General features: G+C 42.7%; 87 protein-coding genes (1 of these 87 running past the window's edge). 35 read left to right on the top strand and 52 right to left on the bottom strand.

The annotated features are described in order from the left end of the window. Together WC955_01095 and WC955_01090 are read left to right on the top strand one after the other, a co-directional pair. Window positions 1–979: the 3' portion of a tetratricopeptide repeat protein gene (locus tag WC955_01095; protein MFA5857642.1), read on the top strand. Its footprint begins 641 nt before the window's first position; the window shows 979 of its 1,620 coding nt (coding positions 642–1,620); its start codon lies off the left edge, out of view; it ends in the stop codon at window positions 977–979. Continuing rightward, window positions 966–2,765 carry a hypothetical protein gene (locus WC955_01090; protein ID MFA5857641.1) on the top strand — a complete coding sequence of 600 codons (1,800 nt, stop codon included), beginning with the start codon at window positions 966–968 and terminating at the stop codon, window positions 2,763–2,765. Before WC955_01095 ends, WC955_01090 begins: the two co-directional genes overlap by 14 nt. Here the strand turns inward: WC955_01090 and WC955_01085 are convergent. From WC955_01085 to WC955_00990, 20 genes are all read right to left on the bottom strand, one after another. After that, window positions 2,713–4,716: a tetratricopeptide repeat protein gene (locus tag WC955_01085; protein MFA5857640.1), complete on the bottom strand. Its 2,004-nt coding sequence runs from the start codon at window positions 4,714–4,716 to the stop codon at window positions 2,713–2,715. The two genes, WC955_01090 and WC955_01085, sit on opposite strands and share 53 nt — an antisense overlap. Beyond that, window positions 4,713–7,004: a tetratricopeptide repeat protein gene (locus WC955_01080; protein MFA5857639.1), complete on the bottom strand. Its 2,292-nt coding sequence runs from the start codon at window positions 7,002–7,004 to the stop codon at window positions 4,713–4,715. The genes WC955_01085 and WC955_01080 overlap by 4 nt, the downstream gene beginning before the upstream one ends. 27 nt (window positions 7,005–7,031) lie before the next feature. Next, entirely contained in the window at window positions 7,032–8,822 is a 1,791-nt protein-coding gene (locus tag WC955_01075; GenBank protein ID MFA5857638.1) for a hypothetical protein, read from the bottom strand. Continuing rightward, on the bottom strand, window positions 8,819–11,362 hold the full coding sequence (locus tag WC955_01070; protein MFA5857637.1) for a tetratricopeptide repeat protein: 2,544 nt from the start codon (window positions 11,360–11,362) through the stop codon (window positions 8,819–8,821). The genes WC955_01075 and WC955_01070 overlap by 4 nt, the downstream gene beginning before the upstream one ends. Continuing rightward, on the bottom strand, window positions 11,355–12,473 hold the full coding sequence (locus tag WC955_01065; GenBank protein MFA5857636.1) for a glycosyltransferase family 39 protein: 1,119 nt from the start codon (window positions 12,471–12,473) through the stop codon (window positions 11,355–11,357). Before WC955_01065 ends, WC955_01070 begins: the two co-directional genes overlap by 8 nt. Window positions 12,474–12,476: 3 nt before the next feature. Further along, on the bottom strand, window positions 12,477–13,250 hold the full coding sequence (locus WC955_01060; GenBank protein ID MFA5857635.1) for a tetratricopeptide repeat protein: 774 nt from the start codon (window positions 13,248–13,250) through the stop codon (window positions 12,477–12,479). Between the two features lies 1 nt (window position 13,251). Further along, on the bottom strand, window positions 13,252–14,925 hold the full coding sequence (locus tag WC955_01055; GenBank protein MFA5857634.1) for a tetratricopeptide repeat protein: 1,674 nt from the start codon (window positions 14,923–14,925) through the stop codon (window positions 13,252–13,254). A 10-nt stretch (window positions 14,926–14,935) separates the two neighbouring features. After that, window positions 14,936–17,314 carry a hypothetical protein gene (locus tag WC955_01050; protein ID MFA5857633.1) on the bottom strand — a complete coding sequence of 793 codons (2,379 nt, stop codon included), beginning with the start codon at window positions 17,312–17,314 and terminating at the stop codon, window positions 14,936–14,938. Between the two features lie 15 nt (window positions 17,315–17,329). Further along, the gene (locus tag WC955_01045) at window positions 17,330–19,759 is read right to left on the bottom strand and encodes a hypothetical protein (GenBank protein ID MFA5857632.1); all 2,430 of its coding nucleotides are present in this window, start codon (window positions 19,757–19,759) and stop codon (window positions 17,330–17,332) included. A gap of 30 nt (window positions 19,760–19,789) precedes the next feature. Next, window positions 19,790–22,171 (bottom strand): hypothetical protein, encoded by a 2,382-nt coding sequence (locus tag WC955_01040; protein MFA5857631.1) that lies wholly within the window; start codon window positions 22,169–22,171, stop codon window positions 19,790–19,792. Window positions 22,172–22,285: 114 nt separating this feature from the next. Next, window positions 22,286–24,721: a tetratricopeptide repeat protein gene (locus WC955_01035; GenBank protein MFA5857630.1), complete on the bottom strand. Its 2,436-nt coding sequence runs from the start codon at window positions 24,719–24,721 to the stop codon at window positions 22,286–22,288. Window positions 24,722–24,725: 4 nt separating this feature from the next. Then, window positions 24,726–26,861, bottom strand: coding sequence for a tetratricopeptide repeat protein (locus WC955_01030; protein MFA5857629.1), 2,136 nt, complete (start codon window positions 26,859–26,861; stop codon window positions 24,726–24,728). Between the two features lie 3 nt (window positions 26,862–26,864). Then, window positions 26,865–28,490, bottom strand: a complete 1,626-nt coding sequence (locus WC955_01025; GenBank protein ID MFA5857628.1) for a hypothetical protein — start codon at window positions 28,488–28,490, stop codon at window positions 26,865–26,867. Between the two features lie 4 nt (window positions 28,491–28,494). Further along, the gene (locus WC955_01020; protein MFA5857627.1) at window positions 28,495–30,156 is read right to left on the bottom strand and encodes a hypothetical protein; all 1,662 of its coding nucleotides are present in this window, start codon (window positions 30,154–30,156) and stop codon (window positions 28,495–28,497) included. A 14-nt stretch (window positions 30,157–30,170) separates the two neighbouring features. Continuing rightward, window positions 30,171–31,808, bottom strand: a complete 1,638-nt coding sequence (locus tag WC955_01015) for a hypothetical protein (GenBank protein ID MFA5857626.1) — start codon at window positions 31,806–31,808, stop codon at window positions 30,171–30,173. Between the two features lie 104 nt (window positions 31,809–31,912). Next, window positions 31,913–36,454, bottom strand: a complete 4,542-nt coding sequence (locus tag WC955_01010; GenBank protein ID MFA5857625.1) for a FlgD immunoglobulin-like domain containing protein — start codon at window positions 36,452–36,454, stop codon at window positions 31,913–31,915. Between the two features lie 114 nt (window positions 36,455–36,568). Next, window positions 36,569–37,861 carry a hypothetical protein gene (locus tag WC955_01005; protein ID MFA5857624.1) on the bottom strand — a complete coding sequence of 431 codons (1,293 nt, stop codon included), beginning with the start codon at window positions 37,859–37,861 and terminating at the stop codon, window positions 36,569–36,571. 8 nt (window positions 37,862–37,869) lie between these two features. After that, the gene (locus tag WC955_01000) at window positions 37,870–39,159 is read right to left on the bottom strand and encodes a hypothetical protein (GenBank protein ID MFA5857623.1); all 1,290 of its coding nucleotides are present in this window, start codon (window positions 39,157–39,159) and stop codon (window positions 37,870–37,872) included. Window positions 39,160–39,164: 5 nt separating this feature from the next. After that, complete coding sequence (locus WC955_00995) at window positions 39,165–40,448, bottom strand: hypothetical protein (GenBank protein ID MFA5857622.1); 1,284 nt, start codon at window positions 40,446–40,448, stop codon at window positions 39,165–39,167. 84 nt (window positions 40,449–40,532) lie between these two features. Next, complete coding sequence (locus WC955_00990; GenBank protein ID MFA5857621.1) at window positions 40,533–42,473, bottom strand: tetratricopeptide repeat protein; 1,941 nt, start codon at window positions 42,471–42,473, stop codon at window positions 40,533–40,535. 117 nt (window positions 42,474–42,590) lie between these two features. Between WC955_00990 and WC955_00985 the strand changes: the two genes are divergently transcribed. The 7 genes from WC955_00985 to WC955_00955 are packed head-to-tail and all read left to right on the top strand — an operon-like array spanning window position 42,591 to window position 50,786. Then, entirely contained in the window at window positions 42,591–43,643 is a 1,053-nt protein-coding gene (locus WC955_00985) for a 3-isopropylmalate dehydrogenase (GenBank protein ID MFA5857620.1), read from the top strand. 3 nt (window positions 43,644–43,646) lie between these two features. Further along, window positions 43,647–44,402, top strand: coding sequence for a uracil-DNA glycosylase (locus WC955_00980; protein ID MFA5857619.1), 756 nt, complete (start codon window positions 43,647–43,649; stop codon window positions 44,400–44,402). A gap of 18 nt (window positions 44,403–44,420) precedes the next feature. After that, on the top strand, window positions 44,421–46,433 hold the full coding sequence (gene priA, locus WC955_00975; GenBank protein ID MFA5857618.1) for a primosomal protein N': 2,013 nt from the start codon (window positions 44,421–44,423) through the stop codon (window positions 46,431–46,433). Then, the gene (locus tag WC955_00970; GenBank protein ID MFA5857617.1) at window positions 46,430–48,676 is read left to right on the top strand and encodes a tetratricopeptide repeat protein; all 2,247 of its coding nucleotides are present in this window, start codon (window positions 46,430–46,432) and stop codon (window positions 48,674–48,676) included. The genes priA and WC955_00970 overlap by 4 nt, the downstream gene beginning before the upstream one ends. Before the next feature lie 14 nt (window positions 48,677–48,690). Continuing rightward, the gene (gene def / locus WC955_00965) at window positions 48,691–49,233 is read left to right on the top strand and encodes a peptide deformylase (GenBank protein MFA5857616.1); all 543 of its coding nucleotides are present in this window, start codon (window positions 48,691–48,693) and stop codon (window positions 49,231–49,233) included. Beyond that, window positions 49,233–50,237 carry a methionyl-tRNA formyltransferase gene (gene fmt, locus WC955_00960; GenBank protein ID MFA5857615.1) on the top strand — a complete coding sequence of 335 codons (1,005 nt, stop codon included), beginning with the start codon at window positions 49,233–49,235 and terminating at the stop codon, window positions 50,235–50,237. Before def ends, fmt begins: the two co-directional genes overlap by 1 nt. Before the next feature lie 27 nt (window positions 50,238–50,264). Then, a complete protein-coding gene (locus WC955_00955) occupies window positions 50,265–50,786 on the top strand; it encodes a DUF116 domain-containing protein (protein MFA5857614.1) in 522 nt (173 codons plus the stop codon). Window positions 50,787–50,788: 2 nt separating this feature from the next. Here WC955_00955 and WC955_00950 read toward each other — a convergent pair whose 3' ends face one another. The 14 genes from WC955_00950 to WC955_00885 form a co-directional block, all read right to left on the bottom strand. Beyond that, a complete protein-coding gene (locus WC955_00950; GenBank protein MFA5857613.1) occupies window positions 50,789–50,980 on the bottom strand; it encodes a type II toxin-antitoxin system HicA family toxin in 192 nt (63 codons plus the stop codon). Next, entirely contained in the window at window positions 50,977–51,279 is a 303-nt protein-coding gene (locus WC955_00945) for a type II toxin-antitoxin system HicB family antitoxin (protein MFA5857612.1), read from the bottom strand. The genes WC955_00950 and WC955_00945 overlap by 4 nt, the downstream gene beginning before the upstream one ends. A gap of 325 nt (window positions 51,280–51,604) precedes the next feature. After that, entirely contained in the window at window positions 51,605–52,645 is a 1,041-nt protein-coding gene (locus WC955_00940) for a type IX secretion system membrane protein PorP/SprF (GenBank protein MFA5857611.1), read from the bottom strand. Beyond that, entirely contained in the window at window positions 52,642–54,561 is a 1,920-nt protein-coding gene (locus tag WC955_00935; GenBank protein ID MFA5857610.1) for a hypothetical protein, read from the bottom strand. The genes WC955_00940 and WC955_00935 overlap by 4 nt, the downstream gene beginning before the upstream one ends. 894 nt (window positions 54,562–55,455) lie before the next feature. Then, window positions 55,456–56,118: a hypothetical protein gene (locus WC955_00930; protein MFA5857609.1), complete on the bottom strand. Its 663-nt coding sequence runs from the start codon at window positions 56,116–56,118 to the stop codon at window positions 55,456–55,458. A gap of 32 nt (window positions 56,119–56,150) precedes the next feature. Further along, window positions 56,151–57,218, bottom strand: a complete 1,068-nt coding sequence (locus WC955_00925) for a glycosyltransferase (protein MFA5857608.1) — start codon at window positions 57,216–57,218, stop codon at window positions 56,151–56,153. Continuing rightward, a complete protein-coding gene (locus tag WC955_00920) occupies window positions 57,215–58,273 on the bottom strand; it encodes a YncE family protein (GenBank protein MFA5857607.1) in 1,059 nt (352 codons plus the stop codon). Before WC955_00920 ends, WC955_00925 begins: the two co-directional genes overlap by 4 nt. A 16-nt stretch (window positions 58,274–58,289) precedes the next feature. Beyond that, window positions 58,290–58,961 carry a glycosyltransferase gene (locus tag WC955_00915; GenBank protein ID MFA5857606.1) on the bottom strand — a complete coding sequence of 224 codons (672 nt, stop codon included), beginning with the start codon at window positions 58,959–58,961 and terminating at the stop codon, window positions 58,290–58,292. Between the two features lie 3 nt (window positions 58,962–58,964). Beyond that, window positions 58,965–60,626 carry a glycosyltransferase gene (locus WC955_00910; GenBank protein ID MFA5857605.1) on the bottom strand — a complete coding sequence of 554 codons (1,662 nt, stop codon included), beginning with the start codon at window positions 60,624–60,626 and terminating at the stop codon, window positions 58,965–58,967. A gap of 180 nt (window positions 60,627–60,806) precedes the next feature. Beyond that, window positions 60,807–61,511, bottom strand: a complete 705-nt coding sequence (locus WC955_00905) for a response regulator transcription factor (protein MFA5857604.1) — start codon at window positions 61,509–61,511, stop codon at window positions 60,807–60,809. A gap of 9 nt (window positions 61,512–61,520) precedes the next feature. Further along, window positions 61,521–61,856, bottom strand: coding sequence for a hypothetical protein (locus WC955_00900; GenBank protein MFA5857603.1), 336 nt, complete (start codon window positions 61,854–61,856; stop codon window positions 61,521–61,523). A gap of 65 nt (window positions 61,857–61,921) precedes the next feature. After that, a complete protein-coding gene (locus tag WC955_00895; GenBank protein ID MFA5857602.1) occupies window positions 61,922–63,103 on the bottom strand; it encodes a gliding motility-associated C-terminal domain-containing protein in 1,182 nt (393 codons plus the stop codon). Window positions 63,104–63,109: 6 nt separating this feature from the next. Then, a complete protein-coding gene (locus WC955_00890; protein ID MFA5857601.1) occupies window positions 63,110–63,697 on the bottom strand; it encodes a sigma-70 family RNA polymerase sigma factor in 588 nt (195 codons plus the stop codon). A gap of 132 nt (window positions 63,698–63,829) precedes the next feature. Beyond that, a complete protein-coding gene (locus WC955_00885) occupies window positions 63,830–64,945 on the bottom strand; it encodes an AAA family ATPase (protein ID MFA5857600.1) in 1,116 nt (371 codons plus the stop codon). A gap of 257 nt (window positions 64,946–65,202) precedes the next feature. On the opposite strand from WC955_00885, the gene WC955_00880 reads away from it, so the two are divergent. The 9 genes from WC955_00880 to WC955_00840 are packed head-to-tail and all read left to right on the top strand — an operon-like array spanning window position 65,203 to window position 76,733. Then, complete coding sequence (locus WC955_00880; protein MFA5857599.1) at window positions 65,203–66,411, top strand: argininosuccinate synthase; 1,209 nt, start codon at window positions 65,203–65,205, stop codon at window positions 66,409–66,411. Next, window positions 66,408–67,751, top strand: coding sequence for an argininosuccinate lyase (argH, locus tag WC955_00875; GenBank protein ID MFA5857598.1), 1,344 nt, complete (start codon window positions 66,408–66,410; stop codon window positions 67,749–67,751). The genes WC955_00880 and argH overlap by 4 nt, the downstream gene beginning before the upstream one ends. Further along, window positions 67,748–69,082, top strand: a complete 1,335-nt coding sequence (locus tag WC955_00870; GenBank protein ID MFA5857597.1) for a TolC family protein — start codon at window positions 67,748–67,750, stop codon at window positions 69,080–69,082. The genes argH and WC955_00870 overlap by 4 nt, the downstream gene beginning before the upstream one ends. Beyond that, entirely contained in the window at window positions 69,079–70,059 is a 981-nt protein-coding gene (locus WC955_00865) for a patatin-like phospholipase family protein (GenBank protein ID MFA5857596.1), read from the top strand. The genes WC955_00870 and WC955_00865 overlap by 4 nt, the downstream gene beginning before the upstream one ends. After that, window positions 70,056–71,042, top strand: a complete 987-nt coding sequence (locus WC955_00860) for a tetratricopeptide repeat protein (GenBank protein ID MFA5857595.1) — start codon at window positions 70,056–70,058, stop codon at window positions 71,040–71,042. Before WC955_00865 ends, WC955_00860 begins: the two co-directional genes overlap by 4 nt. 21 nt (window positions 71,043–71,063) lie before the next feature. Next, window positions 71,064–72,320, top strand: a complete 1,257-nt coding sequence (gene lysA, locus WC955_00855; GenBank protein MFA5857594.1) for a diaminopimelate decarboxylase — start codon at window positions 71,064–71,066, stop codon at window positions 72,318–72,320. Between the two features lie 39 nt (window positions 72,321–72,359). Further along, window positions 72,360–73,172, top strand: coding sequence for a diaminopimelate epimerase (dapF, locus tag WC955_00850; protein MFA5857593.1), 813 nt, complete (start codon window positions 72,360–72,362; stop codon window positions 73,170–73,172). Between the two features lie 40 nt (window positions 73,173–73,212). Next, entirely contained in the window at window positions 73,213–74,091 is an 879-nt protein-coding gene (gene dapA / locus WC955_00845) for a 4-hydroxy-tetrahydrodipicolinate synthase (GenBank protein ID MFA5857592.1), read from the top strand. 23 nt (window positions 74,092–74,114) lie between these two features. Beyond that, the gene (locus WC955_00840; GenBank protein ID MFA5857591.1) at window positions 74,115–76,733 is read left to right on the top strand and encodes a beta-galactosidase trimerization domain-containing protein; all 2,619 of its coding nucleotides are present in this window, start codon (window positions 74,115–74,117) and stop codon (window positions 76,731–76,733) included. Window positions 76,734–76,736: 3 nt separating this feature from the next. Here WC955_00840 and WC955_00835 read toward each other — a convergent pair whose 3' ends face one another. From WC955_00835 to WC955_00820, 4 genes are read right to left on the bottom strand one after another with little or no spacing between them, the layout of a single operon-like run. Further along, entirely contained in the window at window positions 76,737–77,450 is a 714-nt protein-coding gene (locus tag WC955_00835) for a SprT family zinc-dependent metalloprotease (GenBank protein MFA5857590.1), read from the bottom strand. Between the two features lie 2 nt (window positions 77,451–77,452). Beyond that, window positions 77,453–77,692 (bottom strand): hypothetical protein, encoded by a 240-nt coding sequence (locus tag WC955_00830; protein ID MFA5857589.1) that lies wholly within the window; start codon window positions 77,690–77,692, stop codon window positions 77,453–77,455. Beyond that, entirely contained in the window at window positions 77,689–78,714 is a 1,026-nt protein-coding gene (locus WC955_00825; GenBank protein MFA5857588.1) for a helix-turn-helix transcriptional regulator, read from the bottom strand. Before WC955_00825 ends, WC955_00830 begins: the two co-directional genes overlap by 4 nt. Beyond that, complete coding sequence (locus WC955_00820) at window positions 78,689–79,282, bottom strand: DUF6036 family nucleotidyltransferase (protein ID MFA5857587.1); 594 nt, start codon at window positions 79,280–79,282, stop codon at window positions 78,689–78,691. Before WC955_00820 ends, WC955_00825 begins: the two co-directional genes overlap by 26 nt. Before the next feature lie 519 nt (window positions 79,283–79,801). On the opposite strand from WC955_00820, the gene WC955_00815 reads away from it, so the two are divergent. From WC955_00815 to WC955_00765, 11 genes are all read left to right on the top strand, one after another. Continuing rightward, entirely contained in the window at window positions 79,802–81,766 is a 1,965-nt protein-coding gene (locus tag WC955_00815) for a tetratricopeptide repeat protein (GenBank protein MFA5857586.1), read from the top strand. Between the two features lie 109 nt (window positions 81,767–81,875). After that, the gene (locus WC955_00810) at window positions 81,876–82,220 is read left to right on the top strand and encodes a nucleotide pyrophosphohydrolase (protein ID MFA5857585.1); all 345 of its coding nucleotides are present in this window, start codon (window positions 81,876–81,878) and stop codon (window positions 82,218–82,220) included. 11 nt (window positions 82,221–82,231) lie between these two features. Continuing rightward, on the top strand, window positions 82,232–84,082 hold the full coding sequence (locus WC955_00805; protein ID MFA5857584.1) for a DUF2075 domain-containing protein: 1,851 nt from the start codon (window positions 82,232–82,234) through the stop codon (window positions 84,080–84,082). 282 nt (window positions 84,083–84,364) lie between these two features. Continuing rightward, on the top strand, window positions 84,365–85,147 hold the full coding sequence (gene dapB, locus WC955_00800; GenBank protein ID MFA5857583.1) for a 4-hydroxy-tetrahydrodipicolinate reductase: 783 nt from the start codon (window positions 84,365–84,367) through the stop codon (window positions 85,145–85,147). Between the two features lie 5 nt (window positions 85,148–85,152). After that, window positions 85,153–85,512: a hypothetical protein gene (locus WC955_00795; GenBank protein ID MFA5857582.1), complete on the top strand. Its 360-nt coding sequence runs from the start codon at window positions 85,153–85,155 to the stop codon at window positions 85,510–85,512. Window positions 85,513–85,531: 19 nt separating this feature from the next. Continuing rightward, complete coding sequence (locus tag WC955_00790; GenBank protein MFA5857581.1) at window positions 85,532–86,701, top strand: LL-diaminopimelate aminotransferase; 1,170 nt, start codon at window positions 85,532–85,534, stop codon at window positions 86,699–86,701. A gap of 2 nt (window positions 86,702–86,703) precedes the next feature. Beyond that, window positions 86,704–87,204, top strand: coding sequence for a 2-amino-4-hydroxy-6-hydroxymethyldihydropteridine diphosphokinase (folK, locus tag WC955_00785; protein MFA5857580.1), 501 nt, complete (start codon window positions 86,704–86,706; stop codon window positions 87,202–87,204). Further along, window positions 87,201–88,046, top strand: coding sequence for a pantoate--beta-alanine ligase (gene panC, locus WC955_00780; protein ID MFA5857579.1), 846 nt, complete (start codon window positions 87,201–87,203; stop codon window positions 88,044–88,046). Before folK ends, panC begins: the two co-directional genes overlap by 4 nt. A gap of 115 nt (window positions 88,047–88,161) precedes the next feature. Beyond that, complete coding sequence (nadA, locus tag WC955_00775) at window positions 88,162–89,082, top strand: quinolinate synthase NadA (protein ID MFA5857578.1); 921 nt, start codon at window positions 88,162–88,164, stop codon at window positions 89,080–89,082. Continuing rightward, window positions 89,079–92,405 (top strand): beta-galactosidase trimerization domain-containing protein, encoded by a 3,327-nt coding sequence (locus tag WC955_00770; GenBank protein ID MFA5857577.1) that lies wholly within the window; start codon window positions 89,079–89,081, stop codon window positions 92,403–92,405. Before nadA ends, WC955_00770 begins: the two co-directional genes overlap by 4 nt. Beyond that, window positions 92,393–93,214 (top strand): aspartate dehydrogenase domain-containing protein, encoded by an 822-nt coding sequence (locus WC955_00765; GenBank protein MFA5857576.1) that lies wholly within the window; start codon window positions 92,393–92,395, stop codon window positions 93,212–93,214. The genes WC955_00770 and WC955_00765 overlap by 13 nt, the downstream gene beginning before the upstream one ends. Window positions 93,215–93,231: 17 nt before the next feature. On the opposite strand, the gene WC955_00760 is transcribed toward WC955_00765, so the two are convergent. The 4 genes from WC955_00760 to WC955_00745 all read right to left on the bottom strand — a co-directional run bounded on the left by WC955_00760 (window position 93,232) and on the right by WC955_00745 (window position 96,462). Continuing rightward, complete coding sequence (locus WC955_00760; protein MFA5857575.1) at window positions 93,232–94,362, bottom strand: MltA domain-containing protein; 1,131 nt, start codon at window positions 94,360–94,362, stop codon at window positions 93,232–93,234. 16 nt (window positions 94,363–94,378) lie between these two features. After that, window positions 94,379–94,969, bottom strand: coding sequence for a TlpA disulfide reductase family protein (locus WC955_00755; protein ID MFA5857574.1), 591 nt, complete (start codon window positions 94,967–94,969; stop codon window positions 94,379–94,381). 124 nt (window positions 94,970–95,093) lie between these two features. Beyond that, window positions 95,094–96,104, bottom strand: coding sequence for a hypothetical protein (locus WC955_00750; GenBank protein MFA5857573.1), 1,011 nt, complete (start codon window positions 96,102–96,104; stop codon window positions 95,094–95,096). Then, a complete protein-coding gene (locus WC955_00745; protein MFA5857572.1) occupies window positions 96,097–96,462 on the bottom strand; it encodes a response regulator in 366 nt (121 codons plus the stop codon). The genes WC955_00750 and WC955_00745 overlap by 8 nt, the downstream gene beginning before the upstream one ends. A 179-nt stretch (window positions 96,463–96,641) precedes the next feature. On the opposite strand from WC955_00745, the gene WC955_00740 reads away from it, so the two are divergent. Then, complete coding sequence (locus WC955_00740) at window positions 96,642–98,894, top strand: ATP-binding protein (protein ID MFA5857571.1); 2,253 nt, start codon at window positions 96,642–96,644, stop codon at window positions 98,892–98,894. Continuing rightward, window positions 98,891–100,672: a FecR domain-containing protein gene (locus tag WC955_00735; protein ID MFA5857570.1), complete on the top strand. Its 1,782-nt coding sequence runs from the start codon at window positions 98,891–98,893 to the stop codon at window positions 100,670–100,672. The genes WC955_00740 and WC955_00735 overlap by 4 nt, the downstream gene beginning before the upstream one ends. Here WC955_00735 and WC955_00730 read toward each other — a convergent pair. The 9 genes from WC955_00730 to WC955_00690 form a co-directional block, all read right to left on the bottom strand. Continuing rightward, window positions 100,665–101,576: a response regulator gene (locus tag WC955_00730; protein MFA5857569.1), complete on the bottom strand. Its 912-nt coding sequence runs from the start codon at window positions 101,574–101,576 to the stop codon at window positions 100,665–100,667. The two genes, WC955_00735 and WC955_00730, sit on opposite strands and share 8 nt — an antisense overlap. Before the next feature lie 37 nt (window positions 101,577–101,613). Further along, complete coding sequence (locus WC955_00725; GenBank protein ID MFA5857568.1) at window positions 101,614–103,197, bottom strand: Do family serine endopeptidase; 1,584 nt, start codon at window positions 103,195–103,197, stop codon at window positions 101,614–101,616. 43 nt (window positions 103,198–103,240) lie between these two features. Beyond that, window positions 103,241–103,918 carry an ABC transporter ATP-binding protein gene (locus tag WC955_00720; GenBank protein MFA5857567.1) on the bottom strand — a complete coding sequence of 226 codons (678 nt, stop codon included), beginning with the start codon at window positions 103,916–103,918 and terminating at the stop codon, window positions 103,241–103,243. Continuing rightward, on the bottom strand, window positions 103,911–105,104 hold the full coding sequence (locus WC955_00715) for an ABC transporter permease (GenBank protein ID MFA5857566.1): 1,194 nt from the start codon (window positions 105,102–105,104) through the stop codon (window positions 103,911–103,913). The genes WC955_00720 and WC955_00715 overlap by 8 nt, the downstream gene beginning before the upstream one ends. Then, on the bottom strand, window positions 105,104–106,216 hold the full coding sequence (locus tag WC955_00710) for an efflux RND transporter periplasmic adaptor subunit (protein MFA5857565.1): 1,113 nt from the start codon (window positions 106,214–106,216) through the stop codon (window positions 105,104–105,106). The genes WC955_00715 and WC955_00710 overlap by 1 nt, the downstream gene beginning before the upstream one ends. Window positions 106,217–106,250: 34 nt before the next feature. Then, on the bottom strand, window positions 106,251–107,702 hold the full coding sequence (locus WC955_00705) for a TolC family protein (GenBank protein MFA5857564.1): 1,452 nt from the start codon (window positions 107,700–107,702) through the stop codon (window positions 106,251–106,253). 61 nt (window positions 107,703–107,763) lie between these two features. Continuing rightward, entirely contained in the window at window positions 107,764–108,714 is a 951-nt protein-coding gene (locus WC955_00700) for a GDSL-type esterase/lipase family protein (protein MFA5857563.1), read from the bottom strand. 66 nt (window positions 108,715–108,780) lie between these two features. Further along, a complete protein-coding gene (locus WC955_00695) occupies window positions 108,781–109,260 on the bottom strand; it encodes a M23 family metallopeptidase (GenBank protein MFA5857562.1) in 480 nt (159 codons plus the stop codon). A gap of 356 nt (window positions 109,261–109,616) precedes the next feature. Continuing rightward, window positions 109,617–110,102 carry a M23 family metallopeptidase gene (locus tag WC955_00690; protein ID MFA5857561.1) on the bottom strand — a complete coding sequence of 162 codons (486 nt, stop codon included), beginning with the start codon at window positions 110,100–110,102 and terminating at the stop codon, window positions 109,617–109,619. A 292-nt stretch (window positions 110,103–110,394) separates the two neighbouring features. Here WC955_00690 and WC955_00685 point away from each other — a divergent pair, with 292 nt between their 5' ends. From WC955_00685 to WC955_00675, 3 genes are read left to right on the top strand one after another with little or no spacing between them, the layout of a single operon-like run. Further along, window positions 110,395–110,931, top strand: coding sequence for a lipocalin family protein (locus WC955_00685; GenBank protein ID MFA5857560.1), 537 nt, complete (start codon window positions 110,395–110,397; stop codon window positions 110,929–110,931). A gap of 24 nt (window positions 110,932–110,955) precedes the next feature. Beyond that, a complete protein-coding gene (locus WC955_00680; protein MFA5857559.1) occupies window positions 110,956–111,207 on the top strand; it encodes a hypothetical protein in 252 nt (83 codons plus the stop codon). An 18-nt stretch (window positions 111,208–111,225) separates the two neighbouring features. Beyond that, complete coding sequence (locus tag WC955_00675; GenBank protein MFA5857558.1) at window positions 111,226–112,140, top strand: phosphatidylglycerol lysyltransferase domain-containing protein; 915 nt, start codon at window positions 111,226–111,228, stop codon at window positions 112,138–112,140. 3 nt (window positions 112,141–112,143) lie between these two features. On the opposite strand, the gene WC955_00670 is transcribed toward WC955_00675, so the two are convergent. Beyond that, window positions 112,144–113,601 (bottom strand): hypothetical protein, encoded by a 1,458-nt coding sequence (locus WC955_00670; protein ID MFA5857557.1) that lies wholly within the window; start codon window positions 113,599–113,601, stop codon window positions 112,144–112,146. A gap of 214 nt (window positions 113,602–113,815) precedes the next feature. Between WC955_00670 and WC955_00665 the strand changes: the two genes are divergently transcribed. After that, window positions 113,816–115,343, top strand: a 1,528-nt coding sequence (locus WC955_00665; GenBank protein MFA5857556.1) for a tetratricopeptide repeat protein, incomplete at its 3' end; no start/stop codon positions are given.

Raw genomic sequence — 115,343 nt, 5'->3', positions numbered from 1 at the left:
TACCGCATCAGTGTTTGGTTCGCTATTTACAGCAGCAACGATGGATATCTACAAATTTGACACGCCCTCTGCTACGTTTTTGCTGAATAAACTAATATATTCCGCGTATGAAATTGTGATACTGATTTCCGGTTATGTATCACCCTGGGTGATCACGTGTATGCCCGAACCTCCTGTCAATTCCTACACAAAACATTTCATCACAGTAATAACGTTACTTTCATTACTCTTTATTTTGATCTATACTGCCCGGAAAAAAACCATACTTTTTCTTTTTTACACATTATTTGTATTAACTTTTATCCCGTTACTGCGGTTATTCACGAACGCCACTATGTACCACCGTATGTACTTACCGTCGATAGGATTATCCCTGTTTTTTACCGGAATTATTAATGTTATAGACAAAAAGTATTATTTATTAAGAAATACGGGATTCATTTTTCTGTTATCAGTATTAGCATTAATGTCGTTTCAACATACTAAAATATGGAGAAATAGTTTAACCTTGTGGAGCCACCAGCTACAACGATATCCAGAATCAGCTCTAGGCTATACATACCGCGGGTACGCGTATTTCAAAACTGACAATTACCCTGCAGCATTACAGGATTATGACAAATCAATAGGACTTTATCCTCTGCAACGCACATATTTTTACCGCGGATTGCTATACTTCAATATGCGCGAATACAAATCAGCCGTCAACGATTTCACTGAAATCATTGACTTAAAATACCCAAACTCATATAAAGCTTTGGTTTATCGGGGTATATCCTTTTATTATTTAGGGAAATACCAAAACACGGTATCCGACCTCAGCACCGCAATATTTTTTCAGCCAAACTTTGCTAACTTGTACTATAACCGCTCAAGAGCCTATGCTGCGCTTGGGATGAAAGATGCGGAACAAAAGGATATATTAACAGCGCAAAGGATTGGGCCTTCAACTGAATCTGGAGCATATGATGAAAAATAAAACGTATATTATCGGTGCTATACTGATACTTATCGCAATACTTTCTTTTATTCCGGTAATACAAAACCTGAAGATGATATTCTTGAATGACGACTTTTTGCAATTAGCCACCAGGCACTATATCATCCGGGATAATATAATAACCCACCACGAATTACCGTTAAGGACACACTTTTTTGGCGGCGGATTTCCTTCAATCAGCGACCCGGAAGATCCGGTATTCAGCCCGTCGTTATGGCTAACCCTTGTATTCGGCGAAATTGCTGGATTAAAAGTATTAGCATTCCTGCTATTATTAACCGGCGCAGTGTTTGGGTACGCACTAGCACGTAAAATATACGGGTATACCGTATCCGCAGCGTTTATAACAACGGCAGTACTAACTTTCTCCGCATGGTTTCCCATACGTTTTGTCGGGGGTAACGTTAACGAACTATATTATTTTCTAACTCCTGCAATCCTCTACTTTTTTGAATCCTGGGTACAATACGGCAAAAACAGGTACTTAATCCCTGCTGTACTGCTTATTGGAATAACAGCGGCTGACGGCGAACTCGTATTTCCGTGCATAATAATATTTGTTGTTGTATACAGCATCCTCCGCGGTATCGGCATGCGTGATGTAGGCCACTACCCAAGAAAAGCAGTGATCCTCACGGTGTTTGTATTTCTGGTAGCTGCAGTAAAGATACTGCTGGTTTTTGAACTATTCAATGCCAAGGGTTCGGTATTACATCCCACAATCGATATGCACGAGAAGATGTATTCTGCTCAAACAATACACGCAATGGAAATACCAAGTTTAATAAACATTTTCCGTTGGGACGAAGGAGAAGGGGAGCAGACAGAAAATCTTTCCTATCATATCGGCTTAACACCTTTTTTGTTGCTCATATTCTCTGTAGTCCGCGTGTTCCGTAAAAACATTTTCTGGCTATGCATAACCGCCCTGTTTTTGTGGATAAGCGCAGCGTATACCGCGCCGGTTGATATTTTTCGTATACTCTGGCAATTACCGTGGTTTAACACGATAAACGCACCGGCAAAGTATTTTAATTACTTCATAGTATTCTGCCTGGCATACATCATTGGCAATGGGATCAACGAAGTATCCGCACTTATGTCCAAACACGGAAGATTATACTTCGCGTTTATCGCTTTAATTTCAATCCTCACATTTATACCGCTACTAAAAATTACCTATGACGGCTACCATTCAATAAATTATTCTGACCCGCCTGTGAGAGATGTGGTACCGGATGAATTTTGTAATGCGCAACTCATGCACTCGCGCGATAATATTTATATGTACTTCAACACCCTGAAAAACCGCGGGACGTTAAACTGGTATGGCGCTATTAAACTGGGAGAATACGCAATACCAAAAATGTTTATTGAATATTCCGATACTGATGTAGATAAACAACTAAACCCTTCCTACCGCGGGGAAGCATTTTTTTTGAATCCGGAAGATGGAATGATACTCAACGGTAATACGGCTACGGTAACAAAGATTAGTGCGAACCAAATAACCGTAACCGCAGAAGCGCGAACACCCGGGCTTTTGGTACTCAACCACAACTACCATAAGTACTGGAAGTGTTCTCAATATGAGATAACAAATACCGGCGGCCTTATCGGCATAAACCTAACCGCGCCAGGGAATTACAGAATACAGCTAGGCTATAAACACCGCTACTTATTATGGTACCTGCTTATAAGCCTTGCGGGCCTTACGGGCTTACTGTACTACGGCCTGTTTTTTTTAATTCGTAAACCGCATTAAGCGCTTGATACGCGGAAGGCATATACGGCGTGCCCTTAGTTGCGCGGATAAACATTTTCTCGGCAGTATCATAATCCTTTTCCTGCGCAGCAATACATCCAAGATTATAAAAAGTATAGCTATACCCAGGATTAACTTTCCCTGCCCTGGTTAACACCTTTTTTGCTGATGAATAATTGTTTTGTTCAGCATATATAGCACCGAGATTGGCAAGAAGTTCATACTTACGCGGGTTAATTCTTAACGCCGCGAGCGCAACTTTTTCAGCAAGTACGTACTCCCCGAGGTTATAGCACAGGTCGAACACCTGGCGGTATTCAACCACAGTATCCACAACCCCTAACTTACGCAATAAACTGTTACGCTCTAAACGCCGCTCAACGGCCTTACCGTCGACAAGAGTACCGGCTACTGCTGAGATGAGCGCAGAATTCCCTTTTTCTCCCTTGTTCCTGCGGGTAAAGATTATACCGGTATAGTCCAGGAATACCGCTGTCCATCCATCACTGTCCCATAAGTACCTCACCAACTTTTCATTCCCCGGGATTTTGTAGTCAATAACCGCGGTATTGACCCCATAACTTTTGGAAACCCTGTCAAATTCCACAGGGGATTGTTGTATACCGAAATACCGGTTTAACACTTTAGCGGTATCTTCCGCAGTAAAATCCATCCTCCCATCAAGAAATACAGTGTACTCCGGAACAATACTCCATAACAAGTACCCGCCGGTATTATAGTCATTATACACCCGCCCGGGCAGCTTTTGTGTTTTTACAGCCTCACATGCATGGGTAAGAAAAAAATATGGCTTTACCCCAAGCCCGAACCCCGCAACGTCGTCGTATAACCTCCGCGTGAGAAACAGCCATGAAACAGTTATCGACGTAATAATCACAATACAGCACACGCACTTACCTATAATACCCGGAACAATACTGTCCTTACTAACATTATTATTTATTATCACCGCCGCGATTAACGCAAAAATGCCGGTATTCCTCATATATTTAAGTGAAAGCACAAAAAACATGAGGAACAGCAGGAGATTAACAATACTGACCCTGCGGCGGGTAAAGAAAAAACTTGCCACCCCTGCAATTGCAAGGGTTTTGTATGCAATAACAAAAAGGTCACCGCTGAACATTTTTGACCACGGAGACATTAGTTCACTAACAGTTTCAGGCACAACTTTTCCGTTACCGAGTATGATTGAGAAATAACTTAAGAACGTTTCATAAATTCTTACGCCGTACGGGTTGAGCATAACGATTAATGCGGACGCAATAAAAATAGAGGTAAACACAACGATGCTCCGCGTATCAGTTTCAGTGTCATACCCGCTAAATTTAACAACCTTTTGCACAACTGCTGAAAACAGGTATATCCCGGCAATAATTATGCCGATAGCGTAAAACGGGTGCACGTTTGCCCATACCATTTCAATCACCGGCACTGCTGCCAGAAAATACACTTTATTCCCGGTTAACTCTTTTCGGCGGTAGGATTCAAGGATATACCAAAACAGTGTGATAAACAAAAACGATACAGCCTCCGGCCGCGGCTGCAGCCTCACACTACCGGCTATCACCGCGAGTAAAAGTATTAACGTTGTATACCATTGTATCCCGCCATAGAATTTTATGAGCAACAAAAGTATGAGTAGGAAGGATGAAAGTATCACCGTTATCTTAAGCACCTGCACAGCAGGTATTCCGGCAACTTTATACGCAGCATATGCGCACACGTCGAATATCCATCCGATATTAATCCATTCCTGGCTTGGAAGAGCGTAATTAAACTCCGCGGCGGTGGGTAAACTTTTGTGGTTAACAATATACTCCCCGGTTTTCAGGTGCCACCATATATCGAGGTCAACCACGCGTGAACACGCAAGCACCCCGAGTAATATAAATACTGAAAGTATTGAAAGTACGGTGGGACGAGTCAACGTGATCCGCCTCCTATTTTAGCGGATAACTCGTCGATAAATTCCTGTTCGATACTATACCCCCGTGACTGAAGAAACAACGCGTCTTTCAGCGCTTCCGGAAACCGCCCAAGATGATAATTAGCAAACGCACGGTTTTGGTATAAACTCAAATCTTCGGGGTCAAGCTTCACGGCTTTATCATAATCCTCGAACGCATTATTAAACTTCCGTTGTTCAAAATAACAATTCCCGCGGTTTTTGTACGCATCCACTAATCCCGGCTCTATCACTAACGCTTCAGTGAAATAATCAATGGCTTCCGGATACTTCCTGGTTTGATAATTCATTAAGCCGATATTGTAATAAGACTCATAAAGCCCGGGAGCTAATTTTTCAGCCTTCCGGAAATCATGTAACGCTTTATCATATTGTTTTAACATAGAGTACGCCGCACCGCGGCGGTTATACGTCCTCGCGGTTTCTGAAAACCGCAGGACCGTGGTATAATCTTTTATTGCAGCCTCGTATTCTCTAAGGTCAAGAAATGCATCCCCTCTATTTGCGTAGGATTCATAATAATCCCCGCGGTATTTAATCGCCTCTGTAAATTCACGGACTGCATCCTGTAACCTATTAAATTTGAGGTACAACTTCCCGCGGTTATAGTACGCCGGTGCAAAGGTTGGGTCAAGTTTAATGGTTTGCTCATAATCCCGGAATGCTAACTCAAACTTCCCGAGTTCCTGATAGGCAGCACCGCGGTTCGCATACCCTTCCGCCGCTTTTTCATTAAGTTCAATCGCTTTTGTATAATCCTGCACTGCAAGGCCGTATTCACCTTTTTCAAACATTACCACCCCGTGATTGTTGTATGCAATAGCGTTTACTTCCTGCGGGGACTGCGTTTTCTTTGTATTACCTATATTCTTGTTGCTGCTACTCTGCACTGGGCCAGAAAACTGTGCAGCAATAGCGGTTAATTCCGCCATTTTCTCGCAGTCCGCTGCGGCTTTATCAAACTCACCTACTGAGAGGTACGCCTGTGCGCGGTTACTATACCCCAACGCTAACCTCGGATTTTTTTCTAACGCGTCATTCCACAGAGTTAAACTATCCTTCCATACTTTAACGCGTTCATTCGTTAAATACGTAAATGTAACAGTAACTGCGGTTATCAGTACCACCACAACCATGTTCTTAAGTTTATTCACCCAGGACATACGGTAGCTTACCCCCAGGGTTATCCAGCTTATAAGTTCACCCACAAGATATGCTACACCCAGTAATGATAGGTACAACCTATGATCCGATGTGGGACGCCCCGTGGTAAGTTTTAGTACCGGCAAAATTGCCATCAAAAAAAATGCGCTGCCGAATATAACTTTTTTTGTAAACTTACCGGTAAACCCAATACCCAAAAGAATAGCGAAAACCAGGAACACCGAAAAATACTGCCCCCCTGCGGGTTTATAATCCTGATAAAAACAGGAAAGGTCATTAGGATAAAATATTTTGTTAAAATAAAACACAAAATCGTCAAACGTACCCACAACATTACGCGAGAAGTTGTAACGCATAAGTTTTTCACGGGGTACTTCGTAGGACAACTGCGCAACAACGGCTAATACCCCGACAGCAATACCACCGAGGATAAACGGCACTTTTTCAAGCAGCACATTTCTGGTAAACTTCCGCCCGTAGAAATAGTCAATCAAAAACATGATCAACGGTACCGTAACCGCCAATGTTTTAGAAAATAATGATACAAAAAACATTATCAACGACAGGAAATAAAATTTTGTATCCTTACCACCGGTATCGATGTATCTCAGGTAAAATATCAGGGATAATAAATAAAATAATGTGTACAGCACATCATCCCGCCCTGCGATCCACGCGACAGCCTGTACCTGCACGGGATGCAGTGCAAATATTAATGCAGCAATACCGGCGGTGATAATGTTTTTATTGGTAAGACGATAAATAAACACAAACGCAAGGATACAGTTCAGTAAGTGCAGCAATAAACTCGTGAGATGATACAGCCAGGGTTGGAGTTTAACAAAAAAGTATTCCACCGCAAAGGAAAGGTATAACAACGGGCGGTATTCGTAGTTACAGAAAGTAGTAAATATTTTTATAATATTCCCGGGAGCCAAACTCTTAGTCAACGGGTTGTCGGTTACCAACACGTTATCGTCCCAGTTGGTAAACCCGTTATTCAGTACCGGTAAATACGCAAGTGCTGTTACGCATACCAGTACCCCGAGAAATATGTTTACACCATATTTATTTAACCACTTCATGGTTACTTATTATAACATAACAACAGATTATTTAGGTTTTTGATAATATTTTGTTATCAATAAAAAGATGAAGGCCAATCCTGAGACGACAAAACCGATAGTTGCTTTGACGTTACGGTAATTGAACTCAACATCATAAGTACCCGTAGTATCAAGTTTTACCGCCAGTAACCCTTTAAAATTTTGGATTACCCCCTTGTTTACGGACCAGTACTTAAAATAGTTGTGGTTAAGCACCAGTGTCCCGGGTGAATCTATTTTTACTGAAACCACTATTATATTCGCAGTAAGCGTTGTTATATCAGCCACATTCTGACTTTTATCTTCTATAAAGAAAGCTTCTCCGATATATGCATCATTAACTATTTTTTCAACACTTTCGCCCGTAATTTTGTAAAACATTTTTGGTACAACATATTCCTGTAACAGCACAGGCCCGTACCAGTTTTTAGTCCCAACATTTTTGCAGGTGTTATCATAAAGGTACACAGAATCGCGTTTATCCAACAATGCTGCATGATAAAACTCACCCCCGTGTGCAGGTTCAGGAGGGGCAACGAACTCCGTGGCATTAAAATATTCATACGTAAAACTCATCAACGGTATGATTGACAGTACAAACACTACTCCGAGTATGGCATTAACTATTTCTTTACTTATAACCTCCGAAACCTTCCCGCTAAAATATGACACCCCTGCACCGCTGATTGCTGATATTGAAAATACTATAAAAAAGTTAAAATACTTCGCCGGCATTGTCATAGCATTCATCCAGGGAAGATGCCAGAGAGGCTTAAAAATATCAACCGGTAATGTCCATGCTGCACTTAACATAAACGCGGGAACAAGAAGTATCACCCAATGATATACTTTTTTATACAAAAACAAGGACAAAAGAGTTATTAATACCGGTATAATACCGACATGACAAGATAAGTTTTCGGTTTTAAATATTTCTGTTTTATCTATACACGCGATATTGCTTAATTTATTCACATTCATTGCTTTAATAGTATCAGCACTATAAACTTTCCCATGGATTTTTACCACCGGATACATCATCGATCCCTGTATTGAGAACAAATCCAGGACCAATACAATTTTCACCGCGCCAAGCAGTACCGCAAATATTGCTGCTACCACTGCTTTTTTTGGATATGCATAGTTGACACAAAACTTACCATCCTTCCTTCCGGCAGAACGGATAAAACTGTAGATACACAAAAACAGGATGGTGGATGGGAAAACAAATTTTCCATCAAAAACCAGTAATGCTAATACAGCGGCGAGTAATATCAAATACTTTCTCCCATTATTCACATAGAGTTCAAAAATATACAGTACCAGCGGGAAAAGGTAATAATACATTTCGTTGATATTACCTCCCAAAAACCGTATTGGAAACCACGTGCAGGAACATAATACCGCTGATGCGAATACCGCACCGGCTACTGTGTAACTATACCACCTGCGCAGGAAATAGTACATCGCTAATGTCCCGGTTAATAACAGCATTAATGCCATAAGTTTCAACCCGGCAACTTCGCCAAAAACCAGGGTAAAAATCAATAACGGACTCAATGACGGGTCATCAGGGTCACCGGCTGTAGGAAATCCGCCGCCCAAAAAATGTGTCCTCAGAGGCACCTGATGTGATTGAAGCACAGTCTCCCGTGCAATATGATGCCTTGCAGCGAACTGCAGAAAGTCGTCATTATTCATTAATTTGTCAAACTTAGGGAATACAGGAAAGATGTTTAATATTACAATACCCGTTAAAAATATTGGTACCAGTATATCAGTATACTTGATCTTCATTCCCGTCCACGTCCTGATCTTGTCAGAGCGCCTACCTTACCCGCGACACCCAAATCCTGAGGGTTTAACTCCGCTGCCCGGCGGTAACTATCCAGTGCCAACCCAGGTTCTTTAAGGTTCTCATACGCTCTACCCAAAAATACCCAGTTTTCGAAACTACGCGGGAATAATTCAATACTTTGCCTTAGCAACGCCACACCTTTCTTTTTTTCTCCAAGATCAAAATACACGCGGCCAAGATTTGCGATGACATCGTGCTTGTTGTTAATACCAAGCTCTAACGCTTTTTCGTAATACTTAACAGCTGAATAAAAATCCTTTTTCCCGGAATAACAGCACCGTCCGAGGCCGTACGCTGCAAGTGAAGAAGACGGGTTAATCTTTTCAGCAGCAAGGTAGTTTTCATAAGCTTCATCCCAGTAACGGTTACTTTCGTAGATATTACCAATCGTGAGATACAAATTCTCACCGCTATCCTTCCGGAATGCTTTACTCAAATACTTTTTTGCTAAATACTTATTTCCTGTTTTCAGGTACAAATCTGCGATACGCAAAAGTAACGCCGTATTCCCCGGCTGTTCTCTCAATAATAACAGGTAAACCTCCCGTGCGGAAGAAATATTGCTGACACGCAAATACAATTCTGCGAGGGCTTCATATTTTTGCTGAAAAAACGGATGGACTTCAACTGCCCGTTTATACATTTTCTCAGCATTAATAACATCTCCTTCTTTCTCCGCGATATTGCCCAGCACGTAGTATGTATAACCATACTTTTTATTAACTTTCAAAGATTGCTGTAAAAACTGTTTCGCCGTTGCGATGTCTCCGATACCGGAGTACGCGATCGCAAGGTTGGTGATAACATCATACCTCCGATTATTTTTTAGTAAAGCATAATGTGAAATCCGTATCATATCGACATGGTAGCCAAGTAAAGTACAAAGTTCTATCATTGAACGGTACTCCGGGACGTTATCTGCCATCGTAAATATTACAGGATTTACTTTTTCATTATTCTCTTGTAATAACCCTGCGGTTGCAGCGGTAAGATACTCATAATTTTTGTTTCGCACAGCATCCACTGACCTCCCGGTTCCAGTATTTGTAAAAACAATACCGGTATAGTCCAAAAACTTAACTTCCCACGCGGGATTATCCCACAGGTAACGTATAAACTTCCTATCCCCAGAAAAACCGTGATGCATAACAACAATATTTATCCCATTCACCTGTGCGAACCTATCAAACACCTGTGGTTGATCCATCAATAAGTAATAGTTTATACTGTTATCAACAAAAATATTGTTCTTAGGCGATAGGCGCCAGAATAGGTATCCACTGGAATTTATATCGTTGAATATCCGACCCGAAGGTAATGCGTCCCTGACATAATCCGCTGCACCGGTGATATAATAATACGGTTTCAATCCTAACCCGAACCCGCTGATATCGTCATAAATCCTTCTAGTGACAAACTGCCATGAAAATGTTATGCAATAAAGTAGTGTTGCTGCAATAACAGTATTTTTTATTATCACCCGCAATTTAGGAGGTATCCGCCCCGCATACTTTTCATATAACCAGACATAATTTTCTGCAGTAATGGGTAAGGATGTAAACACAAAAAAAGGTATATTTCTTACACTGCGCAAGGATAGTATTAAAAATATGAGGTAAATCCCAAGATGTGCTGGAACAATTTTCCGACGGAGAATAAACCCTGATAAACTCACGAGAATCCATATTTTGTATGCCAGGGCAAACGCTTCACCGTTCAACTCGCGGATAAACGGCGATCTTAGTTCACCCAGTACTGAAGATATTCCCGGGTGCACGCTGAACAGATGATAAACCTTATTGCCACAAGGATTCACTGAAATCATGATTGACATAAATAAAATAACCGCAGTAAGCGTGAATACTTTAGAAATTTTATTCACCCTCGTATTTTCATCTACACTTTCTGCGACAGAAGGAATCCATGCTCTTGCTATCACGTCGACATAATATATTCCCGTGATTGCCATACCGATAACAAAATCATCCGCAGTATTCACCCAAATAAGCTGCAAAAGGGGTAGAAGGTATATAGTTTTACTATCACTTCCTTTACGAAAACGCTCTAATATATGAAGATATATACCGATTAGCAGCAAAGAAAACACTTCCGGCCGGGGTTGTACCTTCGGGCTAGCACTAATAAAAACAAGTATGAGAAGCGGTAATACACACCAGTGCAGGCGGTTGTAGTTCAGTAATAAAAAAAATAGTACCGCTGCGATAATAAGTACCGAAGTTTTAAGTATCTGTACACCATAGATACCGCTGATTTTGTACACCGCAGCGAAAGCAACATCAAAAATCCAGCCGGTATCCGTTGAAGCTAGCAGCGTATGGGTTTGTATTGCGTTCTCACCTGCCTTTAGATGCCGCCAAAGATCAAGGTCAACCACACGGGATGTACATATCAACCCCCAAAAAAGTAATACTGCAATAAACGCGGCCTGCTCAAATTTTATAACTTGTATATTACGCACCTGCCTGCCCTTTCTCTTTATACGCTGATATAACCCCAGTTTTTTTGAATACCCAGAAAAACACCTCGCCGGCGATATAAAAAATCCCAAGTGAAGACAAGTATAGCCGGTGGTCACAGACTGGACGCGAAGTCATTATCTTCAGTAATGGCAGTATTGTCAGCAAAAACCATAGCATGCCAAAAACGACCTTATCAGTAAATTTTCGGGTGTACCATACTATCCCTAACATGCTTACTACCAACAACAATGATAAATACGGTGAACTCAATACCCTGTAGTCAAAGTAGAGGTACGAAAAGTCTATCGGATAAAATAGTTTGTACATATAAAAAACCAGTTCGTCAAATGTTGACATAATTTTTGTGTCAAACCAATACTGCATTGCCGGCATTTGTAGCGTACTCACCGTTAATGCAATATAACAAAGAATAATATCCATCACCCAAAAAGGAAGCGTCTTTACTAAATCCTGCCAGGTAACTTTTTTCTTCAGAAAAAAACATACCAGTAACAACATCACCGGTAAGGTCATCGCCAATGTTTTTGAAAGCATTGAACATATGAATGACAGAATAGCCAGTAGATAGTACTTCTTGTTATCAGCCTCGAGATACTTTACATAAAATATCAGTGATAACATATAAAACGCGAAGTACATAACATCATCCCGCCCGCTGATCCACGCAACGGATTGCACCTGCACGGGATGCACCGCAAAAAGGATACCCGCGATAAAAGCTACTACAACATTTTTATGTGTAACCAAATAAATAAAATAAAATGCCAGGACGCAGTTTAACAAGTGAAACAATAAACTTGTCAAATGGTAAAGCACCGGGTTTAGTTTGACAAAAGAATATTCTATTGATAACAATAAATACAAAAACGGGCGGTATTCAAAATTACACGGTTCAGAAAATATGCGGTACACATTTTTTAGTGACAAAGTTTTTATTACCGGATTATCAGTCAGTATCAGGTCATCATCCCAGTTCGTAAAACCGTTGTTCAGTACCGGAAAGAAAGTTAATACCGCAACACAGAGCAGTACCATTAACGCAACCGGTGTATTGAACTTGAACACGCCTTGCCGTAGGGACGATATCATTTATTAATGTACACCCCAATCCGTTTCTTCAACTTTTTCGCGTATCAGCATCAGGAACTGTTGATCCACCTTATATCCTGCTTCGATAAGAATCTCAATATCACCTTTTGCTTTCCCGTATTCTCCGATAGTAAAGTATGCTTTTGCGCGGTTGGCATAAGCGTCATAATACCCGGGATTTATTGCCAATGCGCGGTCATAATCCTTAATAGCATCTAAATTCCTTCCTTGAACGCTTAACGTATACCCGCGGTTAGTATGCGCTTCCGCGTATACGGGATCCAGTTTTATTGCGGTATCAAAATTTTTCATAGCTATACCATACTGCCCTTTTTTTGCATACGCAATCCCGCGGTTGTTATACACCTCCGGATACTTTGTCGCAGCAACTTCTATCGCTTTATCATAACACTCAATAGCTTTATTATATTCATTATTATAAAAATACGCATCGCCAAGTGTATAATACACCGACACTTGCTCACGGTTAAAAAAAGCTGGATTATTAGGATTAGAATACCGCGCAGCGTATTCCGGCATTATCTTTATGGCATAACTTAAATCCGCGATTGCCTTATCATACTCCCCGCGTTCTATATAAGCATACCCGCGGTGTTTATAGACAAAGAATATGTCGGGATTATTCTTGAAACTGCTGTTCCACAACTTAATACTATCACCCCAAACCTTTACTCTCTCCCTGCTTATATATGAACAGATTGTTATCACGCAAATTAGAAATATAACTGAAGATACTCTCAATATTTTTATGGCCATACTATCTTGTATTCTTTGTTTTATTCATAAACTCGTTCATCATATCTTTTGTGACACGTGAATCCCCGTACTCCTTTGCTTTAGCAAAAAAGTACTGTGCATAATCATACCTTTTTGTTTGATAGTATAACATTGCCAGGTTGTAATAAGTATCCGTGTATTCAGGATTAAGTTCCAGCGTGTGTTTCCAATACAGTTCTGCGAGCTTATAATTATTCAAACGGTAGTATAACAATCCAAGGTTAAAATGAGCGACATCATAGTAGGGATTAACCTTTAATTCAGCAAGAAATTCGGCTTCAGCTTCCCTAAATTTTCCTTGTTTAACATAAATCAATCCGATATTATTATGCGCCATTGCATCAACCGGACAGATCTCCAAAGCTTTTCTATAATGAAATTCAGCTTTTGTATCAAAACCTGACATAAAAAGCATGACACCAAGATTCCGGTGTGCCAATGATGAATGCGGCGCCATACGCACCGCGGTTTGCCAAAGGATCATTCGATTACTGAAAGTGTATGAATATGTAAATGTTATAAAACAAAAAAGCATTATTACCGCTGACTGTACTGCAAGCACTATCTTGCTCCTCACCTGAAGAATATCAACAATTTTTGTCTCTAACAATAAAATAATAAGCCCTATTACCGGTAAGTACATCCTGTGCTCATAATACAACACCGCGTTTTTGTTGTCAACCCGCAGGAAAGACGGTACTAAAAAGATAATAAGCCAAAACATTCCTAATGCCATATACTCCAAGCGTTTACGGAAAAACGGGTGAAACAGCGCTGCAATAACTATAATTGCGATAATACCGGTAACCAGTGTGGTATCCTGCACCAACACCATTGGAGAAAGGTTGAACGGGAACAGTACTTTCCCAACCAACTGCACAAATGCAGGGATAGCTGACACCACTGATTCTATCAAGTTGCCAATATCCTGCTCCATAGGCTCCGCCAATACTTTATCACGAATAATAAACCATGCTGCTGCTATAAATACGGAAGAGAGGATTATTTTGATATACCTCTTATGCTCGCAAATACCCTCCCGCGATTTCAGTACCCATATAAATGCGTATACGCCAATAGCAGCCACAGCAGTTTCTTTTGTGAACATAGCACAGGTGTACCCCAGAATAAAACAACAAAGAAATAGCGGTTTACCGGTTCTCGCATAATCCAGGAAAAATATTGTTGCAGTAAGCACAAACAATGTTAACAGCGTATCATTCCGTCCCGGTATCCACGCAACTGCCTGGGTGAGTAATGGATGAACCCCGAAGAGCAACGCCATAAAAAATGAGGGTAATTCCGGATACCCAAGTTTTTTTAGGAAAACAAATAGTAAACAGCAACATAACACGTGAAGTAAAACATTACCTAGATGATATCCCCATGGATACGCGCCGGAATACTGTGCGTCTATGATCAGGCTTACCACCATCATGGGGCGGTAATACACATCGCAGTCGTGTAACACGCGAAAAACATCCTGCTTAAACGCTGTGAGTATATTTACAGGATTCTGCAAAAATTGCAGATTATCAAGAATCAAAAAATCATCGTCAAAATATACAAACCCAAAAAAAACTGTACGTACATACACTAATGTTATTACAAGCGCTAGGAGTATGGTTAAACCTGTGGTTTTATTAATTTTCATGCCCTATCGGTTAGTTCAATGTTATAAGTGCAGCTATCACCCCTGTATTCTTAAAAACATTACCATTAAAGGATTGCATAGCTTTCCCGATGACCGCACCGCGGGATTTAAGTTTTTGCCCTACGGTTTTCATTGAACATTTCATCGCATATCCTGGGGTGGATGATGAAGTCAACGAATCTCCGCGCCGGATCGGCCCGTTTTCAAGGTTCACTTTTACGTATATCGGCCCGGAGATCGCAATAGGCTTGCGTGTAGAAGATTTCATGTCCACCGCAGGATCTCCTTGCCCGCCAATGATTAGGCTTGCAGTTTTTTCGCTCGAGACCACGCCGACTACTTCAGTACAATACGCGGTTTTACACCGGACAACCCGCAAACCGTCAGCCGGTGATGGGATTACTATTTCTCCGGGTTGAATATTTTCGGACGGGTCTACATCCATCATTTCAGCGATATCGTCAATATTCGCATATCGCTGCGCTGAACCTGAATATAACCCGCCGATATTAAAATCCTGGTAAGCATACGTCCCTGCACGCATCAGGTATAGCCATGTTGTTGTAGCTGTAGAACCTTTCCCGAGCCGCCATCCGCCGGTCGCGCCAAATGTACTGCTCCCGAATTCACCATATACTTCAAGCGGAAAGTCAGGCGTAGAACTTCCTACCCCCAGATATCCCCCGGTTTTCATCATCATTCCAAACCCGCCGTCAGTCATAGCGGAGTTTTTGTAATACTTGTATTGAATGTCCGTGGTAAACCACAACACATCAGTATTTGCCCCAACCCAGTAATGATTCGAAACCACAGATCCTAGAGTGCCGTATAGTTGTATCTTAGCTCCGCTGCTGGAAGCACCCGGCGCGGCACGGGTTCCGCTGCCAAAGAATATTGTATTTGAAGTTGCACCGCTTAATTTAAGATCACCCGCAAGATTTACTTTGTAGGTTTCAACATTCCCGGCAATACTTATATTGCCATTAGGAAAATATGTTTGTTCATTCGGCCCGTCAACAACCATCATCTGCCGCCAATCCGTCGCGGCACTGGTTACGGTGCCATATAGTTCTATCATACCGGTATCACTGAGGTTAATGGAGACCGCTTTATTTGTAGCATCCGCATTTATCCACGTACCCGCATTGTTTTTGTAAGCGTTATTAGTGATGTATCCCGTAGAACCGCCGTCGATGACAAACGCGTCGCGGTTAATAGTCCACGTATTACCCACCCACGTGTCGCTTGAAGTTTCAACCTTGAACCCCGGAGAGGAAACGCCCATTCCAACCTTCCCCGCTGAGTTTAAAACCATTTGCGGGTCATCGTTATTCTCAGCATTATTATCCGTCCAAAAACCAATACTGTTATTATTTGCGCCTATACGATACCATTTACTCGTGATTTTTTGTACTAACGACAAATCGCTATTCAACCCGGATTCCAGGTATCCCGCTAGAGTAATCCCTGCATCTGTTGTGATATACAGTTTATATGAGTTCCACAGGTTGATATTACCGTTGACGGTAAGTTTATCACTGGGATTTATAGTATTTATCCCGACATTACCTGTATGGTCAATCATCATCCTAGCCTGTGCGCCGGTTGTATAATTGTCGGTAGTTGCAAAATACATCTTTGTCCCGGGCAAACTTCCTGAACTTTGGACATACACCCCTGCCTGCGCGCCTGCAGCTAATGACCCGCCGTTATTCGCACGGAAGGTCAGGGATGCGGAATCACCGTCAGTACCAGACGGCGAAATTGTTACCGACCCGTAAGTTGTCCCCGGGGTGGGGTATGTATGCGCAATTTCGGAAACCACTTCGAGTTTTGAATTTGGCGACGCTGTACCAATCCCCAAAGACGCGCCTGTGGGGATAAGGATGGAGTTACCAATAATATTTGTGTTAGTAAATTTTACGAAATAATCAATTGTCCCGGTACCGGATTTTTGTGAATGCGTAGCGGAAGATACATATACCGAATAAGCAGTGGATTGAATTTTTTCACGGGGTAATAACAAAGTAAGTTCCGCCTCACTCGTTGACCCCTGAGGCCCCACAAGGACTTCTATATAGGGTGTGGTATCACTCCAGGGCACAGTCGCGCAATTAATGACGTAATTGAACAACCCGCGGTCTACGGTTAGTTCCGCAACTTTTGATCCCCAGTAAACAGTACTACCGTCAGCATTGGTAATCTTAAACTTAAACACCCTGCTGCCGGTAATAAACAACCCGTTCTCTTTATAACGCCCCTGATAATTAATCCCCGGAGGTACTGAACCTCTGATCACGGGAATTAACAGAAATATACTGGACAGTACGGTAACTGCTATTATTACTGTACTAAACACTTTCCCCGCTTGTTTCATTGTTTTAACCATATATTTTTTTCATCACTACTGCAACGCAAGTATCATCGGGATTAACCCGGTTTTCTTACCCTTATCATCCGCCTTAAACTCTTCCATTGCCTTACCGATGATAGCTCCTATTGCCTTCAATTTTTGTTCTTTAGTACCCATCGGGCATTTCATTGCATACCCCGGGGTGGAAGAACTCGTTAAAAAATCTCCTCTTTCAATGTTACCATTCTCGAGGACTACCTTAACCATCACAGGCCCCGCAATTGCCATTGGTTTTTTTATACGGCTTGTCAAAAGATCTTCAGGATTATTAATCCCGCTGCCGCCTCTAAGCAGTAAACTCGCTGTCCGGTGGTCTGATATTACGCCTATGACACGTTCATCATATGCTTTCATATTTTTCCGTACCCGCAAATCACGGTGCGGGTCCGCGATAACAACATCGCCAAGTTCATACTTATCCTTTGGGTCAACACTAACAATTTCTGCAGCATCATCCACCGGCGCATAGCGTTGCGCACCACTTGCGTACAAACCCCCGATTGCTAAATCCTGATAAAGCGGAGTATTGCCTCTGGACAAATATAGGTAAGTATTGTTACTAGCATTCGTCGGCCACCTGCCAAGCTTCCATCCACCGGTCGCGCCGTACTCCCAGCTACCGATATACCCGTTGACATCTAGTTTTAGGTCGGGATGCGTAGTTCCGATACCAAGCCCGGTAGTATTTAATCTTATTCTTTCAGTACCATCCTCACTCCAGGCAAACGCTCCACTTGTATTGAACCACATATGATTATTTTCTATCCCGATTGCACAGTCGTCAGACCCAACAGTTCCTGCAGTACCGTAGATTTGAATTTTCTCACCGGCGCTACCCGCCCCGGGAGCTGCAACACCGATATTACCAAAAAATATTGTATTCGCAGTTGAACTTGTGAGATACAAATCTCCGGAAATATCGAGCTTCTGCGCAGGATCCGTATTCCCAAAACCTACATTCCCGTTTGGGAACGATACAAGGTCGGATGATGCGGTGAAACGAAACATTTCAGTGAGGTCCGTCCCCCCGGCAGTTTTTGTACCCCACATACTGAGTGTTCCCGCATTTGTAAGTTTCAGAAACGCACCCTGATTTGCCCCATCGGCATTTATCCATGCGTCGGAATCGTTGAGGTATATGTTATTAGATATCCCGCATGCGTTTGTCCCTCCATCATTGTAGTAACCTATCAAAAAAAGGTTACGCCGGGAAGTCCATGTCCTTGCGGTAGTGGTTGTACCTGATGATGCGATTCTGTAAACCGGTGAGACTACGCCGATACCGACGTTAGTAGTGGTGGTAACAATGAACTGCGGAGTATCGTCGGTCTCAGCGCCATTGTTGCCCCATAAAGATATATGCGAATTCATATTGCCTAAACGCAACCATTTCCCTGCACTACTTGAAATTAATGACGCGTCTCCGTTTCTACTCCCGCCATAGTAGCCAATTAATGTCGAGCCGGCATCTGTATAAATATTTACCTTACCCCCGCCGAATAGTGTAAGGTTTCCATCTAATGAAAGTTTATCCCCGGGGACAGTGGTACCGATCCCTACTTTGCCCAAGTGGTCCATAAACATCCTCACCTGCGAACCTGTGGTATAATTATCTGTGGTGCCAAAATACAGTTTTGTACCATAACTTCCTGAACTCTGGACGTATATCCCCGCCTGCGCGCCTGTGGCTAACACCCCGCCGTTATTCGCACGGAATGTCAATGATGTAGACCTATCCGCAGTCCCTACAGGCGTTATTGTCATACTTCCATAAGTTAGCCCCATTGTGGGATACGCATGCGTAACCCCGGAAACTATTTCAAGTTTAGAATTTGGCGATACCGTCCCTAACCCAACGCCGGTAGAGTCATTGTAAAGTATAGAATTCCCAACAACATTTGTGGCAGTAAATTTAGCGACATAATTAGCATCCCCGACCCCTGTTTTTGTTGAATACGCAGCAGATGTGGAATATATAGTGTATGCCGCAGCAAGAAATTGTTCACGAGGAGACATTTGAATTAACTGCGCATCCCCGGACCCGGCAGGGCCAACATAAACTTCGAGGTACGGGCTGGATCCCGCCCAATCCGCAGCGTATGCGTTTATCGTATAACTAAACAACCCTTTTTCTACTGTAAGATCTACTATTGATGACGTCCAGTAAATTTCAGTTGCATCATTGTTTGTCACACGGAATTTAAATGCCCGGGTACCTGTGATAAATACACCGTTTTCGCGGTAGCGTCCCTGGTAGTTTATGGTAGTGGGAACCCCGGCAAACATTGTTCCTTTGGTATACAAAATTATCAGTATAAGCGCAGCAGCTGCAACGAAGGCCATCACAAAAATAACTGCCCGTCCCGCCTGTGAGTGCAGGTACGAAAACATTTTGTTGTAACTAACGCTCATACTTAACATATCATTACTTTAAACCCTTTACCCATCCACCTACTGCAATGCCAGCATCGCAATAATCACCCCGTTTTTTTCTCCATCTGAACCATCATATTTTTCCAGTGCTTTACCTACAACCACACCAATTGACTTAAGTTTTTGTTCGTCAGTCTCAATCGGGCACCGCATAGCTACGCCTGGAACAGATGAACTTGTAAGTAAATCACCCTTATTTATCGGCCCGTTTTCAAGGTTAACTTTTACGCGGACAGGCCCGGCAATCGCTATCGGTTGTTTACTAACATTTTTTTTCTCCGCCTCGATACCATTCCCGCCGATAACGATCCTCGCTACTTCATAACTGGATACCACGCCTGCGATACGGGAATCATACGCTTGTTTTGTTTTCACTAAACGTAAACCCTGCCCGGGATCTGTTATCACTAAATCACCGAGTTCTACTTTTTCAGCAGGATCTACCGCAAGAATCTCAGCAATATCGTCAGCAGTACCAAACCGTACAGCTCCGCCTGCCCATAGAGCACCGATTGCAAGGTCCTGCCTTGCATTACTATCAGCACGGGAAAGGTATACCCAGGTGTCATCACTGGCATTTTCCGGCCCGCGGCCGAGCCGCCATCCGCCGGTCGCGCCATAATCACTGCTGCCAACCCAGCCGTTAGCATCAAGTTTTAGTACCGGGCTTGCTACACCTATACCTAAATTACCGTTGGTATCGTATACCATTTCCTGAGTTGAATTTATGTACCATTTATATCCAAACGCTGTATTAAACCACATGGTAGAACCTTCTATCCCCATTGCATAGTCTGATGCAGCAACAGTACCTGCAGTTCCATAAAGCTGAATTTTTTCTCCGGCACTACTCGCAGCAGGCGCAGCTACACCGGTAGCGCCAAAAAAGATCCTTCGCGAGTCAGCGGTGGTATCATAAAAATCGATATTTCCCGCGACTTCCAACCTTTCCGTCGGTGCGGTAGTACCGATCCCCACTTTACCGTCGTAATCAGGAAACCGCACCATATTCGCCGGAGCATCAAGCCCAAGCATCCTGAGATGATCATAAAACCCATCTGTCTGCCCGCCATAAAGGTCCATGATGCCGGTATTACGAAGTTCCATTGTCAACACTTTTTTCCCGGCAATATTAGCCCATGCATTGGCTGTATCAACATATATTTCGTTACAGGAAACGCTGAACGTCGGCGGGGATGCAGTGTCATGATCCCCTAAAAATAATACATCCTGAATTCCCCATGTTTTTGTCCTATTCGTCGCACCGGAAGTTTCGATCTTAAACTGCGGGGAGGTTACGCCGATACCCACAAAACTTGTTGAGCTTATCACCAGCTGCGGGGTGTTCTGCGCCTCTGCGTTGCTGCTAGTAAAAAATGCGATACTCGATTTATTTGCGCCAAACCTGAGCCAGCTGCTCCCGCTGTCTTTTGACACAATCGTTAAATCCTTATTTCTTCCCGTGCCCATGTACCCTTTGTACGTTGTACCATCGTCGGAATACACCATTGCGTCGTTGAGGTTCCAGACAACAAGATTTCCGCCGTCAAGAGTAAACTTACTTCCTGGTACTGTGGTTCCTAACCCCACGCTTCCCTGATGGTCAATCATCAACCGTGCCTGCGAACCTGTTGCATAAACATTTGTATTACCAAAATACATTTTTGTTCCCGGCCACGCGCTGGAACTTTGAACATAAATCCCTGCCTGCGCACCGGCTGTAAGCACACCTCCGGTTACTGCACGGGCGGTTAATGACGCTGAATCACCATCAGTCCCTGAAGGCGATAATGTCATAGTTCCATAAGTCGTCCCCGGGATAGGGTAGGTATGTGTCACCCCGCCTTCTACTTCAAGTTTAGAATTCGCTGCAGTTGCGCCGATGCCTATACTTGAACCATTTTCTTTGATAATCGAATTTCCGAGAGTATCCCGTAATACAAATCTTGCGAGGTATCCGCCTGTACCGTTGCCGGTAGTCGGTGAATATATTGTTGAGGACGTATAAAATGCATACGCGTTGGCTTGCACCTGTGCCAAGGGAAGTTCTTCCAACAACTGGCTCTCAAGCGTTGACCCCTGCGGGCCGGCATAAACTTTTATATACGGCGTTGTAGTAGTCCAGTCAAACGATGCGTCGGTAACCGGGAGAACGTAGTTAAACAAACCCTGGGTAACCGTAAGATTTACAATACTTGACTCCCAGTAAAGTGTCACACCGGTAGCATCCGTAATTTTGAACTTAAACGCGCGGGTACCTGTGATATACGCCCCGTTTTCTTTGTAGCGTCCCTGATAATTTACTCCGCCAGGAACAGCGGAATATGTATTAGTTAACGATAGCGTTGTAATAACGAACAACACCACTACTATAAAAACGGCTTTCACTTTATTGTTCATCAAGTAGCCCTTTAATGTTAAATAGTATGCTTTAAAGCATCAACTCTAAACTTTATATTAAAAGTATAGTGATAAATGAAGTGATTGTCAACTGTTTTAATCTGCTAATTTTAATTAGTATTTCTTCAGGAATTCAACAATTTCTGGAGAAACCGGATAATTTCTGGATTTTAAAAACCTCAAATCTTCCTTTGCTCTTTTGTAGTCGCGTAACTGTATATACGCGGATAAGCGGTTATTGTTGGCACTCAAATCCTCAGGGGTAAGTTGTATTGCCTTAGTATACTCCGTTATCGCGGAACTATAGTGTCCGATTTTGAAATAGCAATTCCCGCGGTTTTTATAAGCTACCGACATCCCTGGTTTAAATTTTATAGCAATTGTGAAATCCTTAATCGCATTTTCATATTTTGCGGTTTCATAATACATCAACCCGCGGTTATAATACGCATCTGCGTACCCGGGATCCAGTTTTGTAGCTTTATCAAAATCCTTAAGTGCTTTTTCATACTCTTTCTCAACGGAATACGCGATCCCGCGGTGATTATACGCATTCGCTGTCTCAGATGATTGTATAACAAAAGTATAGTCTTTAACGGCTTTAATATAATCCCCTGTATCTGCATACGCATCACCGCGGTTAAGCCGTGCTTCATACAACGTACCGTTATACTTTATAGCAGTAGTATAATCACGGATAGCATCCTCCAATTTCTTTTGCTCGAGAAAAAGGTTCCCGCGGTTATAATACGCAGTCTCATTGTAAGGATTCAGCTTAACACTTCTATGGTAATCATTCATAGCCTCAGCGGCCTTCCCTAATTTCGCGTATACCATCCCGCGGTTGGTATAAGCTTCATAATACCTGCTGTTTAGCGTTATGGCACTTGTAAAATCTTCCACCGCGCGGTTGTAATCCCCAAGTTCGTAGTACACCGTCCCGCGGTTATTGTAAGCATATGCCGCTTCGGCAGGGCTGGTATCCTCCTTATTACCCTCCGCCAACGCAGAAGTTTGTGCATCTACTGCTTTGGAATAATACTCAAGCGCCTTCCCAGTTTGATTCTTTGCACGATTAAGGTCGCCAAGCGAAACGTAACCCCGGTGTTTATCCTGTGGAACTTTTTCAAGTTTTGCATAATACTCCTCGGCTTTATCATACTTTTTGAGTTTAGAATACACATCCCCTATCTGGCGGACAGCATCCGCATAACCTATCCGCATTTCAATAATTTTGTTACAATCCTCAATCGCTTTATCATACTGCCCTAATTCCATATACGCATGTGAACGGTTGCTGTATGCCAAGAACAGAAACGGGTTCTTGTTGATAGCATCCGTCCATAGGACAATACTATCCTTCCACACTTTTGTGCGTTCCCATGTGAGATACCCCAGGGTTAATGTAATGCATGCGGCTATAGTTATCACCAAACCTTTCTTAATATTTTCATAAACCTTTTCATTTGCGTGTAAGGCGTAGTACAGCCACGAGAACAGTTCGCCCAGTAAATAAGTTACACCGAGCAGGGAAAGGTATAGCCGGTGGTCAGATGTCGGCCGGCCTGTAGTCATCTTTAATACCGGCGCGAGGGTGATCAAAAAAAACAAACTGCCGAACACAATTTTTTTTGTAACCTTCTTCGTTGCACCGACGATAAGCAAGGTAACTAATACCAAAAATACGGAAATATACTTTTCTTTCTCCAGCCGGAATTCAGCGTAAAAACAGGAAAGGTCGTTGGGATAAAACATTTTATTGAAATAAAACACAAAATCGTCGAACGTGCCAAGAACATTATCACTGAAGTTATAACGCATAAGTTTTGTCCGTGGCACTTCATTAGTCAACTGCGCAAGCGCAGCCATTACACCGAAAAACAGTACCCCTGCAAAATAAGGCAGCTTTTCAAGGATGTTGGATTTATCAATTTTTTTGCCATACCAGTAGTCAATCAGGAAAAGGATGAGCGGTAAAGTCACCGCTGATGTTTTCGACATGATAGATATATAAAAACAAATTATTGAATACGTATAGTACTTCCCCTGGCTGGGGTTTTCAATGTATTTAAGATACATTATCAATGATAACAGGTATGTCACGCAGTACAGCACGTCATCCCTCCCGGCAACCCATGCTACGGCCTGTACCTGAACCGGATGCACGCCAAAAAATGTTGCTGCAATAAATGCAGCTACCGCGTTCTTTCCGGTAAGTATGTAGATAAACAAAAACGCGAGCCCGCAGTTAAGCAGGTGCAACAACAAACTATTGAGGTGGTACACAAACGGCGTAAGTTTCACCACCGCGTGTTCCACCATAAAGGATAGGTATAATAACGGCCGGTACTCATTGTTTATGAACCCTGTAAATATTTTTGCGATATTCCTTGCATTAACAACTTTTACTACCGAATTTTCGGTCAATAACACGCCGTCATCCCAGTTCGTAAACCCGTTGAACAACGACGGGAAGTATGCCGCGGCGGTTACCGCAACTGCTAAAATCAGGAGCGCCAAATGTTTTTTGTTGCTGATAATTTTCAACATACTTTCACCATGATGCCAGCTTCCGCGCTTTTGTAAAACACTTTTCCGCGGAGGTATTATCCCCTGCGCGGGTATACACTGCACCGAGGTACTGCCATATATCCTGTGAGTACGGGTACATACGGGAAAGTTTGGTATACACCCTCAACGCCTGTTTTAAATCACCGTTTGATAAATATAACTCCCCAAGGCTAACCCATACCGGAGCTAAACCCGGTGCGTACTTCACCGCGCGTTTGTAGTACGCTTCCGCACGGAAATTATCGTTATTCTGCTGATAAAAACTTCCGAACCGCCAGTAAGTATTGCCGTACTTCGGATCAGCTTCCAACGCTTTCTGTAAATAACCCATACCTGTTTTAAAATCGCTTAACACCAGGTATGTAAAACCAATATCGCTGAGGTAGTCCGCAGAGGCAGGGTAAAGAGAAGACATAAAACTTAAAACATCGATAGTATCACGATAATTCTTTGTCCAGTAACACAGGAATGCAAAACTTGCATACTGTTTTTTCAAAGAAAGAACGTTCTCCGCCGGATTTTGCAGAAGCTCACGTTTTTTTGCGGATAATAACTGATAATTTTCATCCACCTGTTTCTTCCCAATAAATATTTTTTCTCTATCCTTAAGTTTAAACACCACAGCGGTATTGTCAACAAAAGCCAGTTTCCATCCCGTATGGTGGTACAAGTAGTCCGTAAGCGGTGCGGATATTTGCGAAGATATATCAAGCACTGCGTAACCAATATTATACTGCTTCACCAGCGCGTCAAATCCCGCGGGGATTGTCAATACATCGTTGTATTGCTTAAAAACACCAAACTGGTGTGCCACTATTTTTGAAGTGAGAAATACCTTAGTTTTAGGGAACAGTTCCCACGCAATGCCGTCACCTAGGGTATGCGTATTAAAAATCACGCGGTTACCTTCAATTGTTTTCAGGTAATCCCCAAGTTTATTATAGGTTTCCCCAAATGCTGTACTAAACCCAAACCCATAATCCAGGCGGTTAATACTATAAATTTTACCGGTAACAACCATAACAATGAAAATAGCAGTACATGATAACAGTATTACCCCGGAGATATAAAACACTTTTGTTGACACAAAAAAATCCTTCACCCTGGACGGAACTGTCAGCGGTGAAGAGGAAAAGTTATGAGATGTAACGATCAACATAATACATGATGACAGTATCAGGGATATTACCGTGTTAAACGCTAAAAATAGGTTTAAAATAAACAGTAATACCATGAGCACTTTCACACGCATATGTGTTATAAAAGACATTAAACATACAAACAATAGCGCGATATAAACTTTATATGAAAAAAACTGCTTAAAATCTGTATAGAAAACAGGGTAATACGAACTGACATTCGCACGAATAATGTTCTCCCCGGGGATAAGAACCCAGAAATAGTCAAGGACACCGAGATAAATTTTCCAGCCGTACGGGTTCACTATTGTTGCAATAAGAGACGCAGCCAACGCTATGGCAATATACATCTCTTGCTTATTAGGATTATCCCGCGGTGAAGTAAGTTTCAGAACTATACTATCAACCAGGTATATAAGCAATACCGCAGGGCCTATCAAAAAGAAGTTGTGCGAGTTTGTCCATATAACCTGCATAATTGCCACTACCGCGATAAAGGCCGTACCATTGAGCTTACCCCGGCGGAAGAGTTCAATCAACAATATAAACACGCCGGTAAACAAAACGCTTACCGCCACCGAATGCGGTGATACGTTAAGCATCACGGATACCGCTGTCATCAAAAACAGGAGGTACGTAATTTTACCGGGATTATATAATAACGCTATAACCCCGAATATTATCAACGCTAAAGCCGTTATCCCGGCAGATACTGCCTGTACCCCTGCGAATCCTGAAATCAAGTAGGTAATATACAGCATCACGTCGTATAACCATTCCGAATTTACGTTCATAAACATCGAAGATGTATATTCAAATACATGGGTTTTAGGGACGGTAAGAGTTTTGGCGATATATCCGCCAAGCTTTATTTGTGTCAATACCGCGGATGGAATGGAAGTATTAATTCCTGAAAGAAAAACAAGGATTGCTGTAGTTATGAAAGACGCGGTGTAAATACTTTTACGGCTGAATTTCATCCGTCACTCAGCTTTTAACAAGAAGATGCTCATACATGAACTAAGCTCACCTGCAACAACCTCCGGCTGTTTTCCTTCATAAAAAATTCCAAGTGCTTCAACCACATCATTTGCAGCAAGTTTCACAATTTTTGTACTTGTTGTATTTACATTACCTGAAGAATCAGCAGTATTGCCAAATCCGTAGCAAATCCAAGCGTTATCATTTTTCTTAAGAATCGAGCCATATCCTGTATTCGCCGTAGTATAAACAAATTGAACCTGAAGGCTCATAAGATACCATCCCGCTACCGGCGCACGAAATGAGGGATTTGAAAAGTTACCGGCAGGATCCCAGATTTCGCTGTCAAACGCGATTGTTCTCCAGTTACCTGTTGTTTGTGTCATACTTTGTACAGCGGAACGCGTAACACGGCATCCAATCGCCGTGCCACGCACATAATCACTAGCTGTGATATCGCTTGTTACAGTAACATTACCCGTAGCGTATAACGAACCTTTAACTTTCAACTGATTTGCCCCCGGATTTGTTGTACCAATACCGGTATCGTTTGACGAATTGACATACACCCCGCGGTCTTCCGCATAAGGATCTACCGCCCCAGCGGTAACACCCACGCCTTTCCCGGTCCCGCCGAAGAGGTATAAATCATCCCCAACAGCAAGCGCACCGATGTTTGCCCATGCTTCCCCCAACCGCAGGGAACCTGTAGCGTTGTAACTGTTAGAAACACGTAACCCGTACTGCCCGCCGTACAGGCGTGAATAATTTGTGGATGTAAACCTAATCGCTTTATCCGCCATATCAAGTTTATCATTAGCCGTATTCGTACTGAACACTACATTACCCGAAAACTTTACTGTCCCCGCTGTGAGTGACAACCTGTTAGACGCATCATTAATTATGCGTACATTATAATCCTGTGATGATGCCAGGCCATAATGAAAATCAATAAACGGCGTATTATTAGCTGCTTGTGCAGGGCCAAGTTCGATACTGCCAAGCTGGTTCCGCCCATCAAGCACAGCGCCCTGGGTACCGAAGTTAATCCCATAATTTGCGCGAACCGTACTGTTTGTCCCAGCAACGTCTAGTTTATACGCCGGTGTTGTTGTACCTATCCCCGCGTTTGTACCGTCGTCATAGATTATAGAATTACCCAACGTATTCTGTGACGTAAACCGCGCGATATAACCTGTTGTCCCAACACCTGTTTTCGATGAATACGCTGCGGAAGCCGCATAAAACGTATACGCATCTGACATAATCTGTTCCCGCGGGGAAAGTACCGTACATTGCCCTTCCGTCGTAGCACTTGCCGGGCCGACATAAATTTCCAGGAATGGCATAACAGAATTATCTGACCACGCTACATTTGAGCAATCCAGCTGGTAACTAAATAACCCTTTCTCTACACTAACGCTCACCACACCCGAGTTCCAATAAACCGTCGCACCGTCGTTGTTGGTAAGTTTGAACACCATTTTCCTCGTACTGGTGATAAACACACCGTTTTCGCGGTAACGCCCCTGGTAGTTCAACTGTAACGGCACAGCACTGTTAGTTGTTTCACACAACAACAGTATGAGCATAACCGCGAATATGAACATATTTTTATTAATTTTCATTTTGTTAATCCGCCCTGATTAAAAATCCGGAGAACCCGCCGTCCATTGCTGACGAGTACAAATCAACTGTATTCACTCCCGATTCCTGCCATGCTTTCACCTGCACACCGTCACCGGAGTCAAGATGAACGATCGTAGCTAACCGGCAAGTTACACCGGTAGCTTCCGCAGAATACGAATAATTCCGTGCTACATCCACACCCCCAGCGGTTAATTTTAACCCATACGGTTTCTCATCCACTACTTCCGCGAATTGTTGAAACGCAGCAAAGAAATAATATCCCGCTACCGGCGCGACATATGTATCTGTTGTCGGGTCAAAATCGCCGTTGACATCAAACGACTCTGCATAATCACACACCACCGCCCCGCCGCCGCCGGTTACTAAATTCAGCTGCGATCCTGTTTTATACGCCCGGAAAGCAGACCATTTACCTTTGACATGAGCTGAAGAAGTAATATTTCCCGCTCCTTCAAAAAACGTGGTAACTTCCGCAGCGCCGTTGACGTCAAGTTTATAGGCCGGTGCACTTGTCCCGATCCCAACATTCTGTGATGAATTAACATAAATCCCGATGGAAGTTGCCGGATTGATATTCCCTCCCTGCAACAACGTGCCATACCCCGCACCGCCCACTAAATGCAGATTATACGCTGTACTGTCACCGGAATATAAACCCAACCCGCTGTACACAACCCCTGCACGTAACGGCCCGTAGGTTGCCAAGTCAGTAGTTGCGTATATATGAATCCCCGACGCACCGGATGTTACGCGGTTATAAAAGACACGGTACGCGTCGTAAAACCGCGCGTAGTTTGAGCCAAGGTCGACTTTATCACCCGGCGCAGTGTCGCCTAACTGAATATTCCCGCTGAAATATACCGTCGGGCCGGTAGATAATGCGGAATATATGGACAACGCACCGTTTCTGTCGTTTATCATACGGATATTATAATCCTGACTTGAACCGGTACCGTAATGGAAATCAATATACGGTATCGCATAAGTTGCCGTACTCGGGCCAAGCTCAAGCGCGCCGCCCTGGTCAATTTTATACTGCGCATCAGCGGTACCAAAAAACACGGCGTAACTGCCCAATCGCGCGCTACCGTTTATCTCAAGTTTTGCATCCGGTGTGGTGGAACTAATCCCAATATTTGTACCATTGTCAGAAATGACAGTTGACTGCCCGACAGTATTCGCAGCGCTCCATCTCACGAGGTACGGGCTATTTCCGTCACCTGTAGTATTCGCATATGTCGCAGAGGTTGCGTAGAACGCGTACGCTCGGGAAAGTATACGTTCACGGGTATATAGCTGAACATCAGCTGCGCTTACGCCAACATAAACTTCTATATACGGTTCAATCGCAGCATCCCACCAGTCCACGCTTGGGCCGCAGTATAAAACGTACCGGAATAAACCGCTCTCAACTTCCAATGACACTTCACCAGAATCGTAATATACAGTCCCCCCGCCGCTGTTCGTGATCTTGAACCTGAAAACTCTCACTCCGGAAATATACGCCCCAGCTTCTTTGTACCGCCCCTGGTAGTTAATCCCTGATGGAACTTCGGAATTAAGCACTGGCGGAAGGAATATCAATGGAGATAGTACCATAAATACAGTACAAAAAACTGTGAACCTGTAATAATTGCTGTTCATACCCATATATTCCTTCAATCCGCCTTCAACAAAAACAGTGTCATAAATGTAGCATAATCCGCTATAGTGGAATAATTCGCCCCACCATCTTCATCATCAACAGTTATTATCACGTGGTCATTGGCATTCAGGTGTAAAACTCCAGTCTGTGCTGCGTTAAGAACGTATATACTAGAATGCGGGGAATCACGCCAGGTAGCTGTGCCATTGACATATACATCACAGATAAACCGCATATCTTCCGTTGGAGTAGTAGTAACCAGCGACGCAAAAAGGTAGTACCCCGCCACAGGTGCACTATATTCAGTATTAGCATCATTCCACCCGCCTAGATTCCATGCCTCGTACCTGAACAGCATTGTATTGCCAACAGTATTATTCCACACATCACTGGTTCCTGTTTCATAATAGGAATACACGCCTTCCGACAAACTTTTAACATACCCCGCAGCGGTGACTGATGTCCCGACGGTAAGAGTAGACGAAAAGTTTGCAGTACCCGAAACTTTAACTTTATACGTCCCGGGGTCGGTTGTACCAATCCCGACTTTGTTATCACTTGCTACGTACAATCCCGGGGAGGTAAGCGGGCTCGTGTTATTAGCTCCTATAGCCACAGCTTTCCCTGACGGCGCACAAAGGTTTAAATCATACGCCCCGCTATCACCGGAAAATAATCCCATAGCACCCCAGACTTCGCCCAGGCGTAATACACCGTCTGCTACATCGTCGTCAATGACAGAAACGCCGTAGGTATTACCTGACAAGCGCTGGTAATCACTAGCCGTCCCTAACCGCAGATAATTACTTCCAAGGTCAAGAGCGTCTGACGGAGTGGTTAATGCCATCCCGAACTTACCGGTGGTATATACATCACCTGTAAAAGTCAACTGCCCATCTGCGTCGTTTATTACCCGAACATTGTAATTTTCAAACGAATCTTTACCGTAATGAAAATCTATGTAGGGCGTCTGCCCGGAACCTGTTGTGGGGCCAAGCTCGATTGACCCGCCCTGGTTTGTACCGTTAAGCATAGTTCCTTCACTACCGATATATACCTGATCTTTCACACGGATATTAGAACCGTCCACCTGAAGTTTGAACCGTGAATCAGGAGCGACACTTATTCCTGCGTTTGTCCCGTTATCCTGTATTATTGAATCGCCTAATGTCAATGCTGCGGTAAACTTTGCAGCCTTATCAGCCGCCCCGCCGCCGGTACCCGCGGCAATACGTTGAGAATATGTGGTGGAGGATATGTAATACGCATACGCACCTGCCTGCAGTTTCTCCCGGGGTGTCAGAACTGTGAGCTCTGCGTCAAGTGTTGATCCCGCAGGGCCTACCAAAACTTCTACATACGGCGTTACGGATTCCCATACTACTGCTGTGGAACAATGGAGGACATAGTTAAACATCCCGCGGTCAAGCGATAGGTCAACAATTTTACTGGTCCACTTAACCGTCCCGGCTTCATCTGTGATACGGAACCGGAATGCACGTGTCCCTGTTATATACGACCCTGCTTCTTTATACCGGCCCTGGTAGTTCATCCCGGTTGCAACTGCAGAGTATATTTTGTGAAATGACAGTGTTGTGATAACAAACAACAATAATGTTACCAAAACAGCTTTGATTTTTTTTCTATTCATCCAAAACCCTCTATTATAATAAACGGTTTATTTTATATAGTCAAACCCTAAACTCTTTATTAAAAGTATAGTGATAAATGCAGTAATTGTCAACTAATAATGTTTTACTTTATCACCACAACTTTTTTGGTGTTTTTGTAGATATCAGATATGAACTGCACAAGGTATATCCCTGATGCCACGGGTTCGCCGTTATCGTTCTTCCCATCCCATTCAACCGCTGACACCCCGCGGGTAGGGGAGTTTACCGGTAACGACCGTACGAGTTCACCGGCAGTATTGTATACTTCAACCCGCGCGTATGCCGCGTCTTCCATCAACCTATACTGTATCACAAGTTTGGTGTCAGACTGGTTTAGCCGTATAATATTGGGCATAACGCTTGTTGTGTTTTCTTCTACAGTAACAAACACCGCAATGTTTTTGGTGACAGAACTTACTTGCCCGCTGGTATTTTGCGCGCTGATCTTTACTTCCAGCGGACGGCCGTACAACAAATCTTCTTTTGTCACGACATAACCGTAACTGTAATCCACATAATTCCCAAGAATATCAACGTATCCGTTTTCGTAAGTTGCAAGATTATTGTTCACCTTAACAACAGGTACGACCTTGCATTCAGTTTGTTCGTCTATCACAAACGTAATTCTAATCTTTGTCCCTTCCATCACGGTTATCGGCAAGATTGTTACGCATGAAATTACTGGCGGAGTTTCGTCATGCGGTATCCCGGAGACAACTGCGGAATAATCGCTGCTGTTCTGGCTGGTATCCACTGCCGCGATTCTGTAGTAATACGTAACCTCATTCTCAAGTTGTGTATCCGTAAAAGAAAGCTTGTTTGGTAAAGTATTGAATATCGGGATATACGTACCGTTATACTCTTCCGCGCGGTAGACCATATACTCTTTTAAGCCGGTATCCGTATTAGCTTTCCACTCGATAAACAAACTGTACCCTTCCGGCAACGGCGTTATCGTCAACCCTGTCGGCACACTTGGCGGGATATTATCCCCGCTGCTTCCAATTGTTGGATACCCCGTAAGATCAGCGGACTTACTACTTTCATTCCCGCGGTTATCCACGGCAGTTAATTTATAGTAATAACTTGTGTTATTAATCAAGTTTGTATCCTGATACGCCTGGTATGCGGGATTACCGGATACACGCGTTACGTTAGTGATAAATTTATACGGGCCGGGTTTTGCGGTTGCGCGGTAAATATTGAACGCCACAATCGCGCTTATAGTATCCGACATTTCCCAATTAAGCGTTAATACACCGCCTGTTTTTTCGTCAGTAGAACTTATCCATTCAGGGACCGGGACGGTTACCGTTGCAGTGCTGGAGTACGGTATAAAACCATAAGCAGGTAAAGAATACTGTGTCCCATCCCCGTTGGTATTAAACGCGCGGAGCCAGTAATAGTAGGTTGTGTTATTAACCAAACCCTTATCGCTATAACTATTCACTGTAACAGTTGAGATCAATACCGAGGTAATATAGTTGTTTGTAATATTCCGATACACCGCGTATTTACTGAAGTCCAGTTCAGTATTTATAGCCCACACAAGGTTCAACTGCGTACCAAGCCCCGCGTTTGTTACGGTAAGGCCCGACGGGATTTTTAATTGTAACGCTATCGTCGTTGAAGACGCTATGTTTGAATACGCACTTTCTCCGTCAAGCATATCCCGTGCGGTGAGAACGTAATAATACTTTCTGTTATTCTCTAACCCTGAATCAATATAACTATTTGCATCAGCGTCTATTCCAGTCGATACCACACAAACATACCCGCTGCCAGGAGATAACGACCGGTAAAGAATATAATCCTTAACGCCGGTAGAAGAAGATTCTTCCCATTCAATTATTAACTCCCCGCATTTATTACTAACAACTTTTGCACTAACATTTACCGGGGGTGAGAGGTCAATGACAGTAAATGATGTTTCGTTTGAATACTGGCTTTCCTTATTCAACGCATCCCTGGTAATAAGCGCGTAGTAATACTTTTTGTTAGCCTCCAACCCGTTATCGTAATAAATTGTTGAATTAGAACTTATCCCCGTAGATACCACGGAGATATACCCGCTGCCGGAACTTGTGGAACGGTAAAGGATGTAGTCCTTAAACCCTGACGACACTGATGCCGCCCATTCGATTGTCACTACTCCCTGTTTACTACTGAACGCATAAACATTTGTGGGCGGTAAAATGTTGGTTGTAGTTCCTGCTGCCTGATTTGAATATTCACTTTCGTTATTCCCTGTATCCCGCGAAGTAAGGACATAGTAATACTCTTTATTACTCCCCAACCCGGTATCAACGTAGCTGGTAACACCCGGCGGTATGCCGGTAGAGGTAATTTTTACATATCCGCTGCCTGGGGTGGTTGATCTGTAAAGAATGTAATCCTTCAATACTACGGAAGTAGACACTGTCCACCCGATCCTGAGCTCACTGCATTTTGAGCTTAACACGCTGACATTCACCGGGGCAGTAAGGTCTGTCGTTACTGTCGTAGAGGACGCTTCTTTTGAGTACGCGCTTTCGTTATTTAACTCATCACGCGAGGTAAGGACGTAGTAATACGATTTATTACTCTCTAATCCGGAATCATAATAACTGGTAACACCGAGTGCGATCCCTGTGGATACAACTTTAACATACCCGCTGCCGGAAGTTACCGACCGGTACAACATATAATCCTTTATCCCCGCGGAAGTTGATGCTGCCCAGCTGATTTTAAGTTTATCGTACACATCACTGATTGTTTTAACACTGACACTTGTCGGTGGAGTGATGGTTATGATATCAAACGTTTTCAACGGTGTAACCGTAAAATATCCGGTTGAGTTTGCTACCTCAAACTGCCATTGGAATAATGTTGTCCCAGAGGTTATTGCGTTTGACGGTATAGTCCCGCTGTACCCTATCCCGCCGGTACTTACCACTGCCACGGTATTCCATGTGTTTGACCACGCGGTACCCTCTTTTATACGGTACTTTAAGACAGATTTTGTTAAGTCCAGAGTATCGGGGGTAGTAAACGTTATCGGTATACCGTTATTGACCTTATGCACTTTCGCCGGCGGGTTTGTGACGATTAATTTTGGGCTCTTATCATAGTCACACCAATAACTTTTACGTAATCCCAGTAAGCGCGTATAACTTTGTTTTGGCGTATTGTCACGACGGATTAACCCGCTCCACGGCTGGTATGTATCAAGGTCCATAAAGTCCCACCAGCCGATAGCTTCAACCGCTGACTTACTATAAAACAGTGTGTACAACTGTTCTATACGGTCAGCCTGCATTGTCTCTGACCAGTCACCATGCCACCCTGGCCCGGGATCTTTATCCGGCTTCCCGCAGAGCGGGTCAGGGATAGATTCTGATGGCGCGCTTTGTTCTGTAATATGTATAGGCTTCCCCAGTGCAGCGTACTGGTCAAGTTTTCTGTCAATCTCAAAAATATCCTGTGAGTTATAATACATTTGTATCCCGACGATCTCAAATACCGAACCATCAGCAATTATTTCCTTGAAATACCTTAATGGCGACCTTTTCGTACTCTTAGGTTTTGTTGCGTAGTCGGCAAACATGTAGGTTACGTTGACAATACGCTGGCAGTCCGGCATTGCCTGCCTTGCAGCATACAACGATCCTTTCGTCAACGAGTTCGCTTCCGCATGAGTAAGCTTGTTCGGGTTATAGACATCATGGTGTTCGTTGATAATCTCAAAATATTTGGTATAACTTTTGTAACGTGTAATAAATTCTGTTACAAGGCTTGTGCATTTAGTTTTTAGATCAGTGAATGACAACGAGGCCGCCCAGGTGGGGTACCAATAAACAATCGCGCAGGGGCGCGGGGTGGCAAATGAAGAGACAAAGTTTATTTCAGCATCTACCCGCGCATAATCTATCGCTGTAGTTGAACTCGCCTGGATCATACCCCAATAAAAAAATGATGTCCCGAAGTTGAACATATCCTTGAACAACGGGTCGAATACCGTGGGGTTGTACATATGAGAGAACGAATTTGCACTGAAAAAAAATTTTTGCCTCGGCATCCCGGCTTTCTGCATACGGTACCGCGCTTTTGCCAGTGACAGTTCTTCCCCCAACCTCAGTGATTCCGCTAATGATGTATACATACTATTAGCCCCTGCGCGTTCAACGTCAGCCATAAAGTCGGAACGTAAAGGTACACCGTCAGTAATCGCAGCAGTTGTTGCTGCTTTCACGCGGTTATACCGTGTAACTTTTGCGGCGGATACAAGGTTTATAGTTGCCGCACTGGTATAACCGTTACCGTTGTTATCAGCATAAACATATACAGTACCGAAATTCGGTACTGTAAGTAAAACCCCCAGCTGTACCGGTGTGGTAGTAGAAATTATTATCGTTGCGGTACCGGTTGTGGTAACCACAGATTTTGGAGGTAATGGTTCGGTGTTTAAGTCCCAGCATTTTATGGTATCTACAGTACTCTCAGGTGCGGGAATACTGCCAACGAGGTTTATATTTACAGTCAATGTATAATCCGCGAGACAGGCGCTGGTAAAGTTGGATACAAGAAGTGTTGCTATCAGACAGATCAGATATATAGTTTTATACATTGTATTTTTTATTCTCATCGTTATCGTCCTGGTTTTATATTATAGTAAATATGCATTATTTTTGATAAGAAGTGTTTATAGAAACCGTAGCCCTGTTTTTTTAGCACTGCAAACTTGATGCGGATAAATATCCTATTTCACACGCATAATCCACACCACTGTCATAGCTGCTACTTGTATATATGGATAACCTAAATTATCGACACTACTATATGAATTTTTTGTACCATTTTCGGTATCATAAAAATATCCCAGAATGTTTCCACCGTAATAATTTGCAGTATTCACTCCGGTATATTGGGTTCCATTCCCGGAATACCGTGTTGACGCGTTTGTGGAACCTGAAGTTGTTCCCCCTCGAATATACCGTCCTCTACTGCCAGCATAGACCTGACTGTTCAAATTAGGTATTGTTTGGCCATTATAAACCGAAGCCGCATCTGATAATACTTGCCCGCTACATTCCACCCAGCCGGAAGGTAACGCCGGAACACCGGTTAATGATTTATGCCAAGCCATAATTACGCCTATCGGCAAAATTCCGTAGCCCGAAAGAGTGCCGCTTTGTGTTACTGACATCAACTCTGTCCCGTTGTTACTAGACAATTTCAGTGAATACGTATTCCCTGAACCGGTTTTTATGTCCAATGTTGCAGAAGGATTTGTCATACCGATCCCCACTTTACCTTCTACTATTAACCCGTTACTTGGCGCGGCTGATGTACCCGAATATGTTGCGCCAACTGCTACTGCACCTTCAATATCAAGTTTGTTTTGTGGACTACTTGTCCCAATCCCAGTATTACCTTCCACAATCAACCCGTTATTCGGCGCAGCCGACGTACCGGAATACGTCGCACCGATTGCGCAACTGCCTTCAACATCAAGCTTGTTTGCCGGTGATGCATTACCGATTGCCACACTGCCGTTATCGTATATCGTAGAAGAATTTCCTACCTGATCAGCTGCAACAAATTTTGCAGGATAATTATTTGCAGTACCAGCCCCGGTTTTTTGTGAATACGTAGTAGTAGATGCAAAATATGAATACGCTGCACCCATCAACTGTTCCCGGGGAGCTAATACAGTCAACTGTCCTTCAGCTGAACCGGCGGGGCCAACCCTTACTTCTATAAACGGTTGTGTGTCACTCCAATTTATTCCCGTAGAACAAAGAAGGGTATAACTGAACAACCCTTTTTCTATAGATAAATTCACAATGGGAGAACGCCAGTATACAGAAGCGCCATCGTTATTTGATATTTTGAAAAGAAACGCACGGGTTCCTGAGATAAAAACACCATTTTCACGGTAACGCCCCTGATATGTCATCCCGTTAGGCGCTTCGCTTAACATTGCTACTGATTGCAGCATAATGTAAAACAAAAATATTGGTTTCAGTATCAATCTCATATTATTTTTCATATATTTATTTACTTTGTTTTCATAATCCACACCATCGTCATTGCTGTTACCTGAATATAGGGATACCCAAGAGTGTTGTCAGTTGTGCTATATGTCACAAGAGCACCATTTTCTGTATCATTCCATTGCGCATAAGCAGCGCCATAATAAGTTCCGCTTTGTCCAGCGTACTTTGTACCATTCCCGGAATACCGTGTTGATTCATTGAATGACCCAGATGTTGTTCCCCCGCGAAGATAAAGTCCTCTGCCACCAGCATATTTTTCACTATTCAAATCAGGAATTGCTTGCCCGTTGATTGGCGAATCAACATCTGATACAGTACCACCAGTGCATTCAACCCAACCCGCAGGTAAAGAAGGTACCCCGGATAATGATTTGTGCCATGCTACAATTGAACCAATAGGAGCAATGCCAAAACCGGAGATTGTTCCACTATGTTTTACCGACATTATTTCGGTCGTCCCGTTACTGCTTGATATTTTAAGCGCATATGTGTTTCCTGAACCAGTTTGAATTTCCAATGTACCTGAAGGATTTGTTATCCCGATCCCAACTTTCCCTTCGACTATCAACCCGTTACTCGGCCCCGCGCTTGTTCCCGCGTATGTTGCGCCAATTGCCGCGGCGCCTTCGACATCCAACTTGTTTTGTGGGTTAGTTAATCCGATACCAACACTGCCTTCTATGATCAACCCGTTTGCTGGCCCCGCGCTTGTTCCGGCATAGGTAGCGCCGACCGCGCAATTACCCTCAATATCAAGCTTGTTTGCGGGAGACGTGTTGCCGATTGCCACATTGCCGTTATCATAAATACTACTGGAATTTCCCAACTGATCAGTTGCAGTAAATTTTGCAACGTAATTTACGGTTCCTACCCCTGTCTTTTGTGAATATATTGCAGTTGACGTATAAAACGCGTAGGGCGCACCAACTATCAATTCCCGGGGAGTTAACGATATTAACTGTGGTTCAGTCGAACCTTCAGGCCCGGCACTGACTTCTATATGCGGCGTTGTAGTCACCCAGTTCAGTCCTGTAGAAAAGTTAAGGACATAATGATACAACCCGCTTTCTACTCTGAGGTTAACGATCCCGGACCGCCAATATTCAGAAGTACCTCCGCTATCAGTTATTTTGAAAAGAAACGCACGGTTGCCTGTGATATATACGCCGTTTTCGCGGTAACGCCCCTGATAATTTATCCCGGTCGGTATAGCGCAGTACGCTGTAATGGATTGCAGCAAAATGTAGAGTAGTAGTACCAGTTTCAGTATTGACAAAAAAATGTTTTTCATAAAAATCATTTTATCCTCATTATCCACACCATTGTCATTGCTGTTACCTGTACATAAGGATATCCCAAAGTATTGTCAGTTGTGCTATATGATACTAAGTCGCCATTCTCAGTATCATAATATTTACCAAAGGCCATACCATAGTATGTAAAAGATGCTCCTGATGACGTGTATTTGACAGTATTTCCGGAAAATCGTGATGACGCATTTGTAGAACCTGATGTTGTTCCCCCGCGAATATAACGTCCTCTACTACCAGCATAGACTTGACTGTTTAAATTCGGAATTGCCTGGCCGTTTATAGGGGAAGCAGCATCTGACACAGTACCGCCGGTACATTCTACCCACGAGCCTGGTAAAGCAGGGGTATTGGCAAAAGATTTGTGCCATGCAACGATTGTACCAATTGGAATAAACCCGCATCCTGAAATCGTGCCGTTGTGTTTCACCGACAATAATTCAGTACCGTTACTGCTTGATATCTTTAGCGCGTATGTATTGCCTGAACCTGTTGTTACTTCCAACGTACCAGTAGGATTCGTTATTCCAATACCAACTTTACCTTCTACAATCAAGCCATTTGACGGCCCCGCGCTTGTTCCCGCGTATGTTGCGCCAATTGCCGCGGCGCCTTCGACATCCAACTTGTTTTGTGGGTTAGTTAATCCGATACCGACATTGCCTTCTATGATCAACCCGTTTGCTGGCCCCGCACTTGTTCCGGCATAGGTAGCACCAATCGCGCAATTACCCTCAATATCAAGCTTGTTTGCGGGTGAGGCGTTGCCGATAGCAATGTTACCGTTATCGTAAATAGTGGAATTACCTGCCTGATTTGTTGCAGCAAATTTTGTTACATAATTCGCAGTTCCTGCGCCGGTAGTTTGTGAGTATACAGCAGTTGATGTATAGAACGAATACGCTACACCCATCAACTGTTCCCTCGGGGACAATACCGTCAATTCACCTTCAGTTGAACCTTCGGGCCCCACACTAACTTCTACAAATGGTGTTGTAAGATCCCAGCTTATAGTAGAACAGTGGAGAACGTAATTAAACATTCCGCGATCAACATTTAATGCAACAAGTTTTGATGCCCAGAGTAAAGTATTATCAATATCGTATATTTTGAACTTAAAAGTATAACTCCCTGTTACATACATACCATTATCTTTATACCGTCCCTGATAATTTATACCAGTGACTGCCGCTGCATTTATTTGCTTGATAAATATAAGTAATGTTGATATGTGTATAATAAGTGATATTATAAATAATTTCTTCAGCATACTATTGTATTCTCTCATCATTAAATTAATAGTTTAAATTAAAGGATTTGTCAACTTGTTTTAAAAAGTATATTTATTGAGCACTCAGTTTTTGTAGCCTAACATCGCGTTACAGTTATCTAATTCTCCTAATACTACAGGATCATCAGGGGTATATCTCAACGTTTTCTGGTAATACTCAATTGCTCCGGTATAATCCCCAAGCATTGCTTTGCAGTAACCTATACCAAACAAAAATTCGTGGAGATACGGCGCGTGATATACCGTTTTCTCGTATAACGGTATAGCTTTTTCGTACAAACCAAGAATGTAATACAACTGCCCGGTATTCGCTAAATCTTTGGGGATACTAATAAATTCAGTAATCCGCCCTTTTACAGGAGTAACATTTTTGTACCGTTCTAAAACCTTTTCAGCAAGAGAGTCCAGTATTTTTTCGTTATGCCAGGCGCTGTCTTTTCCTCCGGAGAGGGGTTTAATCTTCTGAAAAACAATACCTGTTTCGTCAATAAACACAGTTTTCCATGCGGGATGGCGCCACAGGCGGTTAACCGTCCCGGAGGTAAAGCGTTGTGTATGGTCCAGTACCAGGACATCAATCTTGTATTCCTCCACGAACTCATCAAACATACCGCCATCCTTCCACGCGCGTAGCATCTGCGCGTATACGGTTTTAACTTTTTCCTGTACCTGCGGGAGGAACCCGGCAATAAAAACTTTCCGTTCCTGTATATTTTGCCATACCAGATATCCGCCGGTAGAGTATTCGTTTAACGCCCTTGTTCCGGGAGGGAGTGTATTGATAAACTTCCCTGCGCCTTCAATATAAGTCCAGGGTTTTACTCCAAACCCAAACTCTTTCGCAATACGTAAGTACGTGTAGTACCTGTTGGTTACAATGTTATATGTCAGCAACAGGGACAGCAGTATTATCAGTATCATCGCTGTGGCGGATACGATCTTGAACACCTTCAGTAACGCATTAGCATCACTATATTTCCCCTGACGATAAATCCCGGTAAGGTTATACGCAGCAAACGGGAACGTTACCAACGCAAACAATGTAACCCCTCGGATTGTGGATAAGGATAATCCCAGGAAAAACAGTGTAAGTAAAACATGTGAGACAACAACTTTTTTGCGGATAAAAAAAGTTGCAATTACCGCTATAACAAGGAATTTGTAATACATCAATCCCGGTACATGAGCAGTATCGATCCCCAGTGTGGGTTTAAGTTCGGAAATCATCCTCGCAAAAACGTTATCCTGCCGATAGACTACATTCACATACCCGAGTACTGTCTGGAATATCGTTATACCGTAGGGATTAATCATAGTTGCTGCTACTACCGCGATAAAAGCAATTCCCAGGATTTTAAAGTTACCGCCCCAGGGTTCTATGAATTTTAACTTAAAATACTTCCCCGCGAACAAGTCAAGGATGTAGCATATTATAATTAATAACCCCATAAAATAAAATCCGTGGAGGTTCACCCAGAGAAGTTGTATTAACGGTAACGGGTATAACCACGCAGTTTTACCGGATAACCTGTACTTCTCCAGCAAAAAGATGTAAAGCACAGAAAAAAGTACGGAGAACATTTCCGGCCGCGGATGCGTGCGCACGCTTGCGGATAATACTACCATAAAAAAAAATGCAATGGCGTACCATTTACGCATAATCTTACCTGGTGACAACACCACAACAATTGCCGCAAGAAAAAGTGTCAGGAGCTTGAACAAGATTATACCGTTGACTCCCATAATTGTGTAAATACCGTAGCTCAGCACCTGGAACAGCCAGTTGGTATTAACATACCCTTCGTTGTTAAAAAAATAACAATGGTCTGTTAACGATACCATCGCACGGGTTTCAAGTATCCTCTGCCCGAACTTCAGGTGCCACCAAAAATCAGCGTCTGATATTTTTGTTATCAACAACGCAGACCACAGGATCAGTATGCATACTACCGCGAGGACTGGTAGTACCTCATATTTCTCGTTTAACACACTGTTTTCTTCCAATTTACCGCTATCCTTTCGGTTACTTCGGATACTATAGTTTTATTAATCTTACAAAATATGGTAGAATCAATGAAATTGTTACCAGAATAAAAAAGTTTTTATGGAGGTATTTTTTAGATGTACAAAATTGCAGTAATCCCTGGCGACGGTGTTGGCCCGGAATGCGTGAGGGAAGGATTAAAATCGTTGGAGGCAGCCGGTAAAAAGTTTGATATCCAGTACGAGTTTATCAACTACAACTTTTCGGGTGAACGCTACCTAAAAACCGGTGAGTTGATTTCTGATACCGAGATGGCAGAATTAAAGAAAGCTGACGCTATTTTTCTTGGCGCCGTAGGCCATCCTGACGTAAAACCCGGGATACTCGAGAAAAACGTGTTGCTACGCATACGGTTTGAACTTGAGCAATACATTAACCTCCGCCCGGTAAAACTTTATGACGGTGTATGGACACCGTTGAAGGATAAGGAACCTAAAGACATTGACTTCGTGGTGGTCCGCGAGAATACCGAAGGGTATTACTCCGGCGGCGGCGGATTCCTGAAAAAAGACACCCCAAACGAAGTGGCAATCCAGGAGTCGGTAAACACTTACCACGGCGTAGAACGCTGCTTGCGGTACGCATTTGAGTACTGCCGTAACCGGCGTACACGGAAAGAAATTACGTTATGCGGAAAAACTAATGTTCTCACCTATGCGTTTAACCTATGGGAACGCGTATACAATAATATGGGGAAAGAATATCCTGATATAAAAAAAAGTTATGCGCACGTGGATGCCGTTACTATGTGGTTTGTAAAGAACCCGGAATGGTTTGACGTTATCGTTACCGACAACATGTTCGGCGATATTATCACAGACCTTGGCGCTATGATACAAGGAGGCCTGGGTGTTGCCGCAGGAGGGAATATTAACCCCAAAGGCGTGTCAATGTTTGAACCTATCCACGGATCCGCCCCTAAGTACGCGGGTAAAAATGTTATTAACCCAATCGCTACGGTAATGGCCGGTGCAATGATGCTTGACGTCCTTGGTGAATCCGAAGCTGCGGATGCGATTGAAAATACGGTAAAAAAAATATTGTTATCCGGTAAAATTAAGAGTATGGACGCAGGTAAGATGGGGATGTCAACCTCAGAAGTTGGCGACCTTATCGCGAGTGAAATATAATTCATGGTAAGTAAAAACACTATTATATCGTACCTCCAACTCCTGACAGATTTCGGTGAGGATGAAATCATTATCCCTGAAGGACATAAATTTTTTAAGAAACCAAAAACTGTGGCTGTAGCGCCTAAAGGTAAAATTGGGCAACTTGAAAAGTTACGCCAGCAATACTTAACCTGCCGCGCATGTCCGTTGGGTGAGTCAAGGATAAACTTTGTATTCGGTACGGGTAATCCGGATACCCGTCTGATGTTCGTGGGGGAAGGGCCTGGGTTTGATGAGGACCATAAAGGCGAACCGTTTATCGGCCGTGCGGGTAAGCTTCTTAACGATATGATCCGCGGGATGACTCTTGACCGCAGTAATGTGTATATTGCAAACATTGTTAAGTGCCATCCTATGAAAGACCCGTCAGATCCCGAACTACGGGGTAATGACCGCCCGCCGGTTGAAGCAGAAGCGCGGAAGTGTATACATATACTTCACCAGCAAATACAGATTATTCATCCTGTACTAATCATTGCACTAGGCGCTGTGGCATCACGGTACTTACTACCTGTTGAGTTCAAAGCTTTAGGCGATGTGCGGGGAAGGTTTTTTGAGTATATAACCCCCGACGGTAAGGTTACGGATACAAAAATTATGCCGACATATCACCCTGCAGCGTTACTGCGTGACCCGCGGAATAAAGTGCCTGCATGGGAAGACTTAAAAATTGCAATGCGCGAACTTAACCTAATAATTCCGAAAGGATATGCCTAAACAGCATTACGCATCTATATGTACGTTGAGGTTGCCATACCGTTGCCGTTAGATAAACTTTTTGGGTATAACGTACCGGACAATTTGGTTAACTCTGTAACTCCAGGGGTACGCGTTAATGTTCCATTCGGGAAACAGGGCGCTAAGGTAGGGTACGTAATCAATGTTTTCCCGGATACTAAACATGACGGATGGAAAGACGTGCAGTCGGTTTATAGCCCAGAACTTTTTCTTGGGAAAGATAATCTTGAACTAACAAAATGGCTTTCCAGGCATTACGCATGTACGCTAGGCGAAGCCGCAGCAGCGGTTTTACCCGTAAACATCTGTGAACCTAAACGCAAAAAAGTTATCCCCGAAGGTACCGCGTCAGAACCTTATATCCCGGATACCGGCACACCGCCGGAGTACGAACTTACCGCAGAACAAGCCGTTGCGGTAGATGCTATTATTCAACAACTGAAAACCGGTACCCCGGCAACATTTTTACTGCACGGCGTTACCGCCAGCGGGAAGACAGAAGTATACTTCCGCGTGATTGAATACCTATTCTCGCAAAACAGGCATGTTGTTTACTTACTCCCTGAGATATCATTAACCCCGCAGTTTGTTGAGCTCACGCAAAAACGGTTTGGCAAAAACCGTATCGGCGTATGGCACAGCCGTATCTCCGCAGGTAAACGCTATGAAACCTTACGCCGCGCTATGCATGGTGAAGTACAACTAATGCTGGGCGCAAGGTCAGCGGTTTTTGCGCCATTCAACAACCTCGGGTGTATTATTGTGGATGAAGAACATGAGTTTACTTATAAACAGGACACTAAACCGTACTACCATACCCGGGAAGTAGCGGCTAAACGCGCAGAGTTAACAAACTCAGTTGTTATCCTTGGCAGCGCAACGCCCAGTATCGAAAGCAGGTATTTCGCTGATCAACGTAAGTATAAATTACTTGAACTCAAACAACGCGTTACCGGTATGAGCCACGCAATAGCTGAGATGGTCGACCTTAAAACCTCAAAAAGTTCGTTTACCACAGTTTTGTCAAACGAACTAAAAACAGCATTAGCGGAATGTTTGAATAACCATCAACAATCAATTTTGTTTGTCAACCGCCGCGGATTCGCTTCGTCGATAACCTGCCGTTCCTGTGGATATATTGCGGAATGCCCGCGGTGCGGAGTAAAACTTGTCTATCACCGTACTGAAGATAATCTGCAGTGCCATTTTTGTGCGTACCGCGAAAAGGTTAACCTCAGATGCCCTAACTGTAACGGGGTACGTATAAACTACGGCGGGGTGGGTACTGAAAAAGTGGAATCCGAAATAAAAAAATTATTTCCCTCCGCACGGGTACACCGTATGGATACTGATACTACCGGCAAAAAGGATGTTTATGAACAAGTATACCGCGCGGTAAAGGATGAGCAGCTTGATATCCTTATCGGTACGCAAATGATCGCGAAAGGGTTTGACTTCCCAAAAGTGTCGTTGGTAGGAATTATTAGTGCGGATATTACGTTGTATATCCCGGATTTTCGTAGTTCAGAACGCGCGTTCCAGTTATTAACACAGGTTGCCGGCCGTGCGGGACGCAGCGATACACCGGGACGGGTTATCCTTCAAACTTACCACCCGGAACATTATGTGTACAAAGCATTTATTGCTAATGACTATCACGAGTTTTATACACAAGAACTTGCGTTACGTAAACAATTCGGGTACCCGCCGTTTAACCAGCTTGCGCGGATTGTTTTCCGTCATGAAGAAGAACAACGCGTAAAATATGTTGCTGAAAACATGGCAGCTTCCATCCGCAATATGGTAACCCTTTTTGGGTACAGTAATACATTACTCCTACTTGGCCCGGCACCCGCGCCGTATGCCAGGATACGTGAACAGTACCGTTATCAGTTGATTATCAAAGGGCCGGAAGCGCAGGTAGAAAAGGTTATGCAGGAACTTAAACCTTTACCCTCAAAAACCGGGGTGCTTATCACCTACGACGTTGACGCTATGGACATGCTATGACACCTGTGGTTTGGCGGTACGCCATTGCGTTTATAGTATCAGTGTGTTCCTTCATTTTTTATGTGTATACCTCGTACAGCGGTATCCCCGCGTATCGTGACAGCGGCGACCTCGCTGTTGCGGCGTATACTTACGGCATTGCGCATCCCACAGGCTATCCGTTATACGTGATTATCGGCAAACTATTCACCTTCTTTATACCGATGGGTAACGTGGCATACAGGCTTAATATAATGTCCGCTGTATTCTCCGGGTTGACTGTAGGATTAGTGTTTTTGATACTACAAAAAATTGAAGTACATATTTTACTCTCCACAGGATTAGCGTTGTTATTCGCAGTACTACCTCCGGTTGTATCGTTATCGCATGTAGTGGAAATGTATGCGCTCAACACATTCCTTGTTGCGTTAAGCATCTACTTCCTCCCGGTATGTTTCATACCGGAGGCCGAGATCAATACACTAATATTTACACGTAAAATATTGTGCTCAATTTTTATTATTGGCTTAGCTGTAACCAACCATCAAACCGCGGTACTGGTATTACCCGGGATACTGTTATACACGTGGATTATTCAGCGGCAATTCAAACTTTACGGGGTTAAAAAACTTATTAAACTTTGCTTGATTGCCATTGTTTTGTTTTGCCTAGGGTTTACTGTAAATACATACCTCCCATTACGCGCAACAGGTGAGCCGGTATCCGCCTGGGGTAACCCTCAAAGTATTGACGGTATTATCCGTATCCTTACCCGCGGGGATTACGGCGGGATGAAATTGCATCCGGAACAAAGCACGCTTGACTTTTCACCGATGGCGCTTATGCGGCATACGATAAAGTATGTAGAGTATCTGGTATCACATTTCTCACCGGTTATTACGCTCATCGGTATCATTGGTTTTGTAACAGGATTTATGGAACCGTTTGTTATTGGGATAACCACAAGTTTTCTTGTTTCAGGGATAGGGTTTGTTATATTATCCAACCTACCGTATACCGATCCTGCAACGTATTCAATACTGGAACCACACCTTATTTTGGGGCATATGTTTTTTATTATCCTCATCGGATACGGGGTGAAGTTTATTGTTGCGTTGAAACCGGGATGGTATACCTCAAAGATTATATATCCCGCGGGAACAATACTCGCGGTATGCGCGATAGCAGCGCAGTTAATCCTTTCCTGGGACAACTTTTACCGGCGTACTGATTACTATGCAGTGGATTATGTGAAGAACATGTTTGCGTCACTCCCTCCGGGAAGCGTGGTATTCAACCCCGACGATACCACCGCGTTTGTAACATCCTATACTCAACACTGTACGAAAATACGGCGGGACGTTCCGGTATTCGCATATTACCGTACACGATGGGGGTATGAACTCCTGAGAAAACGTTATCCCTCATTATTCCCCGCGGATACCGTGATATCTTCTTCCGGAGAAGCTGTGGATATAATGCTAAAACATAATTATGGTAAACACGGAATTTACGCGGATCTCCCCCAAAAATTCCCGCAGGAAGGATCAACCATCCCACAGGGAATTACTTACCGTATGAAAGACGGTATACCTGTATATAATCCTGTCATGTTTTTATCCGATATCTACCGTTACCGCAACCGTTATTTTGTTACGGATAACAGCGAATTTTTTACACGGCACGTTATCTCCTACTACTCCTCGGCATACACAAACACCGGGGTGTACTACCAGCAAAACAGCGAGTATTCCACGGCATTACGGTTATTTGAATCAGCACTAAAACTTGACCCATTCCTCACCGCTGCGTATAACAATACCGGGATTGTGTATTACACACAAAAACGGTTTAGTAAAGCAATTAAAGTTTTTGAAAAAGCTGCGGGTATACACGGGCGTGACGATAACGGCAGTATTTTGTATAATCTTGGCTTATGTTACAGGGATACAGGGAATACAGCGGAAGCTGAACGGTGTTTCCAGCTTGCCGCTCAAAAATATCCTCCTGCGGGGAATGAGCTTGGGTTGATATACTACTCCCGAGGGGATACCGTAAAAGCTGTGGAAGTATGGAAACAGGTGGTTAACTCCACAAAAACATACCCACCGGTGTTTTACAACCTCGGTATGGGGTACGAAAAAATGGGGAATTACGCACAGGCAGAAAAGTTTTTTTTAGCATACGCCGGTATTGTAATGGACCCCAACGAAAAAACCGCGGTTTTGCAAAGAATTGAAATGTTGCGTTTACGGAGAAAATAGTGGAGAAAACAAGTATGGCATCAGTATCTGCGTCTACGGGCAAGTTATTGCCAATACGCAAATACGGCGATAAAATCCTGCGCCGTCCCGCACGGCGGGTAAAAGATATTAATGAGGGTATCCGCGGGTTAATCAACGATATGCTGGTAACCATGATTAACGCACGCGGGGTTGGCCTTGCAGCGAATCAGGTGGGGCATAATCTCCAGATTTTAGTCGCTGACCTTTCCGCCGGGCAGGAAGGTAGGAAGTGTGAACCTGTAGTACTGATAAATCCTGCTGTAATCAAGAAAAAAGGACGGGTACGTATGGAGGAAGGATGTTTGTCATTCCCCGGGTTACAGATGACTATTACCCGCGCGAAATGGATAAAAGTTTCTGCAATGAACCTCAACGGCGTGGTGGTTGAGATTGAAACAGAAGGTTTTCCCGCGAGAATACTCCAGCATGAGATTGACCATCTCAATAATAAACTTATCATTGACCATATGCCATTACTAAAAAAACTTATCATCTGGCGTGAGATCAGAAAACGCAGAAAAACAAAAACGTGGTGATGGGAATCCCAACAATTTTTTTTGGCACACCGTTACCCGCAGTGGGATACGCGGAACTTACGCGTAAATTAACGGTATTAAAAGCAGTTGTTACCCAGCCAGACCGTGAAGCCGGGCGGGGTTGTAATATCCGTATCCCCGCAGTTAAGGAATGGGTATTAAAACCTTCCCCCGCAGAGAATAATGTACCGGATATCCTTCAACCGGAACGCAGTGAGATCCGCGATAACGCATTTGCTATGAAGTTATCGTCCTACTCCCCTGCATTAGGGATCGTTGTTAACTACGGCAATATTTTACCGCAAACCGTACTCTCAGTGTTCTCCACAGGTGTTATAAACATTCATTTTTCGTTATTACCCAAATACCGCGGTGCTGCACCGATACAATGGTCAATTATCCGCGGTGAAAAAGTTACCGGCGTAACCGCGTTTTGGCTTGACCCCGGGATGGATACCGGCGATATTTTTGCGCAGATAGAAGTAAGGATTGATGAGGATGATACTTCTGAAACTTTACGTACAAAACTTGTAGATACGGGACTGAAGTTATTAGGACAATGCATTACTGATATTGAACATGGTAAGATCATACGGAAAAAACAGGGAGGGACGCCGTCTTCTGCGCCGGTACTAAAAAAAAATGATGGGCATATTGACTGGAGTAAACCAGCGGGTGAGGTACACAACCTCCTCCGTGGTACCATACCCTGGCCGGGAGTGTTTACGCAGTACCAAAAACCCGGTGTTTGTGAAGAATATGAAGTACTAAAAATCACCGGAGGGCGCGTAGCGGTAACTGAAGACATTGTTTCTCTTGGGATAAAAAAAAATATTCCATACGGTACCATAGCGGGATACGTTAAGAACACAGGGTTTATCGTAGCATGCGGAAATGATACAATGTATGTTATAACCGTAGTTCAGCCGGCAGGGAAAAAGGTTATGCCAGCATGGAATTTTTTGCAAGGAAGCAGGATAACACAAGGAACGGTTTTAAAATAGACGGTATACAGAGAGTCAGGTGTTTTTATGGACATTAGATGGATAATATTTAGTGTTGAATACCCTGTGATGTTGGTTCTTGGAAAACTTATACCCGCATTGAAAGACGTTTTTGAATCGCATATCGTTGAAAGTAACAACCGCGCAGTCGAGCTCGTGGTAAAAAATAAAACATTCCATACTGTACTCGTGTTACTCCCGCATTGTTTGCAAAACGATAAATGCCCGCATCGGATTACCTACGACGTTGCGAACTGTAAAAACTGTGGAAACTGCAAAATCGGCGCGCTGCGCGTACTCGCGGAAAAGTACAAAGTTTCGTTGAAAGTCGCGACCGGCGGCGGGCTGGCGCGTAAATGGGTGAAAGAAGTACGGCCGGATATCATTGTGGCAGTCGCGTGTGAGAACGAACTCGCTGATGGCATCGCCGCGGTGTACCCTTTTCTCGTTTACGCTGTACCAAACACAAAACCCAACGGACCGTGTATCAACACCGATGTCGCCGTAGATGCAGTGAGTTCCGTGCTGCAAAAACTCGTCGGGAAGTAACACTAGTTTCGCGAGATTGTTATTCCCAAATCCTTGCAAATTTTACGTGCAAGAAAATCGTTGAGTTCTCTATGCCTTGGTACTGTCGATATTTTCCGTGTCGAAAGATTTATGAATACTGAATGTTTCTTCCCTTGTCTGAATAAAACACAGTTGTGCAAAGAAAGGTAACGTATAAACTCTTTAGTTTTCATTTTGAAGCGCGGATTGCAATACGTTGCGTGAATGTCTTTATTGGTTTTATACATTCATCTTTTAGCTGTTTTTCAGTTTTACGTATCAACATCAGCGCTTCTTTAATATTCTTCTTCGTTTCTTGCAGGGTTCTACCTTGCGTGTTTACACCGGGAAGTTCTTTTATATATCCAACATAATACTTCCCGCGTTTCTCATACACAGCCGTTACGTTTTTCATTTCATCACTTCCATAAATTGAACTGTTTTTAGCAACTGAGATCGATAACCCATCCATCGCACCAACCCATCCTTTCAAAAAAACCAACTTGAATCCAATTCTATATTAATAAATATTTTATCAAATATTAGTAACAACATCAACGCTGTCGAGATAAAAACAACCCGGAGCGCTTGTTTTCTGAACGGCTTTCGATTCCGACCTGAAAAAAACTTTTAAACGTGATATTCGACAAAACACAGGCACAGCAGTAACGATGGTTTATATTTCGCGACTTCCCTTGCACGGAGCGAAATCATAAGCCCCGACACAATCGGGGCGGCCAGCGGAGCTGCTGTGCCTGTGTTAAAACGGAATCATAGAGTGAAGGAAATAAGCGCTTCGGTTCTTGGTTGACGCTGTATCAAAACTGTATGTTTAACGTCGCGAGGTTGTTCCCAACGGTATTATCCATCGCACCGTTGAACTGATAGCCGTACCCGTAATCGAGTGTAATAAACGTTTTCATCCCGGGGATGCTAAACCGGTAACTCAACCCAAAAGATACAGACTTGTACTCGCTTACGCCATACCCGCAGCCTGCGCGGAAAGCAAACACGTTTCTTAATATCCACCATTCGCTGCCCAGCAACAACGCAGCGTCCGTACCCGCAGAGGTCGTGCAATAATACACAAGTTCGGTCGATACTGTTTCCATTTGGTAGCCCAGACCTACGCGGTACTCCGCAGGAACAATGTCGCGTTTCACCAGCTTAATATTCGGACGATCTACGTTACGCGCAGACGCGCCTGCCACAAGGCCAGATAACGGTGTTGCGTAGGTCAGCCCTACGTCGTAGCTTACACCCGTAGCGGTCATTGCGTTGGCAAACGTAGGGTCGCGGTTGGTATACCCTGTCTGCCCATAACTTTTCGTTAATGTTTTCACTGTAACACCCAGTTTTAACGGTTCAAAATATAGCATTTCCCGCGCATAGGTAAGTCCCGCAACTTGTTCGCTATACAAACTCGAACCAAACTGGAGGTAGTTCACGCCAAACGTTCCCACTATGCGGTTCACCGGATGCGTGTACACCAGCGTACCTAACCATAAACTGTCCATCACGCCAGGATACAACGATTCGTACGACATACTCACCCGGGGACGCGAGGTGTTCTCGTTCCCCCCGCTGATTGCGGTTAACGCCGGATTGTAATACACACCCGCAGTGTCGGCGGTAACGCCGGTAACCGTGCAGATCGCGCCGTTCATCCCGAGCCCCCGCGCACTGTAGTCCGTATACACAAACGCGCACTCCCCGTTTTGTAATGGGGTAAATAACAATACTAAAAATAAAATTATTAATTGTTTGTCGACGATATATGCCGCGAACGCTTTCAATCGTTTCGTCTGCGAAACGATTATTGAGTGAGCGGTATATACCGTCGACATAATCATACTCATTTCCCCAACACCACCGTCCCTTTAACCACCGCGTTCCCCCCCACTTTTAGTCCATATAAATACACCCCGCCGTCCATCATATCGCCGGTTGTGTTCCGCCCGTCCCAGTACGGCACAACACCGGAGGTTGCTGTGATCACACGTACCAGCGCACCGGTAAGCTTGTATATCCTCACCTCAATGTCTTTATTCTCGGGGTTCTCATAATAAAAATACACGCGGTCGTATATACCGTCAGGGTTCGGGGTGAACGGGTTCGGGCCGATGCCGGTAAACCGGAAACTCGTGGACCGCGCTGCGGTACCGCTGCTGCGTAACGCATACCGACTCAGGTGCGACGTTTTCACTGTCACCGTTTTGTTCGCAGTATCTACTGTACTCCCATCAAGTTTTTGCCATTGCACGCCGTCATGGTAATACAAAGCCAGAACGGACGCAGCGTCGGATTCCACGACGTCAGTATTCGTAACCTTACCGTTAGAATCAACTTGGTAGCCTACTGTTAGCTCAACCGTACCGTCAAGGTCGGTGATATCATTCCCCGTTCCACGCTCTTTCGCTACAACTTCCACTTCCTGCCCTTCACCAGCCGAAGTGTCGGTCTTGCGTTTAATATTTACCTCTGAGTCAGTTTTCAACAACCACGGTGGGATACGTATCAGTGTCTTAGGATCGTCCGACGCGATGACTACTCCGCCGTCCGACGCGACGATTAAAACTGATACATACAACCTCACCTCTACGGAAGCCAACCCCAGACTCGTTACGCGCAGGACACACTCTCCGGTACCGGATAATGATGGAACAAACGTTGATGTTCCCCGGCCGGTAGTGTCAGTATATGTTGTGGTTGTTCCAAACACGCCAGCGCCGGTGATTACTTCCATCGTTAACGGGATGTTTACTACAGCGTTACCATAATAGTCTTTAGCATCTATTGTAAGCGTCACTGTTTGCCCGTTGATCGCAGCCTGCGGGTTCGCGGTTAACGTCATGTACGCGCCATAACTGCTCGCAGTAACCGTCAACTGGTTGCTAACACCTGTCTTTCCATCCGCGTCGGTAACTTTGAGTTTGATATTCTCAGCTTTTGTGTAGGTTTGGTTGGCAATCGTTACCGTACCGTTGACTAGCGTTGCTTGGACAACGCCTAACACCCCGCTACCGGATTGTGTATCGTTCGACGCAAGAACAGGTTGGAGCGCGACTGCGCCGGTGTAATTGGGCAACGTATCGTTTTCGTTGTTCTTCGCAGTAACTGTTATAGAAAAACTTGTGCCGGTAGTGACGGGCGTTGTGGGTATTGATACTTCGTAATGGTCAAGTACCAAAGATTTTACATAACTTGTTGTGGTGTTCGAAAGTTCTGAGATATTGTCAGCATTGTCAATTGTGTACATCGCGAAGTAATACGTCGTCCCGCCGGTCAACCCGGTAAGGGTGTATGCTTGTGCCATTTGGTTTGGCGTCGTAGTTGGGATTTCGATCCTGTAAGTAGAAGTAGAAAATTGGTAGCCAGAATACGTGGAATAATCTATCCTGTACTTTGCATTCGCGAGTGTGCTCGTCGTACCATCATCCCCAGGAGAGATCCATAATAATAAAGCTTCCCCGGGCTTTTCAATAATATTACTATAAATATTTTCAATTTTAGAAGGAGAAAAAGCATCGTATCGTGCATATTTTATTATACCCTCATTATAATACCCAATAATTGGAAGATTAAAGGAATCCGACACAATTGACGGCATAATATTTATTGAATCAATAAATTGATTAATCCATGAACTATTATTTAAAGTTGCATAATAAAGACTATTTTTCATGCCTAATATACAGTAAGATATAAGAATTCTTTGTTGTTTATCAATGCAGATGTTTGAATAATATCCGCTATCTGGAATTGTGTTTACCACTTGATAACTCCAATTGTTGTTAATATTTGTTGTATAAATAAGACCGTTTCGACTATTGAAACAAATATGCGGATTATCATTAATATCTAGGATCAAAGAACAATTCTGTACATCTGTGAATGTGCCAGAAATTGAATTACTACTCTGAAATACTCCATCGAAGTACTTCACGTAATACAGATTTCCACCTGTTGTATAACAAATATGTGTAATTCCATGTGAATCAACTTTTATACATGAACCACCAGATTGGAATTTTGAAACATTCCTAAATTCCCATGAATTTGTACTCTGAAACACATAAACTAATTTTGATGAAATTTCATCTTCGTATATTATGTGTGGACGATTATTAGTATCCAAATCTAGTGCTTGTAAAGTGTTTGAACTAAAATTACCTGATGTAATAAAATTTTGAAACCATGCTGTTCCATTAAATGAAGAATAATATAACTCATAACTTGTGTCGCTAAATTTTTTCAGGTATAGTATATGTGGGAGTAAAAAAGAATCTAGCTTAACACTAATATGAGGGGTTATTGTACTTGTATCATCATAAATATTTTGCCAAATATTATTTTGTTCATTTAATACTTTCATTTGATGAGTAATTTTGTCTATATAAGCAAAACTAAGTTCATCATTTAAATCAATATTCATTGAGATACTTGATTGTGGATCAGCTGCAACTATATCATTTATTTCCCATTTTTCACTATTACATAATTGAACTGAACACATTAGTGTTATAAGTGCCAATATTACATGTCTCATAAGTACCCCCCCATATGATTGCAAACCTTTACGCTCTCATATAGACAGACACTTAATTTTACTAAAATGTTCAAAGAATATTAAACAATATCTTATGAAATTACAAAAACATATGAATTGTTATGACCAATCAGCAATTACCTTTGTATCTCCGCTACTATTTTTTGCTTTTAGATCTGTTCCATCAAACCACAATACAACAGTACCACTAGGCGGATTACTGGGTGTAGATGCTGTTCTCAAAACCAATGAACCATTTATATCTAGTTTCCCATCTGGTGAACTCGTCCCAATCCCGACCTTATCAGCACTTGCGTCTGCAAATATCAAATTATCATCGTTATCACCTTTAACATTAAAATCATAGTTGCCTTTATCATAATTAAACGTAGCGGATTGTTTTACCGACAAACTTTGACTTAACACAAAAGAGTTGCTATCCATATACGCTATTACCTGATCAGATGAAAAATCAGGGCCTCCAAACCATCGAAATTTTGCCGAGCCAAAGGCTAGCCAATCTGAAGCTTCTTGGTATTGCCCTATTGCATGTGTATACCCCCCGTCGATAAAGTACAGATTTTTGTAACCGGTAATCTTTATATTTCCCGCAACCTGCAATTTTTCTACGGGATTGTTTGTTCCGACACCAACATTCCCACTAACTATCATACCATTACTCGGACCCGCATTAGCACCGGCATACGTACCGATTGCTACAGAACCGTTGACATCCAGTTGACTTAACGGCGTTTCCGTCCCTATCCCAACTTTGTTTGACATAAAACATTTCCTCCTTAACCTTTCTTAGTTTTCTATACTTCCAGTTTCTTAAAATTGGTTTTTATTAGCTCAAGATTTTTCAGTACTATATTTTTCTTTTCTTGGGTATCCGCGTACTTTAACGCTTCATTATAACTCTCAATCGCGCGGTCGATTGCCATAATGTCAACGTACAGTTTCGCGAGGTTGACCCACGGTACGTAGTTGTACGCTTCTTCGTTGGTAATGGTATTTGTGCTAAAATTCTTGTCCAACCGTAACGCTATTTTGTTCGCTGTGATAGCGTTAAGTTTTTGCCCAAGTTCGTCATAAATATTCGCGATCAACACATAAATATCGGGGTACGAGTTATCCAGCATCAACGACTTATACGCGTATTCAAGCGCGTCCGTATAGTTCTTTTTGTAATAACTTATCCGGCTCAGGCCGGTAAACGCTTCTTTTTGCATTTCCGCGCTTTTTAACATGTTTTGGTAATGCATAGCAGCAGTATCATGGTTCTTTCTCCTAAGATTGTAACTTGCGAGATAGAAGTTTGTTGACACGTCGTCTTTATCCACCGCGTACTGTTCCTGTAACATTTTGAAGTACCGTTCCTCGCGGTCTACAGCACCTGGACGGTCGTGGTTTAAATATACATCTACGGCAACAATATTTTTGCCTTTATAATCAAGCGTTTCGTGTATTGGATTTTTGAACCTAATACCAACGTTGTTACGGAATATTTTCGGGACCGACCATACAATCTTTGAGTTCAAATCGCGGATCGCCACGTTTATTACGTCGTTACGTATAACATGCGGGTTTTTCATGATACGTTTAAGTTTCTCCGCTTGCTCGGGGTCAAAATAGTTATCCGCGTCTAACCACATGATCCAGTCGCCAGTGGCTTTACTGATAGAATAATTCCGCGCATCGGCGAAGTTGTTAGTCCATACAAAATCGTAGATATTGTCGGTGTATTTCGCCGCGATTTGTTTGGTGTTGTCGGTAGAACCGGTGTCAACAATAATTATATCGTCCGATAGTGTTTTAATGCTATCCAAACACCGCTCTAAATACTTTTCTTCGTTTTTTACAATAATACAAAAAGAAATCATCTAAGTATTTTCGAAATGTTGTTACCAACACCACCGGAAATCCACATGCTATGCCCATCAAATGCTATTTGATATGGATTATCTCCAACACAAAAGGTAGCAATAATATCGTTTCGATCAACATCAATTTTTGTTACTGCTTGATTGCTTGTATTTGCTACCCATAAATACTGCCCGTCAAAACAGATATCTTCTAATCGATTATCAATATTAATACTCGTTATGACAACGTTACTTACTGGATCTATTTTCCATAATTTCTTATGTGTATTCCCATGGGACACCCATATATAACTACCGTCAAATGCGGCATCAACAGGATCTCCGCCCATAGTAATTGTCGCAAGTATTGAATCGTCACTAGGATTGATTTTAATAACACGATTTGCTTGATAATTTGTTGCCCAAATATAGTTTCCATCAAATATCAATCCTGTAGGCGACCCGCCAGTATATATTGTGGATACTAATTGTCCTGTTGAAGCGTTTACTTTAGCAATATATAATGCATCACCGTCTTGACATGATACCCAAATATAGGTGCCATCAAATTCTATGAACCTAGGAGCTCCCCCAACACTAACGGTCGCAATTTCTGTAGGAGGAGTTCCGTCTTGTACTTTGGAGATATAGGAAGTGTTATAATTACATACCCAAATATATTGCCCGTCATAAACCATTCTCATTGGATCTTCACCTACACAAACAGTTCCTACTATACTATTGGTAGAAATATCTATTTTGTGAAGGCTATTTGTAGTTGGTATTGAATACCAGATATTTTCCCCGTCAAACGCCATTCCAAACTGAGGATTACCGACACCAACTGTAACGTTTTTTCTAGACTTGAATTCATATCCTAGTTGATACGCCAATTTAGGCACACACTGGCTGCGATCAAATGGTGTATTTAATGCTTCCCCGTCAAAATCTTTACTGGGTGTACTTGTTTTTATCCTTAGCTTACCGTTAGCATCTACCCATAAATGGTTTGATCCGAGTTTCAGATGCCCGGAGTCCCATTCCCCGCCTTCTAAATACAAAGTTACTGCCATAAATACATTACCTCCATTAGTTATTTTCTAAATACTGTTTCAACCCGAAATACTGGATACCTATGTGTTCACAGAACAGCTCTGTATCGCAGTACAGTTTTACTCCGTTATCTCCCATCTTTTTTATGAAAGATAAATCTTCGGACAATATTTCTTGGCTAAGCGTGAACACACCGGTATTTACCGGTTGTTTGAGCTCAATAATCTTTGCTTCTACCCAAGGGTATTGAATATTATCCAAAACGTCACGTTTGAACATCGTGAACCCGAGCCCGCACCAGTCTATTTCTACCAACATTTTTGACAACACTTCCTTTTTCGAAAGATACATCAGTTGCCCGGTTTCATTCATGCTGCCCCAATAACCCGCTAACGGTTTATGCCCGCCGTTTTTTGTGAAATACAATCCCGTAACTACCGATTTGTCTTGTGCGAGCATTTTGTCTATATAGCGGGTATCGAACACGATGTCTGAGTCTATAAACATGAAATAGTCGTACCGCGTGTTACTTTCTTTTTCCCTCGTCATCATACGATATATACAGTTATTCCTGGCTTCAATAATATTCGCATAACCGTTTACATTGATAATTTCATAGCCGTTACGGCTGAGTTCTACCAGACGATAGACAATGTCCACATGTAACTGCGAGTCGTATGACGGTATCAAGATCGCAACTTTTGGCATTTTCTATTTTTCCCCTTTTCCAAGATATACATAAGGGTCGGTATTTATCAAAGGATGGTCAGCCATAAATACCGGGATATTTTTTATATCGACCTCTACCACGTGTTTATAACACTCCGGATGAGTGGGATGAAGGTTTGTGAGCGTATTATCCTCGTCCCATTTTCTCCACACGTTTTCATACCAACCGTCCACTATTTCTCTACAATGAGAGAATGACAGTATTTTTTGCCGGATTTTGTCGTCCGGTTTCGCGTAAGAGAAATGGTGTACTAAAACATCCTCGGGATTTAGAATGTTTCTCTCCCGCTCCTTATCATTAATAACTCTCGGGCCGGTAAATAAGGTTTCACTGTTAGGTTTAAACAATACTAGCGGAGAATACGGTTCCATAGGATCTATCCTAAATCCCGGTGTTTTCCAGTATGTATACCACCGGGAATAAAAGGATACATCTTCTGTATTTGTATACGCATACTTTAATAGATTGGTTATATGTTTCTCTTCATACACCTCATCCCCATCAATTAATAATACATATCCCATTTCGGGAAAGTATTTACGGATTATGTTCAGCGCGGTATTGCTAAGCTTCACTTCCCCGGAGTATGGATGCGCGGCATTTATACTTCCGGCATCATATTTCACTACCACGATCTTGTTTTGGATGTCCGGATAATTGACAATGATTTCTTCCGTACGATCGGGTTTTACCGCCTCGCCGTTCCAAGGTTTGTTTCCAAGAAATACTACTATATTATCTACGTGGTTATATATAGACTTCAGAGAGTGTTCAATATAGTCTTCTTCGTTGAATACGCGGTACACCGCACAAGTTTTACGGTTTTGTGTCGGTACGCTGAATACCTGTTTATGACTTTTCCCAAGTTCATCAAATGCGGTCATAAAGGTGTCTGAGAACCGCAAGTGGGATTTTACATACTCATACCCTGAACATCCGATTTGGCGGCGTTCAATCTCATTTTTTAGGTAATATCCTATGACAGAATCAAGGTTGTCCTGATCCGTAACAACAAAATGTTCATCTTTGATCAATGGCGCACAATTTTCTACCGGTTCGGATAACACAAATCTTTTGTTGCACAGCATTAACATTATGATACGATGCGATTCAAAGTACCGGCGGTTGTCATCAAAATGAAGATTAAGATTAATTTTAGCGGACATCACTTTTTTTGCGCGCTCTTCACCAAACACGTTGAATAACGCTAACCCATCATACTTTTTGTATAGTTTCTCCAAGATTTTCATCCTGCGGCCCGAAAGCACACCAAGGAATAACAGGTCGAGCGTTTCTGGAGTTTCTGACAAACCCACCTCAAACCTCGGATGGTACCCTATAGGCGCGTAATACGCGTTTTGAAAACCGTTATGCTTTAAAAACTCAACGTTTGATTGATCTGAATCTAATATATAATCGTAAGAATTTATAATATCTTTAAATCTTGCGTAGTTTTGCTGGGTGTGTGCGTTAGTTTCTTCTAATGACGGGAATTGCTCCATATTATACATGATATTAACCGCGTTACGTTTTCTCTCGGTGCTGCCTTTATTTACAGAACCCAATACAATATTTACGCAATCGTCTTGAACGTTGTTAGATAAGCTTGATAAGTACCCGTTCTTCAGCAATATATCGTTCATTGTTTCCCCAATTTCATGAAAAAACAGTGGTTGAAACACTGCGATATTTATCTTATCATGGTCAAATATTGTTTTCATACCTTATGACAAGAATTAATAACAACTTCTTGGCGGAAAAGCAATGTTACATACCTAACAAATTTGTAACAGAATTGTAACAACGCAAACTATATATATTATCTACCCCCCCCCCGTATACATTTTCACGTCGATGTTATCCGGGGCATATCTGTATCCGTTCCCATACACGGCCTCGATTATTTTTCCATGGTCATCACCAATCTTTTGACGTAACCGCATTACTTTCATATCCAATGCGCGGGACTCGTCCGACAGGAACACATTGTCGTTTGGATACAAATGTTTGAGTATCACCTCGCGGGCTAGGATATAACCCGGGTAGCGATCGAAAAGTTCTAGCAGCCTAAACTCTTGACTCGTTAATTGAACCGTTTTTTTACATATCTGCGCAGTCCCGGACTCTTTGAATAACCTTACAGTTTTCTTTTCCTCACGAACAGTTTTCATACGGTGGCATAGTACCGCAACGATTTCCTCTTCACTCACAGGTTTCGTGATATAGTCCGTTACGCCCATGTTGTACAACCGTTCACGATACTTTTTATCCCTAAAATTACCCAGAACAATGACAACGGCCTCGCCGCGTAAGTTTTGTTTATTCATCACGGACACCACCGCCGGGGCGTTTGTGTCCGCTAACGCGTGGTTTAGTAAGATAATATCGTAGCGCATCCGTATGAGTTTGCGGATCGCTTCTGCTCCGGTAAACGCTACTGCGCAGTAACAGCCGTTCCGCAGAAATAGTTCGGTATACTTTTCTATTTCTTTTATGTTAGTGTTAACGAGCAACACCTTAGATTGCATCCTGTACAGCTACTCCTGTTTTTTGTATTTAACTACGTACGGTTCGGCTTCATCAGGTAAAAGTACCGGAATTTTTGGGTTGACCGCATAAACTTTATCGGTTAGAAGGCTTTTTAATGATGTATCTGTAACAACGAACATGTTCACCCCGTTATCTATACACAATTCTACATCCGTCTTTTCGGGATTTGTTACTACTTTCATATACAAATCCCGCCCGTTGGTCGACAGGATATCCGCGTCGTTGTTTGTAGAATCTTTATCCGCGAGTTCGTAATACCACCCGTGGCGGGACAACATTGCGCAGAGTTGTTTTACAATCGTGTCCTTAACGTTTTCCGTCATCTTTGATGATCCTCTATTTACTATGACACCGGAAAACATATTTTTGTACAAATTTATTAACTAATTTATTTTGCAAGGATTACAGTACCGCGTACTGTGTTTTCCCCAACGGTAAGGACAAAAACGTAAATCCCGCCGTCTAGAAGATTGCTCGTGTCGTCAGTCCCATCCCAGGCAGGAACGGTTCCTGCGAAGATATTAGCGGTTCGCACTAACCGTCCGGGAATTGTGTAGATCCGGAGTTTATTTTCTGTTGTTGCCGGTGTTACGCTGTCTGCATCAGTAGTTGCTCCGCGATAATGAAAGTGCGCGGTATCGTTCACCCCGTCGTTGTTCGGCGTAAATGGGTTCGGTGCGGTTTCTATATACTCAAACTTTTGTGGTTGTTGTTTACCCTTCGCTAACGCAGATTTTACATCCACGTTTTTCGCCGGTGTGTTAACGATACACCCAAGCTGTTCCGCGTTGTACCCGTGAGTAACCGCGTCCTTGACGGTACGCGCAGCGGTTTGTTCGCCCATACCTTTATCTACCAACGACCTTACGATTGGCGCGTATTCAACCATTTTGTCCGGCGGTATTGACGGCGAAACTTTTTTCTCTATTTCCGACGCTAACGGTACCGCAACCGTTTCCGTATGTATGCCCGTTGTAATCCCAGTATTATAATTATCCTGTAAACGTAAACTTGTCGTTACTTTCTGCGTATCCTTACGCGCATTTGCAATATTTACTGGTATCGTTGGTACGGGCAGCGTTTCTGCAACAGTATCCACGCGGTATACTACGTGTTCCTGTTTTCCGGTAGACACCGCCACGGGTTGTTTGTTTATTTGCGCAACATCCGTTTTATTCACGATTTGCGGAGTTATCCGCGAACGCTGCGGGATGTATAGTAGTTTAGAGTATATAAACAGTATCGCCGCGCATACCGTTGCGCCTGCAATAATACCGTGCGGGAACAGTTGAAACGGTACGCGTTTTCCCTTTCTGGCAACGGCAGAAGTATCAAAACGTTTGGTTATCAATCGCTTAAGCCTATCCTCATACCCCGCGCGAGGTGTTGCAACCGCGGTAATACTTAGCATATCTTTCATTTTACGTAGTTGTTCCATGTACTCTTTACATTCAGTACACGTGGCGATATGAGCTTCCACTTCACGCTGTTGCGCCAGGATTATCTCACCGTCGATATACCACGATATGAGTTTCTTATACTTTTTTGCGCACATAATATTTTTGTCCATAAAAACTTATTTTACCTCGCTCTTTGCTTCTTCACAGAGAACGATTTTACGAAAACTTTCCCGTGCGGAATGTACCCGCGGCTGCACTGTACCTCGAGAGAGGCCGAGCATTTTTGCTGCGTCACCCATGGTGTACCGTTCGATATCACAGAGGACAATGAGGATACGTTCGTCTGGCTTCATCTGCGCGAGCGCGCGGTGTACCACGTCTTTAGTCTCAACATCCTTTTCAAACGTTTGTTCTACAGGCATCAACTGTTTACTCACATACTTATCCTCGTTGTCCGTAAACAAGTCCAGCGGGACCATCATCCTAAACTTTTTCACAATCTCATACCGCACACGGTTTTTGTACAAGTTAACTGTAATTTTATGCAGCCACTGCCTTATCTTTGTACGGTCTTTTATACTGCCGCACTTTTTACAGGCTTGCATCAGTGTGTCCTGTGTAAGATCCTCCGCGTCGTAACGGTTACCTATGAGCTTATACGCGAGGTTATACACGTCTTTGATAAACCCCGTGATTTCGGTTATTAATGCTGAGTTATCCTGCCCACCACTATCCAACACACCATCCTGTCTGTCTCTATACATATTGACACCGTTTTACGCAAAAATGTTCATTACTTCCGAAAATATATTGTATAACAACACAAAAGCAATGTCGGGTAAATAACGGACAGGCTTCTAAAACCACAAGAAAGATAATAGAAAAAAATCATGATGTTACACAAGTTTATACAGCAACGTTCCAGCCTGCGCGACACGGATTCCGTCCCGGGTTTGAAAATCTTTTATTCCAGCTGCATGTATTTGCCATGCTTCTGCCTGCGGGAATTTGCGTTTGAGGTACACCAATGTTTTGCTAACTTCGGTGTCATCCCATTTGGCTTCGACAAACATTACCGGCTGGCCGTCGGTAACGACCACGAAGTCCACTTCGTTGCCTTCCGTATCGCGGAAGTACCGGAGTTCCGTGTTTTCTCCGCGCGTGTCTTCCAAAAAGTTTACCCATTTCAGTAAATGCACAGCTACCATGTTTTCAAACCGTTTCGGTATATCTTTTACGAGCGTCCAGTCAAGATGGTAATGTTTACGTTCTTTTTTCACTGCGCGTATTCGCGGCGCGCCAAACGGCGCGAGCCGGAATACAGCATATAACCGTTCAAGGATGTCCATCCATTGTGTCAACGTTTTGTGGCTTACCTGCAAGTCTTCGCGTAAAGCGTTAAGCGATAATGGGCTTCCAACAAGTTGGGGTAATCGTATGACAAGAAGTTCCAGCGTACCAATATCCTGTACGCGTTCCAACGACGATAAGTCTTCGCGTATTAACCGTGTGCGGTATTCGCGAGACCATCGGGCCGCATCGACTTTTGTTCCCGCAAGAAAAGGTTCAGGAAACCCGCCAAGCGTAAGCAACGACATAAAATCTTTCTGGCTGGTAATCCCAAGCTCCGCTATGGATAGCGGATGTAACCTCAGAAAGTGGTAGCGTCCTTGTAAAGAATCGCCGCTGTATCGGTAAAAATCCAACCGCGCGCTGCCGATGACTAAAATCTTCTTTGCCCCGTTCACAACCTGGGAGTCGTACAACCCTTTTAAATAATTGCGCCACTGGCGGTACTTGTGTATTTCGTCAAACGCGTACATTTCAACAACCGGAAGTTCGTTCTTCAATATCAGTTCGCGGTGTTCAGGAATGTCCCAGTTAAGGTATCCGCGTTTGTTAGCCAAAACTTGTAACGCTAACGTGGTTTTCCCCACTTGCCTGGGCCCGCCGAGGAATACCATCTTTTTTCCGAGGTCGTCAATTACTTGCTTATTAAGATATCTTTTCATAATGGTAAAAAATATACCAAGTGTTTTGGATAGTAGTCAAATAAAATCACGCGTGTTTTTGACTATGGTTGAATTTACACGGATTCTAGTACTGTGTAGTTTCCCCATTTCCCTGTTTTTTTGTATAAGAAGTTGAATACAAAGATATTTTTGGTGAAACTCCACTTCAGTACTAAATTGACTTCCCGTCTCTTATTGTAATACAATACACTTTATTGTTATAACAAGTTTTTAATGTAGGAAGGGACAAATTAACCATGGGTAGTAATCCAAAAAAAATAGTGTTAGCATACTCCGGTGGACTGGACACATCGGTGATCGTGCATTGGCTGAAACAAAAGTATGGAAGCGATATCATCGCGGTAACCGTTGAAGTTGGTAATGTCGGTACCCGCTCACAGCTTGCAAAAAACGCGCGTACCGCCGGTGCTGCTAAGTTTTACTATATTGACGCCCGGGATGAGTTTGTTACGGACTACATATACCCCGCAGTAAAAGCCAATGCTGTATACGAACAACGCTATCTCCTGGGCACCTCGCTTGCCCGCCCGATTATCGCAGCGAAGATGGTGGAAATCGCAAAAAAAGAAAACGCAGATGCCTTGGCTCACGGTGCAACCGGCAAAGGTAATGACCAGGTACGGTTTGATATGGCATTCTCAACACTTATGCCGAAAGCAAAGATTATAGCTCCCTGGCGTGACTGGGATATTAAGTCACGGACTGAAGAAATTGAGTACGCTGAAAAGTATAATATCAAAATCCCGATCACCCGGGAGAAACCTTATTCATCCGACGAAAACCTTGGGCATATAAGTTTTGAAGGCGGTGTTTTGGAAGACCTCAAGAACGCACCGAAGGATGATATGTTTAAGTTAACGTTATCCCCCAAGACTGCGCCAAATAAGCCGGAAGTTGTTAGTATAACCTTCACCCGTGGCATCCCTGTGAAAGTTAACGGTAAAAAGTTAACCCCCGCAGTGTTGATGTCGGTACTAAACAAAATAGCGGGACGTAACGCCGTAGGGCGCGTGGATGTCGTAGAGAACCGGTTAGTCGGGATAAAGTCGCGGGGTGTATACGAAAGCCCGGGGTTGACGTTGCTCCATACCGCGCATTTTGATCTTGAATCAATAACGCTTGACCGTGAAACCTGGCATTATAAACTCGGGTTATCCCAAAAATACGCGGAACTTATCTACAACGGCCAGTGGTTTACCCCGTTGAGGTTAGCCCTGGATAAGTTTATTAATTACACCCAGGAATCTGTTAACGGTACTATTACTATGGAACTCTATAAAGGCAATACCAAAATACTTGCCCGTGAATCCGCGGACTCTCTGTACTCCGCAAAACTTGCAACATTCGAGGAAGAAGATGTGTATAACCAGAAAGATGCGGAAGGGTTTATCAAACTTTTTGGATTACCCACGCGTAAGGCTGCGCAAAAGAGGTTTATGAAATGAAGAATAAACAGGGGGATGTAACACAAACATTTGTGAAAGCAGAAGATAGTTTCCTTGCAGCATACGATGTTGCGGGTTCAATCGCGCATGTAAAGATGCTGGGTAAACAAAAAGTATTGAAACCCGGGGAAGTAAACATAATTGTTGCCGGGTTATTCAAAATATTGAAAGAAATAGGAACCTCACCCTCAACCTTCGGGCGGTATGATGAGGATATACATATGGCAGTAGAAAAACGCTTGATCCAAATCATTGGCCCCGTTGGGGGTAAGATGCACACAGGCCGCAGCCGGAATGATCAGGTAGTACTTGACATGAAACTCTTCACTAGAGACGCTGTTTTTGAATGTATTGAACTTATTACTAACCTGCAAAAACGTATAATTACGCTTGCTGAAAATAATATTGGGATCATAATGCCGGGGGTAACGCATCTACAACCCGCACAGGCAATCCTTTTTGCGCATCACGTACTTGCGTATGCGTGGATGCTTGAACGCGATAAAACAAGGTATTACCAATGCCTTTACCATTTAGATGAATCACCGTTAGGCGCTGCTGCGCTTGCCGGGACAACGTATCCGCTTGACCGTAAAGCCGTAGCGCATGCACTCGGGTTTTCGCAGGTTACTCATAATTCTATAGATACCGTCAGTAGCCGTGATTTTATTACAGAATACCTTTCTGCCGGAGCTATGTTGATGGTAACGCTTTCACGTATGGCTGAAGATATTATTATCTGGATGTCACCCCAGTACGGGTACGTATCTATCGGGGAACAGTATACCACCGGGTCATCAATAATGCCGCAAAAACGTAACCCTGACCACCTGGAACTTATCCGCGGAAAAACTGCACTGGTTATAGGAAACCTCACTGCTATGTTATCATTGATGAAAGGATTACCGTTGTCTTATAACCGTGACCTCCAGGATGACAAAACGTGTTTATTTAATACATACACAACCGTTAAGGACAGTTTATCCGTTATGCAAGGCGTTATAGGCAGTATGAAAACTTACCCACAAAAAATGCGTGCAGCATGCGGGAACGGGTTTATTGAAGCAACTGACCTTGCGGACTTCCTTGTTGGGCAGGGGATACCATTCCGCCAGGCACACGGGTATGCGCGTAAACTCGTGGATTCCTGCATAAAAAAAGGATGCCGTATCACGGAACTTACGGATGAGGAATACAAAACATTACTCCCGGCATACAATAAAAAGTTAAAGAAGTTTATTGAATTAAACACGATGGTCAACCGCAGGAATACTTATGGCGGGACATCAACAAAATCTGTCCGCCATCAAATCACGGAACTTAAAGAACTAACAAAATGAGCTTTATTTCGCCTATACGTTTTATACCCGTAATATCGCTGCTAACACTTTTTTGTGTCAATGCATACCCTGTTGAGAACAATGATAGATTTATAGATATCAACACCTGTGTCCGCCTGGGGTTGATCAATAATACTGATATAAAAATTGTGCAGAAAGATGTGGATATTGCAGAACAAAAGGTTTATGAAGCCGGTGCGTTAATATATCCCCGTGCGGAATTAAACTTCAATTTTTCGCGTTACGACGCAAAACAAATGTTTTTACTACCCCCTAATTTCGGGTCAACCTTTTTACCGCCAAACCTTAAACCGGAACCTGAAGCCAGTGATTATTATTCCACCCGGATATCGGTATACCAGGATATTTATAGTGCAGGACGGCATCTAGGGACATTGCTCACAGCTAAGGCAAGCCTTGACCGTATGAGGAACCAGTTGGCGCAGTTAAAAGATATCGTTGCGTATGATATTAAGCAAGGCTATTACCAAACAGTGTACCACTCATTACGCATAAAACGTTACCGCCAGGCATTGACGGTAATTGAAAAAAGTATTGCGGACTACACATCAAAACTCAGGAATGCCGGGAATGAAGACCTTTCCCGTGCACAGGTGTTACTCTCAGAACTACGGAGCATGTATTACCGTGCGGAACAGGACTTCCGTGCGGGAAAGTTAAAACTTAACCACACTGCCGGGCTGGATCTCGCAAATGATTATATTTTGGATGAAAATCTGAAGTATAAACCCGTAGATGTTGAGATCAGCAAATGCCTTGCCTGGGCATTCCGTTACCGCCCGGAGTTAAAACAGATACGCGCTCAGGAAGATATTGATGCGGTATCCATTAACCTTGCGGTTGCTCATAAGTATCCCACAATATTTTTTGGGTTCAACTACGAAATTGCAGGCGATGTTTTCCCATTCCCGGAAAAAAACTGGAACGCCACGGTAAACATCAACCTACCGGTATTCGACGGCTGGGCTGGTAATATACGGCAACGGCAGGTTGAAATTAACGCAGAAAAAGGGCGGTTACGCCGGGGTGAATACGAAAACCTGGTTGAATACGACGTCCGTGCAGCGTATAATGTTATGGCATACCGCCAGAACGATGTTAATATCCGTGATACCGCAGTGAAAGAACAACAGAAAGTCGTGGATGCATTAACCACAAAATTAGCGGGAGCTGATACTCAATTAATACAGTTTATACAATCACAACTTGACCTCTTAACTTCACAAGATAAATATTTTCAAGCTATCACCGACGCAATGGCCGCACGGGCGAAGCTTGAACAGTCCATGGGTAAAAGTATTGTCGAATGAGCTGGTATAACAACAAAATATTTGTTACTGCTTTATACGGTTATATTTTATCCCTCCTTTTATTGCTATCAGGCGGGACGGCGGGTATTGCTTATGCTATGGATGAAGAAAATATCCTTCGCGATTTTATATGGCATGAAGTAACGACCTTACCCGTAGAACAAAGAATAAAAGTCGGGCTCACTCTCGGGGGGGGCGGTGCACGCGGGCTTGCGCATATAGGCGTACTCAAGGTTTTTGAACAGGAAAATGTGCCGGTAGACATAGTTACGGGAACAAGTGTTGGCTCACTAGCCGGAGCGCTGTATTCCAGCGGGTATCCTATAGAAAAACTTGAACGCATGGCGGATGATATCGGGTGGACAAACCTTACCAATATCGGCCCGTCTACGGTAGTTGAACTACTCTTAGGGCAGCGGTTATTATCAACAAAACGTATGGAAATATTTCTTCAACAACATATCGGGGATAAAACATTTGATGAGCTCAACAAAAAATTCGCGTGTGTAGCAACTGACCTGCAGACCGGTGAACGCATAATTTTCAGGGAAGGCAAAGTTGCGATAGCAACGCGCGCATCCGCAACAATACCCGGCGTATTCCAGCCGGTTAATTACCGCCACAGGATGTTGATTGACGGCGGGATTGTGAATAATTTACCTACGGATATTGCCCGTGCGCTTGGCGCGGATGTTGTTATTGCAGTATCTGTGGAAGGCGATTTTTCTAAGAACAACGTTAATAACGTCCTGCTTGTCTTAAACCAATCAATATCTATACAAGGCGGGTTATTGCTGCAACAGCAAATGTCCTACGCTGATGTCGTCCTCATCCCTAATGTCGGGGATGTAACAATGGTAGAACTTTGGCGCGGGAAGGAATGTATAGAGTCCGGTATGCGTGCCGCACGGGAAATGATGCCGAAGGTAAAAGCTGTGATAATGGACCGTACATTTAAGAAAGAACTGGTAAGATGAAGATTATACGGCTGGGCTACGTTTTTTTTGTACTTATAGTATTCAATACCCAAAATCCGGGGGTAATAAATGCTGAGAATAAAGTAAAGATTATCTTTAAATTAGCCGACCCTGTGGAGACCGCGTTGAATGAAATGCTCTCACAAAAACAGTATGCCAAATTAATAGAATACTGTAACCAAAACATTAATATAACGAAAAGCAGGAAGAAAAAAGGCGTCTTACTCTCAGCACTGGGTGATATGTATTGCACAATAGAAAAGTATGACCTCGCAATTGAAAGATACGCAAGAGCCGTGGAATTCGATGATAAAAACTGTGTATACTGGGAAAAACTGGGTTTAGCATACTATTCCGCAGGCTTACCGGAAGACGCGAATAAATGGCTTACCCGCACGGTGAAATCACAAAAAAAGAATGGCAACGCAAACTTTATGCTTGGGAAAATATTACTTGAAGGGCAGAGGTATGAGGATGCGCTGGTATACCTCATCCACGCAACGGAATTATTGAATACCTGCGACGCTTATGCTTTACTGGGTGAAGCTTATTCTCTCACTGGTGACCATCCACGTTCAATAACCGCACTAAGAAAGGCTATTTCCTTAGACTCAAACCTTAAATACAAGTATTCCCTGGCTCAGTGTTATTATCATAATAGAGAATATGATAAAAGTAACGAAATACTGTCAATGGTGATAGCATCAACCCCCTCTGCTGCGGGGATTGAGGAAGCATACTTCCGGCGCGGGTTGATAGCATACAAAAATAATTTTTTTGGTAATGCATGTGCGGACTTCAAAAAAGTGTTAGAATTAAAGCCTGCCAGCACTGCCGCGAGGTTGATGCTGGCATTAACGTATTATCGTACAGCGGATTATGATACGGCAGTATCTTTAGCGCGGGAATTATCGAAAGGTAGTGCCAGTACGTGGATAAAACAGTATGCCACAATGGTGATAGAACGGATTGAAGGAAAGTAAGGAAAGGGTTTTTTTGTAGTTATGATTAATGACAATAACAGAAACATTAATTATCAAGGTGCTGATTTATACGTTGAAGATGTCCCGGTGAAAAGTATTATCGCCAAGATCGGTACACCTGTGTTTATCTACAGCGGTAAGCAACTGGAAGAAAATTATATAACATTTTCTTCTGCATTTAAGGCTGTGAACACCCTGGTGTGTTACGCATTAAAGGCGAATAATAATATTCATCTGGTAAAAAAGTTAGCCGCAAAAAACGCAGGTGCTGATATAACTTCGGGCGGTGAACTATACGCAGCGTTGAAGTCAGGCGTACCGGGTACCCGCACTGTTTATGCCGGTGTGGGTAAACGCGATGACGAGATTGTGTACGCGTTAAGGTCCGGGGTGTTACTGTTTAATATGGAATCCATAGCTGAGATGGAACATATTGACCGTATTGCCGGACGGATAGGGTTACGCGCAAAGGTGGGGTTCAGGTTTAACCCCAACGTTGACGCTCATACACATAAACATATCACCACAGGAAAGAATGAAACTAAGTTCGGGATTTCTTATCCCTCAATACTTGACGCATACCGCCTGGCAGGGAAGAAAAGGAATTTGGATGTAGCAGGTATTCATTTGCATATAGGGTCGCAGATAACCGAACTTGGGCCATTCAAGCTTGTCGCGGAGAAAGCTGAGATGCTTTACCGCAAACTATGCTCAATGGGGTTTGACATACGCTATATTGACCTCGGAGGCGGGTTGGGGATACGGTATGATAACGAAACACCGCCGGTACCTTCGGCACTGGCACAGGTTTATGCTTCGAAATTCAAAGATATTCCCGGGCTCACACTGATACTTGAACCGGGACGGTATATCGTTGGGAACAGCGGGATTTTGGTGACATCCGTATTATACGGCAAAAAGTCGGTACACAAAAATTTCTTGATTGTTGACAGCGGTATGTGCGACCTCATACGTCCTGCGTTATATGATGCGTACCACGAAATTGTACCCGTTAAAAAAAGTAATGGAAAAAAGGTTATGGTTGATATCGTTGGGCCGGTATGCGAAACCAGTGATTATCTCGGTAAGGACAGGATGTTGCCGTTTCTCGCTTCCGGAACAGCAGTCGCTGTGGGTAATGCCGGGGCATACGGGTTTATGATGTCATCAAACTACAACGCGCGTCCCCGTGCGGCAGAAGTTATGGTTACAGGCAGTAAATGGAAACTTATCCGTAAACGCGAGACTGTAAACGATATATTTTCAAAAATTGTTTAATAAAGTTAACGCTTGGAAAACAGGAGTTTGTACAAGAACATGAGTAACGCTAAAGTCCTACATTTTTGGAAGATGCAAGGTACCGGCAACGACTTTGTTGTATTTGATAACCGCCGGGGTAAGTATAAGAACCTCGCTAAATTAACTGTGCGGTTATGCAACCGTAAGACCGGTATCGGCGCGGATGGAGTACTGGTTGTTGAGAAAAGCGCGATACTGGATTTCAAGATGCGCATATTTAACTCCGATGGCAGTGAAGCTGAAATGTGCGGTAACGGCGCACGGTGTATCGTAAGATACGCATATGAAAACAGTATTATCGGTACGACAACAGCGTTTGAAACAAAAGCCGGGACTATTGAAGGACGCGTGATTGATAGCCAGTGGGTGGAAGTAAAACTTACCGACCCGCATGGTATTAAACTCGGGCTTGAAATCATAGCTGGCGGGCGGAGGTACACCGCGTATTTTGTTAATACCGGCGTCCCGCATGCGGTAATATATACCACACAACTTCAGAAGGTTAACGTCAACGGCCTCGGGAGACTGGTACGATACCACAAAAAATTTTCTCCAGCCGGGACTAACGTCAATTTTGTGCAGATAGAAGACGGGCATACAATAAGCGTGCGTACATATGAACGCGGGGTGGAAGCTGAAACTTTAGCTTGCGGGACCGGCTCAACCGCTGCGGCAATTATTTCCGGGGTATTAAACAAAGTTGAACCCCCGGTAACGGTTATCACAAGCAGCGGTGAAAAGTTGAAGGTAAAGTATAATTTAGATAAATTAGGGTTGGTATATCTCACCGGTAAAGTCCAGACATCGTTTACCGGCGAGATAAAAATTTAGATAATATTGTTCTAACACAAAAGAGAAGGAGTATTAAAAAATGTTAAAAGGATCCTTTGTTGCGCTTGTAACACCGTTTAAAAACAATAAGGTGGATGAAGAAAAATTACGTGAACTTGTGGAGTTTCAGATAAAGAACGGTACCAACGGCCTGGTCCCCTGCGGGACAACAGGCGAGTCACCGACATTATCGTATGAAGAACATGAACGCGTGATAGAAGTTGTAGTGGAACAGGCAAAAAAACGCGTACCTGTAATCGCAGGTACCGGCGCGAATTCCACAACTGAAACTATTGAGATGTCAGAGTACGCGAAAAAAGTTGGAGCGGATGCTGTCCTACTGGTTGTACCGTATTACAATAAACCCACACAAAAAGGATTGGTCCTGCATTTCAAAAAAGTAGCGAAGGATGTTAATATTCCTATGGTAATCTATAACATCCCTGGCCGGACAGGTGTTAACATGCTGCCGGATACTATTATAAAAGTAGCGAAAGAAACAGGTTTAGTTGTCGGTGTGAAAGAAGCGTCGGGTAATGTCGACCAAACATCGGAACTAGTTAAACAATTCGGTGATAAAATACCGGTATTATCCGGTGATGATTCATTAACGCTGCCGATAATGTCCGTCGGCGGGTACGGCGTGATCTCTGTACTGGCAAACATTGCGCCTAAAGATGTACATGACATGTGCGCTGCGTACCTCAAGGGCGACCTAAAAACCGCACAGGCGTTACATTTAAAAGCGTTTACACTGATAAAAACATTGTTTATCGAAACTAACCCTATCCCGATAAAAACCGCAGCGGGGATAATGGGCTTATGCAGTGACGAACTGCGGTTGCCATTAGCGCCGATGGATGATGCAAATAAAGAAAAGTTAAGAAAAGAAATGTCGGCCTACGGATTACTTAAATAAATCATTAATGGAGAACCGTTTGAATGAACAAATTAATACGCGTTGTTGTTATTGCAGCTACGTCAGCACTGTTATATCCACAGATAACACACTTATTTGCGGAAACAGCTATCGCAGTGAAGAAAGCGGATGCCGTGGTTGTTAATAAAACAGGAATAACAAAACTGGCTAAAGGACAAAAGGCGGACTGGAATAAAATTGTACCAATAACAGGATTTTATCTTAATAACGGCAGCGGTAACCTTGCAGTACGGCAGACTGAAGTAAGGGTAACCTACGACGATAACGCGTTGTTTGTTCAGTTCAAATGCGAAGAACCAGAACCCAGAAAAATTGAAGCGACGGTAACAATTAACGGGAGTAATGTCTGGAAAGATGATTGTGTAGAAGTATTTTTATCACCCTCACCGCTGGAATCATTTCATTGGGTATTAAACACCAAAAACGTTGTTTATGTGAACCACGAAGTTGTTACTGAAGACCAAACCGGGAAAACATCGGATGAAAAGTGGAAGGGTAATTTTAAGACTTCTACAAAGATAGATAAAACCTTTTGGACAGCCGACTTTGTAATGCCGTTCACCGATTTTGGCGGTATTAACGACGAGTACCGCATAAACTTTACCCGGCAGGTACCTAATTCTATGGAACAAAGCACATGGTCTCCCATCCGCGGGAAGTTTAACCAGCCGGAACGATTCGCCACATTATCGTTTAAACACAACTATATTGAACGCCTGGATTACGGCGATATGGAACCAACGAACTACGGGGTCAAACGCGACCGTCCGGTTTTTGATGAAGTGTTGTACAACGAACCGGGAAACTACGCTTGCGCGTCGTGGAACCACGACATACGCACCGCACAATTGCCGCAGTATATGCAGGAACAGTTTAAAAAAGATCCTAAAGCATACGAAAAACATTTACGGTCATACCTTGACCAACAAGTGGAATGCGGAATGCTGATCCCTCACGGGTCAAGCGCGATTTTCAATGAGTACCGCAAAAAGTATAATGCCAAATCATGGCTTATGGTAGAAACCTCACCTGTTGCGGCAGTTGCAGAAAAGAAAGGTTCGCCTGTAATACATCCAGCTGCTGGAGGGAGAAAACGCCTATTCCTCGCGGATCCTGTTTATGTTGACGTCGTAATTGAAGCACTGAAAAATATTGTTACTACCCACAAAGAAACTGGCGCAGTATATGTTTACCGCGGAGTGGACGAGCCGACTTTAAGCCCGGCAGGGCCTGAATTTATCGATATCATACCGTTTTGGATAAACGCGCAGGTGGAAGTCAAAGAAAAGTATGGCTACGGAAAATACGGTATCCCAGTACCATCAATAAAAGGAGCTAATGTCGCTAAGGGAACAAAATTTGTTACAACCAAACCAGATACTGACACGCTGTTAAGTTGGCTGGCATATAACCGCTGGGCAAGTGATAAATTTGTAGAATCGCGTATACGGATGAGAGACGCGCTGAAATCCATCGACCCCACAGCGTTATGGCAACCCTGCGACTACTGGTTTATGGGCGGGTTGTCTATGTACGATTACTGGAAAATGGCGCAAACAATGGACCTCGCGTTATGCGATCCGTACACCACATCGGCGGATGAAGCGCATGGGCGTACCCGTGGCCGCGGGATTTATAACCACGGGTTCGGCACAAAATTTTTGAACGATATCGGTGGGAAGCCGGTATGGACTATTATGCAAGCATTTTTTTATGACGGGTACAAACCGTTGCCGGAAGATATCCGCGAATGGGCAAGCCAGTGTATGAAGACCGGTGCGGTATGCATAGAATACTACGCGTCGGACGCGCCGATGGTAACCGACCCGCCGCGATGGGAAATGATGAAGCACGTATCAAAAACTGTTACCACGATGAAGAAAATTAAGTTTCCTGAGAAAACATCAACCGCAATTTTTGTATCCCAGGACACCAATCTCAGCGAAGTTAACTCGATCTACGCAGACGAACTTTACACAATTTATGCGTGGTTAGGCGAAAAACTTGGCGTGTGGTTCCGGTTTATTGCCGACGATAAAATATTGGATGGCGCGGATAAACTTGAGGACTACAAAATTATCTATGTTCCTTACGCGTGGCTGCAGCGGGAAGAAGTGGTCAAACGTTTACGCGACTGGACTTCGGCAGGCGGGACACTGGTTGTCGGGGATTCGAAAGCGTTTACCCTAGCGCCGGACGGAACGAGCCTCGCGAAGTATCAGGAAGAACTTTTTGGCGTGCAAGTCGGGGACGAGAACCTGAGTGATGCGTTGGTAGGCACGGGGACGGATGCGTTGAAATCGATGAAAGCCGGGCAGAAGTTTGTGTTATACAAACCCCAACGCCGTTCTACCGGATGGACCAACACAGCAGTAACCGTAAAAGTGGTAGACCCGAAAGCGACGGTAGCGGCAACGTTATCCGACGGTAATCCTGGTGTGGTGATTCGCGGGTTTGGAAAAGGAAAAGTTGTGTACTTCGCAGCGAATCCTTTCTCCCCGCAGTCAATCCGCGGTGTACCCGGCTGGGAAGATGTTATTAAAGAACTTGAGATATCGGCCGGGGAACAGTTTAACTTGCCGATCTGGCGGTTTATGCTGCCGGATATCGCAAAAAAATAGAATTTAGAAAAAGTATTTATACCCTTCTCTACGCAACCGTTCACGGCGGGTGTCGTAGTCCGGCATAATACTGCCGAGTAGTTTCCAAAACTCTGTAGAATGATTCTTTTGTATCACATGACACAACTCGTGGGCTGAAATATAGTCTACAAGCACTATTGGCGCCATTACTATCCGCCAGTTTATGCGTATATGCCCCTTACTGTTACAACTACCCCATTTCTTGGTTTGATTCGCTACAGTCAACGGCGGGAGCGGGAGGTTGAGTTTCTTACAATAAATCTCTACTCGCCGCACCAACACTTTCCGCGCTTTTTGTTTGTAAAACTCTTCTATTAACACACGGATTAACCGCGGATGGTTTATATGTGTAGTTTCTACAACGATATAGTTACCCAAAAAAAACACTTCATTTATGTTTGACTCTTCTACCAATAAACGATACTGGCGGTTGAGGTACGAAAACGCTTCGCCGGAAACAAACTCTTTCTTCTTCGGCATCTCGCCAAGCTTGTTTATGTATTCCATCTTATCAGAAATCCATTTAGCTTTTGTTTTCACGATTTGCTGGATTTTGGGCAACCCAATATATCGCGGTACCCGGAGGTAGACGCCAAGGTAAGGGTCGACAATGATGCTTATGGTTCGCCGGGCGCTGCGGATGATGCCAAACTCAATATTTTGGCTACCAAACGTTACCACACTTTTTTCATCCATTTTCAATTCCCGAGCCGCGTACGGGCTAAGTCCATAATTTTTGTGGCTAACGCTTCGAGCTCGTCGTAACTATACCCGTTGGCTGTACGAAACATCCATTCGGGTTGTTCAATCAATTCTGGAACTTTACCCTTTTCTATATTCACTATTTTATTTAGTTCAATAGTTCCCCAGTCCACTGGGATTTCCCCGGCCGGCGTTTTCTTTGTTTTATGACTAGTATTAAAAGTTTTTAGTTTCATAATTTCTCAAACAACCTGTTCATATCCGCGAAAAAAACATCCACGTACTGTTCCCCAAGATAAAACTTGGGATTCGTCAAAACATTGTTAATCCCAGCGGCTTCAATTTTATATTTCACTTCATCCATAACCTCACGTAGTACCGACGATAATAACAATTTGCTATACCCGTCGGCTTTCTCCCCGCTGATTTTTAACCATATAATCTCTAATGCGCGGAACACTGCCGGCCAGGTTATCCACTCCACATGCCTATCGTGTAGTTTCAGGAATTCATGCCATCTGGTTTTATCAAGGAAATACTGTTTTTCTTTTCCTTCCGGCCGCATATTAACGAGCCCGGAATTCGACATTTCGATAAGAATATCCTGTACCGACTTAGGAGCGTAATACAAATCTCGCGCGATTTCCCTGGGATGCGCGTACTCGTGTGTTAATAAGTACAAAACAATGTCCGCGCGAGTACGTACCCCGAATAACGCGCGAAGTTTGAATATAACATCGCTGCCGTACCGATAATATACCGGCAAAGTGTGCTCTCTCAACTTCACCGGCCCGCGCAGGTATCCGTACTTTTCGAATATCGCGTCAGCCGGGCCAAACTGTTCCATAGCGTTCCCATCGCGGAAATAAAAAAAGTTTTTTTTGTCCGTAACATTATTGGCAGCAGGCAGTATTTTTTTCCACTTCAAGAACCGGTACTTACTCGTAGTATTCAAAAACTCGGCGATTGCCGGAATAATATCCGCGTTTACAAACATTTCTTTTGCAATAATGTTTTTCAATCTCTGGATATTGACAACTTTACCGTTAATGTACAGCCAGTTCAACATTTCGTCAAACAACCGGCTGTCGTAACGGCCAAACAGGCAGGTTGCGGGGATCAACGCTTCTGGATCCACAACCCCTTTATCTTCAACATCAATAGTACCGGGAACCCCGAGTGCCGTCCATTGCCGCCAGAGGATGTTGGTAATTTTATAGATATACGCTGTTTTAAATTCTATCAGCGATTGTTTCATATCCTAGCCTTCTTACAATGTATTTAATATCATATTTATAATTTATTCTTGATTCGTGTCCGAGTATCCAGTCAACAGCGTTTTGAATTTCTACTGCTGTGGGCTTCAACTCCTGTAAATCATCAAAATGTTTAGTTAGTTTAGAATCCGCAGCTGCAAGTAATTTGAAACATATTTGGTCTTCCCTGCCAACAAAATACACTGTCAAAGACTTACCGTATTTTTTTGGGATCAACCTTGATTCGAACCCTTTCGGTAACCCGTCTTTGACTATATGTGAAAACTGTGTATTCAACCAATCAGTATCTAACCCCAAGTTAGCCGCTACTTTGTCTTTTGCATCAATTACGGCTTCCGGTAATTTTGCGCATTCTATAATATCAACTAAATTGTTTGAAATTATTGCAATAACATCCACATCTTTTGTAACCACCCTCTGGGTTATCGTACCAGTAATAATAAGCGCCGCACCGCCGCATACCACCAAGTTAATGGGCGATACCGTATTATTGGCTTCAAGCAACACTCCTAACATTACTAAAGGCTTATCTATATCAATATTTTTCATATCTAATTATATACTCACACATCCATTTTAGATGTATCAGTATATATTATTACCACTTTCCTTTATTTTGTCAAGTTTTATTATCCTAGTCATACCCCAGCTATTTCAAGTACTCGTTCATTTTCTTCTCAGCGGCATCGCGTTGTTTCTCAAGTTCGCGCAGTTTCGCAAGCGCGTCCTTTACGTCAACGACCGGTTCCGGTTCAGTAATATCCACGTACCGGCTGATGTTGAGGTTATACTCGTTACCCCGGATTTAGTCTAATTCCACGACCCGCGCGAAACGGTCCACGTTTTTGTTTTCCTCAAATACTTAAACAATTTTTGTGTTATCCTCGTCCCGCAGCTTGTTTTGGTTTTTCACGGACTCGTAACACTCCGCTGCGTTGATAAACAATATTGTATTTTTCCGGTCTTTCGGCTTGTTACGGATAAACACCAGTATTGTCCCGATGTGAAGCGATAATGTATAATAAATTGTGTTAAAGAAAATGTTTTGAAAGAAATTTATAATAAAAAATGATTATTATTCACAAACTAGACAATTTTTTGTTTGAGCTTTTTCCGAAAACCAAAGTGATGGACGGTAGTAATATTGATAAGTTGAGGAAAGAGTTGATTAGTTATTACACTTTTGGCCCATATAAACCTAAAGTTGAAATTGATGAAATTAAAAATATTGTTTCAATTTCGATTGATATTAATTTAATAGCTACGCAGAAAAAAGATTTTGACACAGTGATAAGCTTGTGTGAAAAAAGAAGATTCAGAGATGCTAAACCAATCTTAATGAAACTAATAGAAACAAATCCAGCAAATTCAGAGTATCACAGGGTGTTAGGACAAATATATTCCGATGAAGGGAATTCAGAAGAAGCATTGAATTGTTTAATAGACGCTTTAAAATGGGATCCTAAAAATTGTTTTGCACTTATCATGATGGGCAACATTCTTTCAAAACATAAAAACGATATTACATCTGCGACCAAATATTATGACCAGGCAATTAAGATAAATCCTCGGGATAATATTGCTATCAATAATCTGGGCGCAAATCTTATGCAGTCCGGAAAAATTGAACAAGCAATAAAATATTTTGAGATGGCATATGAGATTGACCCAAAGTATCCGCATACAACTTTTGCATTAGGTTTAATAAACGATATAAAAAAAGATTATTTGAAGGCGTTTGATTTTGCTATTCAAAGCATGACAAATTCCCCCCCCCCTACATGTAGTAGCAACCAGTTATTCAACCACATCCTAACGCTTGCTCAGGAAACTGCAACTAAGTATATTGGACATATTGATGGAAAAGAAATATTTCGTCAGTATAGATCAATCCTTGAAGAGCAATCGAATAAACCAATTGAAATTGTTGAAGACGCTTCTATCCCAACTGCTGCAAAAATAGAGATCGCTGAAAATTATAATAAGGGTTCGCATGTAATACGTTATAAAAACGATTATCCCGCTGTCGAGCATCTCGTGATGCATGAACTGGTTCATCTATATTTTAACCTTGAAGCACGAAAGGTGGGGGCAAATAAACTTTTCATCTCCACTAATGAACACAAGAAAGCATTTATTGTTTCGACAGAAAAAACAATTAATGGATTAAATCAACAAGGGCTTAATGACAAAAACATATCTGACTTTATTTCGGCTTTGTTTGATGGAATAAACCGGCAAATCTTTAACACGCCTATCGATTTATTTATTGAGAATTATCTATACAATACTCATCCGGATTTAAGGCCGTATCAATTTTTGTCGTTACACAATTTAATTTCTGAAGGAATAAAGGCAGTAACAGACACAAGAGCCGCAGAAATCATACCTCCATTGGTCACTGATGCCAGCAAAATATTGAATATCGTAAACGCGCTGCAATTTAAAGAATTATTTGGTATTGATTTGATCTATAAATTTAATCCTACGCAACAACAATTACGCATATCAAACGAACTTTACAAAGAATATTTCAAAAACAAGGATATGCATAGGCCCGCAATGGAATACGAATTGATAAACAATTGGGCGAAGAAATTGAATTTAGCATCCTATTTTTCTATAGTTTCGGAAGACGAATATCGTAAAAACTATCCTGCTTCATTAACTTTCATTGACTCGGTTGAAAAAACTAATCCAAAGAATAACGTCTCTTTTTCTGAACAATCTCCTAAACACATGGCTACAGTAATGTATTGTCTTTCTGCATTACAATACTTTCAAGACAAATCCAATGAAGAAATCACAAAAGCCGGATTTGAGATAGCCAAAATCGGGACTCAAGGAATTGATCCTTTGGATACCGAGAAAAAATATCATTTAACAAGCATCCCTGACAAAGAATTTTCGGGCTTACAATTATTAGCGTTTATGTATGTAGCGTTTCAAACAATAGACCCCAACTTGGATATTGGGATAGATTTTAAAAAAGAATATAAGATAGCAAAAGACATGTTGAACAAAAGTAATTAGTCGAGTTACGATTAAATCTTCGAACGATAAAAGTCCTTACTCCTATTCGTCTGACAAATTCCTGTGCTTTCACTGATGCGATAAACAGTGTTTTTTAGACACGGGAACTATGAATCTAAAAAGTATCACTAAGAAAATTATTGAATTCCGTACAAAACGTGATTGGAAACAGTTTCATAATCCAAAAGACGTTGCGTTGTCGCTTGTTCTTGAGGCAACTGAAGTTCTTGAACATTTTCAATGGAAAAATAATGAAGAGATTGAGAAATACGTAATACAACACAAAGATGCAATAGGGGATGAACTGGCTGATGTTCTGTATTGGGTATTGTTGATGAGTCATGATCTTAAAATTGATATCTTGATAGCCTTGGCAAAAAAACTTAAAAAGAATCAAACAAAGTATCCTGTTCGGAAATCAAAAGGGAAACATACAAAATATACGCAGCTATAGAGGGGATTATAATGATTATTTATACGGCAACAAAAACAGAGTTTTCGAATGATGTTTTAAATAATACTCTCACAGATAAAGTAGTGAATTCTCTTAAATTAAAACATGTATCGGGTTATTCCCCTGCAGAAATTAGAGCGTATCAAAACTCTTTGCGGTACATGGAAACCGTGCTTAGCGATCCTGATATTCCAACGGATTGTGGAGTAGCGATAGAGTATGTCATACCGTCTTCTTCAAGGAGGATAGACTTTATCATCAGCGGGCAGGATACCAAAAACGCACCCCATTTGATCATAATTGAACTCAAACAATGGGAGTCCGCTAAACTAACTCAACAGGATGCAGTTGTCAAAACGTTTGTTAATGGCGGTATGCATGAATGCCAACACCCGAGCTACCAGGCCTGGTCGTACGCTGCATTGCTAGAAGATTATAACGAAGCGGTGCTAGATTACAGCATCTCATTGAAACCCTGTTCGTACCTACACAACTACATACCAGATGACGTTATCACCAACTCTTTTTATCAGGAACATTTATCGAAAGCGCCTGTATTCCTTAAAAACGATGCGATAAAACTCAGGGAGTTTATAAAACAGTTCGTAAAATATGGAGACAAGTCTGAATGTATTTTCCTCATCGAAAGCGGGCGGATAAAACCGTCAAAAAACTTAGCAGACTCGTTGGCTTCTCTGATGAAAGGGAATAAAGAGTTTGTACTGATAGACGAACAGAAGTTAGTGTACGAAACCGTGTTAGAAATGATACGTAACGGAAAAAAACAAGTGTTGATTGTCAACGGTGGCGCAGGTACCGGTAAGTCAGTCGTAGCTGTGAATTTATTAGTTGCTTCTACCCAGAAACAGTACAACGCGAGGTATGTTACAAAAAATTCCGCTCCGCGGACGGTGTACGAAGTGAAACTCACGGGGACTATGAAGAAGACAAGGATTGCTAACCTTTTTTGTGGTTCAGGTAAGTTTGTTGACTGTGCCACAAATGTTTTCGATTGTCTGATCGTAGATGAAGCGCATAGGTTGAACGAACGAAGTGGGATGTTTCAGAATTCAGGAGAAAACCAGGTAAAGGAGTTAATCAATGCTGCTAGGACGTGCGTATTCTTCTTAGACGAAGATCAGAAGGTTACATTGAAAGATATTGGGGATACTGACGAAATAGTGTGTTGGGCCAAAAAGTTGGGTGCAGTGGTGATTAAGATGGATCTACCCTCGCAGTTCAGGTGTAACGGTTCCGATGGATACCTTGCATGGCTGGATAATACTTTGCAGAAACGGCCAACAGCGAATATGTATTTGTCTCGTCAAGAATACGACTTTCGTGTGATGAAAAGCCCAGTGGAGCTAAGAGATATGATATTTGAGAAAAATCAGATTAACAATAAAGCGCGTATCGTAGCGGGATACTGTTGGAACTGGGTAAGTGCTAAGGATCCCGATGCGTATGATATCGTTATACCAGGATGGGATTTTAAGATAAAATGGAATTTTAAAAGTTACGGGAACAAATGGATAATCGACCCTCAGTCTGTTACAGAAGCGGGATGTATACACACGTGCCAGGGGTTGGAACTTGATTATATCGGTGTTATTGTCGGACCAGACTTGTTATGCCGTGACGGTGAGATTGTGACTGTACCTTCGAACCGGGCGAGGACGGATAAATCGTTAAATGGGTACAGGAAGATGCTAGAAGATAATCTTGAGAAAGCGAAGGAAGTTGCAGGCAACATTATCAAAAATACTTATAAAACGCTCATGACTCGGGGGACGAAGGGGTGTTACGTGTATTTTACGGATAAAGAAACGGAAGAGTATTTTATGTCGAGAATTGGTAAATAATATACCCCAAATAGATACAAACAAAAAGTCATATATATCAACCGTTGTTTTAAAGGTTGCTATAAATGAAACAAAAGATCCAACACTTCAAAAAGTAAATAAATTTTAACAGTATATTAAAAACATTTATAGAACCTCGCTTTCAAGAGGTTTGAAGGGATGTTATGTACATTTTACAAATACTGAGGTAAGAAAGTATTTTGAGAGATATGTGGAAAAATAGTATTATTATAGGCATTGGGTATTGACAATAACTAATAGATTTATGAGGAGTTTACGATTATGATAAGTTTAACAGTATGCGGCGCAGCGGGGCGGATGGGCACTCGGATACTCGCGTTAGCCGTTGCGGACAAAGAATTTACGATTGTCGGCGCGGTGGAAGCATCTGCCAGCCCGGCGGTTGGAAACACGGTTATCGGCACCGCAGTAAAAATTACGGATAACATTGACGCAGCGTTTGCCAAAAGCGGCGTTGTGATCGACTTTTCATCCCCCACAGCGTCAGTAGAACACGCGGAAACCGCTATGAAACTTGGCAAACCAATTGTTATCGGCACGACCGGGTTGAACCCGGACCAGCTCTTGGCGGTAAAAACTGCAAGCGCAAAAATCGCGGTGGTTCATGCGCCAAATATGAGTATCGGAGTGAACATTTTATTCAAAACCATACGCGAAGTTGCGCAAAAACTTGAGGGTTACGACGTAGAAATTATTGAAGCGCATCACAACCAAAAGAAGGACGCGCCGTCTGGTACTGCTGCGCGGTTTGCAGAGATTATTGCTGATACGCTCAACCGCGACCTCAAGGCTGACGCGGTCTATGGCCGTGAAGGCTTGGTTGGGGCGAGAAAAAAAACTGAGATCGGCGTCCACGCGGTTCGCGGAGGCGATATCGTTGGGGACCACACGATTATGTTCGTTGGGGCAGGGGAACGCGTAGAGATAACGCATCGCGCGCATAGCCGTAACGCGTTTGCTTCCGGCGCGGTATACGCCGCGAAATGGCTTACCTCAAAACCTGCGGGATTATATGATATGCAAGACGTTTTGGGGTTGAAGTAAGAATAATGATAAATAGTAAGTGGCTTGAAAAAATTCAGCAGTACCTGAATAACCAGTTTACAGAAAATGATGATCCAACTGTACCGCAATACGATCCGGTACACTTAGGAGCGATGATTATCATTGTGATGACCGTACTCACCGTACTCTACTGGCTACTATGGACAATCCTGGTTTATACCGGCGGAATATTCCCTAAATTACAAGCTTTAACGGATATTACCTTCACTGCAAAAACGTTTAAGGATTATCCCGAAATATTTGAAGGGTTAACCGTAAATACGATTGCACTTGCTATACTGTTTTTTTTGGTTTATGTTATGTTCAGGATACGGTATTTATTAACGATAAAAAAGAAAGAGTAGGAGTATAAAAAACATTGTTATGAGTATTGAATTCAACAAAAGACTTGGGCAGTTACCCCCATACCTTTTCGCGGAAATTGACCGCAAAAAAAAAGCGGCACTCGCGCGCGGGATTAAAATTATCAGTTTAGGTATTGGCGATCCCGACCTCCCTACGCCAAAACATATTATTGACGCCATAAAAATTGCGGTAGAAAAACCGGAACACCACCAGTACCCGTTTGGTGCGGGGTTAAAACTTTTCCGTGAAACCGCTTCACAATGGATGCAGCAACGGTTTGGTATTAACATGGACCCAATGACGGAAGTACACGCGGTTATCGGGTCAAAAGAAGCTATCGGCCATTTTCCGTTAGCGTTTATCAATCCGGACGATACAGTACTTATCCCGGAACCCGCGTATCCTGTGTATCAATCCGGCACAATATTTGCCGGCGGAAAAATATACTTTATGCCGTTGAAGGAAGAAAATAATTACCTCCCCAACCTCGACGCTATACCGTTAAACACTCTTAAACGCGTAAAACTTATTTGGATTAACTATCCAAACAACCCGACCGGCGCAGTGGCGCCAATGGCGTTCTACGAAAAAGTTGTGGCACTGGCAAAAAAACACGGGATCATCATTGCTTCAGATAATGCGTACTCCGAAATGTATTACGATGAAGATAACAAGCCCGGCAGTATTTTTCAGGTACCCGGAGCTAAGGATGTTGCAATTGAGTTTCATTCATTATCCAAAACTTATAATATGACAGGCTGGAGGATAGGATGGGTTTGCGGGAATAAGGATTTAGTTGCCGGGCTTGCAAAAGTTAAGGATAACTACGACTCCGGTGTATTCAATGCTGTTCAGGAAGCAGGGGTAGCGGCTTTATCATCTGACCAAACCTGTGTCACTGAAATGCGGAAAACATACCGTGAACGCCGTGACATTTTTATAAAAGGCCTTAATGGCCTTGGGTGGTCAGCTAAACTGCCGATGGCAACGTTTTATGTGTGGTGTAAATGCCCAAGAAACTATAGTTCCGCAGCGTTTGTCGGAAAACTCTTGGATGATGCCGGGATTGTTTGCACACCGGGTGTTGGGTTCGGGCCCAGCGGTGAAGGGTATGTACGCTTCGCATTAACTGTACCGATAGAAAAAATTATGGAAGCATTAAAACGTATGTCCGAGATTAAACTCTAAATATGCATGAAATTTATCTAAGCCTGGGGTCAAACCTTGGTTATCGCGATAAAAATATTATTGCCGCAGTACAAGCGTTGAGCAATACCCGCGGGATTTCTATACTAAAACAATCGTCAGTATACGAAACTTCGCCCGTAGGGAAGGTATTGTTACAACCTGCGTTTCTTAATATTGTCATAAAAATATCTTCATTACACGCACCGCAGAGGTTACTGAAGTTATGTCAAGCAATTGAAGTAAGGCTTGGCCGTTTGCGGAGCCAGCATTGGGGCCCAAGGATGATTGATATCGACATTTTGTTTTATGACAACCTACAGGTGGAAGACGAGAACCTTATTATCCCGCACCCCGGCGCGGTATCACGCCGGTTTGTTTTAGTACCCCTTGGGGAAATTGAACCACAGTTTGTTCATCCTATAACAGGGAAGGATATTAATGAGTTATTACAAATACCTGATAAAACACAAAAGGTTGTGAAGTACGGGGTTGAAAATACATGAAGATACTCCGCACCTGCCGCGAGATACAGAACATTTCACGCCGGTTGGCTTCCACCGGAAAAACAATCGGTGTTATACCCACAATGGGCGCTTTGCATGACGGCCACGCAGCGTTGATAACCCGCGCACGGAAGGAAAATGATGTTGTTATAGTAACAATCTTTGTTAACCCCGCGCAATTCGGGCCGAATGAAGATTACCTGCGTTACCCGCGTATGCTGAAAAAAGACGCGGCATTATGCCGCAGTATCGGGGTGGATTACATTTTCACGCCGGTACCTAACGAGATGTATCCCGAAGGATACAAAACCTATGTTAATATTGAAAAAATTGACAACCTTCTCTGCGGCAAATTCCGGCCCGGCCATTTCCGCGGAGTTGCAACAATAGTATTAAAACTTTTCAACCTAACAAACCCCACCCGCGCATATTTCGGGTTAAAAGATTTTCAGCAGATACGCGTGGTCAAACGTATGGTACAGGATCTTAACTTAGCCGTAAGTATTGTTGAATGCCCGATTATACGCGAACATGACGGCCTTGCTAAAAGTTCAAGAAACGCCTATCTATCAAAAGAACAGCGTTTAAAGTCATTAGCATTATCCTGTGCACTTAATACCGCAAGAAAGTTGGTAGTAAACAAAAAAATCCGGTTTGCTAAAACAGTTTTGAGTGCAATACGCAGTATTATCAATAAAAGCAATCCTTCTAAAATTGATTATATTAGTATCTGCGCTCCGGATACTTTGGAAGAAGTTAAAAATATTAAATTACCTGTAGTAATATTGTTAGCCGTATGGTATGGCAACACAAGGTTGATTGACAATCTGTACATAAAATAACTTTCATAATAATCGTATTAATGAAAGGTTTGATATACTATACCGCATATAGTTTATAAGTGTAATTATTAAACGGGTTGGTTGTGTAATTAATGAGGAGTTGTAAAACAATAAGATGAATCCATTAAGCGAAAAACAGGAGTTAGTAAAACAGATACGCGCGTTACAAAAAGAACGGCATGCAATTATTATAGCGCATAATTATCAGATTGAAGAAGTACAGGAAATTGCGGATATTCTGGGCGACTCACTGGAACTTGCAAGGACCGCCGCAAGAACTGATGCGGAAACCATAGTTTTTTGCGGGGTACGTTTTATGGCGGAAACCGCTGCGGTCCTTAATCCTAACCGCCACGTCTTAATACCCGACCTGGCAGCAGGATGCCCGTTAGCGGAACAAATTGATGCGGATCAATTACGTAAACTAAAGTCCGAACATCCCGATGCTGCAGTAGTTGTGTATGTAAACTCTTCCGCTGAAGTAAAAGCGGAAGCCGATGTTTGCTGCACATCATCAAATGCCGTGCACGTAGTTAACGCGTTAAAAGAAGAAAAAGTTATCTTTGCACCGGACAAAAACCTGGGACGTTATGTATCGTCATTCACAACGAAAGAACTTATCCTTTGGGACGGTTTTTGCCCGACCCACGCGAAACTTACTAAAGAAGATGTTATTGCCGCGCAGGAAGCGCATCCGGATGCCATATTTATGGCGCATCCCGAATGCAGCCCTGAGGTATTGGCATTAGCGGATTACGTTTTCTCAACCGGCGGGATGTTCAAACATGTACCCGAACTTGCAGTAACAAAAATTATTATCGGTACGGAATACGGGATGTTATACCGTTTACAGAAACAAAATCCGAATAAACAGTTTTTTGTTGCCAGCCCAAAACTTGTATGCCCGAACATGAAAAGGGTTACCTTAGAAAAAATTAAGGAAAGCTTAGCTGAAAATAAATATGAGGTTCATGTACCTGAAGTTATCCGCCTCCGCGCAAAACAGGCAATCCAGCGTATGCTTGATATTGTATGAAACTAATACCAATATCATTTATATTTTTATCCCTATTATTCAGTACGGCTTCTGCTGCAAAACACGGTTTTCCTATTCTTACACAGGTAGAAGATAATACAATTATACTCGACGGCAAAATCAGGCCGGAAGAATGGCAGGCCGCATCAGTATTTACCGGGTTTAAATCACATATCGCGAGTAAAACGCCGTTAGCTATCCATACCACCGCCTATGCTGTTTATGACAGTACCAACCTGTACTTTGGTTTAATCTGCGCTGATGAGGATACTTCAAAAATTATATGTAAAACTACCGCGCGTGACGGACGAGTTTGGGGTGATGATAGTATAGAACTAATGATTGACCCATCTAACGGCAAAAAATGTGCGTACCATATTATTATTAACACCCGCGGAATAATTTATGACGAACAAATTATTGCCGGTGGGAAAGATATTACATGGGATTCCGGAGCAGAAATAAAAACGGTTATCGCAAAAAGCCTGTGGTACATGGAACTGCGTATTCCGTTTACGTCAATGAACACCACGCCTCAACCCGGTGAAGTTTATAACCTATTTATCGGCAGAAACTATCCCCGCGCGGGTAAGGCTGTGACAAACTGGCCTGGGATTATCGGGCAGGTAATGGACATGGAAAAATATGGCGAGGTATTATTAACCGGGAAGAATAAAGATATCGATATACCAGCCATTTATTCCCGCGGAGCAGTACTCCGCGGGCTTACACAGCCTGTGGAGTATAACAATTTCAGGATCTCATTTCCTGAATCCGGCAGCAACAACTTTTCCTGTGCAGTAAAAATTGTTGATACTACAGGAAATACAATATTTTTATCATCAAAAACTGCTGATACACAGAATAATAAAGGAGAGGCGCTTAAACTATTTTATCCTGCGGATATTGATGGCGGAACAGAAGCGGTATTTTCTTATACATCCGGGATAACTTCGTATGAAAGCCGGCTACCAATAAAATCCCCCACCCCGCGGGTGTTCCAGGTATACGATGAATTGTATACCGAACTTTTAAGTACTAATACCGTTGGGCTGGCACAAAACGGCGCGATTTACTGGTTCCATGATACCAGCCCGGCATTACCCCCAATGTGTATGCAGTACGGTATGGACTACATTTACGCTGACTCGTTTGATATTCTGAAGAATAACAAGTTGTTACCGATATCACAATCCGCAGCTCTGCGCGGTATACGCGATACGCTAAAAGAAAAAGGGTTAAAATGTTTATTATACCCGTCTCCTAAACGTGTCCCCTTGAATGTCCCTCGGTTACCTGATAGTGCGGGAACTTCTAATTTATCCCCGGAAGGGCTGGAGTCATACTACTCGGATTTAGAGAAAACGTTGAAAGAGAACGAGGATGTCATCTGGGGCATATACTCAGGAGATGAAGAAATTGAACAGGCAATTACCCGCTTGATAAAATACTTTGAAGTGATGAAAGACACCTATGCGTTTATCCGTGAAGTAAATACTGAAATTATGAATAAGTATGGTGCCGGGAAATACGGTTTACCCATAAATATAAAGGACCCCGCACGGCAACGCTGGGTCGCGACCTACCGATGGATACTCGACAAATATTTTGTGAGGCAACAACGCGTACTTGATATTGTAAAAAGCATTGCCCCGGAAACAAAAATAGTTTCATGGGACCCTATATCTACGCATAAACCTTTCAATTTCGGGTACTGGACAAAATATTTTGATGTTATGACCACGCAATTATACCCGAGTTTAAACTCCTCGCGGTGCGAGTTCGGGTTCTTAACAAAACTCGTAGCAGACCTCACGGGCAAAGAAACCTGGCCGTGCTGCCACGTAGAAAATTATGCAAGTACATTTACTGTAGAGGAAATCCGTGAATATTTTAGCCAGGTGTACCGCAACGGCGGTACCGGGATACATTTGTACTTAAAAGATACCATCGGGGTTGTTGCCAAAACCGGTGGGACATACACTCTGCGGTTTGGTTCACCTGTACAAAACGAGGTAGTAATGCAGACCGCACAGCGTGCGGCTGAGATTAACAAACTACAATTCCCTAACACTTGTGATACAGCGGTATTATACTCCTGTGACGCGTACCAGTCACAGGGCGTAACGTTTAGTTCCGAAGTTGAATGGATCTACACTTTCCTCGGCCCGGTATGCCGCGCATGGTTTAAGTTTATCGATGATAACCAAATTACCCGCGGTGATATTAACCTTAATAGTTACAAAACAATTATTGTCCCCTACGCAAAATATGAACGCAGGGAGGTTGTACAAAAAATCCAGGATTATGTCCGCAGCGGCGGAACACTTGTGGTATTTGACCCGGAAGCGTTTATGTACGACCCTCTGGGTGATGACACTCAAATAGACTACACACAGTTATTTGGTTGTAAACTTGGGAATAAACTACCTGGGGTCAATACTGAAACTGTTAACTTCAAGGTGTTTAATAACAAAGAGTTAAGTGTTAATGAACGCGGATATGAGTTATTACCAAATGATAATAATACACAAACCGTTGCTGTTTACAAAAACAATAGCGCCGCGGTTATTACCCACAGTTTTGGGAAAGGTACTGTATGGATGTTCGGGTTTAACCCGTTAACACAAAAAAATATTACGGATACTGCGTGGAAAGAACTGTTTAATTTATTATGCGCAAAAGTTGGGATAACAACAGGACATGATATTTGGAGATTTAAACTTCCGAAGTACACACTACCGCAACACTTACCCCCGGATGGCGTATGCCTGACCAATAACTACATTTTTTGGGATTCTAACAAGCCTGCATTCACAAATACTTCTAAATATACTCCCGGCGGGATGTATAAGTATTCTGTTACGCCTGATCTAATCAAAGATACCACAATACAGCAAAAAGACGGGTGGTTAACATTTTCTGACGGTAAACTCACAAACCGCCGCGCAGCTCCTACGGCAGGCGATGTTGACGCGGGTATTACAAAACTTAACGACTGGATTGTATCATGGTCAACACCAGTACCGGTTATAGAAATTGAGTACCGTTTCCCTAAAACATTTGAAGTCAACAAAGTAGTATTATATTATCAAGGAAAAATTGATGAACTTGAAGTACTGGCAAAAAATAGTAGCAGCCCTGCCGGCTGGAATTCAGCAGGACAGGTGACTGTAGATAATACGTTCACAAACTATTCACGCGATGTACTCAAGAAAACAATTACATTCCCGGCAGTAATGACTGACAGCTGTAAGCTACGCGTAGTTACCGGTAAAGATGTTATACTCAAATTATCAGAAAGTGAAGTATGGACAAAATAAACAAAACTATTACTAAACTATCAATCATCGGTTGCGGTAATATCGGACGTCAGGTGGTTAAGAGTATAATCACCGGCAAAGTGCCGGGGATCAAACTCGCGGCAGTGTACGACATAAATCCGGAACAGGCAGCAGGCCTGGCTGTACCAGGAATTAAAATATGTAAAAGCATAGATTCAGCGGTACACATTTGTGATCTCGTACTTGAATGCGCATCACCCGCAGCAGTGCCGGTAGTCGCGCAGGCAGCGTTAAAATACAGGACGCCTACTATATGCATCAGCATCAACGGTTTATTATTAAACAAACGAATTATTGAGAAATACAAAGCACAGGGTGTTAAACTTCACTTACCTTCCGGAGCAATTGCCGGGGTTGACGCTGTGAAAGCCGCGGCGGTATGCGGAATCAAGAACCTTATGCTTACCACCACAAAAAGCCCTGCAAGTTTAGCTTCCGCACCGTATGTTTTGAAACATAAAATTGATTTATCTAAACTCACTAGCCCGAAATGCATATTCAGCGGTACTGTTTATGAAGCAGCAAAAAGTTTCCCGGTCAACATAAACGTCGCAGCAGTACTTGCTGCAGCGACAGAGTTCCGGTACTTGCCAAGAGTAAAAATAGTAGCTGATCCGGATACCAAGATTAACTCCCATGAAATATGTATTAGCGGCGAATTCGGAGATATAACAACTCATACTCACAATATACCTTCACCGGATAATCCTAAGACCAGCTACCTCGCAGTACTATCAGTAATTGCGTTGTTAAAACAATTAACCAGTGATGTACGGGTCGGAACGTAATATTTAAGTTGGAACTATCAGGGTTTCTTAACCAGGAAATATAGTTCACCCGGGTGTTTGAGATTACCCGCAGCAACTTCCGCGTACCTTGACGCACCCCAGTAGATATCTATCCGCCCGGGACTTTTAATTGCCGAACCTGTATCCTGCACAAAAACAAACCGCGAGAACGGTTTCCACTGCGTAAGTTCGTTTTTGTCATTAACTTCCGGGCGTTCGGTCTTCAAAAATGCGAGTAAACCCTTGGGGAAGAACTGAAGGTCAGCCGCTACTGACCGTCCCGGTGTTAGCGCGTTCTGCACATCTGCGGCAGTAGGGATTTCATTTGCTTCAAAAAATATGTATCTTTGATTCTGATCAAATACATGACGGATATCCTCAGGATGTTTTGTTAGATATTCACGGATGCTTTGCATTGAAACTTCAGCTTCCGGAATTTTTTTCTCGTTTATCAATACCTTACCTATACTTACGTACTCATGCCCGTTTGTCCCTCCGTAAGTCACCATGATACCTTTACCATTTTCCTGCGCAAGCACGCCGGAACCTTGTACCTGCAGGAAAAAACGGTCCAGATCGTTCTCCATCCACGCAACTTCCAAGCCTTTACCGTTGAGAACACCCTGGCCGTCAATTTCGCCGCGGGTATAATACGGATTACGTGTTGCAACATCCGATGGTTTGCTGTATAAAGGATATTTATAAACATCAGTTTTAACAAAACTACCGCGGTAGGTCGGGGTGTAGTATCCCGTAAACAACATCCCGCCTTTACCATCACGCCCGGCTGAACGGTAAATATTAAACTTCTGTTTGATCAACTTATCGCGTTCCCCGGAATCCTGTGTTTTCTCAAATATTTGTATTAAAAGATTGACAGATTCTGCGATATCTGTAGACTGGTAATTATCATCCCCGAATTTAACTCCACCGGCGATACGCCCGCTGCGAAGTAATGAGGTATTATGTTCAGCAGCTTCCTTTAACGACACGAGATCCATATCATCAGCAAATAACGGCGCGTCCTCCGGAGTAACCAGGCTTGTGGGATTAATGCGTTCTTCTTCCATCTTCAACCATTCAACTTTTGCCCCACAGGAAAACAGTGTTAAACTTAATACTATAATCAACCAAATATTGCGGTTCAAAGTATTTTCTGATTTCTTATTTTAACAACGCGCTGATTTCGGAATCAAACTGAGCTTCCTGTGTTACCCCTACGTGTTTACTTCTTACCATACCCGCCTGGTCGATAACAAACGTTGTTGGTATCCCGCTTATTTGACCGAATATTTTGCCGAATGCGTTGGTAACGACCTGGTTCTCATCAATTGCTATAGGATAATTAACGCTGGTATCTTTACAAAACTTTTCTACTACCGTCTTCCCTGCGCGGTCAAGCGAAATTCCCAGGATAACAACATTTTGATCTTTGTACTTTTTATATAAGTTAATAAACCACGGGATTTCCATACGGCACGGGCCGCACCAGGTTGCCCAGAAGTCGATAACTACAATTTTACCTGCCAAACTCTTGGATGAAAGTTTACTGCCATCAAGAAGCGTTACTTCATATTCCGGCGCTTTGCCTAACTCTGTACCCAGTTTTTTTTCAACCACCGTACTTACTGACGGTGTTGAGGGTTGTTCTACCTTCGGCTGTTCCGGCGCTGCGGGTGCGTTTACTTTCTTATCGCATGAATACAATACTAAAGCAACCGTTACCGCCAGGAATGTTACTAACAACTTTTTCATAACAACTTTTTCTCCTTTTAACGTTTATGTTGACACTATTTAAAGTTTACTGTAGCGAATAGCTCAATTCAACCGCTATTATACACCAATACTTATTCCCAATTCAAATACTTTATCATTATCATCATAATCCATACCGAAGTTCAGCTAAACGGATAATTTTACCGATAATCTTGTCATAACTCATCCCCGCTGCTTCAGCCGCCAGCGGCCAGATATCGTTTTCCGTGAGTGACGGTAAGGGATTACATTCCAAAAAATACGGTACGCCCTCAAAGTCAGTACGTATATCTATCCGCCCGAAATCACGGCATTCCAACGCTTTATACGCATCTATTGCCATAACACTAAGTTTGTGCAATAACTTAGGCCCAGCCTTAACCGGGCACAGGTAATCAACCCCGGGGTTTGCTACCATGTCATAAGTATAAACCTTATCACCCAAAACACTTTTCCCGTCGATAATCACCTGTACAGGCGGTAACGCTTCCGGCACAGCATTACCCGTCACTCCAACGGTAAACTCCATACCGGTAAGAAATTTTTCCGCTATCATCTGCGTACCGGGATAACGGCGCATAAGTTCACGTGTACGTTTAACCAATGCACTGCGGGTGTATACAACAGAACCGGTATCTATGCCCTTGGAAGTACCTTCACACCGCAGTTTAAGGATTACCGGAAACTTTAATGCACAGCGTTCGGAATCATTCATAGTATTTATCTCACAAAAATCAGGGGTTTTAATCCCGTGGTACGCAACAACCTTTTTTGCAGTAACTTTATCCAGTGTGGTACACATGGTGACAGGATCACTGCCGATATACTTTACGTTATAATGATCCAATAAAGCCGGGACCAGAGCTTCCCTCCCTCGGCCATACAGGCATTCACACAGGTTGAACACTAAAACGTTGGAAGTATCATATTTCCGAAGATACTTCATTAACTGCGTATAATTCCCTACTTTTGTTAGTTGATAACCATTACGTGTAATTGCGGATGAAACGTATCCTATTGTAACATCGCTGTCAAATTCAGCATAAAGATCCTCTGCGTTCTCCGGAGGAATAGGATATGCGGATTTAGCGTCGTATGTCAGCCATAACTTAATTTTTGTTTTGAGGTTAGTCATTTGGCAATAACTGCTGCACTTTATCGCGGAGTTCCGCGTTTTTAAATGGTTTAGTGAGGTAAAGATCAGCACCAATAATTGTTCCAAGCGCCTGTTCCGGCATAGTATCCCGTACCGTCAAAATAATAGTTTTGGGCATAGGCACCACGCGATTCTTTATTTCTGTGATAACATCGTAACCGTTCATCTTCGGCATGTTTATGTCCAGTATAACAAGGCCTGGTGTGTGTTTAATAATCTTAGATAACGCTTCTTCACCGTCATACGCAGTAATAATATTGTACCCTGCTTCTGTCAATATTGCGTTTAATGTTTCAACAATCAAACGGTCATCATCAGCGATTAGTATAGTTTTCATTTATTAAACCTTACTGTATACCTTCATTTTTATCAACTCACAACATTCCTTTGTAAAGTATACTAAATGAACATTGATATTGTGAATACATTAACAGTTGACTTAATATTGATATATATCTACAATTTTTTTAGGTGCAAGCAACAACATTAATTTGAAAACATAGGGAAAAATAATAAATGAAACTTTTCGGGAAAGATATAAGACTAAAACTTTTCCCTAAAATTGCAGTAATAATGATACTTGTCACAATCATACCGTTAGTTTTCACCGGTATGCAGCTGATAAACATCAACCGTACGAGTGTTCAGACAGTAACGCTTGAGTTATACATCCAGGTTGCAAGTACTGTTGCGGATAATATCCGTCAGGATATAGACAACCTGTTCACAAAACTGAATTTCATTCTTCTAACCCAGCAGCAACCCGGGATCACATGGGATGAACGCCAATCACGGCTTGTAGCGTTTGTTGACTCCAACCCCGATATTGTCAATACCGCGCTTGTTGATGAACAAGGTGACGAGATCATAAAAGCATATAACCCAGATATCATAAAAAAACCAAAACTTGAGAATTATTTGAATGACCCGGCATTTATCCGCGCAAAACGCACAAAGAAAGCGCAGGTGGGAACCGTGCATTTTAAAAGCACGATCCCGGTAATCGACGTAGTTATCCCGTTTACAGGACAGCATTATATATATGTCACAAGCTCGCTTGAGAACTTATGGAACAAAGTATTAACTATACGTGACAGGGTAAACCTAGGGCAGACAGGGTATGTATTTGTTACTGACGACCAAGGCTGTGCGCTGATACACCCGGACGAAAAAATAATGTATTCCCGTCAATCGTTACGTGGTATGAATATCATACAAAAACTTGTGACGGATATGTCCGCCACTCAAAACGTAAGTACCGGAACTGTTTCAGCATCACGGATCGCAGTCGTTACCCGCAGTGGCGAGTTTAAAGACCTCAAAGGCACCGACGTTGTTGGTGCATACGCAATGACAGAAACCCATGGCCTTCGCTGGGCAGTTATGGTGCAGCAATCCAGGAATGAAGCTTTTGCTGCGGTGATCCAGATGCGTAATCGCGCGTATTTATGGTTTATCCTGGCGCTATTATCCGCCTCAATCGTTGCGTTCCTCACCGCCCGCGGGTTAAGCAGTCCCGTATTTGAACTTATCAAGGGCGCACGTAAAGTTGCGGCCGGTGATTTTACTCATCAAGTACAAATCGGGACAAAAGACGAACTAGCCGACCTAGCGAATACGTTTAATCTGATGGTTAACCGGTTAAAAGAATATGCGGATATGCAATTAGATAAACTGCTTGCTGAGAAAGCTAAGACAGAAGCCATTGTGTTTTCCATTGCGGAAGGAATTGTTCTAACAGACCATAGCGGCAAAATTATTCTGGTAAATAAACGGGCAAAAGATATTTTTGGTATCGAAGACACAGGGTGGGAAGGCAAAAAGTTTATTAACTACCTTAACAACGAGCTTAGACTACAGGTAGAACCGTTATTGGAAGGAAAACATGAGTCGTACATCACAGAAATCAAGCTGCCAAAAGAAACCAGGACACTGTATTATCAACTTCAGGGACAAGACATCCGCACACTGACCGGTTCCGACCTTGGATTGTTACAGGTATTCCATGATATTACCCTGGAAAAAGAAATTGAACAAATGAAAGACGATTTTGTGCATTCCATAACGCATGACCTCCGTAATCCTATGACATCAATCCGCGGGTTCCTAAAGTTTTTATTGGACGGCGTAGGCGGCCCGGTGACAGAACAACAGTTGAAGATGTTACAGACAATGGACCGCGCATCGTCACGGTTACTGACTATGATAAACGACATACTTGACGTTGCAAAGATGGAATCCGGGAAAATGAAGATTGAACTGTCTACACATAACATCCGTGAGATAAGCGAACGCGTGATTGAAATCCAGCGCCCGTTAGCCGACCGCAGAGGAATTAAGTTGATACTGACGGTCCCGGAAACAATGAACGCTTTTATGTGCGACGGCGACTTAATCGAACGCGTATTTATAAATCTTGTCGGTAACGCTGTTAAATTCACCCCGCAGGATGGCGAGATTGAATTAGGCATAGTAGACGAACCTGAGCAAATCCTATGCTGGATCCGTGACACCGGTGAAGGTATACCCGAAGATGCATTAGATAAAATATTTGAAAAGTTTCAGCAAGTACCGGGTAAACAAGCTCGGGGCGGTACGGGTATCGGGCTTACCGTCTGCCGTTATGCAGTGGAGGGACACCGCGGGAAAATATGGGTTGAGTCCAAGGTAGGAGAAGGATCAACATTCAAATTTACTATCCCTAAAAATATAGGATTGAATGATAAAAGCGAGGTCGTTATTCTGAATGCAAACAAGGATAAAGAATGATGTTACAGCATAAAATTATTAATTCTGCTGTAATCCTCATAATATTATCACTATTTTGTATTCCCGCAGTCATTTCCGCACCGGGGGAAGACACTATTTTTCAGGATATCGTAATCAAGCCCGGTGAAACGTTATGGAGTGTAGCAAACTATTACCTCAAAGACCCTACTAAATGGAACGAAATCCTTAGGTACAACAAAAACTTCCCGGCTAACGACCCTAACACTGTCCTACCCGGCATGAGAATCCGCGTACCTATATTGTTAATAAAAGAAAACTTGCGTGCAGCTTTTCTTGTTAATTTAATAAATAATGTGCAATACCGCAAAAAAAACGCGGTAACCTGGAACAAAGCGCCGTTGAACGCCGCATTGTATAACGAAGACGGTGTGAAGACCGGTATGGGTTCGTATGGACAGATAAAGTTTTATAGCGGTGAAATATTAAAAATAAACGAAAACTCAATGGTAATTCTCCGCCCGGAAATTAAACGTGAAGAAATTGAACTTGTCCTCGGTGAAATACGGACGGGACGTTCTAAGGTAATGACAAAATCAACTGTTATATTACCAAAGATCACGGCAAAAGGAGGCGTAATCCCGGATATCCGCACAAAAGTGAAAGCAGATAATACAACTCTAGTGGCAGTTTATAAAGGCGAAGCTGAAGTTACGGCACAAGGCAAGACCATAACTTTGCCGGAAGGGTTTGGTACTGAAGTTAAATATATGCAGGCACCGTCTATGCCGGTAGCGCTGCCTCCTTTAATGACAATGACTACCGGGCAGATAAAGTATGACGCACGTTTCCCTGATGAATTTACATCCGTACCGCAGCAGCTTGCCCCAAAAATGAAAATGGATGCCGGACAAATTGTATTGGAGATGCCGAAAGAAAACGAGTTTGTTTACAATCCATCAGGAACACCGCAGCAGCAGCCTGATTTAACTAATGGCAAAAATGTAAGCACTCAACAAAGCATAAAGAGTAATGTTATTATACAACCAGATAAATCAGCGGTTCAACAGCAACAGGAAAAACAACCACAGCAACCCACGGTACCTCAGCCTGTACAGGCCGGGCAAAAAACTAATCTTCTTTCGCGGAATATCAGTTTAAAAGAATACCGGCTGCAAATCGCTACCGATGAAAAGTTTTTGAATACCATAGTTGATGAGGTAGGAGAACTAGGCAAAAATGTTGACCTCAAACGCGCTTTACCCGACGGTAAGTATTACTGGCGTGCAGCTGTGGTTGACGCTGTAGGATTCGAAAGTGACTTTGGTATGCCTCAGGCGTACATAATTGACACTAAACCTCCGATGCTGGAGATTGATGCGCCGGCAGATAATGCTGTGATTAAAGACGAATTTTTGTATATAAAAGGACGGATGGAGAAAGGCGCAGAATTAAGATTAAACGGTAACTTAGTAAATCACGATTATGAAGGACGGTTTGAAACCGCCAGGTTATTACCTGACGGTAAGCACGTATTAAGCTTTATCACCCGGGATGGAGCAGGTAATGAAACTAAGATCATACGTAATATAACAAAATCCTACAGCGCGGCTTCAGGCCAAAAAATTGAAGCCCTTAAACCCGGGATTGAATTCAGCACGGCAACAGTTCAGGCATCAGACACAACAAAAACAGGTGAGGATAAAAAATTCACAAAAAGTAAGGATACTAAGCCTAAAGGTTTTTCCTGGACAACTTTCTTCACTAGTTTAGGCGCTATAGCTGTTATCGGTTACGTATTAATGCTGATGTTTACTTGACAACCACATGATCCTGAACGGTTTGTTTAGCTTCCTGCCAGCACTTTTTTACTTTATCAATAGCTTCAACAAAATGTTTTGTCCCCGCTGGGATTAACGTTGCACCTATGGCAAGCGTTATCAACGGCATCTGTTCCTGAGTTCCCGCATCGGTTCTTAGGATAAAATATCCTCTCTGCTGGTCTTCCTTCGAGTACGAAGTTCCGGACAGGCTTTGAAAATTTTGCGCTATTGTTTCACATAACGGCTGCAGGTTAGGCGTGGTCGTGATAATCATAAAATCATCGCTACCGAGATGCGCAACCATATCCGTCGGAGAACCAATTTCTTTCACCGCGGAACGCGTTATTATCCCAAGAAGGCGGATAATATTGTCTCCCATCTCATAACCATAAACTTTGTTATAACTGCCAAAACGTTTAAGGTCAAGGTACACCAACGCAAATTCGTGTGCTTCATCCAACCGTTTCTTTATCTCAGCCTCTGCATTAGCATTACTCGGTAAACCTGTTAACGGGCTCATTGCTAACGCGGCTTTTGTGCGTTCAAGCAAACGTTCCGCACGGGCAATAAGTTCATAAGGTTCTATAGGTTTTGGAAGATACTCATCCGCACCGAGTTTTATGCCGGTAAGGCGGTCTTTCAATTGTGACATTGACGTAAGCATAATCACGGGAGTCAGCATTGTCGCAGGGTAACTGCGTATCTGTTCCAGTGCTTCAAACCCGGTCTTCCGCGGCATCATTACGTCTAATACAATAAGATCCGGCAGTTCTGCGGTAGCTTTTTTTACTGCTTCCTCACCGTCAATCGCAGTTACCACCTCATAGTTTTCCATCTGAAACGAGTACGTCAGTAATTCCAGGATTTCTGCGTCGTCATCAGCTAACAATACTTTTGGCATATACTCTTTGCACCCCTATCCCTGTATTAACACAACATTATTCACCTGAATAACTTATATATAATAACTGTCCCTGTCGGTTAATGTCAAACACCACACCGTCGGTTAAATTAACTTTTTTTACAGCAGATTCAAATTCATTAATATTCCTGGCCTTCATACGGTTCACTGAAAGAATAAGATCGCCTTCATCAAGGCCAACATCATCCACTGCGCTTCCCTGCTCAACGTCTATAACTATCACTCCGGGCATATCTGCCGGTAAACCATATTGTTCCGCTATTTTTTTACTGGTATTAATAACAGTCAAACCTTTCCACACAAACTTTTCTCCGGTAATCTTACCGGTATCCCCGGTATTTTCATCGCTCTGCTGCCCGGCAAGTTCTTCTTCACTCGGCATTTCCATAAGTTCGATTGTGGTATTAACCTTTTTTCCATCACGCAAAAGTTCAACCGGCACTTTTTGCTTAGGATTTGTAGTGGCTACCTCTTGCTGGAGTTCACGCGCGGTCTTTACAGTTTTACCGTTATACTTAAGTATGACATCGCCCCGCTGGATCCCGGCTTTCTCCGCCGGTGTATTCGGCATAACATTATTTATCAAAACACCGGCATCCGCGGGGATGCCAAATTGTTTACGTATAGCCGGGCTTACTTCCTGTATCCCGATACCCATATACCCGCGCACAACTTTGCCTTTATGTATAAGGTCATCCAAAACTTCTTTCGCACGGTTAATAGGTATCGCAAAACCTATCCCTGAAAATACGCCGGTCGGAGCATAAATCGCGGTGTTGATACCAATAACATCTCCACGGATATTCACCAGCGGGCCGCCGGAATTACCAGGATTAATTGCAGCATCTGTCTGGAACAAGTCTTTATACTCCTTGTTCTCAATCTCCAACGACTGCCGGACAGCTGAGATTATACCGGCAGTAACGGTTTGTTCCAACCCAAACGGGCTGCCGATAGCAACTGCCCAGTCACCCACCCGCACTTTATCAGAATCACCGAGTGTTACTGATGGGAACCCTCCGGGACGCGTAATTTTAATTATTGCAAGATCGGTCCGGGCATCTTTACCCACAACTTTGCCGGTATAGGATTTTGAATCATCACCCGCGAGGGTAACTTTAATTTCATTTGCATCCCGCACAACATGCTCATTCGTGAGGATATACCCTTCCTTATCAATGATAACCCCGCTGCCGGTACCTGAGGGGCGTTTATACTTTTTTGCACTCGGCCGTTGTTGCTGCTGGCGGTTAGGATACTGCTGCCTGCGTTGCTGAGGGTACGGTGCCCCAAAAAAGTCATTAAAGAAATCTTCAAATGGATCCCCAAAATAGAATTCTGACGGAAATTCGCGTTCCACTATCTGCAGTGTGGAAATATTTACCACCGCGGGTTTTACGTGTTCCGCTACTGCAGCGAATGAATCCTGGAGGTTCAACACCTCGGCCGAAGGTGAAGGCAGAGATGAATTAGATGCGAGAATAGCGTTGTGTAAATACACTTTTTTTGAACTTACGCTCCACACAAGCCCCGTAGCTAAGACAATACACCCTATAGCAATAACAGTTTTTGTATTAAACAACCCTTTTTTTTCTTCCATAACCCTCTAAACTCCTTATTACTGATAAAAATACTTCGAATATCTATTTTACCAAATTTCCATCACGTAAACGTATTATCCGTTGTGCGACTTTACCAATTTCTTCGTTATGCGTTACCAGTATAATAGTAGTCCCTTGTTCATGCAAAGCATTAAATATTTTTAGTATCTCCTCACCCGTATGCGTATCCAGATTACCCGTGGGTTCATCCGCAATAAGTATCGGCGGGGTATTAATAATTGCCCGTGCGATTGCTACCCGCTGTTGTTCACCTCCGGAAAGTTCATTTGGGCGGTGGTTAACGCGATGCTCTAACCCTACACGCTCAAGCGCGGTTATTGCCCGTGCACTGCGTTCTTCCTGTGTAATACCCGAATAAAAAAGCGGGAGTTCTACGTTATACCGTGCGTTATAAAATTGTATGAGGTTAAATGTTTGAAATACGAATCCTATTTTTTTATTTCTCAACTGCGCAAGTTCATAGTCGTTATAATTAGTTACATCCACCCCTTCAATCAACACCTTACCCTCAGTTGGTTTGTCAAGACAGCCAAGTATGCCAAGTAAAGTAGTTTTCCCTGCACCGGAAGGGCCCATTAACGCCACCATCTCGCCACGGGTGATTTCAATATTAACCCCGTGTAGAACTTCAATCACCAGTTTACCAAGCTGAAACGATTTTTTTATATCACAAGTTTTTAATACCGTATTATCATTCATGACGCAACGCCTCTACTGGCTGAAGTTTACTTGCCTGTACCGCAGGATATGTCCCGGAGAAAATACCTACCACAACTGAGAACACAAACCCCACTGCGATTGACCGTATCGATATCACAAAAGGCACATCCAGGAAGGGAACAATATAAAACGATACTAATATACCGAAAATAATTCCAGCGAGCCCGCCGATAATACATAAAATAGAAGATTCAAGTATGAATTGCAGCAATATATCCCTGCTTGTCGCGCCGATAGCTTTACGCACGCCAATCTCGCGGGTGCGTTCTTTCACAGTCACCAGCATAACATTCATAATACCAATACCCCCGACAATAAGTGACAATAACGCTATACCAGTCATCACCATTGTTGATGAATTAATTTGTTTCAACCCTTCCTTCAATAACGCGCTATGTGCCATAGGCTGAAAATATTCCAGCCCGCCGTACCGCGATTTCAGCATCTCGCGTACCTGCCTCATCGCAAGCGGTACCGCTGATTGTGAAACCGCCTGGACAAACACTTCGCCAAACATTGAATACCCGGTTCTATCATTTGCCAGGGTTTGAGGAACAAAAAGTTCAACTACGTTCTCGCGTTCGAAGATAAGCCTCTGGCGTTTAACTTTTCCTATGACTTCAAACCTATCCATCCCAAAAGTCACAAACTCACCTACCCGCGGGTTTTTACCTAACGTTTTTATTAATAACGGGCTGTCTTCCAATACACACACCGCGCGGCGTTCACGTAGGTCAACTTCATTAATAAACCTACCCTCAAGCACGCGTGCATGCGCGATCTGGCGGTAACTCGGTGTAACACCTGAACATTCAATTACAACATTATCCGCCGGAGCACTCAATATTAACGGTATTACTTCTGTGATCTCTGCAACTGCGGAACAATACCTTTTTATCGCACCAAAATCGTCATCCGTCATACGGATAAGGTTATACTTACTCTGCGGCTTACCCGTAATATATTCCAGCGATTCTATACGAAACGTATCGGTACCCATAAGTTTTACGAACTCACGGATTTTTTCTTTACCCCCGTCCCCGACAGTCACCACCGCAACAACGCCCGCAACACCGATGATCACACCGAGTAATGACAAGAAACTGCGTATACGGTTTAATAAAAGGTTTTCTATCCCTGCATGATAAACTTCGAGTATATTCATTACTTAAGTTCTATTTGTTCCTCAATTTCACGTTGGGTCAACAACCTCACCCGGCTGCCATCTTTAATATTAACATTACCTACGGTGATTATCTGCTCATTCGGCATTAGGTCAGCGGAGATTTCAACATTTTTTGTATCGTTTATCCCGGTTTCAACAAAAACTTTTTTTGCGGTACCGTTGCGCATGACATAAAGGTACGGCTGCGGGATTGCTGACGTGGTTTCGTATAATATAGCTTCCATGGGAACACTAAGAACATTGGGTTTAGTTTCCAGTTTGACTTCACCCCAGACATTACCCCCGAGCCGTAACTCGTTGCGTTCCGGTACAACAATAGTTACCTGCACCACATATTTTGGAGGTTCACGGCGTTCCTGATCCGCACCGGTATCCTGCGCAACCATACTGATACTTTCAACTTTACCTTTAAGCACACTTTCTGAATCTGACCCAATAATATCTACCTGCTGTTTAACAAATATTTTTGAGATATCAGACTCTGATACGTTAAGCACGGAGATCAGGTTTTTCATGTCAGCTATAGTAAACAATTCTGACCCGGCAGAAATTATCTCGCCGTTTTTGATACCCATTTTCACGATAACACTGTCAAACGGTACAGTAACATTTTTACCGGTAAGGCGCGCACGCAGTTTTTGTACTGCAGAATCTTCACGCATAAGCGCGATCTCCGCCTGTACAACTTCCTGTTGCGCTACGGCTTTCATATCAAACAACTGTTTTGTGAGGTCAAGTTTTTGTTGGGATAATTTGAGGTTAATCTCGGCAGATTTAAGTTCTTCCTCAGCATTTGAAATTTCTTCTTCCGTAGGTTTTATCATAGCGAGTACCGCGCTTTTGCTTACCTTTGACCCTGTATTAAGTTCTGAGGGTATGTCCTGTAGCTGCCCGGATACCGGCGCTGTTATTTTGAACACTTTCCGGGAAGTAATCGTTCCTGCTGCACGGACTTTAGCGGTAATACTTCCTAAGACCGGTGTTGTAACCTGTACGGGCACCGCGCGTTTGATATTAACCACTACCGCACGGATAATAAATAATACCGCCAGTACAGCGGCGACAATAATTAACGTTTTCCTGTTTTTCATCAATTTATTTTCTCCATATACTCAAATCAATAACTCAGTTACTATATACTTCCAACAATTTACCCACTGATTTTAGCAGGCGTACGTGAAGCATTACAATTTCAAGTTCCGTATCCGTAACAGTCTGTTCTGCCTGGTTGTAACGTTCCATATCCTGCGAATAATCGTTATACGAAATTATGCCCATCTTAAACCTAAGCTCTGAAACTTTCAAACTTTCCTCGGATGCCTTAAGTGCCTGTTTTAATACTTCAATCCTGCGTTTATTAATTTCTAACTGCGAAAATATTTCGTCAAGTTCGCGTTCAACAGTTTCCTCAAACTCTTCAAACGACTGCCGGACAAGGTTGTAACTGCTTTCCGCTTTTCTAACATTATGTTTATAAATCCCGCCGGCGTATAATGGTAATGTAAACTCAGCATTAACTTCCCATTGCGGTGTCCAGCCTGTATTTAATTGTTCAAGATAATAATTCGCGTTAAGAGACATATCAGGCCAATTACTATACTTTGTTTGTTTAAGGTTCACCAACGCGTCGTCTATCCCCAATATTTGTTGTTTATACTCCGCCCGGTTTTTCTTTGATAATTCCAGCGCGTCTTTATACGACACCTCGTATGTTTTGATGCTAATTTCCGGATCAAGCATAATTGTAGTTCCCTTTGTCAACCCAAGTAGTTTGACAAACTCATCTCTCTGCTGTGCTAACGCGCGTTCCTGCGTGATAATCGTATCCTCATCAAGTTTATTCTGGATATCCAGGTTTAACATATCAATTTCCGCAATTTCACCGGCTTGATGCCTTAGTTTTGCGATATCCAACAACGACTTCCCTGCATCAGTAGACTTCCGGATACGTTCAATCGCTTTCTCAGCTTTCACTAAACCTATGTATTGATTGATAATATCGTAGATCAACTGTTCCTGTGATGATTTATAATTTAACTCCGCAGTAAAATAACTTTCCTCTGCGTCTTTCCACTCACTTTTTTGGGTTAACACCTGCCCTGGGGAAAGTGGTTGCGTAAATTCCATGCCAAGCCGTGAAGTATTAGGGTAGTCAGATTGTGTTTCGTATAGATAGTTACAATTTAAAGACAATTTCCCGCCGGTTTGTAGAATAGGGAATTGTTGGGTTAACGCTAACCCGATGTTATCAGAATCACCGGAGACCGATGTAGTAGCATCACTGGGTTCAGCGCCTTCTTCGGTATAACTTGTTATAGCACTGCTGACATCATAACTTGATGCGCGTTTAATATTACCTGTTAGATTCAGTTGCGGCTTATACTGCGCTTTTGTTTGTAAATGCGAGATCTCCGCCTGTAACCACGAATCTTTTACGGAAAGCAGTACCGACCTGTTTTTTTTCAGCCCGAGCTTAACCGCAGAACTGAGGTCAAACTTCATTTCCTCAGAATAAATCCCGGATGTGAAGAAAAGAATCCAGATAGATATATACGTGATAACCAATGTATTTTTCATAACATCTTATTATATAAAATTTTACAGGAATATTTCTAATTACCAGGAACAGGGAAGCCGGTTACTTATTTAATCCCAACAACCTTTGTTTTATAATACTGGCCCAGAGTTCATACCCTTTTTCATTCATATGCAAGTTATCTTTAGCAAAAATATCCGTACGCAGTTTCCCATTTTTATCAAACATAACAGCCGTAATATCTATGAACTCAACATCCACTGTTGTTTTTGTATACTCCAGTATTAGTTGATTAGCTTTTTGCGAGTTAAGCCATGTTTTTTCACGTACCGGGCTTGGTTTTATTGAAACAAAAAAGATCTTACTGCACCCGGGTATATGCTTGCGGGTAAGGTTAACAAATTCATTAAAATTATTCAGTAACTGCTCCGGAGTTTTTCCACCGCCAATATCATTATCGCCTTCGTAATACACAATAGTTTTTGGGTTATACGGCAAAACCACGCGATTGAAATACTGAAGTAAGTCATCGCTCCGTGATCCGCCAAACCCGCGGTTGAGAACTTTTAACGGTGACATATCAGCATACACACTCTTCCAGCGGGTAATGCTTGAACTACCAAGAAATAGTATTAAACCTTCCTCCGGCGGATTTATAGCATCCTGTTTCTCAAATTCGCGGATATTCTTGATGTACCTTAAAGGTTTTGCATTTACATACTCATAGGGTAGCTTAAGATAATCTATTGTTCCCGCTAAAGCGCTTGAAATGTACACTTTCAGAGGTTCGTATTTTAGTGAACGCACAGGATATGGTATTTCTGCGGATATAACTGTTGATGTCCCGCTGATTTTTGTGAAATTAGAAGAATACAAAGTTTTATCTCCGTTGCAGATTACAACTTCTTTTTGATTATATTTCTTTGGACATTCTATTGTTATGGATAGAATGGTATCGTTTTTAATATAACTTTTAATGTTTACGTTTCCCATATCTTCAGCGTTAATCCATGATATACCTGATAAAATCATACTCCACATAAATATTGGCAAACAAAACTCCCTTGGTTTTCTTAACCAAGGGAGCCTTGTAAAACTTCTTAACAACTTAAGCATTTATTATCTTAGATACAATGTTGTTCCGGCTGTCTTATACTGCCCTTTATAACATTTCGGCGCCTTTACTGAACCATATCTCTTAATCCCGAAATCAAGATGGTTACCAGTGCTGCTACCTGTCGTTCCGACATTACCGACTTTACCTTTTGCTGAGAGATATGCACCGCGGCGTGTTGAGATGTAGCTCATATGTGAATACCGGCTTGTATACCCGCTTGAGTGGCTCATACTCACTGATTTCCCGTATCCGCCGTTCCAACCCGCTGATGTTACTCTTCCTGCCGCTATTGAACCGATTCTCCGCCCGCTAGGCGCTGCGACATCTGTACCAGGATGATATTCACGGCCATGGAAAGGACAGATTCTCCAGCCGACTATGCTGCTGATACGTCCTGACACCGGCCAATATAATGCAAACGCTGACGGCGCTGCTACTGCTAATGCTAACGCTGCTACCAAGGCGATCTTTAAACTTTTCATTTTCTTTCTCCTTCTTTCTTTCCAGTTTCTTTTTGTTTCTCGAACAACCATTGTTGCAATATTCGTGCCAATACACAAAAGAGTGGGTGGGGTATACCGCAATTATCGTTATTTTGATTATATTACAATACAAATATTGTGATGGCTAAAAATAATGTTTTGTCGGTTTAGCAGAATAACTGTGTAATTTGCACACTTATTTCACACTTGTATTGCACGATATTCTACAGTATGCTCTATACATATTTTCAATACAACTGTTGAATTACTTTAACTACCTTTAATGCTATACAAACAAAAACTCCCTTGGTTTCTTCAACCAAGGGAGCCTTCGTTAACTAACTTATTCTATCTTATTACCGGAGATATATTCTTGTTCCGGCTGTTTTATACTGCCCTTTAGAACATCTCGGCGCCTTTACTGAACCATATCTTTTGATCCCGAAATCAAGATGGTTACCAGTGCTGCTGCCGGTCGTTCCTACTGCACCAACTTTACCTTTTGATGCAAGATATGCACCGCGACGTGTTGAGATTGAGCTCATATGTGAATACCGGCTTGTATATCCGCTTGCGTGGCTCATATTCACTGATTTCCCGTATCCGCCTGCCCAACCCGCTGAAGTAACTCTACCCGCTGCGATTGAACCAATCCGGCGTCCACCGGGCGCTGCAATGTCTGTACCGGGATGATATTCACGGCCATGGAAAGGACAGATTCTCCAGCCAACTACGCTGCTGATACGTCCGCTTGTTGGCCAATAAAGATACCATGCAAACGCTGACGGCGCTGCTATTGCTAATGCTAAGGCTGCTACCAGAACGACTCTTAAACTTTTCATTTTCTTTCTCCTTCTTTCTTTCCAGTTTCTTTTTGTTTCTCGAACAACCATTGTTGCAATATTTATGCCATACATGGAGCAACTGTGAATATATTCACTTTAGCGTCGATTAATTATATCATTTAACTCCTAGAATAACTGTATACTATACCCGAATTTTTGCACACTTTGCACACTTTTGTGTAAAGAACCTGTCTATAGTCCCTCTTGATTTATTGATGCATTGTATGTATAATACAGTCTTGTATGATAGAACATAAAGAAAACAAAATGAAATGGAGAAATAAAGCATATGTTAAGAACTATTAGGTTGATACTGGCACTTTCTATTTTAACGGTACCGACTTTAGCAGTATCCGCAACAGTTAAACCGTTAGAAACCGTCCCTAGTTTAGAACTTTCGCGGTACCTGGGATTATGGTACGAAATTGCGAAATACCCTAATAGTTTCCAGAAAAATCTTTACGCCGCAACAGCAGAATATACGTTATTACCTAACGGCAAAATAAAAGTAGTAAACCGCGCTAATAAAGGTTCAATAGCAGGGAAACCTTCTTCAATCACCGGTACTGCATGGATACCTAACAAGGATATCCCGACAAAACTTAAAGTAACCTTCTTCTGGCCGTTCGCCGGGGATTACTGGGTAATTGATTTAGGCAAAGATTATGAATACGCGGTGGTAAGCGAACCCAAACGCCGGTTTTTGTGGATCCTAAGCCGTACACCCAAAATGGATGAACTAAAGTATACTGAAATATTAAACAAACTAACCACCATAGGGTTTGATCTCAATAAAATAGAAAAAACCGAACATCCGGAAAAATAGATTAAGGAAGGGCCTGGTAAATTTATGGCAACAAAAAAAGTTAATACTACCCACAAACACGTATGTCCTACGTGTAATTGCAAAACAAAAGACGGCGGGCATATGTGCGTCCCTACGGATAAACATACCGAAAAATGTGACTGGTGCGGTGCAATGATTCCGACAATCCGCCACCTATGCAATGATAAAGTAAAAGAATTGGCATATATATGCAACAGCTGCGGACGCACTGCGATTGACGCGTCACACCTCTGCAAACCAAAGAAAATTAAATAGTATTTGAAGAACGCATAAATGATCCCGCAGTTTCCTAATTTTATACCGTTAAGTTTTGAGATGAAAGACGAAGTATTGTCATACCTGCTTAAATACCAGCCCCAACCTTCGGAGTTGACCCTTGGGATATTATACGGTTACCGTGACACCCTGAAAATCAACACCGCACTGCTTAACGGCTACCTATGCCTTGACTGCACAATCGAAAACGAACGGTTCATGTTCTCCCCCATCGGCCCGAAGGAGAATGCAGACGGAAAGATTGTTGATATATATACCCGCTGCCTGGACTACTACAAATCGCAGAAGATAAACGGCGAGATTGTTACAGTAACAAATGACATAGCGTATGAACTCCGTAAATCAGGGAAGTTTAACATCACGGATGACCGTGACAACGACGATTATATATACCTTGTATCAAGCCTGACAAACCTTGAGGGACAGAAGTACCACTCAAAAAAGAATTTTGTGTTACAGTTCAAGAAACGTTATAAATACGAATACCGCGCATTGGAAACCGCAGCGCAGCTGGACGAATGTTTGGCATTACAACAAAAATGGTGTAAAGAACGCAAATGTGAAGACAACCTCTCGCTTCATTACGAAAACATTTGTACCGCAGAACTGCTCAAACACTTTCACGAACTTCACCTCTTTGGCGGAGTAATAATGATTGACGATAAAATCCAGGGGTTCACCATTGCTGAAACCACAGAACCCTCCACCGCGATAGTGCACATAGAAAAAGCAGAAAAAGGCTTCCACGGGATATACCAGGCATTGAACAACCTTTTTTGTGAGCACGCTCTCATGGGTAAGTATGAGTACATCAACCGCGAGCAAGACCTCGGAATCCCGGGACTGAGAAAAGCAAAACTTTCTTATCATCCGGTAAAGATGGTAGAAAAGTTTACTATTGAAATTCAATAGAGGCTACTGATATTGTATTCTCCCAACCCCGTCTTCCTTTGATGAAATAAATACCCAGTGTTTTTCCGGATAAACACACACCTCCCGCAACGCATAGCCGGCATACACTCTGCGGACAAGTTTTTTGTTGATAACATCGATAATATCCATATATCCCGACACCGCGCTTGGTGCGAATAATAACTTATGGATATTGTCATACGCCAATTGCCGTACTCCGAAAGTAACATTGAACCTATGCTTAAATTTCATTGTCCGTAGATCATACACATACACTTTTTTATTTTTCGGTAAAGCAAGGTAAAGTTCGTTTAACTCGTCAGAGATTGTAATTCCGCCCTGACACATCGGCACATTAATTTCTTCTACCTTCCAATTTGCAGGATAAACAAACCTTATATACGGATATTTTTCGAAATACGTGAGTACATACCGCTTGTTTTTACTGTCATAAACAATACATTCGTTACGGTCACCGAAATTATCAAACTTCCTGATTGGCGTTAATGAATCAAGGCTAAGCGCCCACGCATCATCATTCTCGCGTGTTGCCAGTATAGTCCGTGACGCGTTATCGAACGCCACCCTCGCGCTACCCCCGCCGGTAACTACACTTTCTGACACCCGTTTAACTTTTAGCGTATTTGAATCTACCACTGTTACCCGTTCATACAACCGGTCGCAGTGGTACAATTCGTTTCTTTCAGGATTAAACCTGAGGTCCTGAAACTCCAGCGTCAATAGCACCAGTTTGTTATATTTACACGGTTCAGTTCTAAGGTCAAAAGAGTACAACACTTTTGCCTCTGTTTTACTTGCATATAAACGCTCCTTTTGTTTGTCCAGTTCCAAACAATAAAAATTCCCGGGTGCAAGTTTTTGTACTTCGGGATACACCGGTACAATTTTAGAGTACTCATTTTTAATCATAAACAATGTGAATATAACGGCATTTGCGCCTATCAGCGAGAGCAGCATTACAAGTTTCAGTTTTTTCGCGGAAACACAAACTTTTTTCACTACAGCATTATCAACAGTTTCGCAGTAATACAACAGAAGCGAGGGAATAAATAGTTCAACAAAAAACGGGATGAATAATAAAACTCTCATTAACACATCAAACCGGTTAGCTGACCAGTCAATCTCGCTGACCTTACGCCCTAAGAAAAATATCAGTATCAGTAATAGTAAATACACAATCCCGCCGTCGAATGTTAACCGGTATGCATGAAACGCTACCAATCCAAGTATCGCGGAAGACACAACAGCCTTTTCCCATACCGTACGGATAAATAAAGAAAACATGTAACTCACCGTAATTGTTGAGAATAATGCCAGCCAAAAATATGGCAGGGTATGAACGGCCTTGAAAAACATAATTGCGGAGGATAGCTTCGCATAATCCATGTTTTGTATTGGCGGGCATACAGATATTACCCAGGGGATAAACCAATCTGTCAAAAAAAAGAGTATGCAGGGCACCACTATCGCAAGTAGGACAACCAAGCGAGCAACACACGCCATTATAAGCATGAATGGCGGATACAGCATTCTGTTGTTACTCTTGTTGTGATACACGATATTATACCTTTGATACGACAACAACCCAGGTTTCTTAACAACACAAACGCAAGGTTAAGTGCAAATTGTCAGCCTTTATTATATAATAAAAAGTATGATGATTAACAAATACGCTTTTTATTTACCGTTGATACTAATATTATGCGCCGCTGTATTTTATCCGAGCTTCAACAATAAATTCACGAATATTGACGATAATTTACTGGTTACAGAGAATCCGGCGATACAAACTTTAACATTAAATTCTGTTAAACACATATTCACCAGCCCGATCAACTACGAGTACAGGCCTATAACATACATACTCTATGCCGTGCAATACAAGTTCTTCGGGTTAAATCCGCGGGGATATCACGCAGTAAGCCTTATACTGCACCTGTTGAATACAGCTTTAATATTCATCTTTGCCATGGTCCTTACAAAACACTATTTTCTCGCTATTTTCACAAGTATCATTTTCGGGATACACCCGTTGCAGGTACAGCCCGTCGCGTGGATTGCCGGGCAGGATGACTTGGTATACACTACATTTTATTTACTGACATTAATTTACTACTCAACACAAAAACGTGAAGGGAACCGGGCCTACCACATTTTTTGTTATACACTATTTTTATTAGCGTTACTCTCCAAACCATTAGCTGTTACAATACCCTTCGCGCTGGTTTTGATAGACTTTTATAGCGAAGGAAAACTCGCGGTTAAACAGTTAATCAATAAAATACCGTTTATCATAATCGCACTGGCTTGGGCTGGATTTACAATAACAACTTTAGGAATGTCCCGGGAGATGATGAACGTCCAGAACCGCTTGTTTGATTTACGCTTAACCTTTTATGAATTAAGCATATACTTTTCAAAAATTATACTTCCCACAAAACTGGCGTGTATATACCCATCTAATTCATTAAATAATATTTTGTCAGTTATTATAGTCCCAGCAATAATATATTTTATTTATTACATAGCAAAAAAAGACCGGTTAATATTTTTTGGCGCAGTATTTGCGGGCATAACAATTTTTCCGGTATTACACATATTTGTTGTCCAAGCCATATCTGACCACAGAATGTACCTCACAATGGCGGGAATAGCGCTGATGATCTCAGAACTATTATTAATCACCCAATGTTTTTTAAACAAAACCTTTCACAATAAACTTGGTACTACTGTAATCATCATAACCTGTATATTGATCACAATAACCCTCTCATTATTGTCAAACAGCAGGACAAAAGTGTGGTTTAATAGTTATACTCTGTGGAACACGATGCTAAAAGATTACCCGGATAACGAGCTGGCATTGGCTTATCGGGGGAAAGCGTATTTTAAAGATGGTATGTACGACAAAGCGCTAATTGACTACAACAAATCTTTATCCATAAAACTATACCCCTCAACATTGAAAAACCGCGGGGAATTATATTGTGCGATCGGTGAATATGAAGCCGCGATCCCGGATCTTACTTTAGCAATTAACCGTACTCCTCATAAATTTGAAGCGTTGGTATTAAGAGGGAATGCTTATTACCAACTAAAGAAATACCAAAACGCGATTGACGACTATAATGAAGCAATAAAACAGGACCCAAACTACGAACTTCTATATTCAAGCCGCGCAG

The sequence above is a fragment of the Elusimicrobiota bacterium genome, assembly GCA_041658405.1.
Classification (GTDB): Bacteria; Elusimicrobiota; UBA5214; order JBBAAG01; family JBBAAG01; genus JBBAAG01.
Note: the sequence above shows the minus strand (reverse complement) of the source record. Positions and strands in the feature narration are given on the sequence as shown.

Coding starts and splice junctions, on each gene's coding strand:
- WC955_00690 (MFA5857561.1), bottom strand. CDS start 110,102: ATGAAAAGTTTAAGAGTCGTTCTGGTAGCAGCCTTAGCATTAGCAATA.
- WC955_00680 (MFA5857559.1), top strand. CDS start 110,956: ATGGCAACAAAAAAAGTTAATACTACCCACAAACACGTATGTCCTACG.
- WC955_00710 (MFA5857565.1), bottom strand. CDS start 106,216: ATGAAAAACAGGAAAACGTTAATTATTGTCGCCGCTGTACTGGCGGTA.
- WC955_00880 (MFA5857599.1), top strand. CDS start 65,203: ATGGGTAGTAATCCAAAAAAAATAGTGTTAGCATACTCCGGTGGACTG.
- fmt (MFA5857615.1), top strand. CDS start 49,233: ATGGGAATCCCAACAATTTTTTTTGGCACACCGTTACCCGCAGTGGGA.
- WC955_00675 (MFA5857558.1), top strand. CDS start 111,226: ATGATCCCGCAGTTTCCTAATTTTATACCGTTAAGTTTTGAGATGAAA.
- WC955_00795 (MFA5857582.1), top strand. CDS start 85,153: ATGATAAATAGTAAGTGGCTTGAAAAAATTCAGCAGTACCTGAATAAC.
- WC955_00840 (MFA5857591.1), top strand. CDS start 74,115: ATGAACAAATTAATACGCGTTGTTGTTATTGCAGCTACGTCAGCACTG.
- WC955_00910 (MFA5857605.1), bottom strand. CDS start 60,626: ATGAACGATATATTGCTGAAGAACGGGTACTTATCAAGCTTATCTAAC.
- folK (MFA5857580.1), top strand. CDS start 86,704: ATGCATGAAATTTATCTAAGCCTGGGGTCAAACCTTGGTTATCGCGAT.
- lysA (MFA5857594.1), top strand. CDS start 71,064: ATGATTAATGACAATAACAGAAACATTAATTATCAAGGTGCTGATTTA.
- WC955_00730 (MFA5857569.1), bottom strand. CDS start 101,576: ATGCCAAAAGTATTGTTAGCTGATGACGACGCAGAAATCCTGGAATTA.
- WC955_00860 (MFA5857595.1), top strand. CDS start 70,056: ATGAAGATTATACGGCTGGGCTACGTTTTTTTTGTACTTATAGTATTC.
- WC955_00890 (MFA5857601.1), bottom strand. CDS start 63,697: ATGTATAGAGACAGACAGGATGGTGTGTTGGATAGTGGTGGGCAGGAT.
- WC955_01020 (MFA5857627.1), bottom strand. CDS start 30,156: ATGAACAGCAATTATTACAGGTTCACAGTTTTTTGTACTGTATTTATG.
- WC955_00980 (MFA5857619.1), top strand. CDS start 43,647: ATGGTAAGTAAAAACACTATTATATCGTACCTCCAACTCCTGACAGAT.
- WC955_00705 (MFA5857564.1), bottom strand. CDS start 107,702: ATGAAAAATACATTGGTTATCACGTATATATCTATCTGGATTCTTTTC.
- def (MFA5857616.1), top strand. CDS start 48,691: ATGGCATCAGTATCTGCGTCTACGGGCAAGTTATTGCCAATACGCAAA.
- WC955_00905 (MFA5857604.1), bottom strand. CDS start 61,511: ATGCAATCTAAGGTGTTGCTCGTTAACACTAACATAAAAGAAATAGAA.
- WC955_00745 (MFA5857572.1), bottom strand. CDS start 96,462: ATGAAAACTATACTAATCGCTGATGATGACCGTTTGATTGTTGAAACA.
- WC955_00830 (MFA5857589.1), bottom strand. CDS start 77,692: ATGAAACTAAAAACTTTTAATACTAGTCATAAAACAAAGAAAACGCCG.
- nadA (MFA5857578.1), top strand. CDS start 88,162: ATGAATCCATTAAGCGAAAAACAGGAGTTAGTAAAACAGATACGCGCG.
- WC955_01030 (MFA5857629.1), bottom strand. CDS start 26,861: ATGAAATTCAGCCGTAAAAGTATTTACACCGCGTCTTTCATAACTACA.
- dapB (MFA5857583.1), top strand. CDS start 84,365: ATGATAAGTTTAACAGTATGCGGCGCAGCGGGGCGGATGGGCACTCGG.
- WC955_00720 (MFA5857567.1), bottom strand. CDS start 103,918: ATGAATGATAATACGGTATTAAAAACTTGTGATATAAAAAAATCGTTT.
- WC955_01035 (MFA5857630.1), bottom strand. CDS start 24,721: ATGTTGAAAATTATCAGCAACAAAAAACATTTGGCGCTCCTGATTTTA.
- WC955_00765 (MFA5857576.1), top strand. CDS start 92,393: ATGGACAAAATAAACAAAACTATTACTAAACTATCAATCATCGGTTGC.
- WC955_01090 (MFA5857641.1), top strand. CDS start 966: ATGATGAAAAATAAAACGTATATTATCGGTGCTATACTGATACTTATC.
- WC955_00825 (MFA5857588.1), bottom strand. CDS start 78,714: ATGAAACAATCGCTGATAGAATTTAAAACAGCGTATATCTATAAAATT.
- WC955_01075 (MFA5857638.1), bottom strand. CDS start 8,822: ATGAAGATCAAGTATACTGATATACTGGTACCAATATTTTTAACGGGT.
- WC955_01080 (MFA5857639.1), bottom strand. CDS start 7,004: ATGAAGTGGTTAAATAAATATGGTGTAAACATATTTCTCGGGGTACTG.
- WC955_00865 (MFA5857596.1), top strand. CDS start 69,079: ATGAGCTGGTATAACAACAAAATATTTGTTACTGCTTTATACGGTTAT.
- WC955_01045 (MFA5857632.1), bottom strand. CDS start 19,759: ATGTTAAGTATGAGCGTTAGTTACAACAAAATGTTTTCGTACCTGCAC.
- WC955_00900 (MFA5857603.1), bottom strand. CDS start 61,856: ATGACGGAAAACGTTAAGGACACGATTGTAAAACAACTCTGCGCAATG.
- WC955_00770 (MFA5857577.1), top strand. CDS start 89,079: ATGAAACTAATACCAATATCATTTATATTTTTATCCCTATTATTCAGT.
- WC955_00790 (MFA5857581.1), top strand. CDS start 85,532: ATGAGTATTGAATTCAACAAAAGACTTGGGCAGTTACCCCCATACCTT.
- WC955_00685 (MFA5857560.1), top strand. CDS start 110,395: ATGTTAAGAACTATTAGGTTGATACTGGCACTTTCTATTTTAACGGTA.
- WC955_00805 (MFA5857584.1), top strand. CDS start 82,232: ATGATTATTTATACGGCAACAAAAACAGAGTTTTCGAATGATGTTTTA.
- WC955_01050 (MFA5857633.1), bottom strand. CDS start 17,314: ATGGTTAAAACAATGAAACAAGCGGGGAAAGTGTTTAGTACAGTAATA.
- WC955_00925 (MFA5857608.1), bottom strand. CDS start 57,218: ATGATTTCTTTTTGTATTATTGTAAAAAACGAAGAAAAGTATTTAGAG.
- dapA (MFA5857592.1), top strand. CDS start 73,213: ATGTTAAAAGGATCCTTTGTTGCGCTTGTAACACCGTTTAAAAACAAT.
- WC955_00985 (MFA5857620.1), top strand. CDS start 42,591: ATGTACAAAATTGCAGTAATCCCTGGCGACGGTGTTGGCCCGGAATGC.
- WC955_01010 (MFA5857625.1), bottom strand. CDS start 36,454: ATGAGAATAAAAAATACAATGTATAAAACTATATATCTGATCTGTCTG.
- WC955_00885 (MFA5857600.1), bottom strand. CDS start 64,945: ATGAAAAGATATCTTAATAAGCAAGTAATTGACGACCTCGGAAAAAAG.
- WC955_01000 (MFA5857623.1), bottom strand. CDS start 39,159: ATGAAAAACATTTTTTTGTCAATACTGAAACTGGTACTACTACTCTAC.
- WC955_00750 (MFA5857573.1), bottom strand. CDS start 96,104: ATGACTAACCTCAAAACAAAAATTAAGTTATGGCTGACATACGACGCT.
- WC955_00755 (MFA5857574.1), bottom strand. CDS start 94,969: ATGAAAAAGTTGTTAGTAACATTCCTGGCGGTAACGGTTGCTTTAGTA.
- WC955_00955 (MFA5857614.1), top strand. CDS start 50,265: ATGGACATTAGATGGATAATATTTAGTGTTGAATACCCTGTGATGTTG.
- WC955_00810 (MFA5857585.1), top strand. CDS start 81,876: ATGAATCTAAAAAGTATCACTAAGAAAATTATTGAATTCCGTACAAAA.
- WC955_01055 (MFA5857634.1), bottom strand. CDS start 14,925: ATGAAAATTAATAAAACCACAGGTTTAACCATACTCCTAGCGCTTGTA.
- WC955_01005 (MFA5857624.1), bottom strand. CDS start 37,861: ATGAAAAATAATATGAGATTGATACTGAAACCAATATTTTTGTTTTAC.
- WC955_00895 (MFA5857602.1), bottom strand. CDS start 63,103: ATGGACAAAAATATTATGTGCGCAAAAAAGTATAAGAAACTCATATCG.
- WC955_00930 (MFA5857609.1), bottom strand. CDS start 56,118: ATGTCAAACAAAGTTGGGATAGGGACGGAAACGCCGTTAAGTCAACTG.
- WC955_00715 (MFA5857566.1), bottom strand. CDS start 105,104: ATGAATATACTCGAAGTTTATCATGCAGGGATAGAAAACCTTTTATTA.
- WC955_01040 (MFA5857631.1), bottom strand. CDS start 22,171: ATGAACAATAAAGTGAAAGCCGTTTTTATAGTAGTGGTGTTGTTCGTT.
- WC955_00870 (MFA5857597.1), top strand. CDS start 67,748: ATGAGCTTTATTTCGCCTATACGTTTTATACCCGTAATATCGCTGCTA.
- WC955_00940 (MFA5857611.1), bottom strand. CDS start 52,645: ATGAGTATGATTATGTCGACGGTATATACCGCTCACTCAATAATCGTT.
- WC955_01060 (MFA5857635.1), bottom strand. CDS start 13,250: ATGGCCATAAAAATATTGAGAGTATCTTCAGTTATATTTCTAATTTGC.
- WC955_00995 (MFA5857622.1), bottom strand. CDS start 40,448: ATGCTGAAGAAATTATTTATAATATCACTTATTATACACATATCAACA.
- WC955_00815 (MFA5857586.1), top strand. CDS start 79,802: ATGATTATTATTCACAAACTAGACAATTTTTTGTTTGAGCTTTTTCCG.
- WC955_00915 (MFA5857606.1), bottom strand. CDS start 58,961: ATGCCAAAAGTTGCGATCTTGATACCGTCATACGACTCGCAGTTACAT.
- WC955_00970 (MFA5857617.1), top strand. CDS start 46,430: ATGACACCTGTGGTTTGGCGGTACGCCATTGCGTTTATAGTATCAGTG.
- WC955_00835 (MFA5857590.1), bottom strand. CDS start 77,450: ATGGATGAAAAAAGTGTGGTAACGTTTGGTAGCCAAAATATTGAGTTT.
- dapF (MFA5857593.1), top strand. CDS start 72,360: ATGAGTAACGCTAAAGTCCTACATTTTTGGAAGATGCAAGGTACCGGC.
- WC955_00950 (MFA5857613.1), bottom strand. CDS start 50,980: ATGAAAACTAAAGAGTTTATACGTTACCTTTCTTTGCACAACTGTGTT.
- WC955_00920 (MFA5857607.1), bottom strand. CDS start 58,273: ATGGCAGTAACTTTGTATTTAGAAGGCGGGGAATGGGACTCCGGGCAT.
- WC955_01015 (MFA5857626.1), bottom strand. CDS start 31,808: ATGAATAGAAAAAAAATCAAAGCTGTTTTGGTAACATTATTGTTGTTT.
- WC955_00735 (MFA5857570.1), top strand. CDS start 98,891: ATGATGTTACAGCATAAAATTATTAATTCTGCTGTAATCCTCATAATA.
- priA (MFA5857618.1), top strand. CDS start 44,421: ATGTACGTTGAGGTTGCCATACCGTTGCCGTTAGATAAACTTTTTGGG.
- WC955_01065 (MFA5857636.1), bottom strand. CDS start 12,473: ATGATATCGTCCCTACGGCAAGGCGTGTTCAAGTTCAATACACCGGTT.
- WC955_00820 (MFA5857587.1), bottom strand. CDS start 79,282: ATGAAAAATATTGATATAGATAAGCCTTTAGTAATGTTAGGAGTGTTG.
- WC955_01025 (MFA5857628.1), bottom strand. CDS start 28,490: ATGAAAATTAATAAAAATATGTTCATATTCGCGGTTATGCTCATACTG.
- WC955_00725 (MFA5857568.1), bottom strand. CDS start 103,197: ATGGAAGAAAAAAAAGGGTTGTTTAATACAAAAACTGTTATTGCTATA.
- WC955_00695 (MFA5857562.1), bottom strand. CDS start 109,260: ATGAAAAGTTTAAAGATCGCCTTGGTAGCAGCGTTAGCATTAGCAGTA.
- argH (MFA5857598.1), top strand. CDS start 66,408: ATGAAGAATAAACAGGGGGATGTAACACAAACATTTGTGAAAGCAGAA.
- WC955_00740 (MFA5857571.1), top strand. CDS start 96,642: ATGAAACTTTTCGGGAAAGATATAAGACTAAAACTTTTCCCTAAAATT.
- panC (MFA5857579.1), top strand. CDS start 87,201: ATGAAGATACTCCGCACCTGCCGCGAGATACAGAACATTTCACGCCGG.